The sequence below is a fragment of the Mesorhizobium sp. M1A.F.Ca.IN.022.06.1.1 genome (assembly GCF_003952605.1).
Classification (GTDB): domain Bacteria; phylum Pseudomonadota; class Alphaproteobacteria; order Rhizobiales; family Rhizobiaceae; genus Mesorhizobium.
Window position 1 is genome coordinate 3,729,450 of record NZ_CP034455.1, and the last position, 110,991, is coordinate 3,840,440.

Genomic DNA, 110,991 nt, shown 5'->3' on the forward strand with positions numbered 1-110,991 from the left:
AGCCGGCTTGCCGGGTCGATCTTGGGATCGATGCCGCGGATCGAGCCGGCAAAGGACATGTCGGCAGCATTGCTGCCGATCCGCACCGTCTGGCCGATCTTCAGCAGCGGCAGCTGCTGTTCGGGCACGGTGAAGTCGACCCGCATCGTGTCCAGATCCTGGATCGTGACGACTGAGTTGCCGGGCGCCAGATACTGGCCAATGTCGATCTTTGGAATGCCGACCGTCCCGGTGAAGGGAGCTGCGAGTTGCTTTTGGTCGAGCACGGCTTGCAGCTTGTTCACTTGCGCGGCCGATGCGGTCGCCGCCGCGCGCGCGGCATCAAGCGTAGCGTCGGTGCCGACGCCACGCCGCTGCAATTCCAGCGCGCGGGTCAGCGCCGCCTGGTCGGATGCTGCCTGAGCCTTCTGCGCCACCAGATCGGCCTTCTCGACGGCATCGTCGAGCTGCAGAAGCACAGCGTCGGCCGCGACCTTCTGGTTGGCGTGGAAGAGGATGTCCTTGACGATCCCGGCCGTCTCGACGGTCAGGTCGACGCCGCGCACGGCGTTGACGGTGCCGATCGCCTCGACGCCGGGCGTCCAGTTCGAAGGCTTCGCCACGATGGTCGACACTGTCGCCGCCGGCGGTTTCATGGTGGCGAAAAACTGCTTGATCGCATTGTCGCGAAACAGGTTGAAGCCGACGATGCCGGCGCACACCACGGCGAGCAGCAGCAGAATTCCGGTGATGATGAAGAAGCGCTTCACGGATAGTTCCCCTCGAGCCGGCAACGTCAATTGCCGGGACACATATCTACGATAAATCCCGATTTCAAATTGCGGGCGCCTTACTGTACCGTCTGGACGGTCTTGTCAATTCCACAAGGCCTAATGTAAGGGAAGGCGTGATGAAAGCTCGCAGGGCAAACTCGCGCGACAGGATACTTGCAGCGGCAGCCGACGTGGCGCGCGAGGCGGGCCCGGGAAGCCTGTCGCTCGACGCCATCGCGAATCGGGCCGGCGTGTCGAAGGGCGGTCTGCTCTACAATTTCCCGACCAAGGCCAAGCTGATGCAGGGGCTGGTCGAGAATTACCTCAATGCTTTCGAGCAGGCGCTCGAAGAACGCACGGCCGAGGCAAGCGATGAAAGCGCGCTCGCGGCCTACATACGGCTCTCGGCCGATGATTGCGAGAAGCCGAAACCTTCGGCCTCCTGGATGTTCTCCGCGATCGCCGAGGATCCGGAATTCCTGACGCCGATCAAAGCCTTCAAGCGGCAGCTGTTCGAACGGCTGAAGGGGGAAACGGACGACCTCGGCTCGCTGCTGGTTTGTTTCCTCGCCATCGAGGGGCTGCGCAGCATGAATCTTTTCGATTCAGACGTGCTGTCGCAGCAGGAGCACAGGCTCCTGGTTTCCTCGCTGCTCAAGATAGCCGGATAGGTTGCAGGCCTCACATCAGCGGCTGCAAAGACCGCCCTAGAACCGCCAGCTTCCTGTCGCTCGAACTGCATCACAACATTGTAATCGCACCGAAATACGGGCATGGCATTGTTATGTTGCGACGCACAAACTATGTGCTTCAACAGTCCCTCCCTCCACGTGCGAGATCTGCCATGGGTTCCCTGTCCTCAAAGAATGCGCTCGTCACTGGCTCGACCAGCGGCATCGGCCTTGCAATCGCCCGCGCCTTTGCCGCCGAGGGCGCCAACATCACCATCAACGGCCTGGGCGATGCCGCGGCGATCGAAAAGGAGCGCGCCGGCATCGAGAGGGATTTCGGCGTCAAGTGCCGCTATTCCGGCGCCAACATGATGGACGGCGGGGCGGTCACCGCCATGATCCGCGAGGCCGAAGAGGCGTTCGGCAGCCTCGACATCCTGGTCAACAATGCCGGCATCCAGCATGTCGCGCCGATCGACGAGTTCCCCGACGACAAGTGGGAAGCAATCATCCGCATCAACCTGCTTGCCGCCTTCTATGCCATCAAGGCGGTGCTGCCGGGCATGAAGAGCCGCAAATGGGGCCGCATCATCAACACGGCCTCGGCCCATGCGCTGGTCGCCTCGCCGTTCAAGTCGGCCTATGTCTCGGCCAAGCACGGCATTGCCGGCCTGACCAAGACGGTGGCGCTGGAAGTCGCGCAGGATGGCATCACCGTCAATGCGATCGCGCCCGGTTATGTCTGGACGCCGCTGGTCGAGAAGCAGATCCCCGACACGATGAAGGCGCGCGGCATGACCGAGGAACAGGTCAAGCACGATGTGCTGCTTGCCGCGCAGCCGACCAAGGAGTTCGTCACCGTTGAGGAACTGGCGGCGCTGGCGCTGTTCCTGTGCTCGGATGCGGCCAAGCAGATGACCGGCACGACCCTGCCGATGGATGGCGGTTGGACGGCGCAGTAAGTGCAGCCTCCAAAGAAGGTGCGGGGCCGCGCCTCCCTCGACAAGAATTCTTGACAATCGCAGGGGAGCGTTCCAGCATCCTGGCTAAGGGGTTCCCCGCGACGACCCCGTGAGGCGTCAGCCCAACGATCGCGTCCAAACTCTCTTCGTTCAGGAGGTGGACGCCATGCCGTCAACAACTCAGATCACAGTGCCGCAGCTTGCCCGACTGGTCGGCCTGCCGGATGCACCTCGTCTCGTCGACGTACGCATCGACGACGACTTTCAAGCCGATCCGCGGCTGCTGCCGGCTTCTTACCGGCGCGACTTCAGAACCGTCTCGACCTGGGCGGCCGACTTCTCCGGATCCAGGGTCGTGGTCATCTGCCAGCGCGGAGAGAAGCTCTCGCAAGGCGTTGCCGCGTGGCTGCGCCACGAGGGCATTCCGGCGGAATCGTTGGAAGGCGGTTTCGAGGCCTGGGCCGCCGCCAAGGCGCCGTTGGTCGCGGCCGACGCCATTCCGCCCCGCGACGGGAAGGGTCGCACCGTATGGGTCACGCGTTCCCGGCCGAAGGTCGATCGCATCGCCTGCCCCTGGCTGATCCGACGATTTGTCGATCCTGGCGCCGTGTTCCTGTTCGTCGACCCGGCCGAGGTGCCCCTGGTGGCGGATCGCTTCGCCGCGGTGCCCTTCGACATCGAAGGCGTGTTCTGGAGCCATCGCGGCGATCATTGCACCTTCGACACGATGATTGAGGAGTTTGGCCTGCGCACCGAGGCGCTCGATCGTCTGGCGCTGATCGTGCGCGGCGCGGATACAGCGCGTCTCGACCTGGTGCCGCAGGCTGCCGGGTTCCTCGCCGCGTCGCTCGGCCTGTCGCGCATGTTCCGCGACGACTTGGAACAGCTCGAAGCCGGCATGCTGCTCTATGACGCTTTCTTCCGCTGGTGCCGTGACGCCACGGACGAGACGCATAACTGGCCGGCGGGGGGTAAGCAACAATGACCGTGCTTGCCAAGGACAGCGTCGCGCAGCCGGCCGATGTCCCGGCTGTGCCGACCTTCAGTGAAGCGACGCGGCTATGGGCCAAGATCGGCCTGCTCTCTTTCGGCGGGCCGGCCGGGCAGATCGCCCTGATGCACAAGGAATTGGTCGAGGAGCGCCGCTGGATCGGCGAGGAGCGGTTCCTGCATGCTCTCAACTACTGCATGCTTCTTCCGGGTCCCGAGGCGCAGCAGCTTGCCGTCTATATCGGCTGGCTGCTGCACAGGACGGCCGGCGGCCTCGTCGCCGGAACATTGTTCGTGCTCCCAGGCGCACTGGTCATGCTCGCCCTGAGCAGTTTCTACATGCTCTACAACGATGCGCCGGTCATCGAGGCGCTGTTCTTCGGCATCAAGGCGGCGGTGCTGGCGGTTGTCGTCGAAGCGGTGATCCGCATCGGCAAGCGGGCGCTGAAGAACTGGGTCATGGTGGCCATCGCGGTGGCGGCCTTTCTTGGCATCTATGTCCTCAAGCTGCCGTTTCCACTGATCGTGCTTGCGGCGGGACTCATTGGCTGGGTCGGCAATCGCTTTGCACCCGGGCTGTTTTCGGGTTCGGCGCATGGCAAGGGCAACGCCGCCGCCGACAGAGGCGGCGTGGTCGACCTGATGTTCGAGCGCGGCGAGCTCGGCCACACGGTGCCGACCAAATGGCACGCAGCCCGGACCATCGCCATCTGGCTGCCGATCTGGCTCGGACCGGTGGCGCTGATCGGCGTGCTGGCAGGGCCGGGGAGCGTATGGGCGCAGATCGGCGGCTTCTTCAGCCTGATGGCGGTCGTCACCTTCGGCGGCGCCTATGCGGTTCTGGCCTATGTCGCGCAAGCCGCGGTGACCTCGTTCGGCTGGCTTTCGCCCGGAGAAATGGTCGACGGGCTCGGACTTGCCGAGACGACGCCCGGACCGCTGATCCTGGTGCTGCAATTCGTCGGCTTCGCCGCGGCCTATCGCCATGCGGGCACGCTCAGCCCTCTGCTTGCAGGATCGCTGGGGGCGGCGCTGACGCTCTGGGCTACCTTTGCGCCTTGCTTCTTCTGGATATTTCTCGGCGCGCCCTACATCGAGCAGCTGCGGCAGAACAAGGCGCTGTCGGCGGCGCTCGGTGCGATAACGGCAGCGGTCGTCGGCGTGGTGATGAACCTTGCGCTGTGGTTCGCGCTGCATGTCGTCTTCGGCAAAGTCGAGAGCGTCGGCTGGGGCGTCGAGGTTCCGGTCGTTTCCTCGCTCGACTGGCGCGCGGCGCTGCTGTCGGCGGCGGCGATGGTCGCCATGCTCAGGCTGAAGGCCGGCATGCTGCCGACGCTCGCGGCATCCGCGCTGGCGGGACTGGCTCTACAGGCATTGTGAATTGTTTCCAGCCGCCAAGCGTGATCGGAGCTATGTTTACAACTAACATGTCAGTATGCTACGCCTGCTCGCGGATTGATGAATGGAGAATTGCAGGTGGGTTCGCGCTTTGGTCTGTCGGTTGCGCTCACAACGCCCTTTGATGCAGCCGGGCGGATCGCCGTTCCGCTGATGACCGAGCATGCTAAGGCCTGTCTCGATGCTGGCTGCAGCAGCGTAACGCTGTTCGGCACCACCGGCGAAGGCGCTTCCGTCGGTACGGCGGAGCGGCAGGCGGTCATCGATGCCATGCTTGCGGCGGGCATATCCGCCGACCAACTTGTTGCAGGCGTGCTGGTCGATGCGGCGGAGGACGCTGCCGAGCAGTGCCGCCAGGCGTTGCAGCGCGGCGCCCGCAACATCCTTCTGGCGCCGCCGAGCTATTTCAAGAATGTCGGTGACGACGGGTTGTTCGGCTGGTTCGGCGCCGTGTTCGCCGCGCTCGGTCCGCTGGCCCGCGGCATGCTGCTCTACAACATCCCCTCGGTCACGACGGTGCAGCTGTCGCTCGACCTGATCGGCCGGCTTCGCAAGGCGTATCCGGGCGTGGTCGCCGGGGTCAAGGATTCCGGTGGAGACTGGGGCTACAGCGAAGCGCTGCTCAAGACGCATGGCGACCTGATCATCCTCATCGGCGACGAACGGCATCTGGCGCCGGCGGTGCGGATCGGCGGCCAGGGCGCGATTTCCGGCATGGCCAATTTCGCCGCCGGCGAACTGCGCGCCATGATCGAGAGCAGACGCGACGACTCCCGCGTGGAAAGCTTCGTCCTGGAACTGCTCCGGCATCCGGTCATCCCGGCGGTGAAGGCCATGGTGGCGCGCCAAACCGGCGACGAACGCTGGCTGACGGTTCGGCCGCCGCTCGTGCCGGTAGCCTTGCAGGAACGGCAGCAGCTTGGCGCCGCTTACGACAGGCTGTTTGCGACACAGGCAGCCTGAACCGGGGAGGGCGCTGATCGGCATGGACGACACGAGCGAACCGGCAACCCTCAGGGAGAAGGCCTATGCCAGCTTCACGCGGCATCTGCTGGCCCGCGACCTCAGGCCCGGCCAGTTTGTTTCGCAGCGCGAGCTGGTCGCCTTCACTGGCCTGCCGCTCGGAGCCATCCGCGAGATTGTGCCGCGGCTCGAGGCCGAGGGGCTGCTGACCACCATACCGCAACGCGGCATGCAGATCGCGCATATCGACATCAGCCTGATCCGCGAGGCTTTCCAGTTCCGCCTGTTCATGGAGCGCGAGGCGGTCGCGCTGTTTGCCGTCAACGCGTCCGACGCCGAGATTGCGGGTCTCAGGCGCGAGCACGAGGACATGCTCGCCCAAGCGCTGGCGCAGACCCCGACCCCCGAAATGGAAGCCAAGGCCCAGAACATCGACTGGGCTATGCATGACACCTTCATCAGCGCGCTGGGCAACGAGATCATCGCCAAGGCCTATCTGGTAAATTCGGTGAAGATCCGGCTCATCCATCAGGAGCGGTTCCGCATCGACGGTCGCGTCGTGCCGGTCATGCGCGAGCATCTTGCGGTGATCGAGGCCCTGGAGAAACGCGATCCGCAGATGGCGGTCGAGGCGATCAGCCAGCACATCGACAATGCGCGCCGGCTGGCGCTGCAGATTTGAGGAAGCAGAACCGCGCCGCAATCGTCGTGGCGTAATCGACAACGACAACCGGGAGGAAGAAATGTCGTCCAATCCATTCAGTCCAACCAGAAGGCAGCTGCTCCAGGGAACCGCGGCTCTCGCCGCCACCGGCCTCGTCGGTCTTCGTCCGAGCTTCGCCGCGGGCGTCGACTGGAAGCGCTTTGCCGGCACGACGCTCGACGTCAACCTGGTCAAGAGCCCGCGCAGCGACACCATCCTGAAGAATCTCGCGGAGTTCGAGGAGCTGACCGGCATCAAGGTCAATGCCGAGGCGACACCCGAACAGCAGCAGCGCCAGAAGACGGTGATCGAGCTCAGTTCCGGCAAGCCGAGCTTCGACGTCGTGCATCTGAGCTACCATGTGCAGAAGCGCCAGTTCGAGAAGGGCGGCTGGCTGGCCGACATTTCCGGCTTCCTTGCCGATCCGGGCCTCACCGATCCAGGCCTGACCGAAAGCGACTTCGCCGAGGCGGGCATCCAGTTCGCCAAGGACGGCCAGGGCGTGCTGCGCTCGCTGCCATTCTCGGTCGACTACTGGATCCTCTATTGGAACAAGGAGTTGTTCGACGCCAAGGGTATAAAATATCCCGAGAGCTTCGAGCAGCTGGTGGCTGCCGCTGAAGCGCTGACGGATCCCTCAAGCAACACCTTCGGTTTCGTCGCACGCGGTCTCAAGAACGCCAACACGCCGGTGTGGACGTCTCTGATGCTCGGCTACGACATGACGCCGCTCGGCAGCGACGGCAAGCTGCGCACCACCTCGCCGGAGGCGATCGAGGCTGCCGCCCTCTATCAGCGGCTGATGACCAAGGCCGCGCCTCCCGGCGTCACCGGCTTCAACTGGGCCGAGGCGCAATCCGCCTTCCTGCAGGGCAAGATCGGCATGTGGTTCGATGGCGTGGGCTTCGCGCCGCCGATGGAAAATCCGGAAAAATCGCGCGTCGTCGGCAGGGTCGGCTATGGCGTCATGCCGAAGGGTCCCAAGGCGCATGCCGCGGGTACTTTCGGCGACGGCATCGGTGTCACGTCCGCCAGCGCGAAGAAGGAAGCGGCCTATCTGTTCTGCCAGTGGGCGGTCTCTCCGGCCATGGGCGCGCGCCTGCTGCAGGCCGGCGCCGGCGTGCCGTTCCGCAAGTCGGTGCTGGAAGACCCCAAGGTGCGCGAAGGCGTCACCATGCCGGCGAGCTGGCTGGATGCCGTGGTCGGCTCAGGCAATATCAGCCGGCTGGCGCTGCCGGTCATCATCCCGGTGACCGAGTTCCGCGACATCTATGGCGTGGCGCTGACCAACATGATTGCCGGCGCCGATCCCGCCGACGAACTGAAGAAGGCCACCGAGCAGTTCCAGCCGGTTCTCGACAGGAGCGAGCAAGGCTGATGTCCGCCATCGCCCCGGAACGCGCAGGGGTGACGACGCAAGCCGTCGAAGAGAGCCAGCCGATCCGGCTGGCTCCAAACTACTGGCCTTTCGTCATTCCTGCGCTCGTCGTCGTCGGCGCCGTGATCGTCTTCCCCTGGGCCTTCACGCTGTGGATGAGCGTCAACAGCTGGACGCTCGGCCAGTCGCGAAGCTTTGCCGGGATGGAAAATTATCTGCGCTTGGCGAGCGATCCGCGGTTTTGGGAATCGCTCTGGCATACCTTGATCTATACTTTCCTGTCGGTGGTCGCGCCGATGTTTTTCGGTACCGTCGCCGCGCTCATCTTCGACGCCAGGTTTGCCTTGCGCGGCCTGCTGCGCGGCGTCTTCGTGATGCCGATGATGGCCACGCCCGTCGCCGTGGCATTGGTCTGGACCATGATGTTCCATCCGCAGCTCGGCGTGCTCAACTATCTCTTGTCGCTAGTCGGCATTCCGGCGCAGGAGTGGATATTCAACGCCAACACCGTAATTCCTTCGCTGGTCGCGGTGGAGACCTGGCAGTGGACGCCGCTGGTGATGCTGATCGTGCTGGGTGGGCTGGCGTCAGTGCCGCGCGAGCCGTTCGAAAGCGCCGAGATCGACGGCGCCAATGCCTGGCAGCAGTTCCGCTACCTCACCTTGCCGATGATCGCGCCGTTTCTGATGATCGCGGTCATCATCCGCACGATCGATGCGCTCAAGAGCTTCGATATCATCTACGCGATGACCCAAGGTGGGCCGGGCACGGCATCGGAAACAATCAACATCTATCTCTACAACACCGCCTTCTCCTATTACGACATGGGCTACGGCTCGGCCATGGCGGTGGTGTTCTTCATCGTCATCGTGGCCCTGTCCTTCATCCTCCTGATGCTGCGCCAGCGCTCGCAATGGGTCGACACGGAGGGCAAATAGGTGAGCTCGCGGCTGCTCAACAAGATAGGCCTGTTCTTCGCGGCGCTGGTGCTGGTCTCGCCGGCGATCCTGTTCTTCCTCTGGATGATCTCGCTGTCGCTGAAGTTCGAGATCGACAACGGCGCCTATCCGCCGATCCTGATCCCGGAGCGCTTCGCCTGGTCGAACTACGCAAAGGTGTTCGAGGAGAACAATTTCCTGCTCTATCTGTGGAACTCGGTGCTGGTGACCGGCACGGCGACGCTGCTGGCGCTGCTGATCGGCGTGCCGGCCGGCTATGGCATCGCCAGGCTCAAGGCGGAACGCTCGGCGATCGTCATCATGATCGCCCGCATGACGCCCGGGCTTTCCTATCTCATCCCGCTGTTCCTCCTGTTTCAGTGGCTGGGCATCCTCGGCACGCTCTGGCCGCAGATCATCATCCATCTGGTGGTGACGGTGCCGATCGTGGTCTGGGTGATGATCGGCTATTTCGAGACGACGCCGATGGAATTGGAGGAGGCCGCCAACATCGACGGCGCCAGTTCGTGGCAGGTGTTTCGCCTGGTCGCGCTGCCGATCGCCAAGCCCGGCATCGTCGTCGCCTTCATCCTGTCGATCATCTTCTCGTGGAACAACTTCGTCTTCGGCGTGGTGCTCGCCAGCCGCGAGACGCGGACATTGCCGGTCGCGGTCTACAACATGCTGTCCTACGAGCAGGTGAGCTGGGGGCCGCTCGCCGCCGCCGCGCTGGTGGTGACGCTGCCGGTGCTGGTGCTGACCATGTTCGCGCAACGGCAGATCGTCGCCGGGCTGACCGCCGGCGCGGTCAAGGGTGGCTGAGCGCCTGATCCGCCCTCATTCTTTCGGAGATACGCAATGGCATCGGTAAGCATCAACAACGTGCAGAAGGCTTTCGGAGCCACTCGGATCATCCACGATGTCAGCGTCGATATCGCCGATGGCGAGTTCGTCATCCTGGTCGGACCGTCGGGCTGCGGAAAGTCGACGCTGCTGCGCATGATCGCGGGGCTGGAAACGATCTCGGCCGGAAAGATCGCAATCGGCGAGCGCACCGTGAACAACCTCAGGGCACGGGACCGCAACATCGCGATGGTGTTCCAGAACTACGCGCTCTACCCGCACATGACGGTGGCGGACAATATGGGCTTCGCGCTCAAGATCAAGAAAGCCGATCCGGCCGATAACGCGAGCCGGGTGAAGCGGGCAGCCGGTATTCTCGGCCTCGAGAAGCTGCTCGACCGCTATCCGCGCCAGCTTTCCGGCGGCCAGCGCCAGCGCGTCGCCATGGGCCGCGCCATCGTGCGCGACCCACAGGTGTTTCTGTTCGACGAGCCGCTCTCCAATCTCGACGCCAAATTGCGCGTGCAGATGCGCGGCGAGATCAAGGCGCTGCATCAGCGGCTCGGCACCACCACCATCTATGTCACGCACGACCAGATCGAGGCGATGACCATGGCCGACAAGATCGTCGTGCTGCATGACGGTCTGGTCGAGCAGATCGGCGCGCCGCTCGATCTCTACGACCGGCCGGCCAATCTGTTCGTTGCCGGCTTCATCGGCTCGCCCGCCATGAACTTCATCCACGGCCACATCGAGGAGGGCATCTTCCGCAGCGCCGGTGGGCTGACTTTGCCGCTGCCGCAAGGCCTCCGGCCGAGCGAGGCCGCGGGAAGGGAACTGGTCTACGGCATTCGTCCCGAGCATATCCGGGCGACCGGCCAGGGTCTCTCCGGCACAGTCACGCTCATGGAGGCGACCGGCTCGGAAATCTTCGCCACGGTCGACTGCGGCGGAGAGGTGATCTCCTGCCTTTTCCGTGAGCGGCTGGCACTGAAGCAAGGCGAGAACGTGCAGATCGAGATCGACCGCGCTTCGGCGCATCTGTTCGACGCCAAAACCGGCCGGCGCATCTGATTGCCCTGCCCGCGCTCTCACCGCGGCGGCCAGGGAGTGCTTGAGATTCGAGCGAACGGAAAGCAACGGGAGCCCAGTTGCAAGAAAATGCAACATGGGAGCATTGCAAAAGTCAGCCAACCATTTGATTTAGTTGGTGATCCCGACAGGAATCGAACCTGTGACCTACAGATTAGGAATCTGCCGCTCTATCCTACTGAGCTACGGGACCACGCGGCCCGACACATAAACGCTTCGGGCCGGTTCGCCAAGAGGCGTTACCGGCCGATCGGCGGCAATCGGCCGGGAAGGTCGCCTCCGTGCAAAGCGGTCAGGCGGCCAGCGCCGTCTCCGCCAACCTCACCCAATAGCTCATGCCGTGCGGGATGACCTCGTCGTTGAAGTCATAGGCCGGATGGTGAAGGCCGGCGGTGTCGCCGTTGCCGATGAAGATGAAGGCGCCGGGGCGCGCTTCCAGCATGTAGGAAAAATCCTCACCGCCCATCACCGGCTGGATGGCGCGGTGGACATTCGCGTCGCCGGCGACGCCGGCGGCAATATCGCTGGCGAAGGCCGTCTCTTCCGGATGGTTGAAAGTGACGGGATAGTTGGGGTCGTAGTCGACCTCGATCGTCGCGCCGAAGGCTGATGCCAGGCCAGCGCAAATGGCGCGGATTTTCTCTTCCGCTTTCCTGGCCACTTCCTTTTTCAGCGTGCGCACCGTGCCCGCGATCTCGGCTTTTTCCGGTATGACGTTGTAGGCATCGCCGGCATGGAATTTGGTCACCGACACGACGACGGCCTCGACCGGATCGGTGCTGCGTGAAGCAATGGTTTGCAAAGCGCTCACCAAGTGGCTGGTAATGACGATCGGGTCGATCGTGGCATGCGGCATCGCCGCATGGCCGCCATGCCCCTTGACGGTGATGGTGAATTCGGCGGTCGCCGCCATGATCGGGCCGGGCTTGATGGCGAACTCGCCGACGGGAAGGCCGGGCATGTTATGCATGCCGAACACCTTCGAGATGCCGAAGCGGTCCATCATGCCGTCCTTGACCATTTCGTTGCCGCCGCCGCCGCCTTCCTCGGCGGGCTGGAAGATCACCGCCACGGAGCCGACGAAATTGCGCGTTTCGGCGAGGTATTTGGCTGCGCCGAGCAGCATGGCGGTGTGGCCGTCATGGCCGCAGGCATGCATTTTGCCGGGAACGCTCGACGCGTAAGGCTTGCCGGTGATCTCGTTGATCGGCAAAGCGTCCATGTCGGCGCGCAGGCCGATGGCCGGACCCTCGCCCTTGCGGCCGCGGATGATGCCGACGACGCCGGTTTTGCCGAGGCCGGTCACAACCTCGTCGCAACCGAAAGCCTGCAGCTTGTCGGTGACGAAGGCGGCGGTCTGGAAAACGTCGAAGTTCAGTTCCGGCGTCTGGTGCAGATGGCGCCGCCAGCCCGCGACTTCTTCCTGCATTTCCGCGGCACGGTTGAGAATTGGCATAATCGTTCCATTTCTTTGTTGGGGCAGGCAATTCAGGGCCGCTGCCCGGCAAGTGTGATCGTCTGGCGCTTTGCCATTTTGACGTCACATAGGGTAAATAGCACCGCATAATGCGGCCCGGAGTCGAGGGTCGGTCCGCACTATGCTGGCCATCGCGCAGCGAAATCTTACGGAGCCAGCGGCAACTACGGCAAGAGGCGATTTCGGAATTGATCATGCGGCAAAGGCATTTCCTCAACCTATTGCTTGCGGGGGCGCTGGCGCTGCCGATGCTTTCCGGCACTGCGCGCGCCAATCCGGTGGTGCTGTTCGACCTGAATAGCGGCAAGGTGCTGGAGCATCAGGACGCCTTCAAGCGCTGGTATCCGGCCTCGCTGAGCAAGCTGATGACGGCCTATGTGGCGTTCCGAGCGATCGCCGCCGGCGAGGTGGCGCTCGATTCGCCGATCAAGGTGACGAAACATTCGGCCGGCGAGCCGCCGAGCAAGATGGGCTTCAAGCCCGGATCGGTCATGCGGCTCGACAATGCGCTGAAGATGATGCTGGTCAAGTCGGCCAACGACATCGCCATGGCCGTCGGCGAGAACATCGGCGGATCGCAGGCCGCCTTCGCCGACCGCATGAATGCCGAGGCCGCCAGGCTCGGCATGGTCGGAACGCATTTCGTCAACCCGAATGGGCTGTTCTCGCCCGACCAGTACACGACCGCGCGCGACCTCGCCGTCCTGGTGACGGCGCTTCGCAACGACTTCCCGCAATATGCGCCGTGGTTCTCCATCGAGGGTCTTGCCGTGGGAAAGAAGGCGATCCCGAACTACAATCTGCTGATCGGGCGCTATCCCGGCGCCGACGGTATGAAAACCGGCTTCGTCTGCTCCTCGGGCTTCAACATGATCGGTTCGGCGACGCGCGATGGCCGCACACTGGTTGCCGTGGTGCTCGGCGAAAAATCCGCCATCAGCCGCGCCGAAGCGGCGGCGAAGCTGCTCGACCAGGGTTTTGACGCGCCGGCGGCCGGGTCGACGACGCTCGCGGCGCTCAAGCCCTATGGCGACACGCTGTCGCCCAACGACCTGCAGGACGAGATCTGCAAGAAGAAGCCGAAGGAACAGCAGTCCGAGGCGGCACCTGCCGTCGCCACCAAGGACAAGGCCAAATCGCCCTATCAGGTGAAACTCGATCACCCGACGCTGATCGCGGTCGGCCTTGGCGGCGCCACCGGACCGGCGCCCAAGGCGTTCGTCGACCAGACCGATCAGAACTATGCCGATGTGCCGCTGCCCAGCTGGCGGCCCGACAAGCCTCTGCCGGCCGGCGCCACACCTGCCGCAACTGCTGCCTCTGCAGCGCAGGGGATCAGCCGGCCAAGGCGGCAAACTCGCCATGACCGGGCGCAGCGGCTTTCCCATACCCGTCTCGGTGCTCACCGGCTTTCTCGGGGCCGGCAAGACGACGCTGCTCAACCGGTTGCTCAAGGATCCGGCGCTTGCCGACACGGCCGTCATCATCAACGAGTTCGGCGAGGTGGCGATCGACCATCTGCTCGTCGAGCAAGCCTCAGAGGGCATCATCCAGCTTTCCGACGGCTGCCTTTGCTGCACGGTGCGCGGCGAACTCGTCGATACGCTGGCCGACCTCGTCGACCGGCTGCAGACCGGACGCATCGCCAGGCTGGCGCGCGTCGTGGTCGAAACCACCGGCCTTGCCGATCCTGCACCGGTGCTGCAGTCGATCATGGCGCATCCGGCGCTGGTGCAGGCTTTCCGGCTCGACGGCGTCATCACGCTGGTCGACGGCGTCAACGGGGCGGCCACGCTCGATAACCATGTCGAAGCGGTGAAGCAGGCGGCCGTCGCCGACCGCATCGTGCTGACCAAGACCGATCTCGCCGAGGCAAGCGACGTCGAGGCCCTGCGGGCGCGACTTCATCAGATAAATCCGAGCGCGGTCCTGCTCGACCTCAATGGTCCCGCTACCGGGGCAGCGTCGCTTTTCGATTGCGGCCTCTACAATCCCGAGACCAAGAGCGCCGACGTGCGGCGCTGGCTCGGAGAGGAGGCGGCGCATCATCATCATCACCATGATGACGGTCATGAACACGGCTCCCATCATCATGATCACCGCCACGACGGCCGCGTGCGCTCCCACTCGCTCGTCCATGACGGGCCGGTGCCGTTCTCGGCGATCGAGATGTTCCTCGATTTGTTGCGCTCGACGCATGGCGAGAAACTGCTGCGCATGAAGGGCGTCATCGAACTTCAGGAGGATCCGTCGCGGCCGCTGGTGATCCACGGCGTGCAGAAGATCCTGCATCCGCCGGCCAGGCTACCGTCATGGCCGGACGGACAGCGCGGCACGCGGCTGGTGCTGATCACGCTCGACATGCCGGAAGATTATGTCCAGCGGCTGTTTTCCGCCTTCACCAACAAGCCGTCGATCGACACGCCCGACCGGGCGGCGCTCGAGGCCAATCCGCTGGCGATCGCCGGGCTGTAGCTGCAGAGGTCCGATTGGCCTATGCCGCGCCGCCGCGCTCGACCAGGAAGCGATGGCCGCCGTCGACCGCCGCCGTCTCGATCAATTGGTGGCCGGCATCGGCGCAGAAGGCCGGAATGTCGATCACGGCCAGCGGGTCGGTGGTTTCCAGCCACAGACGGCTGCCAGGCCGCATCGCGGCCAGACGCTTGCGCGCCTTCAGCACCGGCAGCGGGCAGTTCAGCCCCTTCAGATCGTAGGTAGCGGCGGATCCGGCCAAGATCGAGAAATCTCAGCCGCCGAACATGCCGAGCAGTTTCTTCTTCAGCTTCGAGACCGTGCCTTCGTCGGCACTTGCCGCCTGCTGCGTTTCCGGCGCCGGTTGCGCGGAAGCCGCCTCGACGCCCGCGGTGACCACCGGCTGCTGAGCCGCCTGCTTGGCGGCTTCCTTTTCGGCCAGAGCCTGCGCCTTGGCGGCTGCCTTTTCAGCCTGCGCTTGCGCCTTCGCGGCCTTGGCCGCCTCGATCGCCGCAAGCCGCTGCTCCTCGGCCTTGCGCTTGGCCTCCTTCTCCGCGTCGAGCGCGGCCATCTTGCGGCCGAGCGGGGAATCGATGCGGCCCATGCGCGTCGTCTCGGTTACCGAGCCGTCGGCATTCATCGACGGCGGGTCGATCGGCACGCGCTCGCCGCGGGCGCGGCGCTTGGACCAGTCGGAAACGATGCTGGCTTCCTTGATGCCGGCGATGGCCGGCTTAGGCGGTAGTATGCTTCCCTTGACCGCGGCGTTGAACGCGGCGTCGTAGCGCTTTTCGTAGTCGGCGTAGGCCGTTTTCAACGAATCAGGCTGCGTCATTGCCGGGCAGGGGCCTGTCGGGTCGAAAGTGGCGCCTTCGGGCGCTGCCTGATTGAAGACGTAGCGCTTCTCGCAGACGTCGACTTTCGGCGGCACCTTGGTGATCTCGAAATTGTCGTAGCCGACCTTCAGCATCTTCCAGAACTCGTAGTTCGGGTCGTTGCGGTAGCGCGCCATGTTGGCGGCGGTCATGCGGAACGGGAAGGCCTGGATCTGGAACTCGGTCTGGCCGCCCTGGAAGGCATCGCGGCCGAAAGCATAGATCTGCTCGATCTGGGCATCGGTCATCGAATAGCAGCCGGACGAGGAGCAGGCGCCGTGCACCATCAAATTGGAGCCGGTGCGGCCGTTGGCCCTGTCATAGGCGTTGGGATAGCCGATGTTGAAGGACAGATGGTAGTTCGAGCGCGGGTTCATCTGCGACGGACGCACCGTGTAGAAGCCTTCCGGCGCCTGGCGGTCGCCCTCGGTGTATTTGGGGCCGAGCTTGCCCGACCATTTGCAGATGTCGTAGCTGGCGACGAGATCGTAGCGGCCGTTGGTCTTGGCCTTCCAGATCTCCAGCTTGCCTTCTTCCTTGAAGATGCGCGCCATCACCGAGGAGGTGCGCACCATACCCTTGGCCTTCATGTCGGCGAGGATCTTATCCGGCAGGGGCTTGTTGGCCTCCGGCGCAAAATCCTTCATCGACGAATCATTGCAGCCGGCGATGCCTATCGCGGCGACAAGGACTCCGGTGCGGGCAAGCTTGGCAAACATCGATACGGCTTTGTCTTTTCTCTCAGGCCAACGGCCTCGGCATGGCCGGCCCGCAGGCTCAACACCAATGGACCGTAAGCCCGTTAACCTTGAAAATTCCTTACCGCAAGCAATAGCCAACCCCTCGCGGATATTTTCATTGAGCCGAATGCGGCGGCATTTTTGTGGCGAAATTGTTAATCGCCGCCATAGTTGCGGCGAACGGCCGAATTAAACGGGTGGCGCTGGGGCAGACTCACGTGCTTTGTTTTCATGCATGTCGTTTTCGCAAAACCACTGCACAGTTTTGCGCGACATGCATCAAAGGCTGCGGCCCATCGCTAAATATTTCTCGCGGCGCTGCTCGCGGAAATCGGTGTTGGCGCCGGCGAAGTCCTTCATCGTCTTGGCGATCAGGTCGCCGGTGGCGGCAATCACCGTTTCCGGCGCACGCTGGGCGCCGCCCATCGGCTCGGGAACGATGGCATCGATGATCTTCATTTCGAGAAGATCCTGGGCGGTGATCTTCATGTTGGTCGCCGCGTCCTTGGAACGGGTGGTGTCGCGCCAAAGAATAGAGGCCGCGCCCTCGGGCGAGATCACCGAATAGATGGCATGCTCAAGCATGTAGACGCGGTTGGCGGTGGCGATCGCGATGGCGCCGCCGGAGCCGCCTTCGCCGATGACCACCGAGATCGACGGCACTTTGAGCGCTAGGCAGGCTGAGGTCGAGCGCGCAATGGCCTCGGCCTGACCGCGTTCCTCGGCGCCGACGCCGGGATAGGCGCCGGCGGTGTCGACCAGCGTCAAAAGCGGGATCTTGAAGCGGTCGGCAAGCTCCATCAGCCGAACCGCCTTGCGGTATCCCTCGGGCCGTACCGAACCAAAATTGTGCTTGATGCGGCTTGCCGTGTCGGAGCCCTTCTCTTGGCCGATCACCGCCACCGGCTCGCCGCGGAAACGGGCAAAACCGCCGACGATCGCCTGGTCGTCGCCGAAATTGCGGTCACCGGCCAACGGCGTGAAATCGCTGAACAAGCCCTTGATGTAGTCGAGGCAGTGCGGCCGGTCCGGATGGCGGGCCACCTGGACCTTCTGCCAAGGGGTGAGCGCCTTGTAGAGATCGCGCAGCGCATCGCGCGAACGCTTCTCCAGCCTGCCGATCTCGTCGGCGACATCGACCGCCTCGCCGTTCTCCGCGAGCTTCTTCAGCTCAAGGATCTTGAGTTCCAGATCCTGCACCGGCTTTTCGAAATCGAGGTAATTATACATGCTGGGGCGGACCGATCCGTCGGAAGGCAATGGCTGGCGGAACCCTGGAAATGCTGGCTCCGGGCGGTGGAACGTCGCCCTCACATAGCGGTATGAAGCCTAGTCGGCAAGCGGATGATGATCGTTGACCAGCCGCACCAGCCGCTCCTCCAGCACATGAGTGTAGATCTGCGTGGTGGAGATATCGGCGTGGCCAAGCAGTTGCTGCACGGCCCTGAGATCCGCACCGTTCTGCAGGAGGTGGCTGGCGAAGGCGTGGCGCAGGACATGCGGCGAGATCTTGGTCGAGGCGATGCCGGCCCGCGCCGCCAAGCCTTTGAGATCGCGTGCGAAAACCTGCCGGGAGAGATGACCGCTGTCGGAAGAGGCTGGGAACAGGAACGGGCTGTCGGCGTAGGCCGGCACCCCCGCCCTGGCGGCAAGCCACGCCCGCATCGCGGCGCGCGCCTTGGCCGACAGCGGCACCATGCGCTCCTTGTCGCCCTTGCCGCGCACCATGAAGAAACGGTCGTCGCGCAGCGCCACCGTCACCGGCAGACCGACAAGCTCGGAAACGCGCAGGCCCGTGGCATAGAGCACCTCGACCAGCGCGTGCAGGCGCAGCGCCGCCAACCGGTCGCCGTCGGGCGCGGCCCCGCCCGCCTCCTCGGCCGCGCGGTCGACCAGGCGGCCCGTCTCAGCCTCGGTCATGGTCTTCGGCAGCGGCCGGCCCTTCTTCGGGCTGTCCAGCGTGCCGGTCGGGTCGTCGCCGCGCAGGCCCTCGGCATAGAGGAATTTGAAGAATTGGCGGATCGCCGACAATTTGCGCGCCTGCGAGGTCGGCGCGAAGCCACGCGCCGCGATGTCGTCCAGATAGGCGCGGATGTCGGCGGCTGCCGCTCCGGCCAGGCCGCCACCGATAGCTTCGGAGGCGTCTTCGAGGTCGCGTCGGTAGGAGGAAAGCGTGTTCTCGGCCGCACCCCGCTCGGCGCTCATCATCTCCAGAAAGGCTTCGATGCGGGCCGCGCTGTTCATTTGGCCGGGTCAGTTCTTCTTCGGATTGAGCTTTTCCGCGGGAATGCGCACGCTCATTTCGGCCTTTTTCGGCTCCACGAACATCGCCAGCGCGAACATCGCGCCATAAGCGACGCCTGCAAGAACCGCCAGCGTCACGACAAAGCGAAACAATGTCGGCATTCAGTCTTCGCCCGTCTTCTTGTTCTGCGATTCCAAACCCTGTGCCCTTATGGGACGCCATTCCGGCCAATTCAAGGACGAAGGGCTCGGGCAGAGGATTTGTCGAGGAAGCTTCTCGACGGAAGAGGGGCGATCTGGCCCGCCTGCGGCGGCCTGCTTGACGCAAACGGGCTTTTGATGTCGATACGGCGCAAAGAGGGTTCCGCATGAACGCGCTGCCAGCAAATCCGCCGGACGAAGGCCGTGTCGCGCTGCTCGAGCGGCTCGGCAGCCGCTCGATCGTCTTCGTCGGCCTGATGGGCGCCGGCAAGACCGCAATCGGCCGCAAGGTGGCGACAATGCTTTCCCTGCCCTTCATCGACAGCGACCAGGAGATCGAGAGCGTATCGCGCATGACCGTGCCGGAGCTGTTCGAGCGTTACGGCGAACCTGAGTTCCGGGCGCTGGAGCAGCGGGTCATCTTGCGTCTGCTCGAAAACGGCCCGCAGGTGCTTTCGACCGGCGGCGGCGCCTTCATGAACGCGCAGACGCGCGAGGCGATCGATGCGCATGGCGTCTCGGTCTGGCTGAAGGCCGATCTCGATCTCCTGATGGAGCGGGTTTCGAAGAAGCAGAACCGGCCGCTGTTGAAGAATCCGGATCCGCGCGGCGTGCTGGAGAAGCTGATGGGCGAGCGCTACCCGGTCTATGCCACCGCCGACCTCACGGTTTCGACCCGCGACGACCGCAAGGAAGTCATCGCCAGCGAGGTGGTATGCGCGCTTTGCGCTTACCTTGGGATCGCGCCAATCGCCACCAGTGACGACGAGGTGGAGCCTTGAGCCATAGCGAACCGGTGAAGGTCGAGGTCGGACTCGGCGACCGTGCCTATGACATACTTATCGGGCCCGGCCTGCTTTCCGGCTCAGGAACCGAAATCGCAGGCCGCCTTCCCGGCACGCGTGCGGCCATCGTCACCGACGAGAACGTCGCCGCAGCGCATCTCGAAACGCTGCAGGCCGGCCTGGAAAAAGGCGGCATCGAGGCCGCCGTCATCACCCTGCCGGCCGGTGAAAAGACCAAGAGCTTCACCCACCTCGAAGAGGTCGTCGACGGCGTGCTCGCCGCCAAGCTCGAACGGCGCGATGTCGTCGTGGCACTTGGCGGCGGCGTCATCGGCGACCTTGCCGGCTTCGCCGCCGGCATCGTGCGGCGCGGGATGAACTTCGTGCAGGTGCCGACATCGCTGCTGGCGCAGGTCGATTCTTCCGTCGGCGGCAAGACCGGCATCAACAGCGCGCGCGGCAAGAACCTTGTCGGGGTCTTCAACCAGCCAAAACTGGTGCTTGCCGATACCGGCGTGCTCGACACTTTGCCGATCCGCGAATTCCGCGCTGGCTATGCCGAGCTCGCCAAATACGGGCTGATCGACCGTCCCGGCTTCTTCGCCTGGCTGGAGGAGAACTGGCAAAAGGTGTTCGCCGGCGGCCCGGAACGGACCGAAGCCATCGCCGAGGCTTGCCGCGCCAAGGCCGATGTGGTCGCCCGCGACGAGTTCGAGACCGGCGACCGCGCGCTGCTCAATCTCGGCCACACATTCGGCCATGCGCTCGAAGCCGCCACGAATTATGACGGTGCCCGTCTCGTCCATGGGGAGGGGGTCGCCATCGGCATGGCGCTGGCGCACCGCTTCTCGGCGCGTCTCAATCTAGCGAGCCCGGACGACGCGGAGCGCGTCGAGGCGCACCTTCGCGCCGTCGGCCTGCCCTGGCGGATGGCCGACATAGCGGGCCAACTGCCGGATGCCGAGACGCTGCTTGGCTTCATCACCCAGGACAAGAAGGTGTCGCGCGGCGCGCTTACCTTCATCCTGACGCGCGGCGTCGGCCAGGCCTTTATCGCCAAGGACGTGCCGCCCTCCGAAGTGCTGTCCTTCCTCAAGGCGAGCCATCCCGGATGATCGACTTCGGCTGGATCGCCGCAGCCGTCCTTGCCGCCGTGATCGTGCTGGCGTTTCTCTTGCGCACGCGGCTCTTCGCGGCGCTCGGCTACAGTCTGCGGCCGATCGAACCGACGGAGCCCGAGCAGGATGAGCCGGACGAGAACGGCGACGAGACCCGCCGCAGCGGGCAGGCGCGCGAGGATCGCAACCGGCTGGGCGCGCTTTTCGAACTCGAGGAGCTCGAGGTTTCGGACGTGATGGTCCACCGCACCAACATGCGCTCGGTCAACGCCGACGATCCGCCGGAAATGGTGGTGCGCGAGATTCTGCAGAGCCCGCATACCCGCATGCCGCTCTGGAAAGGCTCGCTCGACAACATCGTCGGCGTGCTGCATGCCAAGGATCTGCTGCGGGCGCTCAACGAGGTGGGCAACGACTTTTCCAAGATCGACGTGACAAAGATCGCCTCGAAGCCATGGTTCGTGCCCGACACCACCACCTTGCAGGATCAGCTCAACGCCTTCCTGCGGCGCAAGGCGCATTTCGCCATCGTCGTCGACGAGTATGGCGAGATGGAAGGGCTGGTGACGCTGGAAGACATCATCGAGGAGATCGTCGGCGAGATCGCGGACGAGCACGATGTCGACATGCAAGGCGTCAAGCAGGAGGCCGACGGCTCGGTCGTCGTCGACGGCACGGTGGCGATTCGCGACCTCAATCGGGCGCTCGACTGGGATCTGCCGGATGAGGAGGCGACGACGATCGCCGGTCTGGTCATTCATGAGACGCAGACGATCCCAGACGAGAAGCAGGCCTTCACCTTTCACGGCAAGCGTTTCGTGGTGATGAAGCGCGACAAGAACCGCATAGCAAGGTTGAGGATCCGGCCCGCTGGCGAGGGTTAGGGTGTGCCGAGGTCAGACCCGCCTGCAGACGGCGGCTTCCTGCGTCTCGGAGGTCAAAGTTCCTTCGTCGAGCGCTCGCTGAGCACGGCGCCGGTTTCGGCATCCATTGCCGCCAGGCTAACGTCATAACCCCATAGGCTCCGGATGTGGCGCAAGGTCGCGTCGCGGCTTTCGTCCTCTAGCTGGATGCCGTCCTTGACCTTGTGCTGCAGCCGCAAATGCCGGTCTCCCAGAAGATCCACGTCGACCACCTGGATGTCGGGCCGGCTCGCCCCTACATCGTAGCTTCGGGCCAGCGCGGACCGTATCTTGCTGTAGCCGCGCTCATTATGGATCGAGGCGACCTCGTAATGCGGCTCGTCGGCGCCGTCGGCCAGCACGAAGAGCCGCCATTTCCGGATCAGAGCGGGGCTCAGATACTGGCGGATGAAGGATTCGTCACGGTGGTTGGCCCAGGCATCGAGCAAGGTGTCGCGCCAGTCGCCGCGGCCGGCGATGTCCGGAAACCAGTCGCGATCCTCTGCGGTCGGCTCGGTCGAGATGCGCTGGATGTCCTGCATCATGCCGAGGCCCAGCGCATAGGGATTGATCCCGGAATAACGCGGATCGTCATAGGCCGGCTGGAAAACCACGTTCGAATGGTTTCGCAAGATCTCGAGCATGGCGCCTTCGCTAATGCGGCCGCGATCGAAAAGCATGTTCATCAGGGTGTAGTGGACGAAAGTGGCGCAGCCTTCGTTCATCACCTGGGTTTGCCGCTGCGGGTAAAAATATTGCGCGATCACACGCACGATCCTGATGATCTCGCGCTGCCAGGGCTCAAGCACCAGGCTGTTCTTCTCGAGGAAGTAGAGCAGGTTCTCCTCGGGTAGATTGAGCGATTTCTTCCGCTCGGCCAAGCTTTCGTCCCCTGCCTCCGGCTTGTTCTTGTCCTGCGCGGTCGGCAGCGTGCGCCACAAATCATTGTAGGAACGCTCCTCATATTCGAGGCGCTCGCGAAGGCCTTCGCGCTGCTGTTCCGACGACAGCTTCGGCGGCCGATGGTAGCGGAACACGCCTTGCTCCATCAGCGCGTGGGCGGCATCGAGCACCGCCTCGACGGCCTGCAGTCCGTGCCGTTCCTCGCATCGGGCGATGTAGCCCTTGGCGAAGTCCAGATAGCTCAGGATGCCTCCGGCGTCCGTCCATTGCCGGAAGAGATGATTGTTTTTGAAGAAATGGTTGTGGCCAAGCGCGGCATGGGCGGTCACCAGGGCCTGCAAGGCCATGGTGTTTTCTTCCATGAGGTAGACGATGCAAGGGTTGGAGTTGATGACCAGTTCATAGGCCAGACCGCGCGCGCCCTTGCGGTAGAGAAGCTCGTTGTAGAGGAAATGCTTGCCGAACGACCAATGCCGATACATCAGCGGCATGCCGACCGAGGAATAGGCGTCGAGCATCTGCTCGGAGGAAATCACCTCCATCTGCACCGGATAGATGTCGAGGTGAAGCTCTTCGATCCCGATCGCCTCGATCTCGTCGTAGACCCGAGACAGTTTCGCAAAATCCCAGTCCGACCCGGAAAATAACAGTTCGGATTTGCGCGCCTGATTGACCATCGGCCTATGTCCCATCCGCTCGCGTTCTCACGCGCTCTTGCGCAGACTAGGCTGCCTTGCGAAGAGCTCGCGAAAGACCGGATAGATATCGGCGGGAGCCGCGATGCGCCTCATCTGGAAATTCGGCCACTTTCCGTCGACCGCGTTGTAGGCGCGCCAGAGCGACGTTCCGTTCTCGGTGGAGCCGAAAATGTGGCTTTCGCGTTCGTCGATGATTTCCACATAGGCGAAATACTGGCAGAGGCGCATGAGCTTGCGGTCGAGGAGTTCTATGCAGCGCTCGGAATCGGTGGCGAAGTTGTCGCCGTCGGAAGCCTGAGCGGCATAGATATTCCATTCCGCGACCGGATAGCGCTGCTCTATGATGCGGTGCATTTCCTCGAGCGCCGTCGAGACGACGGTACCGCCGCTCTCGGTGTGGTAGAAGAAGGTGTGCTCATCCACCTCCTTGGCCTCATGGGTGTGGCGGATGAAAACGATGTCCGTCCTTTCGTAGCGCCGCGTCAGGAACAGATGCAGCAGCACGAAAAACCGTTTGGCCAGATCCTTCTCGCGCTCTCCCATCGATCCCGACACGTCCATCAGGCAAAACATGACGGCGCTGGCATTCGGCACCGGTTGGGGGTCGAAGCGGTTGAACCGAATGTCGACCGGATCGACATAGGCGATCCGCCTGCGCCGGCGTTCAAGCCGATCAACTTCCTCGCGCAGAGCAGCGATGCGTTCGCGCGTTGCCTCGGTTGGCGGCTTCGCTTCCAACTCGGCGATCTGCGTTGAGATGGCGTCCAGCTCCGCCTGCTTGGGACGCCTGAGCGCGATGCGGCGGCCGTGGCTGTTTCGCATGGTGCGTCCGACATTGACGTTGGTCGGCGCCCCGCTTGCCGTGAAGCCCGCCCGTCTTGGCTTGAAGCTCAGTATCTGCTTGAGATTGAGCTTGACCAGATCGGGCAGTTCGAGATCTTCGAAGAAGAGGTCGAGCACTTCCTCGCGCGACAGCACGAAGCGAAAGTCGTCCTCGGATTGCTTGGTTCCCGGCGCCGAAGAGCCAGTGCCGCCGCCAGGCTTGGGTATCAGATCACCGGGACTGAACGATTTGTTGCCGGGCAGTATGTGCTGGCGCTGCCCACTATCCCTGGCGTCGCTGAAGGTCGGTTCGCTGGTGCCTTTGCGGGGCATCGGCACGGCATGCTCGCGGTCGACCTCGGCGATGCGGCCTGTCCGGACATGGTCGCGGATGCTGCGCTTGAGCTCTTCCCGGGCGCGCTTGAGGAAGCGCTGGCGATTGCTCAGGCTCTTGTCCTTCGGATTCAGGCGGCGGTCGATGAAGATCGGCATGCGAACCCTTCGGGCTTTGCTCAGCCAGCCTTGTTCACGCGCATGTACCAGTCGACCAGCCGGCGCACCTGCCGCTGAGTGTAGCCGCGCTCCACCATCCGCTGCACGAATTCGTTGTGCCGCTTCTCGGTGACGCTGTCCTGCTTGGAGCCGAAGCTGATCACCGGCAACAAATCCTCGACCTGACCGAACATGCGCTTCTCGATCACTTCGCGAAGCTTTTCATAGCTCGTCCAGGACGGATTGCGGCCATGGTTGCGCGCCCGGGCGCGCAAGGTGAACTTGACCACCTCGTTGCGGAAATCCTTGGGATTGGCGATGCCGGCCGGCTTTTCAACCTGCGACAATTCCTTGTCCAGGACCTCGCGATTGAGGATCTGGCCGGTATCGGGATCCTTGTAGTCCTGATCCTCGATCCAGGCATCGGCATAGGCGATGTAGCGGTCGAAAAGGTTCTGGCCGTACTCGCTGTACGATTCCAGGTAAGCCTTCTGGATCTCGTGGCCGATGAACTCGGCGTAGCGCGCTGCAAGTTCCGATTTGATGAACTCGAGGTACGCGGCTTCGGTTTCCTTCGGGAATTGCTCGCGTTTGATCGCCTCCTCGAGGATGTACATCAAGTGCACGGGATCGGCTGCGACCTCCTTGGTGTCGTAGTTGAAAGTCTGCGACAGAATCTTGAAGGCGAAGCGCGTGCTGACCCCGGTCATGCCTTCGTCGACGCCGGCGGCATCGCGATATTCCTGGACCGACTTCGCCTTCGGGTCGATCTCCTTGAGGTTCTCGCCGTCATAGGCGCGCATCTTGGTGTAGAGCGGCGAGTTCTCGTGCTCGGCAAGCCGGGTCGAGACGGTGAAACGGCTGAGGATGTCCAGCACTTCTGGCGCGCAGGGACTGTTCGCCAGATCGCTCTCGCGCAGAAGTTTCTCGTAAATCTGCCTCTCTTCGGTGATGCGAAGGCAGTACGGAACCTTGACCACGAGGATGCGGTCGAGGAAGGCCTCATTGTTCTTGTTGTTCTTGAATTGCTGCCATTCCGATTCGTTGGAATGGGCAACGACGATGCCCTGATAGGGGAAGGAGCCGAAATTCTCGGTGCCGTTGTAGCTGCCTTCCTGGGTTGCCGTCAGCAACGGATGCAGGACCTTGATTGGCGCCTTGAACATCTCGACGAACTCGAGCAGGCCCTGCGTCGTCCGGTTCAAGCCGCCGCTGTAGGAGTAGGCATCCGGATCGGATTGGCTGAAATGTTCCAACTGCCTGATGTCGACCTTGCCGACCAGAGCCGAGACATCCTGGTTGTTCTCGTCGCCGGGCTCGGTCTTGGCGATGGCGATCTGACGCAGACGCGATGGCGACAGCTTGACCACGCTGAATTTGGAAATGTCGCCGGACAGTTCGTCGAGCCGTTTGGCCGCCCAAGGCGAGATGAGCCCATTCAGGCGGCGGCGGGCTATCCCGTATTTGTCTTCCAGCAGATCGCCCATCCGATCGGGATGGAAAAGGCCAAGCGGCGATTCGAATATAGGGCTGATCTGGTTGCCAACCTTTAGCGTGTAGATCGGGCGCTGTTCCATAAGCTTCTTCAGCCGTTCGGCAAGCGAGGACTTGCCGCCGCCGACCGGCCCGAGCAGGTAAAGGATCTGCTTGCGCTCCTCGAGACCCTGCGAGGCATAACGGAAATATCCGGCGATGCGCTCGATCGTATCCTCCATTCCGTAGAAATCGGAGAAGGAGGGGTACACCTTGATGGTCCGGTTCGAGAAGATGCGCCCGAGCCGCTCATCCTTGCTGGTGTCGACCAGATTGGGCTCGCCGATGGCCTCGACCATTCGTTCGGGCGCCGAGGCATACATGGATTTGTCTTCGCGGCAGCCAAGCAGATACTGCTGGAGGCTCATCTCTTCCTGGGCCGCGTTGGAATATATCTCCGAAAACAGATCGAAGACGTCGGATTGGTTCTCTCGCATGATATTCTGCCCTCAGAGCCGCTCTGGTTGCCAGTCGGCCAGTCGGCTCGTCTCGTATTCAACTGCCGGAAAGCATTGTGGTTCCCTCATATGAGAGAGAGCGCCAGCAATCGGGCATTGACGACTCACAGCACCCGATGCGGACGGAATGCTCACCCATGATGATTAGGTGGTGATGGCCGGGAGAGCTTCAAGGAAAATCTTAGGTTTTCCACTCACATGTCGTGGTCGGGAACGTAGAGGCAGAAGGAATGCTGAGAATTCGCGTCGCCTCCGGGCTTACACTCGTGAAAGAACTCGTCACGCGAACGCCTGATCCGACGATCGGAGTAGGGAATGAGCTCTCCGGTGGAGAGCTGGTACCCATATTTCGTTTCCTTCACGTCGGCCGCGGGTGCTTGGTAGCAGTCCATTCCCGAGCAGCATGAGCTGTCATACTGCCAGCCCGTGGGCGCCTGATGCGCAGCCGCCGGAGCCGAAAGGAATAGCGCCAGCGCAATTGCCGGAAACAGGCGCAGAGGTTCCGAACGGCTTGTGCGCCGATTGGGCGGCGCGGATGGAGGTCGATACGTCTTCCTCATTGGTGGTCACCGTTCGGAAGCGTCGGCCGAGGGCATGGGTCCTTCGGTCCGACTAGCAATCCGCCCAGCATGGACGAGGCCAGGGCCGGGCCTGCATCAAACCGCCAGATCAGGCAAATGTTCCATGGTGCTTCCCCGGGCGGCGGAGCGCGCCGGCCCATGCAACCGCGGCCCACGATCGCGCGGCCCGGCTACGGGCAGGGGAACCAAAGTCGCCCTATTCGACGGCGGCGCCTATTGGCATATGGCGATTCAACCACCGCTTCGGGGAGAACGGCGATGCGCTGACTGCCGCCGTCATGGCTTTCCTGAAGGCGAGGGTCGCCTGAACGCGCCGGCACTCCTGAAACTGGATCACTTCAAAGTCGTTGACCGGACATTGCGGCATGAACACTTGTCGGCTCAATTGTCCGGGGACAATCGGACGAGAGGGAACGCGATGAATGGCGCCGATGTGCTTTGCGATGTGCTGCTGGCGAATGGCGTGAATGTCTGCTTTGCCAATCCCGGTACCTCGGAAATGCACTTCGTCGCCGCGCTCGACCGCAAGCCGGAGATGCGCTGCGTGCTCGGTCTTGCCGAGGGTGTGGTGACGGGTGCCGCCGACGGCTACGCCAGGATGACCGACCGCCCGGCCGCGACGCTGCTCCACACCGGCCCCGGATTGGCCAATGGCCTGGCCAACATCCACAATGCCCGGCGCGCCCGCGTGCCGATGATCAACATCGTCGGCGACCATGCCTCCTATCACCTGCCGCTCGACGCGCCGCTCACCAGCGACATTGAAGGTCTCGCCGCGCCGATGTCGAACTGGGTCCGCCGCATCGCCGGTCCGGCCGACGTCGCGCCGGCCGCGCAGGCGGCTTTTCGCGCTTCGCTGACGCCTCCCGGCATCGCTACGCTGATCCTGCCGGCGGATGCGGCGTGGGGAGAGGCCAGTCCGCTCCTGTCGGCCAAGGTAGAGCTTGCGGCGCCGCCTTCGGTCGATGCAGCTATCGTGCGCAAGATTGCCGGAGCCATTCGCGTCGCGCCCGGTCGCGTCGGCATGATCCTGCGTGGGCCGGCCGCGCGTGAGGATGCCTTGGAAATCGCCGGACAGATATCGGCGGTTTCGGATGTCCGGCTGTTCAGCGACGTTCTGATCGCCCGGATGCAGCGCGGCCGGGGCCGCGTTGCGCCTACCCGCGTTCCATATCCGATCGACTCCGCGCGCACCCTCCTTGCCGACATCGATCTCCTGATCCTCGTCGGAGCCAGTGAACCGGTGGCGTTCTTTGCCTATCCCGGAAAGCCGGGCCGGCTTGTGAGCGAAGACTGTGAAGTGATGTCGTTGGCCGAGCATGGCGAGAATTTGAAGGCGGCACTCGCTGCGCTTCGCGACGAACTGGGCATCAAACCGTCGCAGCCGGTGCCCGTCGCCACGGCCTTTCCCAATGAGCCGGCCCCGCGCGGCAACCTGACGGACGACGCGGTTGCACTTTCGGTAGCCCGGAAGCTGCCGGAGAATGCGGTCGTCTGCGACGAGGCCGTCACCTCGGCGCGGCGCTATTTTGCGCTCTCGGCCTTTGCCGCCCCGCACGATTACATGATGGGCACAGGCGGATCGATCGGCGGCGGCATTCCAATGGCGACTGGCGCGGCCATCGCCTGTCCTGGCCGCAAGGTGCTGAATCTGGAGGCGGACGGCAGCGGCATGTACACGGTGCAGGGATTATGGACCCAGTCGCGGGAAAAGCTCGACGTGGTGACGATCGTCTTTTCCAACCGGACCTACGCCATCCTGCACGGCGAGATGCGCAATGTCGGGGTGAACGCGATCGGCGAGAATGCCAGGCGAATGCTCGACCTTGATCAGCCGGCTCTGGACTGGGTTTCGCTGGCAGCCGGCATGGGGGTGGAAGCAGCCCGCGCTGACACATGCGAGCGCTTCGACGCGCTGCTCGACAGCGCGCTGTCGCGTCCGGGGCCGTTCCTCATCGAAGCGGTGATCTGAGCGGCCCCCCGGCCCGCCGAGCTTACCAGCGTGTCTTCTCACCAGGTGCTGCAGGCTCAATCGCCAGCGCGTGCACGCCGGCCTTCAATTCGTCGGCAAGGAGGCGATTGACGGCGCGGTGGCGCTCGATGCGGTTCATCCCGGCAAAATTCTGCGAGACGATACGGACGCGGAAATGGGTCTCGCCGGTGCCGTCGAAGACGGCCTCGTGGCCGTGCTCGACGTGGTGATGGCCGGCGTGAAGATGGCTTTCGTTGATGACGGTGAGCCTTTCCGGCGAAAATGCCGCCTTCAGCTTGTTTTCCATCGTCGACTGTATGGACATCGGGGCTTCCCTTCACCACATCTGCGGTACCGCCGCAAAATCTGTGCTTTCGACCGCTTTAGGCCGCGATTCAGCGGTTAGGGCGATCATCGGCGAAATGTCAATTCTTGTTTCGCGGTAGCGAACAGCCCATAAATGGGTGAGGATGAAACCGTATCCCAAATATTTCGAGAAGATTCGCATCCGGCCGGAAAAGGACGCGGAGCTGAAGTCGCGCGCGCCGATCTGCCAGTGGGACGGTTGCAGCGAGGCCGGTACGCATCGCGCGCCGGTCGGGCGCCTGAAGGAGGGCGAGTATTTCCGCTTCTGCTTTGAGCATGTGCGCGAATACAACAAGAGCTTCAACTACTTCTCGGGCGTGTCGGACAGCGAGATCGCCCGCTTCCAGAAAGAGGCGCTGACCGGACACCGGCCGACCTGGCGCATGGGCGCCAATGGCGGCGGCATGCGTTCGGCACCCGACTTCGCGCAGCAGCGCTCCGGGCGTGCAGGCTACTACAACCGCATGCGCGATCCCTTCAATCTGTTCGGCGGCGGAACGCGCGAAGTGCGCGAGCGCAAGGCAAAGCCGCTTGAGGCCAAGGCGCTGGAAACGCTTGGCCTTGATACAAAGGCGACTGGCAAGGATATCAAGGCGCGCTATAAGGAACTCGTGAAGCGCCACCATCCGGATGCGAATGGCGGCGACAGAGGTTCGGAAGACCGGTTCCGCGATGTGCTGCAGGCCTATCGCGTGCTCAAGCAAGCAGGATTGTGCTGAGCGACCCTACGGTCCATGTCGTTTTCCAACTTTCATAAGGTTGGAAAAGGCTCTAAGACCGCCCCCGAACAAAATCGATTGCCGGCGAAACGCGGCGTTTCGCCCGTGGAGACGTTGATAGAGATGAACAAGGTCGATCGCGACATCGCCAACCTGCCCGATACGACGGTGCCGGTGAAGGAGAAATTCGGCTTCGACTCCAAGATGGTGGTTCCGGCCTATTCGGCGGCGACCGAGCACGTGCCCGACATCGACCCGGACTATCTGTTCGACAAGGCAACGACCTTGGCGATCCTCGCCGGCTTCGCCTACAACCGCCGCGTCATGGTGTCGGGCTATCACGGCACCGGCAAGTCCACCCATATCGAGCAGGTCGCCGCGCGCCTGAACTGGCCCTGCGTGCGCGTCAATCTCGACAGCCATGTCAGCCGCATCGATCTCGTCGGCAAGGACGCCATCGTCGTCAAGGAAGGCCTGCAGGTCACGGAATTTCGCGACGGCATCCTGCCCTGGGCCTATCAGCACAACGTCGCGCTCTGCTTCGACGAGTACGATGCCGGACGCCCGGACGTGATGTTCGTCATCCAGCGCGTGCTGGAATCGTCGGGCCGGCTGACGCTGCTCGACCAGAGCCGCGTCATACGCCCGCATCCGGCCTTCCGGCTGTTCGCCACCGCCAACACGGTGGGTCTCGGCGACACCACCGGGCTCTATCACGGCACGCAGCAGATCAACCAGGCGCAGATGGACCGCTGGTCGATCGTCACAACGCTCAACTACCTGCCGCACGACAACGAGGTGTCGATCGTGCTGGCCAAGGCCAAGCACTATCGCGACAGCAAGGGCAAAGAGATCGTCAACAAGATGGTGCGCGTCGCCGACATGACGCGCTCGGCCTTCATCAATGGCGACCTGTCGACGGTGATGAGCCCGCGCACGGTCATCACCTGGGCCGAGAACGCCGAGATCTTCGGCGACATCGGCATGGCGTTCCGGCTCACCTTCCTCAACAAATGCGACGAGCTGGAGCGTTCGGTGGTCGCCGAATTCTACCAGCGCGCCTTCGGCGAGGATCTGCCGGAGAGCGCCGCCAACGTGGTGCTGGGGTAAGGCGCGTGCCGGAAGGCTTGGCCTTTCGGACCACAACGCGCAAGGAATGATCGATGGCGGGTCCGGGCGACAACACGCGCAACAAGCCGAAGAACGGGTCTGAAGCGGACAGCTTCAAGCGCGCCGTCACCGTCTGCATGCGCGCCGTCGCCGGCGACAAGGATCTCGAGGTCGGCTTCGCCAAGGACCGGCCGGCGCTGGCCGGCAACCGCGCCCGCCTGCCCGAACTGCCGAAAAAGGCTTCCCGGACCGACATCGCGATCACCCGCGGCATCGGCGATTCCATGGCGCTGAAGCGCGCCTGCCACGATCAGCGCATCCACAGCAAGCTGGCGCCGGAAGGCAAGCTCGCGCGGGCTATTTTCGATGCCGTCGAGCAGGCCCGCGTCGAGGCGATCGGCAGCCGCGCCATGCAGGGCGTGGCCGACAATATCGGCTCGATGCTCGAGGACAAATACGCCAGGGCAAACCTGGTCGACGTCAAGGACAAGGCCGACGCCCCGCTCGAGGAGGCGGTGGCGCTGATGGTGCGCGAAAAGCTCACCGGCCGCACCGTGCCGAAGAGCGGCGAGCGACTGGTCGATCTGTGGCGGCCCTGGGTCGAGGAAAAGGCCAGCAACGACCTCGACGGCCTGTCGTCCAGGCTCGATGACCAGCAAGCCTTCGCCCGCATCGTGCGCGACATGCTCGTCTCCATGGAGATGGCCGAGGAACTCGGCGACGACCAGGAGACGGAAGACTCGGAGGACAACGAGGAAAACGAGCAGCAGGGCGAGGAGCAGAGCGAGGAAGGCGGCGAGGACGATTCCGGCTCCGAACAGTCGCAGTCCGAGGACGCGGAGGCTTCGGCCGACGAGGAAGAGTCGGCCGAAACGGAGGCGACCGACGCCACATCGGACGATCTTTCCGACGAGGATGATTCCGACGCCGAGACGCCAGGCGAGGCGCGCCGCAACGAAAATCCCTTCCTCAACCTGCCTAAGGAAATCGACTACAAGGTCTTCACCACCGCCTTCGACGAGACGGTCGGGGCCGAGGACCTTTGCGAGGAAGAGGAGCTCGACCGGCTCCGCGCCTTCCTCGACAAGCAGCTCGCCAATCTCTCTGGCGTCGTCGGCCGCCTGGCAAACCGGCTGCAGCGCCGCCTGATGGCGCAGCAGAACCGTTCCTGGGATTTCGACCTGGAGGAGGGCTATCTCGATCCATCCAGGCTGGTGCGCGTCGTTATCGATCCGATGCAGCCGCTGTCCTTCAAGCAGGAGCGCGACACCAAGTTCCGCGACACGGTGGTGTCGCTGGTGCTCGACAATTCGGGCTCGATGCGCGGGCGGCCGATTACGGTTGCCGCGACTTGCGCCGACATCCTGGCGCGCACTCTGGAGCGCTGCGGGGTTTCGGTGGAAATCCTCGGCTTCACCACACGTGCGTGGAAAGGTGGGCAGGCACGCGAGAAGTGGCTGAAGGACGGCAAGCCGTCGAATCCGGGCCGGCTCAACGATCTGCGCCACATCATCTACAAGTCCGCCGACCATCCGTGGCGGCGCGCGCGCCGCAATCTCGGCCTGATGATGCGCGAGGGTCTGCTCAAGGAAAACATCGACGGCGAGGCGCTGCTTTGGGCGCACAACCGGCTGATCGGCCGGCCGGAACAGCGCAAGATCCTGATGATGATCTCGGACGGCGCGCCGGTCGACGATTCCACGCTCTCGGTCAACCCCGGCAACTATCTGGAGCGCCATTTGCGCGCGGTGATCGATCTCATCGAGACGCGCTCGCCGGTGGAGCTTTTAGCCATCGGCATCGGCCACGATGTCACGCGCTACTATCGCCGCGCCGTCACCATCGTCGATGCCGAAGAGCTGGCCGGCGCCATGACGGAGCAATTGGCATCGCTGTTCGGCGAGGAGAGCGCGCGCGACACGCGGCGCGGTGGTTTGAGGCGCGCCGGATGATCCTTTCGCGGGGCGGATTCCGGCGGACGGCTTTTGTTTGCGCGCTGGCCTGTTCGGCCGCCTCTCCGGTCTTCGCCGAGGGAGGCGCTGTGGTCGAGGCGATCGAAGTTTCAGCGCGGCCGATCACCGAGTTCCATATCGGCCGCGACCGGAAACAGTTCGGGTCGCTCGAGTTCGTCGGCGGGCTGGAGATGACCTCGCCGTCGCGCGATTTCGGCGCACTTTCGGCTTTCCGCTTCCTCAAATCAGGCAGCGATTTCATCAGCGTCACCGATACCGGCTTGTGGTTCTTCGGCACCATCACCCACGATGCCGACAAGCGCCCGTCGGGCGTGTCGAATTTCCGCATGCAGCAGATGGTCGACGCCTCGGGCCAGCCGATCGAGAAGAAATGGGAGGTCGACGCCGAAGGCCTCGCGGTCAAGGACGGTATCGCCACCGTCGGTTTCGAGCGCGACCAGCGCGTCGTCCAGTTCAAGGTCGAGCCGGACAATATGAAGGCGCCGTTCAAGACGCTCGACTATCTGGTCCCGGCGCGGGAGCTGCGCCAGAACCGCGGCTTCGAGACGGTCACACACGCCAACCCTTACGGCCAGCACGAGGGCGGCCTGGTCGTGGTGTCGGAAAAGAGCCTCGACAAGGCCGGCAACATCTATGCCGCCATCATCGAAGGACCGAGGAAGGGCGTCTTCACCGTCAAGCGCAACGGCAATTTCGACATCACCGACGGCGCCTTCCTGCCCGATGGCGACCTGCTGCTACTCGAACGCAGCTTCTCGATGGCGCGCGGGGTGAAGATGCGGCTGAGGCGTATCTATGGCGAGAGCATCGAGAAGGGCGCGGTCGCCGACGGCCCGGTGCTGATCGACGCCGATATGGGTTATCAGATCGACAATATGGAAGGGCTCGACGTCTGGACCCGCGACGACGGCGCGCTGATGGTGTCGCTGGTGTCGGACGACAATCAATCGATCCTGCAGCGGAACCTCTACCTGGAATTCATCCTGCACCAGGACTGAGCGGCGCTTGGTTTCGTTCAATTCGCAACGGAAATCCGCTGCGCATTTGTCCCGAAGTTGCCCACCTCAGCGGACTTTATAGATCTCGACCGGCTTGCTCGCCGTCGCGTCGTCCAGTTCCAGCCAATCGGGAACGTCCCGCTTCAGCAGCCTCGCGGCCAGGCCCTTGGGAGCTTGGGCGGCGAGCGAAAGCTCTTCCGAATTGCCGCGGCATATGGCGACCAGCCCGACATGCTCGCGCTCAATGATGGCGCGGGCGGCATCCGGCGTTCCCATGAAGGCGTCGAGCATGGCGAGATTGCCGCCGACATTGCGATGATAGGGGCCGGCCAACGCCCTATGGCCGGTAAACATCAGGATGGGGGAGCCGAGATTGGAGGACGCAAGCACCGCCGTTGCCGGCATGCCGGCCAGGTCGCTGAAGTCCGAGGCCTTGCCGCAGGTCAGCGCATGATCGGCATCGGAATTGATCTTTGCGGGTGCCTTTTGGACCACGGACTGCGCGGCGACGGCGACGCCGGCCCAGGTCGCATTGAGCGACACCAGCCATGCCGCCGCGATGCGGGTGGAGACGCGCCACGACTGCGCGGCGGTTGCCTGCAGGCGAACCCCGGCGATCCAGGTCGAGAGCGGCAGCACCGCGAAGGCAACCGAGAAGGTCGAGCCGCGCACCTGCCATAGGCTGACGGCGAAAGCGACGATCAGCAGCACGGCGGTAAGGGCTTCCTCGCGGCGCAGGCGGCGGCTGCGCAGCTGAAGGCCAATCAACAGGATTGCGATGAAGGGCGTCACATAACGCGCCGCCATCAGCTTCGGCTCGTTGACGGCCACGCTGAGGAAGGGCTGCGCCTCAACGACGTCGTTCAGCCAATAGGTGCGAATGCGCTCATCCATGCCGGCATAGGGCGATGCCAGGCATTGCGGGAAGAACAGGAGCGCAACGGCCTCAATTGCAACGGCCAACGCGGACATTGAGAGGAACCGCCTCTTAGCCGTCGACTGTCCGGGTAGACCCGCAATCGCCGCCAGTCCAAAGCCCGACAGCGCCGCGATGACGAACTGGAAAGCCGAGAAGGCGTCGCACTCGGCCACGCCCCAGGCCGACGGCGGTATGGTGGCAACGAGAACCACCAAAGCTATCGCGGCAAATCCGATGCCGAAGCCGCGCGCGGTCTGGCGTTCCCTTTCATCGAAGATGAAGAGCACGGCGGCGCAGGCGCCAAGTGCGGCCACATAAGGCGCCGTCTCCATGCCGACGGCAAGGGTGAGGCCTGCGCACAGGCCGGACAGAAGAGCGGCTGACCGCCGGAAGGGAGCCTCAGTCATAAGCCAGAGACTGGCTGCCGTGAGCAGGAGCTGGACGTTGTGGTGGTCAAGCGTGCCAGGGTGGAAGATGCCGATAAAGAACAGCGCCGCAGTGGACAGGACCAGCGCAGGCATCGCCACGTCCGTACCGGCGAGACGCCGGGAGGCGCGCAGGATGACGAATATGGTGAGCCCATATAGGGAAAGCGGCCAGATGATCTGCGCTGCCTTTTCAGCGGCAGCCGTGCTGGCGCCCAGGGCCTGGAAGGTGAAGATGATCAGCGCGATCGGGGTGTCGACCAGCCGCGACCAGTGCATGACGAAGCCGCCGGTCAGGCCCATCCTGTATTGATGAAGATCGAACCAGCCCTGTCCAGCCAAGAGGTCGCGAACTTCGACCAGCCTCAGCATGCTGTCATTGTCGGCGCCAAGGTCCGCGATCGTTGGGAAGCCGGAGATCGCATTGAGCCCCAGCACGAGCAGCGTCGCGCAGAGCGCAAGCAGAAGGTCATGTTTCCAACCGGTGCCCTGGATGGTCATGCTGATGGCAATGTCCTGGATCATTTTGGCGATCCTGCACCAATGGCCGTAACAAAGCGTAAAGCCGCGAAGGGCCGCTTCAAGGGTCAGGCGATGGCCGGCTGGCTCCAGCGGGCGGCAAGCAGCCGGTAGGGGATCAGTGCCACCACCGCGATGATCAGTTTGACCGAGAGATCGCCAAGCGCCCAGGACACCCAGCGCATGGTTTCGACAGGCATCACGCCCATCAGCGGTGCCGTCTCCAGCGCGAAGCCGTCGTTCGGCCCGACAAAGGCGAAGGCGGCGGAGAAGCCGACGCCGAAGAACACCACCGTGTCGAAGACAGAGCCGACCAGCGTGCCGACGATCGGCGCGCGCCACCAGCTTTGCCGGCGCAGACGATTGAACACGGTCACGTCGAGCAGTTGTGCGGCGAGGAAGGCGGCGCCGGACGCGGCCGCGATTCGCACCAGCCGGTCAGCGGCGGTCTCGAACGCGATCAGACCGTGGCGGAACAGGAAGGGCGGAACGAGGATCGAGCAGACGACCGCCGTCATGAAGCCGACGAAGACCACTTTGCGCGCCACAGCGGGGCCGTAGCGACGATTGGCAAGATCGGTGACCAGGAAGGAGAAAGGATAGGTGAAGGCGCCCCAGGTGAGCAGGTCGGCCAGCGACAGGCCGCCGATCTGGCCCTGCATCGGGAACTGGACAAGGATGTTGGACGCCACGACGACAAGCGCCATGGCGGCCACGAAAGGCAGGTATCGTGAAAGGAAGTTCATTTTTTTATCCTGGGTAATGGAACCAGCCGAGCGTCATGACGGCGCTCACTGTCCGAGCACCAGTTTGGAGCCGGTGCTCGAGGCGGTCGTCCCCCGCATGAAAAGAGAGCTTTAGGCGGCCGACTGCTCGGCGAGCTTTTTCGCGATCTGCTTCTTCAGCAGGCGAGCGCGCTGCGACAGCTCCTTGGCGTCGGCCTTGGCCAGGAACGCGTCGAGGCCGCCGCGATGCTCGACCGAACGCAGCGCGTTGGCCGAAATGCGCAGGCGAACGTTCTGGTTCAGCACTTCGGAAATCAGCGTCACATTGACCAGGTTGGGCAGGAAGCGACGCTTGGTCTTGTTGTTGGCATGGCTCACATTGTGGCCGGTCTGGACTGCCTTGGCAGTGAGCTCGCAGGTGCGGGACATCTTGTCTAACCTTCAGTTCTAAACCTGCCAAACCATTCTGCCCGCGCCAGGCGGCGCGCGGTCTCGGTCAGGCGGCCTTTGGAAAAGTTGGCGTTCCATAGTTGCATTTCGCCACCACGTCAAGCTCCGGCACCTACGCGGCGGCCAAGCTCGCTCCATATAAAGGCCGGAATTCGTCGTATAAGCCCTGCGCGAAGGGATTGCCAGGCTGGAACCGTTGCGTTTCCGCCAGTATCAAGGACCTGCCGCCGCCATGCTTCGCCCCTCCCAAGCCCTTGCCGCGCTGCTCGCCGTCGCTGTGCCTACAACCGCCTTCGCTGCTGCCTCGCCGCAGTCCTTCAAGGGCGAATACACCGTGTCGTTCCTGGGCCTTTCGGTCGCCAGGGCAACGTTTTCCAGCCGTTACGACGGCGACACCTATGCCATCAATGGCACCGTCTCGGCCGCCGGCATCGCCAAGCTGTTCGACGATACGAAAGGCACGATCTCGTCGAAGGGTACGATTTCGGGCCAGCAGATGCGGCCGCGGGCCTTCCGGGCCGACTATACTTCCGGCAAGAAGGCATCGGTGGTCGACATACGCTTCGCCGATGGCGACGTCTCCTCGACGAAGGTCGTTCCGGAGCCCGGCAAGCGCGATCCCAAGAATTGGGTGCCGGTCGGCTCCGGCGACCTGAAATCGGTGGTCGATCCGATGGCCGCGACCGTCGTCCATGCCGACAGCCTGGACAAGGTCTGCGGGCGGACCGTCAAATTCTACGATGGCGAGATGCGCGCCAACCTGTCGCTGACCTATGCCTCGAAAGGCTCGATCTCGGTGCCGGGCTACAAGGGCGACACCGTGACCTGCAAGATGGGCTTCGAGCCGGTGGCGGGCTATCGCAAGGGCCGCAAGGCGCTGGACTTCCTGAAGAACAAAAGCCGCATGATGGTGACATTTGCACCCGTCGGCCAATCCGGCGTATATGCGCCGATCCGCGCCACGGTCGGGACCCAGATCGGCCCGCTGACCATCAGCGCAAGACGGTTCGAAGCAGCCGAATAGTTAGGCGCCACGGCGCGCCGCCGGGGATGGGGCATGGGGCGCGCAACACTGATCGGTTTCTCGGCGGACGCCCTGTGGGCGCTGTTTGCACTGCTCACCAAAGCCTCGGGGCTGCGCAAGCCGGCGACCGGCGGAGCGCGCGCATGATGCCGTTTCCGGGCGGCATCGACGCCAATCCCAATGCGACGCTTTTGTTCTCGATCGCCGCCGCCGCGATTTACGTCCTTGCGCTCGAGCTGCCGCCACGCCTCGCCCGTTCCGCCGCCAAGACGCTGGCCGTGGCCTTGTTGGCGGCGCTCGCCGTCATGCAGGGCAGTCCGCCGCTGCTCGTCGCAGCGCTGGCGCTCAGCGCCGCCGGCGACGCGTTCCTCTCCCAAGACGGTGAAAAAGCCTTTCTTGCAGGGCTGGCGAGCTTTCTTGCCGCACATGTCGCATATGTCGCCTTGTTCCTGAACGCCGGTGGCGGAATCGGCCTGCTCACCGCCGAGTCCTGGCGCGGCGCCATTGCGCTGGCGCTGGCGGTTTTCGTTATCACGATGCTGGCCGCGCTTTGGCGGCGCGTCGGAGCTGCCCTGCGCGTTCCGGTCGCCGTCTATGCCGGGGCGATCCTCGCCATGGGTGTTTCGGCGCTCACGACCTTTCATCCCTGGGTCATCGCCGGAGCCGTGCTGTTCATCATATCGGACGGGCTGCTGGCGGCAGAGCGCTTCCTGCTGGCCGCGAGCTCGCCGCATCGCGTCTGGATGCGCTACGCGGTCTGGGTGCTCTATTATGCGGCCCAGTTGGCGATCACGCTTGGTTTCCTGCTGGCCTAGGCTGTTTTCGGCTGCCAGTCCGGCTCGGCCAGCTCGAAGGCGGCGAAATCGAAGCCCGGTGCCACCGTGCAGCCGACCAGCGTCCATCCGCCGAGGCTGCGCGCCGACTGCCAACAGCCGGCCGGGACCACGATCTGCGGCCGCTCGCCGGCGGAAAGTGCCGCGCCCAATAGATGTTCGACGACGGTGCCGGAGCCTTCTTCGTGCGTGGCGAGAGCCAGCGACGCGCCGGCATAGAAATGCCAGACCTCGGCCGCGTCCCTGACCCGGTGCCAGGCCGAACGCTGGCCTTGCTCCAAAAGGAAATAGATCGCGGTCGAATGGCCGCGCGTGCCACCCTCCGCGTCGCGAAACGTCTCGGCATACCAGCCGCCCTCGGGGTGCGGCTCGAGGCCGAGCGCGGCGATGATTTCGGCGGCGCTGGTCATAAAGGAGCGCTCAGAAGTTATCCTTGCGCTTGCGGATCTCGGCGAACACGTCCGTATCGCTCGCCCTCTCCATGCCGAGATGTCTGCGGATCGCCGGGTCGTGCCAGCGCAGGAACGGATTGGTCGACAGTTCCTCGCCGATCGTCGTCGGCAGGGTCGGCTTATTGTCGGCGCGCAGCTTCTCGATCCTGGCGGCGCGCTCTTTCAATGCTGAATTGCTGGGGTCGACGGTCAGGGCGAAGCGCGCGTTGGCCAATGTGTATTCGTGGCCGCAATAGATGACGGTCTCGGCCGGAAGGGCGGCAAGTTTCTTCAGCGAATCGTGCATAACCGGCGGCTTGCATTCGAAGAGCCGACCGCAGCCCAGCGCAAACAGCGTGTCGGCGGTGAAGGCCACTTTCGAGGCCGGCAAATGGTAAGAGACATGGCCGGCGGTATGGCCGGGCGTCTCGATGACCTCGATCTTTTCCTCGCCGAGGCGGATGACGGAACCCTGGCTGACCGTCTCGTCGATGCCGGGGATCTTCGCCTGTTCCGCTTCCGGTCCGACGATGGTGAGCTTGAAGCGCTCCTTCAGGGCCAGATTGGCCTCGACATGGTCGCCATGATGATGCGTGGTCAGGATCATCGTCGGGGTCCAGCCGGTGCGCTTGATCGCAGCCAGGATCGGCGCTTCTTCCGGGGCGTCGATGATCGCCGTCTGCCCGCTTCTGGCGTCATGCACCAGAACGCCGAAATTGTCGGTACGGCACATGAACTGTTCGATTTCGACCGGCATCTCGTCGCTCTCCGTTATGGCCGCAGACATAGGGCGCCCGGCCGCGGATGTCATCCGCCTTTGTTGAACTCGCCGGATATCGCGGCTACCGTCCGGCGCATGCATTCCGATATCGTCGATCTCCGGTCCTTCTATTCGACCACGCTCGGGCGCCTCGCCGAGCGCGCGATCACCATGTCGCTGTCGTCGATATGGGCGCCCGTTCCGAACGAGCGCCTAGTCGGTCTCGGCTACACGCTGCCGTGGCTGGAGCGGTTCGGCGCCGATGCCGAGCGCGTCTTTGCCTTCATGCCGGCGACGCAAGGGGCGGTGGTCTGGCCGGCGACGGGGCCGACGGCGACGGCGCTGGTCTTCGACGAGGAGCTGCCGCTGGTCGATTCCTGCATCGACCGCATGCTGCTCGTCCACTCGCTCGAACATGTCGAAAATCCGCGCGAGACGCTGAACGAGATCTGGCGCGTGCTGTCGCCGGCGGGCAGGGTCGTCATCGTCGTGCCCAACCGGCGCGGCGTCTGGGCGCGTTTCGAGCACACGCCCTTCGGCAACGGCCGGCCGTTCTCGCGCGGCCAGCTCACCGAATTGCTACGCGAGGCCAATTTCACGCCGGCCGCATGGTCAGACGCGCTGTTCTTCCCGCCATCGCCGCGGCGCTCCATGATGCAGTTCCACAACGTGCTGGAGCGAGCCGGCCGGCGGCTCTGGCCGATCTTTTCCGGGGTCATCGTCGTCGAGGCGCAGAAGCGGCTCTACCAGGGCGTGCCTGTCGCGCAGCGCGCGTCGCGCCGCGTCTTCGTGCCGGTGTTCTCGCCGCAGGGCGCAACGACGCTCGGACGTCGGGCCGACGACCCGGTGCCGCGGGCGGGCGGATGACGCGTTCGTGATCGGGGCCAAGCCTTGCGTCATACGGCAATCGTCACCCTATCTCAGAGGCGGGTTCGGGGTGCGGCATCGCCGCCAATGACCGTTCCTGGCAGCAGGGATCTCGCATATGGACCACACGCCCAGTATCGAACAGGCCGCGTTCTCAGTCGAGACGAGCCGCCTCTCAGACCAGCTGGCGGCGATCAGGCTGGCGCTGAAGGCATCGCCGGTGCGCAGGCGGCTCCTGTGGGCCTCGATCGGCATTGTCGGCGTCATCGTCGCGACCTCGATCGGGCAAGTGCTGCTCAATCGCTGGAACCAGCCTTTCTATGATGCCCTGGCGCGGCGCGACCTGCCGGGCTTCCTGCATCAGCTGATGGTATTTGCCGCAATTGCCGGCAGCCTCCTGGTGCTCAATGTCGGCCAGACCTGGCTCAACCAGACGATCCGGCTGAAGTTGCGCGAGGCGCTGACGCTCGACCTGATCGATGAATGGATGCGGCCGGCGCGTGCGTTCCGGCTCACCCATGCGGGTGCGATCGGCGTCAATCCCGATCAGCGCATGCAGCAGGACGCGGGGCATCTCTCCGACCTGTCGACCGATCTTGGCGTCGGCCTGCTGCAATCCTTCATCCTGCTTGTATCCTTCATCGGCGTGCTGTGGGAGCTCTCTTCCGGCTTCGTCTTCCATGTCGGCGGCCATTCGCTGGAAATACCGGGCTACATGGTCTGGGCGGCGATCCTTTATGCCGGCATCGCCTCCTGGCTGAGCTGGCTGGTAGGCCGGCCGCTGATCCGCTTCAACAGCGATCGCTACACGCGCGAGGCCGTGCTGCGCTCCTCCGTGGTCCGCGTCAACGAGAATGTCGACGCCATCGCGCTCGCCCATGGCGAGGCGGACGCCAGGCGGCAGCTCGAGCTCGACCTCGGCGGCGTGCTCGACGCCATGCGGCGCATCTACAGCGCCCAGATCAACCTGTCCTGGGTTACCGACGCCTATGGCTGGATCACCGTGGTGGCGCCGATTCTGGTCGCCGCACCGGTCTATTTCGCGGGCGACATCAGCTTCGGCGGTTTGATGATGGCCGTCGGCGCCTTCAACCAGGTGAATTCCTCGCTGCGCTGGTTCATCAACAACATCGGCGCCATCGCCGATTGGCGGGCAACGCTGATGCGCGTTGCCGACTTTCGCATCGCGCTCGGCGAAACGGACATCCTGCATGCCAAGGAAAAGCGCATCGCGTTCGGCGAAAACGCAAATGGCACACTGACATTCGACAAGCTCGAAGTCGCCTCGCCCGACGGCTGCACCAGGCTTGCGGAGACGGAGGTCGAGATAAAGGCCGGCGAGCGCGTCATGATCACCGGCGATCCGCGCGCCGGCAAGACGCTGTTCTTCCGCGCGATCGCCGGCCTCTGGCCATGGGGCGGCGGCCGCATTGGCATGCCGGCCGGAGAGACACCGTTCTTCGTGCCGCGCACCCCCTATTTCCCGCTCGGCACGCTGCGCGACGTGCTCAACCATGCCGAAGGCACCAAGATCGACGACGACGAGATTTCCGCCGTGCTCGGTGAAGTCGGCCTCGAGCGCCTCTCGTTCCAGCTCGACCGCTCGGCGCGCTGGGAGCATGAGCTGGCCGACGATGAGCAGCGGCTACTCGCCTTCGCCCGGCTGGCGCTGAGGAAGCCGAAATGGGTGATCATCGACGAAGCGCTGGATACGTTCGACGGCGCCACGCTTCGGCGCGTGCTGGCGATGCTGCAGGCCAGACTGCCGCACGCCGCTATCCTCAATATCGGGCGCGGTCTGCACAACAACCAGTTCTTCCCGCGCGCGCTCACCATCGTCAAGGACAGCAGCGGATCGGCGCTGAAGCCGGCCCGTCTCCGCGCCGGGGCGATCGAACCCCCGCCTGTTGCCGCGCGCGCCAAGAAATAGCTTTATTTCGCCGCGATCGCCGGGAATCCCGGCGTGGTGGAGCCTGCCATGCTCAAGCTGTTCAGTCTGCTTGCATGCCTTGCCTGCGCCGAGGCAGCGCCAATGCCTGCCATCGGAGGCACTGCCGTCGATGTGGAACTCGTGCTGGCCGTCGACATCTCGCAATCGATGGACGAAGAAGAGTTCGCCCTGCAGCGCGCCGGCTATGTCGAGGCGCTGCGCCATCCCGACTTCATCAGCGCCGCGCGCTCGGGCCCGAGGGGCCGCATCGCGCTCGCCTATTTCGAATGGGCGGGCGTCGTGCGCGACGACGGCGTGATCGGCTGGCAAGTGATCGACGGCGCGGAGAGCGCCAACGCCTTCGCCGACACCATCGCGGGTCGTCCGTTCCGGAGCTTTCGCGGCACGTCGATTTCAGGCGCTCTCGGATTCGGCGCCGGACTTCTGGAGAAAAACAGCTACTCGGCGCCGCGCCGGGTCATCGACATATCGGGGGACGGGCCCAACAATGCCGGGCTGCCCGTCGCGATGATCCGTGATGCGGCTTTGGCCAAAGGCATCGTGGTCAACGGCCTGCCGATCCTGATCAGTCCGTCGCCGAGCGTCATTCGTCTCGACCGCTACTATGCCGATTGCGTCACCGGCGGCCCCGGTTCGTTCGTGTTGCCGATCTATGCGGTGTCGGAATTCTCGACGGCTATCCGCCGCAAGCTGATCCAGGAGGTGAGCGGGATCGGCGACGCCGGAAGCATCCGCGTCGACGCGGAGGCGCCGACCGACTGCCTGCTTGGCGAACGGCTGCGGCAGCGGTTTTCCGATCCGTATTTTCCGGAGCTGGATCGGTGAGGTCCCAATTTGCACTGTTTCGGCCAGAGCGCCGCGCTGTGCCTCAGGCCGCTCTGGCGCCGTATTTGGCGCGGAACTCGTCATAGCAATCGCGGCGCCAGCGCCGGCCGACGACATAGCCGCGCAGCAGTTCGGTCGGCGAGTAGCCGAGCGCCTTTGACGACCGATTGGCGAGATAGCCCGAAAAGGCCTGTGGCAGCCTCCCCTTCAATATGTCGGCGATGATCTGCCGCGCGATCATATAGGGCGGCACGTCGGGATAGCGGTCGGCAATATAAGGATGTTTGCCGATCAGGTTGGCGTAGGCCTCGACATAGCCGTCGCGCCGGCCGGAGATCGAATTTTCCGAATTGTATTTCTTCCAGTCGATATCATCCGACAGCAAGGCGCCGCTGCGGTTGGCAAAACGCAGCAGCAATTCGCGGTCCTGCATGCGCGTGATATCGCTGTCAAAGCCGCCGATCGCAAGCAGCGATTCGTGCCGGGCGGTGATCGCCGAGCCAGCGATGAAGATCGTCTGCGAGACCAGGGCGCGCTGCAGCCTGCTCTTGTCGAGCAAGGCCTGACGATTGATGCATTTGGTGCTGCGGCCGCCCTTGACCGAGATGAAGGAACTGATCAGCACTTCGAGCGAGGGGTTCCTGTCGAAGTGCGACAGCGTCCGGTCGAGGCGGTCCGGCAGATAGACATCGTCCGAATCAAGAAAGGCCACGATCGGCGCCCGCGCGCGCTCGATGCCCGCGTTGCGCGCGGCATTGGCGCCGCGCCATTTCGCGCCGACATAGATCAGTCTGGGATCGCGAATCTCGGCCAGCGCCAAGGCCGTTCCGTCGGTCGAACCGTCGTCGACAACAATGTGCTCGAAGCGGGTAAGTGTCTGGGCAAGAACACTTTCCACCGCGCGCACGACCTGGCTTCGCCGGTTGTGCGTCGGCGTGATCACGGTGATCAGCGGAGCTGGGTCGGAGGCAGTCGGCATCTAACTTTCGTTATGGGCAGATAAACGATGACCGTAAGATACTCGCACAACCTGCCTCCATGTCCGCCCCCGGATGGATTCGGCAAACGCTACAGAAAAGAGCCGCCTATGTCACCTGAGGTGTCGCATCGGGGTCAAGTTCAGAGCGTGTTTCCTCAAAGTTATGCGGTTTGAAAGCAACACTTCGCGGCGGTTTATCCTTCAACTATGCCCGACATAGTCAGGCACGGTTTCGATTTCGTCGCTTACGAGACCGGCAGCGAGGCTGAAATGACCAAGAAATGCCAGGGTATAAAAAGCCAGGCCTACCACCAGTGAAAACGGGATCTGCCAAAGAGGCATACCCGTTTGCGGCGCGTGGCTGAGCACGCGTCGCGTCGTGCGCCACGACATGGTCCACCAGCGACTGAACGACTTGACGATCCGCTGGCTGCGACTGGGGGCATGAAGCGCGACGAACTTGCGGTCGGCGTCCCTGCCGGTCACCAACGCGCGCCAATAGAAGAACCGCCAGCCGCGCGGAGAGTAGTGGTAGACGCGCGCATCAACGTTGACGATCTTGTGGCCCTCGCGCCGAAGCTGGTGCATCAGCAGCGTGCAGGACACCTTGAAGCCGTTATGTGCCGGGAAAGGGTGGCTGACGATCCAATGGCGCCGGAAGGCGACATTGTTGGCATTGATCGCCCGCTTCGAGGCGAATCTTTCATCTCCACGGGCCATCGGGAAGAACCAGATCAAGGCGAAGGTTCTCGAGAAGAAGTCGTCGTAGGACAGATAGGTATGGCCGTTCACGCAGACGGTTTGCGGCTGTTGAAACGGCTGCAGCAGATTTGAAAGCCAACGTGGCTGAGGGACCGTGTCCGAATCCAGGAAAACGACGATGTCTCCTTCGGTCAAAAGCACGCCGTTGTTCTTGAGTTCGTAATACCGACCGTCGGGGCAAGATGTGATCGTCAGGTCGGCAACCTGCATCAATTCAGGCGCTTCAGCTTCAATGCTCGCTTGCAGCAAGCTGCCGTCCGAATCGGGCCCGCCATGCGACACGACAACTTTTGGCCTTGCAAAACCCGTAGCGGAAACAGCCGCGATTTCGCGCGCCAGTGACTTCAGCCCCAGGCCGATCTCGTTCCAGTCGATGGATTTGGCGTTCTCCATCTCCATGACGATCGAATAGATCGGGTGTTCAGCCATAGATAATCACCACCAGTTTTGCCGGTACAGTCGCTATAGCCCTGCGGGTATGCCGTCAAACGATTCTCGGTGCCATTCTATTTGCAAGTTTGCGCTTCAATCGCATGATTCTTTCTAGATCTTCAGGAACCCGCGCTTTTTTCTGTGCGGGAAGCTCGACGGGTCGGCAAATTCAGACAGGAAACGTTTTCTCCATTCGTCATTGGTCCCGTCGCGCTGGATTTCGAGACCTGATCCGAGATTCGTTCCCCAGACAGGCTCGACCCCGGCCAACTGGGCAATTTTCTCGAGGCTTCCTCTCGGGTTTTGCTGGACCTGCTCGTAAGTTAGCGCAAGAAAGGACAGCCCGTTTTTCGCGAACCACCCGTCCCAGGCCAGATTTTCCATCAGAATCTTTTCGAGCGATTCGGCGATAGCCTCGCCGTCATAGCGTGGGGACGCGCGATTGACCTCGCTAGAGCGGAATCTGCGGGTTTGGCGCGCACGCGCCCATGAGATCGCCTGACCCAGCAAATCGCTGCGCGTCAGGCGCACATAGTGAAGGTTGGGAAGACTGGCGGGGAGGTTCACCTTCTTGGCAACTTGAGCGAATTGACTCGCAAAAAGCTTGATCGCGTAGATTCCGGAAGAGGACCGTCCTTCCGTCAGCGCCCTCAGAAGCTGCCCTCTGGCATCGCGCGGATAGCCTGGCTGTTCGAGCAGCCGGCGCCCGCCAAACCACTCCAGTGGATTGCCCAGCCCGGCGGAAGCCATCAGTCCTGCAAGATGATTGCTGCCGGTACGCGGCGAAGTGCACACAAGAATCCCTGTGCTTATCTCCGACAGAATTTCCGACGGGATTTGAACCCCGGCCGGCCGGCGTCGAAAGAGATCGAGCGAGATCATCGTTTCAGCAAGAACACCGCCTGCTGGCCGAAGAAGTTCCAGAACCACCAGGGCATCGACAGGCCGATCTTCTGGCCGTTGGCGTCGAGCGCGGTCGCCTTCTCGACCGTCGCGCCGAGCTCTTCGCACAGATTGACGAAGTCGCGAATGGTGCAGAAGTGGATGTTCGGCGTGTCGTACCAGGAATAGGGCAGGTCCTTGGTGACCGGCATCCTGCCCTTGATCAGCAGCGAGAAGCGCACGCGCCAATGGCCGAAATTGGGGAAGGAGACGATCGCGCGGTTGCCGATCCGAAGCAGCTCGTCGAGCACAAGTTTCGGGTTGCGGGTCGCCTGCAGCGTTTGCGACAGGACGACGAAATCAAAACCTTTGTCGGGGTAGAATTCGAGGTCCTTGTCGGCATCGCCCTGGACGACGGAAAGGCCGCGCGCCACGCATTCGTTGACGCCGCGCTGCGACAGCTCCAGGCCGCGGCCATCGACCTGCTTGGTCGCCTGCAGAACCTCCAGAAGCACGCCGTCGCCCGAGCCGACATCGAGCACGCGCGAATGCGGCGGGATGAGATCGGTGACGACTTCGAGGTCGACACGCTGGGCGCGATTGACGCTCATGGGCACACCTCCGGCCTTTGAGCATTTCCAGCCAGTCGGAATCTCGGCGCCTCAGAAATGCGGCCAGGACACAGAGATCGCGCGCCACTCATAGGCTGAGCCCCCTTGCGCGCGCCGCCGAGCCTATGAAGCCGTTGATGGCCGCGAACAATTCCGGTTCGTCGAGCAGGAAAGCGTCGTGGCCGCGGTCGGTCTCGATCTCGACGAAGGAGACGGACGCGCCGGCGGCGTTCAATGCATGCACGATCGAGCGGCTTTCCTCGGTCGGAAACAGCCAGTCGCTTGTGAACGACACGAGACAGAAGCGTGTCTTAGTGCCCGCGAAGGCATCGGCCAGCCGTCCGCCGTGGTCGGCGGCGAGGTCGAAATAGTCCATAGCGCGGGTGAGATAGAGGTAGGAGTTGGCGTCGAAGCGGTCGACGAAGGTCATGCCTTGATGGCGCAGATAGCTTTCGATCTGGAAATCGGCGTCGAAGCCGAAGGTCAGCGCCTCGCGATCCTGCAGGTTGCGGCCGAACTTGCGGTGCAGCGCTGCTTCCGAGAGGTAAGTGATGTGCGCGGCCATGCGCGCCACGGCGAGGCCCTTTTCCGGCCGCCTGCCGAAATCGAGATATTTGCCGCCGTGCCAGTCCGGATCGGCCATGACGGCCTGCCGCCCGACCTCGTGGAAGGCGATGTTCTGCGAGGAATGGCGGGCGCCGGTGGCGATTGGCAACGCGGAGAAGACGCGTTCCGGGTAGCTTGCGGCCCATTGCAGCACCTGCATGCCGCCCATCGAGCCGCCGAGCACGCAGAACAGCTTCTCGATGCCGAAATGATCGACCAGCATCAGCTGCGCCCGCACCATGTCGCGGATGGTGATGATCGGCAGGTCGAGCCCATAGGGCCTGCCTGTCGCCGGATCGGTCGAGGCCGGGCCGGTGGAGCCGAGGCAGCCGCCGATGACGTTGGCGCAAATGACAAAAAAGCGGCTGGTGTCGATGATCCTGCCGGGGCCGATCAGCACCTCCCACCAGCCCGGCTTGCCGGTCACCGGGTTGGTGCTGGCGACATGCTGGTCGCCGGTCAGCGCGTGGCAGACGAGGATGGCGTTGGAGCGGGCGTCGTTGAGGGCGCCGTAGGTCTGGTAAGCGACCTGGAACGGCGACAGCACGGTGCCCGCATCGAGTTTTAGCGGCTTGTCGGGACCGAACTGCAACACCGGGCTCGACGGTTGGTCGGCCTCGTGGTTGGTCCTTGGAGCGCGCTGAGCGGCCATTGCATTCCCCATCCAGTCGCATCGATCTCGCGATACGGCGTCCGGCCGGCAACGGACAACAAAAACCGGCCTGCCTTCGCAAAGCCGGTTACAGGTTGCAAACGGCCCTTTAGCGAATTGTTTAACGTGGCTGCAAGCCGACCGGCCAAATCACCACGGGAGATCCGGCTGTTCTTCTAGGGCCAGCGCCGCGCTTCGTCAACGGTCTGCCTACGCGCGAGCGCGCCGGCCCCTCGACATTCGGGGCCACCGCCTGTATTTCCGCTGCGGCCTCGAACCAGGGCCTCTCGACGGATTTGTGACATGAAGCAGGATCAGCCACGTCCGACGCCCCGCGCGGGCATCATGGACATCGAGGCCTATGTGCCGGGAAAAAGTACCGCGCCGGCCGGCGTGACGAAGGTCTACAAGCTGTCGTCCAATGAGAATCCGCTCGGGCCCTCGCCGAAGGCGATCGAGGCCGCCCGGGAGGTGGCTGCCAAATTGGACGTTTATCCCGACGGCTCCGCCCGCCGGCTGCGCGAGGCGATCGCCGATGTGCACGGCCTCAATCCGGCAAACATCGTCTGCTCCAATGGCTCCGACGAGATCCTGGGGCTGCTGGCGCAGACCTATCTCGCGCCGGGAGACGAGGCCGTGTTCACCGAACACGCCTTCATGGTTTACAAGATCTATATCCAAGCCGCCGGCGCCAAGCCGGTGGCGGTCAAGGAGACGGACGAGAGCGCCGACATCGACGCAATCCTCGCCGCGGTGACGCCGGCGACGCGGATCGTGTTCCTCGCCAACCCCAACAATCCGACCGGCACTTATGTGCCGTTCCAGGAGGTGCGCCGGCTGCATGCCGGACTGCCCAAGAGCGTGCTCCTAGTGCTCGACGCGGCCTATGCCGAATATGTGCGGCGCAACGACTATGAAGCCGGCATCGAGCTGGCCGGGAGCTCCGAGAACGTGGTCATGACCCGCACCTTCTCCAAGCTCGGCCTCGGCGGCGCACGCATCGGCTGGATGTACGGACCGGCGCATATCGTCGATGCCATCAACCGGGTGCGCGGGCCCTTCAACGTCAATGCAACCGCGATCGAGGCCGGCATCGCGGCCATCCGCGACCGCGCCCATGTCGAGCGCAGCGTGGCGCATAACGAGAAGTGGCTTGCCTGGGTCAGCGAGGAGCTGACCGGGCTCGGGCTGCGCGTGACGCCCAGCGTCGGCAATTTCCTGCTGATCCACTTCCCCGACAACAAAAAGCATTCGGCAGCGGCCGCGGACGACTATCTCAGCGCGCGCGGCTACATCCTGCGGCGCGTCACCGGCTACGGCTTTCCCAACGCGCTGCGCATGAGCATCGGCATCGAGGAGGCCAATCGCGGCGTCGTCGAGGCGCTCAAGACATTTCTGAAAAGCTGAAGCACCATGACAGCACCGATGTTCGGAAGAATAGCGCTGGTCGGCATCGGCCTGATCGGTTCGTCGCTGGCCCGCGTCATCCGCCGGGAAGGCCTGGCGCGCCACATCGCTGTCGCGACGCGCAGCCAATCGACGCTCAAGCGCGCCGAGGAACTGGGTCTCGGCGATTCCTACACGACCGAGGCCGAAGACGCGGTGCGCGACGCGGATCTCGTCATCGTCTCGGTTCCGGTCGGCTCGTCCGGCGAGGTCGCGGCCGAGATCGCGCCGGCGCTGAAGAAAGGCGCGATCCTCACCGATGTCGGCTCAACCAAAGCTTCGGTGATCGCGCAAATGCAGCCGCATGTGCCCGTCGGTGTGCATTTCATCCCCGGGCACCCGCTGGCGGGCACGGAAAAGTCCGGGCCGGATGCCGGCTTCGCCGATCTCTTCGACAACCGCTGGTGCATCTTCACGCCGCTGCCGGGCACGGATCCGGAGGCGCTGGAAAAGCTCTCCGAATTCTGGCGGCGCTGCGGCTCCAACATCGACACGATGGACCCGCAGCATCACGACATGACCTTGGCCATCGTCTCGCATCTGCCGCATATCATCGCCTACAACATCGTCGGCACCGCCGACGACCTGGAATCGGTGACCAAGACGGAAGTCATCAAATACTCCGCTTCCGGTTTTCGCGACTTTACCCGACTGGCCGCTTCCGACCCGACCATGTGGCGGGACGTGTGCCTGCACAACAAGGACGCGATCCTGGAAATGCTGGCGCGCTTCTCGGAGGATCTGGCCTCGTTGCAGCGAGCGATCCGCTGGGGCGACGGCGAGAAGCTGTTCGACCTGTTCACCCGCACGCGCGCCATCCGCCGCTCGATCATTGAGGCCGGCCAGGATATCGATGTGCCGGATTTCGGCCGTCAGGCCGTGGAGCACCCGGGGGCCAAGCCCTAGGCCTTCTGCTCGATCTGTCCCGATGCGGGCCAGTGCGCCGCCATCATGGCCATTGTCTCGGCTCTGTCCGGAGCGCCGAGCCGGCCGCCGAAGCGCAGGCATTTAAGCGCGGCGGCGGCGCTGGCAAAGCGCAGCGCCTGCTCGGGCGGCATGGCTTCGGCAAGGCCGACGGCGAAGGCGCCGTGGAAGACGTCGCCGGCGGCGAGCGTGTCGACCGCCTTGACCTTCGGCGCCTCGACATGCCGGACGCGACCGGTTCCCCGATCATGCCACCAGGTTCCGGCAGCGCCGCCCGTCACCGCGACGAAGGCGTCGGTGCGCGAGGCGAGATCGGCGCATGCGCTTTCCGGATCGAGCGCATGGCCGCAGACGATCCGCGCCGCCGGCTCCGAGGCGACGATGTGCGAGGCCAACGGCAAAAGCCGCTCGAGCACGTCGACCGGCGCGGTGTCGGCGTCGAGGATCGCCGGACGGCCGGCGTCCCGCGTGGCCGCCAAGGCAAGTGCAGCGGCGCCCGGCCAGCGGACGTCCACCAGCACGGCGTCGAAGGCGGAAAGTTCGGCAAGCGGCAGCGTGTCGGGATCGGCTTGCGCCCTGCTGTCATAGAAGGGCACGATGATGCGCTCGCCATGGGCATCCACTAGGATCGCGGCCAGCGCCGAGCGCGCGCCGGCGACGCGGCGGACCAGGCTGCAATCGACGCCTTCCGCCTCGATCTCGGCGATCAGCCGGTCGCCGACCGCATCGTCTCCCGCGCTCGCCCAAAGCGACACATCGGCGCCGAGGCGATGCGCGGCGCACGCCGCACTCGTCGCCATGCCGGAGGCGATCTGGACACCGTCGCTGGCGATGAACTTGCCCTGATGCGCGGGCAGCGTCTCGAGACGCAGGATCGTGTCGAGGGTGAACGCGCCGACGCTGAGCAGTTTGATCGGTCCGGCCATCGCAGTTTCAATCGACCGGCTTGATCTTGCCGAGCGGGATGAAGCCAAGCGAAGCTTTACCCTTCACGATCTTGAGCGGCATGGACGGTTGGTTGCCGAGCATGGCAATGCCGGCAAAACCCTGCTCGATCTCGCTCTTGTGCTCGGGAATGGCGCCGGCGAGGATCGCCGCTACGGCCTTTGGGTCCTTTAGCTTGATCGACAGATTTGCATCGATCAGGCCGTCGGCGTCGATCGAGATCGGCCCGGATACGGTTACGCGCGCCGTGCCCGATGACACGTCGAGGCTTGCGATGTCGACCGACTGGCCGCGCAGGCTTTTCGGCGGCGCCTTAATCAGCGCGACGCCGTTCTTCACTGTCGCTTCGCCGGCGCCGTCGAGTTCCGGCAGCACGCGTCCGCCGACAGCTTCCGCGTCGATCTTCAGGTCGCCAAAGCTGCCGGTATAGACGAGGTCCTGGCCGTTCGGCTGCAGCTGGCCGGCCGCCTGGCCGGCGCTGAACAGCTGCACGGGATCGGTGTCGTCGGCCGGATCGGTCTGTCCAGACAAGCCTTCCGCCTGAAGCGAAATGCGGCGCGGAAGCGGCCATGACAGCTTGACCGTGGCGTGCAGCTTGTCCCAGTCGAGCCAAAGCGGCGGCATGCCCGGCGCCACAGTCCGCAACGGTCCGCGCAGGTTCGCCACGGGCGACAGAGGCTGGGTGATGCGAGCGACGACGTTCATATCGCCGGTCGAGGCCGCTACATTCCTGGCATCGTCCTGATAGGCCAGGCTGTCGCAGGCGACCGTGAAGTCCAGTGGATAACCGCTGACCGTGAGATTGGCGCAGTCGGCCTTGATGCCCTTGCCTCCAAGCTCGGCCACGGCCCGCTCGGCCTCGGTCTTGACCTTGCCGGCGAGATAGAACCATCCGCCGCTGTAGAGCGCGAACAGCACCAAGATGAACGCCGCAAGCCAGAACAGCCGGCGGCGAGGTTTGCGCGATCGCTCGTCACTTGACGTCATGCTGCGGCTCTCGTTAACCCCTCATGCGGCGAGCGGGTGGTTGTTCTTGCGCACGACAAGCGGGGACAGAAGAAGCACCTTACCGGTGTGGTGTCGTCACTCGAATGCAATCAGGCTTGGCGATATGGGCGATTTTTGGGTTTTTGGCTACGGGTCGCTGATCTGGCGGCCCGGTTTCGCACATGTCGAGACGCGGCGCGCCCGTCTTTACGGCTTCCGCCGGTCGCTCTGCGTCTATTCCTTCGTCCATCGCGGTACGCGTGAGCGGCCGGGCCTGGTGCTCGGCCTCGACCGCGGCGGCTCCTGCGTCGGGCTCGCCTTCCGCGTGCCCGGCGATTTGCGAGACGAAGTGCTTTCCTATCTGCGCGAGCGCGAGCTGGTGACCAGCGTCTATCTCGAACGCACTCTCGATGTCCGGCTGGATGGGGCGGGACAAGGCGGAACGGTCGAAGCGGTCGCCTACATCGTCGACCGCGCGCATGAGCAATATGCCGGCGGGCTCGACGCCGACCATGCGGCAAAAGTCGTGCGCGGCGCCGTGGGCCAATCGGGCAGGAACGAAGACTATGTCCTGAGCACGGTGGAGCATCTGAGGGCGCTCGGCATCCGCGACCACTGGCTGGAAGAGGTGGGGCGGCAGGTCGCGCCTTCGTGAAGATCTGGCCCGATCAAAAAGCAAAACCATGCCTTTGACCTGGGCAAGGCACGACCTAGCTTAGCCGCAATCCATCCTCTGGGCACCCAGGCCTTTCCCAGCATCACGGAGATCAGTCTTGCAGAAACGCCGTCTCGGTCGCACCGACCTTTCCATCGCGCCGCTGGTCCTTGGAGGCAACGTCTTCGGCTGGACCGCCGACGAGAAGACCTCGTTCGACCTGCTCGACCGCTTTGCCGAGGCCGGCTTCAACGCAGTCGACACGGCGGACGCCTATTCGCGCTGGGCGCCGGGCAACAAAGGCGGCGAATCCGAAACCATCATCGGCAACTGGATGAAGAGCCGCGGCAACCGGGACAGCATCGTCGTCATCACCAAGGTCGGCTCCGACATGGGACAGGGCAGGCGGGACCTCTCCGCAGCCTATATCGAAAAGGCGGTCGACCAATCGCTTAAGCGGCTGCAGACCGACGTCATCGACCTCTATCTGTCGCACTGGCCGGACCCGGCCACGCCTTACGAGGAAACGCTCGGCGCCTATCAGCGCCTGCTCGAGAAGGGCAAGATCCGCTATCCGGGCTGCTCCAATCTCGATGCGGGGCAATTGCGCGCGGCCCTGGATGTCGCCAGCCTGCGGGGCCTGCCGCGTTACGAGGTTCTGCAGCCCGAATACAATCTGTACGATCGCTCTTCGCTGGACGGCCCGCTGCTCGACCTGTGCAAGGCGGAAAGCCTCGGCGTCATCACCTATTTCGGCCTGGCCAAGGGGTTCCTCAGCGGGAAATACCGCAGCAAGGCCGACCTTGGCCGGAGCGAGCGTGGCGAAGACGTGGCCAAGTATCTCAACGAACGCGGCATGCGCATTCTCTCCGCGCTCGATGCCGCGGCCGGGCGCCATTCGGCCAAGCAGGCCGAAGTGGCGCTCGCCTGGATCATGGCGCGGCCGGGCATCACCGCGCCGATTGCCAGCGCCACGACGCCCGCACAGATGGAAAGCCTGATCCGCGCCGCATCGCTCAAGCTTTCCGCCGACGACATCGCAGCGCTCGATCGCGCCAGCGCTTAAGGCGTGTCGATATTCAGGCGGATGCCGGCCTGACCTGGATCCAACATGCGTTAGTGCAGCAGGTCCCCCGCACGATCGTCCAAGACCTTGCAGATAGCCTCGCGATAATTCCTACCCGATCGCGGCAGGAATTGAGGTTCGGCATGGTCGGAGAAGTTTTGTCCGAAGCGCAGCCCTGGCAGCAGGTGCTGGCGCTGGTCATGGCGGCGACCGTTGTCATGGGTAGCCCAGGTCCGGCGACGATCAGCGTCACCGCCGTCGGCGCCGCTTTCGGGCTGCGGCCTTCGCTGGCTTATACGTCCGGCATCGTGCTTGGAACGACGGCCGTGCTCCTGGTTGTGGCCGCCGGGATATTCGGCATGCTCGCCTCGGTGCCGGGGCTGGCGCCGTTGCTGACTGTCGCTTCGGCCCTCTACATCCTCTACCTTGCCTTCAGGATCGCGACAGCGCCGCCGCTTGCCCAAGGCGGCAATGCGGCGGCGCGTCCCACCTTCTTCGGCGGCTTCATGCTCGCCGTTGCCAACCCGAAAGCCTATGTGGCGATCGGCGCGGTCTTCGCGGGAGCTTCATCCACGGTCGACGGGCTCGGGATTTCGGCCAAGCTTTTGGTGCTGGCAGCGATGATCGTCGCCATTCATGTGCTCTGGCTTCTCGCTGGGACGATTTTCGCGAGGCTGCTGCGCGATCCATTGGCGTCGCGGATCATCAATCTCGTCTTCGCGGCGACGCTGGTGCTGACGACTGCACTGGCGGGGCTGCCGTAAGGGGAGCTCAGGCCTTCGCCGCAGCGCCGAGCTCCGCCAGCCGCTTCACCGCCGTCGGCGGCATCGGCGGCGGGTTCGGCGCGCGCGAGGCCTCGACCAGCAGCTCGTCGCAGGCGGTCTCGGTCTCGCCGATCAGCCGCTGCATGAACTCCTCCTTGTCGAGCCCCGGAGGAATCGGCGGCAGGAAACGGGCCTTTATGGTGCCCGGATAACGCATGAACTTGCGGCGCGGCCAGTAGAGGCCGGCGACATGGGCGACCGGCACCACGGGAACGCCCAGCTGGGTATATAGCTCGACGATGCCGTATTTGTAGGACGGCTCGGCGCCCGGTGGGCGACGAGTGCCTTCCGGGTAGATGATAAGCTGACGCGGGTTGCGCGCCATCTCCTGCCTTGTCGCGGCAACGACCGCTTTCAGCGCCTTGGAGCGGCTGCCGCGGTCGACCGGGATCATGCGCATCTTCATGATGTACCAGCCGAAGAAGGGGATCCAGGTCAGTTCCCGCTTCAGGATATACAAGGCGTCGTCGAGATAAGGAAAAAAGGCGATCGCGTCCCAGAACGACTGATGCTTCGGCGCCAGGATGAAGGACCCCTCAGGCAGGTTCTCGGCGCCCGTGATTTCGCTCCTGGTGCCGGCGATCTTGTCGTAAAGCCACATCGAGGTGCGCGACCAGAATTTCGGCACGAACCAGGCGCGGTGGCGGGGCGACAGGAAATAGAAGGGCGTCCAGAAGATCATCTGAACGACCAGGCTGAGATAGAAGGCTAGGTTGAACGCCAGCGAGCGGATAATGAGCATGCGGGAAAGGGCCCGGTGTGGAAGTGAGCGTTGGTTACACCAAGCGCGGGCAAAAAGGAAACGGCGCGACGGTGGGGCGCATCACAGCGAGCGCGCCAGCCGCTCCTTCAGGCGGGGCGCCGCGAAATCGAGGAAGGCGCGCAGCTTCACCGGCAGCAGGCCCTGACCGGCATGCAGGAGATTGACCGGCCATGGCGGCGGCTCGAACGGCTCGAGCACGACATGAAGCGCGCCGGCGCGCACCGCGGCGTCCGCCTGATAGGAGAGCACCCTCGTCAGGCCGAGGCCGGCGATCGCCGCATCGATTGCTGCCTCGGCGGTGTTGAGCTGCAGCCGCGAGCGGACCGGAACCACGGTTTCGCTCTTGTCGGTGCCGAAGCTCCACGTCGCGGGAGAGGCAAGCCCTTCGAAGGTGATGCAGTTGTGGCCTGAAAGGTCGCGCGGTTCGAACGGCGTGCCATGCTTCGCAAGATATGCCGGGCTGGCGCAGACGATGCGGCGGATCTGGCCGACGCGCGTTGCGACCATGGCCGAATCCGGCAGCGCGCCGATGCGCACGGCAAGATCGATATGCTCCTCGATCAGATGCGTGATCCGATCGGACAGCGTCAGGCGGATGTCGACGTCGGGATAGGCGGCCAGAAAATCTGTAACAATCGGCAGCACATGCAGGCGGCCGAAGACGACCGGCGCAGTGATCACCAGCTCGCCGGTCGGGCTCAAGTATTCGCCAGCGGCGGCGCGCTCGGCTTCGCCCACCTCATCGAGGATACGGCGGCAGGCGGCGAGATAGGAACGACCAGCGTCCGTCAAGGTGAGGCGCCGCGTCGAGCGGTTGAGCAGACGCGTCTTGAGGTGCCTCTCCAGTTCGGAGAGCTTGCGGCTGACGGTGGCGAGCGGCACGCCGGCATGTCGCGCGACGGCGGAAAGGCTGCCGGCCTCCACGGTGGCTACGAACAAGAACATGGCGTCGAGGCGGTCCATTTATTCTTCCGAAATGTGGAAGGATGGATTGCAAATATGCCTTCTACCTCCGGATTTCGGAAGGGGCTACATGTTGTTCCACTTTGGCAGAGGACAGCCGCCATGGACGCCTTCACCAGCGACGTCGCCTTTACCCCTACGGTCAAGGCTATCCAGTCCCGCAAGGGCTCGCGCGCATCTTATGCGCGGGTCGAGGAGCGCGGCGGCTGGCGGGCGACGATCACGCCCGACCTCGCCGCCTTCGTCGAGGCGCAGACCAGTGTGTTCCTGGCGACAGCCAATGGCGGAGGTCAACCCTATGTTCAGCATCGCGGCGGGCCAGCCGGCTTCCTGAAGGTGCTGGACGAGCAAACGATCGGCTTTGCCGATTTCTCGGGGAACCGGCAGTTCATCACCCAGGGCAATCTTGCGGACAATGCCCAGGCCTTCCTGTTCCTGATCGACTACATGCTTCGGCAGCGCATCAAGATCTGGGGCACAGCGCGCGTCGTCGAGGACGATGCGGAGCTGACGGCGAGGCTGATGCCGGCCAACTACAAGGCGCGGCCGGAGCAGGCGATCCTGTTCAGCGTCACGGCCTGGGATGCAAATTGCCCGCAGCACATTCCGCAGCGCTTCGAAGCGGCGGATGTGGCCGCGGCGCTTGCCGAGCGGGATAGACGCATTGCCGGTCTGGAGCAGGAGATCGCACGCCTGCGCAACAGCGCGTCTGGCGAAGCTTAGTTCTTGCTCACCGTAGAGGCTTCGGCGAGCGTGACGCCCTCGGTGGTCGGCCGAAGCGGGACGATGCCGCGCGCCAGCGCCAACACATATTTGCTGTATTCGGTGAACAGCACGCGCAGCGCTTCCGGCTTGGTCAGCCAGCTGCCATTGCCGAGCTTGTTGTTGACCACCGGATAGGGCTCAAGCCGCGCGCCATGCAGCAGCCGGCCCATCTCGAGCAGGCTGCGCGGCATGTGGTAGTTGTTGGTGACGACGATGATGCTGCCATAGGCGTGGCTTTCCACCCATTTGGCGCTCTCCTCGGCATTGCCGATCGTGTCGAGCGCGGCGCGGTCGATGTCGACGCAGCATGAGAACAGCTGCTTGTCGCCGCCCATCGCCGCTTGCAATTGGCGGCGGCTCGCCGTGGGGTGAACACCGCTGATCAAGAGCCGCTCGCCCTTGCCTGATGCCAGCAGATCCATGGCGGCGTCGAGCCTCGACTGACCACCGGTGAGCACGATGATTGCGTCGGCCCTGGCCGGATTGACCGGCGTCGTCATGTTGCTGACCTTGTCGGCAAACCAGCCGAAGCCGCCGGCGAAAAGCGCCAGCAGGGCGAGCACGAAGAAACCGCAGAGACGAAGCGCAAATCTGAGACGACCGGTTCTTGCAGACGCAGCACCGCGCGTAAGCGCCGCTGGCATCCGTCCAGCCGTTCCGATCGAGTCCCGCGCGTCCATCATCCCCAGGTTAATCCTGAAAACATCCAATGGTTAACTCTGAAACGTCGCCTTTCATAGATAGCACGGCGCACATTGCGTTACGGCAGTTTCCCTTGCGTGATCATGCACTTGTGGGGTCCGGGTCGCATTGGAAACCCAACTTGCCAACTCTTGCATTCGCGCCACACTTGGTTTCGCGTCATGATCAGCTTGCCTCCGGCTGCCGGATGTCGATCTCACTGAGATAGGCGACGACCGTGGCATGTGAGGTCGCCGCGGTCAGCGCGCCGATCACCAGCACCATCAGGGCGACGCCGAGATAGCCGGTCGAGCCGATCGCGAAATTGCCGAACAGCGCGGTCGCCTGGTCGGCCTCAGGCGTCGCCATGTTGCGCGACGACCACCAGGAAAAGACGATGAAGACCAAGATAGCGGCGGCACCTCCGGCGGCGGCGCCCTTCATGCCGGTGACCAGGAAATGCCAACGGAATTCGCGCGCGATGAAGCGGGCCTCGGCGCCGACAAAATGCAGGACCTCGATGATGTGGCCGTTGCCGGCCATGGCGCCGCGCGTGGCGAACACCACCGTCAGCACCGTCGCCGACAATATCAGCGCCAAAACGGCAAAGCCGATCGTCACTGTCGTATGCGCCATGGCGACCAGCCGGTCGACCCAGGTGCGATGGTCGTCGAGCGCGGCGCTCGGCAGCTTGGGCGTGATCGCGGCGCGCATGGCCGCGAAGTCGGGCGGATTGGCCTCATCGATGGTGACGACGATGAGGCGCGGCACCGGCAGTTCATCGATGTTGAGGCCGGTGCCCAGCCACGGCTCCAAAAGGCGCGCCGTCGCATCGCGGTCGACGATCCTCGTACCCTTCACACCCGGGAACTCGCTGGCGATCTCAGAGGCCTGCGCGAGGGCTGCTTCCATGTCGAGGCCCTCGACGGGCTTGATCTGGATCGTCGCCTCGCGCGAGATTTGGTTCTCCCAGACCGAGGCGGTGTCGCGCACCAGCGTCACGGCGCCGAAGGTTAGGCAGGACAGGAAGGTCATGATGGCGATGACCAGCACCAGGGCCCGGCCGGCGATGTTCTGCGCCGGCACGATCGGCGCCATCTTGCGCTGGACACGGCGAACGACAGCCGGCGTCTCGACGGCTTCCTCGTGCAGGTGATCGGCCGGAAGTTCAGTCATAGACGTCCAGCCTTCCGCCGGCCAGAATCATGCGCCGCGCATCGACCTGCTCCATCAGGCCGAGGTCGTGGGTTGCGATCACCACGGCGGTGCCGAGCCGGTTGAGCTCGATAAAGAGCCTCAGCAGCCGGCGCGCCAGCGGCGGATCGACGTTGCCGGTCGGCTCGTCGGCAAGCAGGATCTCCGGCTGCTCGATCAGCGCGCGCGCGATCGCAGCACGCTGCTTCTCGCCGCCCGACAGCACCGGCGGCAGCACATGCATGCGCTCCCCGAGGCCAACCCATTTCAGGAGTTCGGTGACGTCGGTGCGATAGCTCGCCTCCTCGCGCCCGCGCACGCGCAACGGCAGCGCCACGTTCTCGTAAGTGGTCATGTGGTCAAGCAGGCGGAAATCCTGGAACACCACGCCGATGCGGCGCCTGAGCAGCGGCAACTCGCCGCGCGAGATGCGCGAACGATCCTTGCCGAAAATGGTGATCAGGCCGCGCGTCGGCTTCAGCGACATGAAAAGCAGGCGCAGCAAGGTGGTCTTGCCGGCGCCCGAGGGGCCGCTCAGGAACTGAAAGGAGCGCTCCGGAATGTGCAGGGAAATGTCGCGGAGGATCTCCGGACCCATGCCATAGCGGAGGCCGACATTTTCGAAGCGGATCACGTTCGGCGACCTGAAACCTTAGGCGGCATCCCGCCAGCCTGTTCTCTGCCAAGACCATCGGCCGGCATGGTTAATCGTTGGTTAATTTCTGCGCGCTTTCGACGTTTCACAGCAGTTCCGGTGGGGAAGCGTTAACCATTTGCGTTTACCCAAAAGCAACGAAGATTGCACTGGGGCCGTAATGGCTGAGGATAGAACCGCGCGCTCTGTTTCCGGCGAAATCATGACCGGCACGGCGACAAAGGCCGCGCCGGAGCGCGTCATCCTCGACACCGATGTCGTCGATGCCGACTATGTGGTGCTGCCGCGATTCGCCGCCCGTTCGGAACCGATTGCGGCGCCGTTGCCGCCGCAAGCGCCCTCGACGCCATCCATCGCTGGCATGGGCATGCTGCGCAAACCGGAGGCTGCGCCGGCGCGGCCGGCCTCGCGTGGCGGTCCAATCTTCTGGGCCGCCGGAGTGGGCGCCGCACTCGTGGCTTTCTGGGTGTCGGGCGGACATGCCCTGGTGCGTCAGAGCCCCTTCTGGGCGGCTGCGCAGCCGGCAAGCGCGCTCAGCATTTCCGGTGTGACGTCGCGAATCGATGCCTCGGGGCTGAAGCCCATCCTGTTCATCGACGGCGAGGCCGCCAATGACGGCGTACGGGCGGAGTCGCTGCCGCCGCTCGAGATCCGCGTCACCGACAATGCCAGCAATGTCATCCGCTACAGGTTGGGGACATCCAACCGCTCGCTGGCGCCCGGCGAAAGATTCGGCTTTTCCAGCCGGCTCGATGTCCCTAGAAACGGCGTGAAGGCCGTATCGGTCACCTTCGCCGGGTAGGTGCATCGATATTCAGGTGATGCCGGCCTGCAATTAGTGGTTTCCTGCGCTTAGGTGCTCACGTGCTTGAGTACGCTCTGCACCGGTTCTCGGAACCCGCTATTTTGGGTTCGGCCTGACCTGAATATTGATGAACCTAGCCCTTCCGGCGTTGCAGGCGATTCTGAAGGAAAAAGCTATGCCAGTTGTACGCGGCAAGGACATCGAGGTCCTGTTTTCGGCGTCGGCGATCGCCCGGCGCAATCTCGAGCTCGCCAAGGAAATCGCCGGGCGCGACTATCACGACCTGCTTGTGATATCGATCCTGAAAGGCTCGTTCGTCTTTGCCGCCGATCTTATCCGCGCCATGCACGACGTCGGCCTGTCGCCCGAGGTCGAATTCATCTTCATCTCCAGCTACGGCGCCGGCACCACAAGCGGCGAGGTCAAGGTGCTGCGCGACATCGACAACGAGGTCGCCGGCCGCGACGTTCTTTTGATCGACGACATCCTCGAATCCGGCAAGACGCTTTCCTTCACCCGCGACCTGATGCTGTCGCGCGGCGCCAGGAGCTGCGCCATCTCGGTGCTGCTCGACAAGCGCATGCGCCGCCAGACCACGCTCAACGCCGATTATGTCGGCTTCGACTGCCCCGATTATTTCGTCGTCGGCTACGGCATGGACGTCGCGCATGCTTTCCGGGAATTGCCGTTTGTCGGGGTCGTGAAAGGCGACAAGTAAGGTCGCGCCGAAAGAGGCCGCATAGACGTTTCAAATTTTCAGAAAACGTCAACGTTTCGGCGGCATCTATCTCGGCATGGCAAAGCTTTTGATCGTCGAGGACGATGAATCCGTCCGCACCCTCGCTGCCCGCGCGCTGGAGCGTGATGGGCACAGTGTCACCATCGCCGCCGATGGCGCGCAGGGGCTCACCCTGATCCGCCAGCAGCGCGGCAGCTACGATCTCGTGGTATCCGATATCCGCATGCCGGAGATGGACGGCATCGAGATGGCGACCGCGGCGGCAAAACAGTTTCCGGCCATGAAGATCATGCTGATGACCGGCTATGCCGACCAGCGCGAGCGCGCCGAGGAATTGAACGGCATCATCCTCGACGTCGTGCAGAAGCCGTTCACGCTTGCCGAAATACGCGCCCGCGTCGGACGGGCATTAAGCTGCTTCGCTTGATCGTTCAGACGGCATCGCCGGTCGCTGCGATTGCAGGTGCTGCGCCGCGTCGGCGCTCACCGTTCAGTGCAACCAGACCGGCGCCGATGATCAGCGCCGCGCCCAGCACCGTCGTTGACCGCGGGACCTCGGCGAAAAACAGGAAGCCCCACAGCGGCGACCAGAGGATGCCCGTGTATTCGAAGGTTGCGACCCGGTTGGCGGGCGCCATCCGGTAGGCCTGCGACAGCAAGATCATGCCGGCGGAGGCAACGAAGCCGCAGGCCGCCATCTTCAGGAAGTCCGGCAGCGCCGGCCAGACCCAGGGCCGCACCAGGAAGTCGAGGCTCGGGTGGCCCGCATGGGTGATGCCGGCAAGATGAAACACCGCGGCGACCGCCACAGCGCCGGTGAGATAGGCGCCGTTCTGGTAGAAGGCCATCACCGTCGAGGATTCGGTCTCGCCGATCCGGCGCGCCATCAGCTGCGAGAACCCGTAGAGGAATGCCGAGCCGAGCGACAGCAGTGCCGCCCAGTCGAACAATCCGGCGCCCGGACGCAACATCACGACCACGCCCACCAGGCCGATCAGCACCGTCGTCAGCGTCCGCCCGGAGACGTGCTCGCCGAGATAAGGTCCGGCAAGCAACATGATGAAGAGCGGCGCCATGAAATAGAGCGCTATCGCGTCGGCCAGCGAGAGGGCGGCAATCGCCAGATAGTAGACGGTGTAGGAGCTGAATTGGATGAAGCCGCGCAGCGTCAGCATGCCCGCTCGTTTCGACAGCAAGGCTGTCAGGCCGACATCGGCCTGGACGATAACGACCAGGATCGGCAGCGCCACGAGGGCGCGGATCGCCATCACTTCCGTCACCGGATAGCTGCCCGAAACCGCCTTCACCAGCGGGTCCTGCAACGAAAAGACAAGAACGCCGAGGCAGAGGCTCAAAATGCCAAGCACCATCCGGTTCTGCATGTTCGTTCCAGTGAAAAAGAGCCCGCCACCGTTTCGGGCAGCGGGCACGAGTGAGGACTCTTCGAATTGGTCCGCTGCCGAATCTCACGGCCGCATATCCAATGGGTAGAGCAACTATCCTGCGACGTTTGACATGTTGCAAACGAATTGGAATGATACCAGCAATCAAAATTTCTTATGGCGGCATCGATGAAGCCCACCCTCGACAGCGACCTCCTGCGCACCTTCGTGGCGGTGGCCGAGACCGGCAATTTCACCAAGGCGGCGGAAAAGGCCGGACGCACCCAGTCGGCGGTGTCCATGCAGATGAAAAAGCTGGAAGACATGGTGGGCGACAGCCTGTTCGAGCGCGGCTCTCGCGGGGTGGCGCTGACACGCCGCGGCGGCGAGCTCATCACCAACGCCCGCCGCATCGTCTCGCTGCTCGACGAGACGGCGGCATCGCTGGTCGCGCCGCCGCTCGGCGGGCTAGTGCGCATCGGCATTCCTGCCGAATACGGGCGGTCAATCTTGTCGCGGGCACTTGGCGAATTCGCCAAACGCCACCCGCGGGTGGAGGTCACGGTGCGTTACGCGCATTCCGACTCGCAGGTGAGGGCGCTTGCGGCCGGCGAACTCGACCTTGCGGTGGTGTTCGAGTGGGAAGGTTTTTCCGGCGGCGATGTGCTGATGCACGATCCCACGGTATGGGTGACGTCAACGCTGCATCACATGCATGAGGAACGGCCGGTGCCGATCGCGCTTTACAGCCGCAATGGCTGGTGTCGGGACTTCGCGATCAAGTCGCTGCAGCAGCGCGGCCTCGACTACCGCGTCGCCTACACCAGCGACACCAATGGCGGCCTGACGCTGGCGGTCACTTCTGGCCTGGCGATCGCACCGATCTCGCGCAGCAACATCCCGCCCGATTGCCGCGAACTGACCGCCGCCGACGGCTTCGGCGACATCGATTCCTCGAATGTGGTGCTTCACCGCAATCCGCTGGCGACGGGCGAAGCGATCGACGGGATGGAAAACGCGATCCGCGAGGCTTTCATGCTGACCAGGCAGGCACAGGCAACAGCCAGTCTTTGACGTACGAAACGGTCCGCTCAATCCGGCGGTCCGCTCTCCATCTGCTTGAGCCATCGCATGGCATCCTCAAGGCGATCGTCGCCCCAGAACAATTCGCCGTCGAAGACGAAGCTCGGCGAGCCGAAGATGCCGAGCGCCTTGGCCTGCTCCGTCGCGGCCGCGAGCTCGGCCTTGGCGTCATCGCTGTCGGCCCGCCGAAGAACCGGCTCTGCTTTCTGTCCGGCTTTCTCGATGCTAGCCGAAATGTTTGGCTCGCTACCAGCCGGCTCACCCATTTCAAACCAGCGCCGGTACGTTTCCCGGGCATAGGCTTCGCACCAGCCCTCGCGCGCCGCGATGAGAGCCACGCGATTGGCGCGTTCGAGCTCGGCCAGCGGGTAGGGGGCCGGCAGTTTCGGCACCATCCTGTACATCGCCGCTCGGCGCTCGATGTCGCGCCACATATAAGCGGCCTTCGCCGGCTTCTTGGCAAAGGGAATGTTGTCCATCTCGATCATGATGGCGCGCACATTGAAGGGTCGCCAGCGGAACTCGATGCCGGTCTCAGCCGCAACCTCGGCGAGACGCATCACCGAAAGATAGGTGTAGGTGCTGCCGATGGAGAACCAGAAGTCGATCATCGCCAGTCTCCCTTGACGATGACGATACCGGCAGGCAGCGCGGCCTGCAATGCGTGTGGCGAGAGCGACCTGCGGCTGCCCGCTACCTCAGTCTCTTTCGAAAAAGGTCAGGCGATTGCCGAACGGATCGATCACCGTGACCTCCTTCGTCTGCCAAGGCGTCGTCTCGAGGCTCGGCCTGTTGAAGCGGTAGTTCTTGGCCTTGAACTCGCGATGCAGCTCAATGATGCCGGTCGCTTCGATGCGTATATTGGCACCGGGCGAGCCGTCGCCATGATGCTCGCTCAAATGCAGCTCGCAGCCGTCGCGGGCGACGCCCATATAGAGCGGCGCGTTGTCGTCGAAGCGATGCTCGAAGCGGACCTCGAAACCGAGGAAGTTGAGATAGAACTCTCGCGCCTTGACGGTATCGAACATGCGCAGGATCGGCGTGACGGTTCCAAGCTTCGGCATGTCGGCGGTGACCGGTGTGGGCGCTATTTCAGTTCGAGCAGGCGTTCGAGGTAGCTGCGCTCGATGTCCGGGCTGAGCGCGTTGCCGAGGCGCTTGCGGATCGCTTCGAGGATCTGGCGGGCGCGCTGCACGTCGATCTCGTCGGGCACCTTGACGGAGTTGCCGTCGTCGGGGCCCTTCGTGGCGCGCGGCCGGCCAAGCGGGTCGCGGTCGGCGTCCTGCTGACGTCCGCCCTGTTCGCTGCCGCCCTGGTCGCCCTGCATGGCCTGCATCTGCTTCATCATCTCCTTGGCGCCGCGGCGCAGCGCCTCCAGCGCGCGGCCCTGGTGGCCGACCGCCTGGTCGCCTTCGCCTTCGCCCAGCGCCTGCTCGGCATCGCCCATGGATTTGCCGGCCTCGCCAAAGCCCTCATTGGGCTGCATGCCCATGCCTTCGAGGCCCTTCTTCAGCTTGTCGAGCTCGCTCTGCAACTGGCCCTGACCTTCCTGCAGCTGCTTCAGCGCATCCGCGAATTCCTGCGGCGTCATTTGCTTCGGCCGGCCGAGCGGGTCGCGGTCATCACCGGGCTTCTGCCCATCCTGCGACTGCTCGCCATCCTCGCCCAGCTGCTCGTCGCGATTTGCACCGCGCTGCCGATCGCCGCGCTGCATCTGGTCGAGGCGGAAGGTATCGTTCATCATCTCCTGCTGGCGCCGCATGATCTCGCCCAGCTTGTCCATCTGCTGGCGCATCTCGCTGTCCTGCTCGCCGGCCTGCTGCTGGCGCCCGGCCTGCAGGTTGTTCATCATGTCCTGCAGTTCCGACAACAACTGCTGGGCCCGGTCTCGGTCGCCGGATTTGGCGAGATTCTCGATCTCGTCCATCATCCGGTTGATGTCGCTCTGGCGCAGTTCCCGACCGTTCTGCTGCATCTGCGGCGCGTTCGGGTTCTGCTGGGCGCGCTGGGCGAATTCCTGCAGGAACTGGTTCATCGCCTCGCGAAGTTCCTTCATCGCCTTTTCGAGCTCTTCGTCGCTGGCGCCGTTCTTGATGGCGTCCTGTAGCGCCTGCTGCGCCTGGCGCAGCCGACGCTCGGCGGCCGACAGATTGCCTTCCTCGATGCCGAGCGCGATCTCCCACAGATAAGCCACCTCGTTGCGCAGCTGGTCGTCGTTCTCGGCAAGCTTCAGCCGGCTCCTGGCGCTCATGATCGCGAGGTAATGCGACATGTTGTCGAAAGTATCCTCCGGGCGCAGGGTGATCGCGTCCATCAGGTCGAGCACGCGCGGCTTGGCGTTGGCGTCGAGCGCCAGCAGGCGGCGCTGCTCGATCACAGCGCGGGCCAGCGGATTAGAGAAGGGCCGCTCCGGCATCACCAGCGTCCTGGTCTCGCTGGTGGCGGTATGGCCGGCATCGTCGGTGGCGGTCAGCGTCAGCTTGATGGTGCTGCCGGCCCAGACATGCTCGGTCAGATCCTTGGTCGTCTTGGCGGCGTTCGCCTTGCCGCCGCGGCGCGGCAGCGTCAGCGGCATGTCGGGCGGGCCATAGAGCGGATGTGCACTGGCCGGCGGCGGCTCAGACAGCTCGAAGACGGCCTTGGCGGAGGCCGCGCCATAGTCGTCGTCGATCTGGTAGTTGAGCTCGACGGCGCCATTGACGGCACGCTTGGGCTCGCCGACGAAACGGATCGTCGGCGGTTTGTCCGGGGTGATGGCGAAGGCCCAGTGGCCGAGATCGTCCTCGCCGGACTTGAGCCGCAGCGTGCCGTTGGTGTTCAGCTTGCCGGAGAACTGGCGCACTTTGAGCCCCGCTGGGGACCCCGGCTGTGCCGCGGCTGGCGTGGCGCCCTTCGGCGCAACCGGCTCGATGGCGCGATCATTGCCGTTCGCGTCGGCATAGCTCAGCGTTTCTTCGCCGGTTCCGCCAGTGACGCGCAGCGAGACGTCGCTGCCCTCAGGGACGCTGAAGACCTGCGCGGCCTGGTTGACGTCGGCGGTCAAGAACAGCGGCGGCTTGCCGGTATAGGAAGGCGGCGTCACCCAGGCATCGATGCGGGGCGGCACGCTATCGCGCGCGGCGCTGGCGACGAAGCCGTCGCTGATCCTGCCGCCGAAAGGTCCGAACGAGAAGGCAAAAGCGGTGACGAACAGCAGCCCCACCACAGCCCGCAGGCCCCAGCGGTCGTAATCCGGCACGCTTGTGCGCGGTCTGTCGCCGCCCAGGTCGGAGAGCCGCTCGGCCATGCGCTTCTGGTGCTCGCGCCACAGCGCCTGCGAGAAGAGGCTCTCCGCGCCGCTCGGCCGGTCGGTCTGCACCTGCACGGGGCTGTGCAGCAGCTCGTTCGCTGCCTCGATGCGCCGGTCGACCTCGGCGGCGGACGGAATGCGGAAGAAGCGCAGCGCAAAGAGCGCGGCGAGCGCCGAGATGGAGAAGAGGATCAGGAGGCCGATCCGCGCCAGATCCGGCAGGCGCTGGAACAAGCCCAGCCACGAGACACTGAGGAACAGGCCGGCGACCACCGCCAGCGGCAACAGCAACGGCCAGCCGCGCTCGAAGATCATCGAGGCCCGCGTCGCCAGCCGGGTCAAGGCAAGGCGCCCGGCCAGACCGCGTTCGTCGCTGGAAATGGGTCGTTCCGTCATCGGCCCTTCCTGCCCGGGCAGGATCGCCCGGACCTTATGAGCAGAGGATAACACCAAACACGGCGAAGGCGAGGCGGGTTCCAAAATCTGTGACGGGTTCGCCGCCTTTACGATCAGAAATTCGCGGGATTCGTATTGGAACCACAGACCAGGACGGCCACGCGCTCGCCGGGAGCCGGCGCGTAGCGGCCGGAAAGCATCGCGGCAAAGGCAGCGGCCCCGCCCGGCTCGGCGATGATTCGCGCCCGGTCCCAGAGCGCTTTCTGCGCCGCCACGATGTCGTCGTCGCTGACCAGGATCGAGCGCTCGACGAAAGCTTTCGCGATCGGGAACATCATTTCGCCGACACGCTTCGGCGCCAGCGAATCGGCGGCGATGCCCTCGGCCGGTGCATCGACCGGCTTGCCGGCTTCGAAGGCGCGGTGAAGCGTCGGCGCGCCCTCGGGCTCGATGGCGATGATGCGGATGCGGCCAGCGAACCAGGCGGCGATGCCGCCGATCAGGCCGCCGCCGCCGACCGCGACAAGCAGTGTGTCGATCTCCGGCAGATCGGCTTCGATCTCGAGCCCGAGAGTGCCTTGGCCGATGAGCGTCTCTTCCTGGTTGAAGGCGTGGATCTGCAGGGCGCCGGTTCGTTCGGCAAAATCCTCGCTGGCGGCCAGCGCCTCGGCATAGCGCGCACCGCCGACCACCAGCTCGGCGCCGTAGCTGCGGATGCGCTCGAGCTTTGCCGGCGGGCTGACCTCGGGCACGAAGACGGTGGCCTTGTGCCCCAGCTTCATGGCGGCATAGGCGACGGCGGCGCCATGATTGCCGCCGGAGGCGGCGACCACACCCGCTGCGGGCACCTGCCGCTCGAGCAGGTTGGTGAAGGCGCCGCGCGCCTTGAACGAACCGGAATGCTGCAGACATTCGAGCTTCAGATCGACCGGAAAGGCCGGCCGGCCGAAGTCAGCCATGTCGACGCGCATTACCGGCGTGTGGCGGACGAACGGGCGGATGTGCGGTTCCACCGCGGCGATGCGATCCCGCGTGATAGCTCCAGTCTCCAGCATGGCTTGCTCCTTTGAGCGCGGGACCCTCGTGCTTCTATTTCAGCCACTCGGGCAATGAATCCAGCCCGATCAGCTCCTCATGGGTCGGGCGCGGCCGCACGACGTGAAAACGGTCGCCGTCGACCAGCACTTCCGGCACCAGCAGCCTTGTGTTGTAGGTGCCGGCCTGCACGGCGCCGTAAGCTCCAGCGGTGGCGACGGCGATGAGGTCGCCAGGATTCAGCCTGGGGAGGTCGCGGTCGAGGCCGAGGAAATCGCCTGTCTCGCAGACCGGCCCGACGATATCGACCGTCATGCGCGGCGTGGCGGCCGGCGGCTGCACCACCGGCTTGATATCATGGAAGGCGTCGTAGAGCGTCGGCCGGATCAGGTCGTTCATGGCGGCGTCGACGACGAGGAAGTTCTTGGCGTCGCCTTCCTTCACATAGATCACTTCCGAGACCAGGATGCCGGCATTGCCGACGATCAGCCGGCCAGGCTCGAACATCACCTTCAGGCCGAGCCGGGTGACATGCTTCCTGACGATCTCGGCATAGGCGTCGGGCAAGGGCGGCGGGCTGTTGTCGACGCGGTACGGAATGCCGAGGCCGCCGCCGAGATCGACATGCTCGATTGAATGCCCGTCGGCGCGCAGCACGCCGACCAGTTCCACCAGCAGCGCGAAAGCGTCGTCGAAAGGCTGCAGTTCGGTGATCTGGCTGCCGATATGGGTGTCGATCCCGGTGATCTTGATGCCCGGCAGCTCCGCCGCGCGGGCATAGACCTGGCGCGCCCGCTGCCACGGGATGCCGAACTTGTTCTCGGCCTTGCCGGTGGAGATCTTCTTGTGGGTCCTGGCGTCGACGTCCGGGTTGATGCGCAGCGAGACGGGTGCCACCTTGCCGAGCGCTGTGGCGCGCGCCGACAGCAGTTCGAGTTCGGGTTCGGACTCGACGTTGAAGCAGAGGATGCCGGCATTGAGGGCGAAGTCCATTTCCCGCGCGGTCTTGCCGACGCCGGAAAACAGGATCTTGCTCGCGGGGATGCCGGCGGCCAAGGCGCGCCGCAGTTCACCTTCCGACACCACGTCGGCGCCGGCGCCTTGTCTTGCCAAGGTCTTCAGCACGGCCTGGTTGGAATTCGCCTTCATGGCGTAGCAGACCAGCGCGTCGAGACCGGCAAAAGCTTCCTTGAAGACCCGGAAATGCCTGGTCAGGGTCGCGGTCGAATAGCAGTAAAACGGCGTGCCGACGCTGGCGGCGATGCCGGGGATTGCCACATCCTCGGCGTAGAGAACGCCGTCGCGGTAGTCGAAATGGTTCACGGGGAGAGGTCCGAAAATTGGAGCGCGATGAGATCGGATGATCTCCTCGGCTCTAGAGCAAGGGGTCGAGAATGAACTTCGTGTCCTTGACCGGTTTCTCAGGCTCGGGCGGCAGCGGCTGTTTGGCTCGCTCCGCATCCTTGCGCGCCTGCACGGCAGCCTCGTAAGGCGTATCGAGGCCGCCTCTCCTGCCGCAGGCCGTGACGGTGACAACCGCCGCCAGCAACGCGAGCGTCATCAAAATCCTGCCTCGGGTCATCGATCCATCCGTTCGAAACTGTTTTGTCCAGCCGCGCTTTTAGCCGAGTTTTCGGCGCATTGCATCCCGGCATCACGCCTTGGCGAGCCGCTTTTTCCAGTAGCGGATCTGCTTCTTCACCTCCGACGGCGCGGTGCCGCCGAAGCTGGTCCGGCTCTTCACCGAATTCTGCACGGCAAGCACGGAGAAGATGCCGTCGGTGATACCGGAATGGATCGAGCGGAGGTCCTCCAGCGAGAGCTTTTCCAGGCCGACCTTCTTCTCCTCGGCGAGCGCGACGGCGCGGCCGGTGACGTGATGGGCCTCTCGGAAAGGAAGGCCCAGATTACGCACCAGCCAGTCGGCGAGGTCGGTGGCAGTGGCATGGCCGGCACCGGCGGCCTTTTTCATGGAGATGGCGTTGACGGTCATGTCGCGGACCATCCCGGCGGTCGCCGCCAGCATCAGGTCGAGCGTTTCGGCTACGTCGAAAACCGATTCCTTGTCCTCCTGCATGTCCTTGCCATAGGTCAGCGGCATGCCCTTCATCACCGTCAGCAGCCCGACCAGATGGCCGTTGATGCGGCCGGTCTTGCCGCGCACCAATTCGGCGGCGTCGGGGTTCTTCTTCTGCGGCATGATCGAGGAGCCGGTGGAGAATGAATCCGATAGCCGGATGAAGCCGAATTGCGGCGTCGACCAGATGATGATCTCTTCGGCCAGCCGCGACAGATGCGTGCCGCAGATCGCGGCGATCGAGAGGAATTCGAGCGCGAAGTCGCGGTCCGACACGCTGTCCAGCGAATTGCGCATCGGCTCGCGGAAGCCGAGCGCCTTCGCCGACATATGGCGGTCGATGGAAAAGCTCGTGCCGGCCAGCGCGGCGGCGCCCAGCGGGCTTTCGTCCATGCGCTCGATGGCGTCGCGGACACGTGACAGATCGCGGCCGAACATCTCGACATAAGCCATGCAATGATGACCGAAGGTCACCGGCTGCGCGGCCTGCATATGGGTGAAGCCGGGCATTACCGTCGCGGCGTGCTCCTCGGCGCGCTCGAGAAAGGCGCCGATGAGGTCCTTCAGCGCCTGGGCGACGCGCTGGCATTCCTCCTTGACCCAGAGTTTCAGATCGACCGCCACCTGATCGTTGCGCGAGCGGGCGGTATGCAGGCGGCCGGCAGCCGACCCGATCAGATCGGCCAGACGCGCCTCGACATTCATATGGATGTCTTCGAGCTTGGTCGAGAATTCGAATTTCCCGGCCTCGATCTCTTTCAGGATCGTGTTCAGGCCGTGAGCGATTTTTTCTTGATCGGCGGCCGAAATAATGCCCGTTTCAGCCAACATCTCGCTGTGGGCGATCGAGCCGCGGATGTCCTGCGCGTAGAGTTTGCGGTCGAAGGCGATCGATGCGTTGATCGCTTCCATGATCGCGGCCGGACCCGAGGCAAAACGTCCGCCCCACATCTGGTTGCTGGCCTTCTTGTCGCTCATCGCTATAACCCGTGCTCCGGAGCAGTTTTTAAGAAAATGGCAGACGGCAATAAATTCTTCCCGGCCCCGCGCCTCATCCTCGCCGCGCTTGTAGCGGGCGTGCTGGCCGGCGCGGTCGCGGTATATGTCAGCGAGAGCGGTTCTGGCAACAACGCGCCGGATCAGGTTGCCGCGGCCAGCACCGGCAAGGACGACGTCGCTTGCAAGGCGAAGGCCGAACGGGCCAAGCAGGTTGCGGCAAAGGCCGTCGGTCAGGTCGCGGCACTGCAGCCGGCGGATCCGCCGCAATCGCTGAAGGGACTCGCCTTCAACGGACCCGACGGCAAGCCGACGACGATCGCCGGCCATGCCGGCAAGACGGTGCTGCTCAATCTGTGGGCGACATGGTGCGCGCCCTGCCGCGCCGAAATGCCGGCGCTCGATGCGTTGCAGAAGGAAAAAGGCGGCAACACTTTCGAGGTCGTCGCGGTCAATGTCGACACCGGCGATGACGCCAAGCCGAAAAAGTTCCTGAAGGAGATCGGCATCGAGACGCTCGGCTACTACCGGGATGCGACAATGGGCCTGTTCAACGAGGCCAAGACGCGCGGGCTGGCGCTTGGCCTGCCGGTGACGATGCTGATCGACGGCGAAGGCTGCCTGATCGCACATATGAACGGACCGGCGGAATGGTCGAGTCCCGACGCCAAGCGACTGGTGGAAGCCGCGCTCGGTCCGTCAAGCTGAGCGCGCGGCGGCGGGCTCGAGCATGAGGATGCGGCCGCCGCGGGCCTCGACAGCATCCATCGCCGCCGGCACGCCGGTCAGCTCGCTGAAGGTTTCGATCGGGCCTGGCCTGCCGAGATAGTATCCTTGGCCGATCTCGCAGTCCTCGGCATCGAGGAAGCGCAATTCGTCCAGCGTTTCGACGCCTTCGGCCAGAACAGGCAGGCCCAGGCCGCGCCCCAGCCCCAGCACGGCGCGCACGATGGCCGCGACCTGACCATTCCTGTCGACCGACTTGATGAAGGAGCCGTCGATCTTGATCTTGTCGAAAGGGAAAGCGCGGAGATTGGAAAGCGATGAATAGCCGGTTCCAAAATCGTCCATCGCGACGCGAATACCAAGCGCCTTGACCTGCCGCAGGGTCGCCAGCGCCCGGGGCATATCCTTGATAAGGGCCGTCTCGGTCACTTCAAGCTCCAGCCGTCCGGCCGGAAGTCCCGAACGCAGCAGGATCTCGTGCACTTTGCGGCTGAAATTCGGGTTGTGGAGTTGCACCGCGGAGACATTGACGGCGATGGTCAGCGGAGTTTTCCAGCGCACGGCTTCCTCGCAGGCCGTCGCCAGCACCCATTCGCCGATCTGGGCGATGGCGCCGCTGTCTTCGGCGACCGGGATGAAGACCGACGGCGGGATGTTGCCGCGCTCCGGATGATGCCAGCGGATCAAGGCTTCGAAGCCGATCATCTTGCCGCTGCTGATCTCCTTTTGCGGCTGATAGACCAGCCGGAACTCGCCGCGCGCAACCGCCTGGCGCAGATCGTGCTCCATGGCGCGCCTGTCGCGCGTCTCGGCACCCATCGAAGCCTCGAAATAGCGATAAGTGTCCTTGCCCTCGGCCTTGGCGCGGTAGAGCGCAGTGTCGGCATGGCTGACGAGCGCCGCCTGGTCGTCGGCATCCAGCGGGTAAAGAGCAATGCCGATGCTTGCCGACACCAGCTCGCCGCCGGGCGACAGTTGGCTTTCCTGGCGTAGCTTGGAAAGCACCGCCTCGGCGATACGGCCGGCGGCCTGCGGGTCGGGAAGGTTCGGCGCGATGATGGCGAATTCGTCGCCGCCGAGGCGGGCGAGCATCTGCCCATGGCGGAGCACGCCCGAAGCGCATTGCGCCACCCTCTGCAGCACTGCATCGCCGGCCGCATGACCGAAGAGGTCGTTGACCTCCTTGAAGCGGTCGAGATCGAGAAGCATCAGCGCGAGCTGCCCGTCCTTGCCGCTCGCCGTGGCGATCTCGGCCTCGAGCCGGCTGGTGAAGCTGCGGCGATTGGCAAGCCCGGTCAGCGGATCGAAATGCGCCAGGCGAAGGATCTCCTGCTCGGCCTTCTTGCGCTCGCGCATGTCGCGGACGGCGACGACGTCGTGAGGCTTGCCGCAATAGTCGATGCTGCGGGCGATCAGCTCGACCGGAATGCGGGTGCCGTCCTGGCTGCGCAGCTCGGCTTCCTGCGCCTGACCGCTGCCGCCGGCGATGGCTGAGGCAACGCGTTCGCCGAAGAGGTCGCTGAGCGTCATCACGTTCAGCGTGCCGGGCGCGATGCCGCTCAGCGCCGCGATGCTGTCGTTGGCGCTGACGATGCGGCTGCCGTCGCAAACGATCAGCCCCTCGACCGCCGCGTTGGCCAGGCCGTGCATGCGCTGCGCTTCCGCCTGATGCCGGCGGAACCGCAGGTCGATGCGGAGCGCCGCGGCCGAGAGCACCAGAATGACCAGGCTTGCCGCCGCAGCGGCAAAGGCTTGCGACATCGGCGCGATGGTGAATTTTGAGATCTCTATCGAGGAGTCCGGATAGATCGAGACCGCCGCCATGGCGATAAAATGCAGTGTGCAGATGGCCAGTGTGAGCAAGACGGCGGCAGCGATCGTCGTAAGCGTCGACGGGCGGCAAAGCACGACGAGCAGCGAAAGCGCGGCAAGCGTGACGCCCGCCGCCAGCGAAAGAGCGACGAGCAGCTCGTTCCAGACGATCCTGCCCTGGACCTCGAACGCCGCCATGCCGGTATAGTGCATCACGGCGATGCCGACGCCGAGCACGGCGCCGCCGACAAGATAGTGATCAATGCCGCCGCGGATGGTGGCGATCCACATTCCGGCCGCTGTCAGAACTACGGAGGCGGCCAGCGAAAGCGCGGAAAGCTCCGCGTTATAGGCGTTGGGTATTCCCGGCGTGAAGGCGATCATGGCGACGAAATGCGTCGCCCAGATACCGAATCCGGTCGCCGTGGCTGCAATCAACAGCCATGCGTAGCGATTTCGACTGGTCGATTGCTCGACATGGCGAAGAAGATTGACCGCCGAGAAAGAGGAAATTCCGCAGATGAGCGCCGCAAGTGCGACCAACCTCAGATCGTGCTCGTGCACGATGCAATTATAGACGGTCAACATTTGGCCCCACCTGATCTTCCCGCATCAATCAAGTTAAGATTGCTTAAGGCCCGACGGCTGAAGAATCGATTAGTGGACCTGCAACCGACGCGTGTGCCTCAGGTTGTAAAGGACGGATAAGGTTGGGCCGGCTGTCGCAATACGATGGTTGGAGTCGCTCAAATCCTAAGCCGGCAAGCAATCTGCCCGGCCGTGACCGATGCACGTTAATTTAGGATCAGATGATGTTCATCGACGCATAACAAAACCGTTGTCCGATTGTCATGCGCAACACATACTGGTTCTGCGGAAGCCCCCTTTCGCCAATCACAACGGGAGATGAAAACATGAAGCTCTTCGGCTTCGCGGCAGGTGTTGCCGCTACCTTGACCCTGCTTTCCACCACGTCCGCTTTCGCTGTCACGCAGATCAGCTGGTGGCATGCGATGACGGGCGCCAATGCGGAAGTCGTCGACAAGATCTCGAAGGACTTCAACGCCAGCCAAAGCGACTACCAGATCGTTCCGGTCTTCAAGGGCACCTATCCCGAGACGCTGAATGCAGGCATCGCCGCGTTCCGCGCCGGCCAGGCGCCGGACATCATCCAGGTGTTCGATGTCGGCACCGGCGTCATGATGGCGGCCGAGAGCGCGATCAAACCCGTGGCCGAAGTTTTGACGGGCGCGGGGATGACGTTCGATAAGAGCCAGTATCTGCCCGGCATTGTCGGCTACTATTCGAAGCCGGACGGCACCATGTTGTCTTTCCCTTACAATTCCTCCTCGCCGATCCTCTACTACAACAAGGACATCTTTCAGAAGGCCGGCCTCGACGTGAACAACCCGCCTAAGACCTGGAACGAGGTCTGGGAAGCGGCGAAGAAGATCAAGGCGAGCGGCGCGGCCCCTTGCGGCTACACCTCGACCTGGCTGACTTGGATCCATCTGGAAAATTTTGCCGCCTGGAATAATGTTTCCTGGGCGACCCAGCAGAACGGACTGGCCGGCGGCGACGTCGAGCTCAAGATCAATGCGCCGATTTTCGTCAACCACTTTCAGGCGCTGGCTGACCTCGCCAAGGATGGCACTTTCAAATATGGCGGGCGAACCTCCGAAGCCAAGCAGATCTTCCTCGCCGGAGAATGCGGCATCTTTACCGAGTCGTCGGGCGGGCTCGGCGATATCGTCAAGTCGGGTATGAACTACGGCATCGGCCAACTGCCGTATGACAGCGATGCCAAGGGTGCGCCGCAGAACACGACCCCCGGCGGCGCAAGCCTCTGGGTTTTCAGCGGCAAATCCGATGCGGAGTACAAGGGCGTCGCGGCCTTCTTCGCCTATCTCTCCAAGACCGAGGTGCAGGAATATCTGCACCAGAAGTCGGGCTACTTGCCGGTGACGCTGGCAGCCTATGAGGCGACCAAGAAGTCCGGCTTCTACGACAAGAACCCGGGCCGCGAGACACCGATCCTGCAGATGACCGGCAAGGCGCCGACCGAAAATTCGAAGGGTGTGCGCCTGCCCAACCTGCCTCAGGTGCGCGATATCCAGAACGAGGAGTTCGAGAAGATGCTGGCCGGCCAGGAAACGGCCCAGCAGGCGCTCGACAATGCCGTCTCGCGCGGCAACGCGGCGATCAAGGACGCGTTGGGCAACTAAACCTGGCCGAGGATGAAACGTCGCCCGCGCGGATCGGCGCGGGCGATCCTTGCTTGACGAGGAAACCAAGCTGACCCCGCGCGTCGTTTTCCCCAACAAAGTCCTGCCTTACCTGCTTGTGGCGCCGCAACTCGCCATAACACTGGTTTTCTTCTATTGGCCGGCCGGGCAGGCGCTCTACCAGTCCATGCTCAGGCAGGATCCATTCGGGCTGAAGAGCAAGTTCGTCTGGTTTGCCAATTTCCGCAAAGTGCTTGCCGATCCGGCCTATCTCAACTCGATCAAGGTAACGGTGGTATTTTCGCTTGCGACCGCAATCGTGGCGATGGCAGTGGCGTTGCTGCTTGCCGTAATGGCGGAAAAAGTGGTGCGCGGGAAAGCGCTCTACCGCACACTGATGATCTGGCCCTATGCGGTGGCGCCGGCGATCGCCGGCATGTTGTGGCTGTTCCTGTTCAACCCTTCGATCGGCTCGCTATCCTACGTGCTGAGAAGTCTCGGCATAGCCTGGGATCCGTTGCTCAACGGCAGTCACGCCATGATCCTTTTGGTTTCCGCCGCAGCATGGAAGCAGATCAGCTACAATTTCCTGTTCTTCGTCGCCGGGCTGCAGGCGGTGCCGAAGACGCTGATCGAGGCGGCGGCGATGGACGGCGCTCGCGAGACCAAGCGTTTCTGGACCATCATCTTCCCGCTGCTCGCGCCGACGACCTTCTTCCTGCTGGTCGTCAACACTGTCTATGCCCTGTTCGACACGTTCGGCATCGTCCATGCCGTCACCGGCGGCGGACCGGGCAAGACCACCGAGACGTTGGTCTACAAGGTCTACAATGACGGATTCGTCAACCTGATCCTCGGCGACTCGGCGGCGCAGTCGGTGATCCTGATGGTCATCGTCATCGCGCTCACCGCCATCCAGTTCCGCTATGTGGAACGCAAGGTCCACTACGGCTGAGGCAAGCGATGATCGGCCAGTCCCCGTTGCGTGTCCTGATCGCCCATGCCGCTCTCATTCTCGGCATTTTGATCGTTGCATTTCCCATCTACTACACATTCGTGGCCTCGACACAGACGCTGCAGACGATCCTCAAGCCGCCCCTGCCGCTGCTGCCCGGTGACCAACTCTGGAACAATTACAGCGAGGCCCTGTTCGGCGGTGTCGGGCGCATCGGCGGCGTCAGCGTCGGCAGGCTTCTTCTCAACACGACGGTCATGGCGCTCGGCGTCGCGGTCGGGAAGATCTTCATCTCGATCCTATCGGCCTATGCCATCGTGTTCTTTCGTTTCCCGCTGCGCATGACCTTCTTCTGGCTGATCTTCATCACTCTGATGCTGCCCGTCGAGGTCCGCATCCTGCCGACCTACAAGGTGATGGTCGACCTCGGCATGATCGACACCTATGCCGGTCTGATCATCCCGCTGATCGCCTCGGCCACGGCCACGCTGTTGTTCAGACAGTTCTTCATGACCATCCCGGGCGAGCTCATCGAGGCGGCGCGCGTCGATGGCGCCGGGCCGTGGCGCTTCTTCTTCGATATACTCCTGCCGCTGTCGCGCACCAACATCGCGGCGCTGTTCGTCATCCTTTTCATCTATGGCTGGACGCAATATCTGTGGCCGCTGCTGGTCACCAACAGCAACGACATGAACACCATCGTCATCGCGCTGAAGAAGATGGTTTCTTTCGCCGATGCCGATACCCAGTGGCACCTTGTGATGGTCACCGCGATGCTGGCCATCGTGCCGCCGATCCTTGTCGTGGTGCTGATGCAGCGCTGGTTCGTGCGCGGCCTGGTCGAATCCGAGAAGTGAGGAGCGATGGCGACGGTTGATCTCAATGATGTGAGGAAGGTCTATGCCGGCGGCGTCGAGGCCGTGAAAGGCGTTTCGATCGCCATTCCGGACAAGCAGCTTTGCGTGCTGGTCGGTCCCTCCGGCTGCGGCAAATCGACGTTGCTCAGGATGATCGCCGGACTCGAGACCATCTCGTCCGGAACGGTTGCGATCGACGGCAAGATCGTCAATGCGATCGGGCCGACCGAACGCGACATTGCGATGGTCTTCCAGAATTACGCGCTCTACCCGCATATGAAGGTCTACGACAACATGGCCTATGGCCTGCGTAATCGCGGCACGCCGAAAGCCGAGATCGACAGCAGAGTGCGTTCAACTGCCAAGGTGCTGGAATTGTCGGGACTGCTCGACCGGCGCCCTCGCGAGCTTTCCGGCGGCCAGCGACAGCGCGTCGCCATGGGCCGGGCGATCGTGCGCAATCCGAAAGTCTTCCTGTTCGACGAACCGCTCTCCAACCTCGACGCCAAGCTGCGCGGCCAGATGCGGGTCGAGATCAAGAGCCTGCAGCGCAGGCTCGGCGTCACTTCGGTCTATGTCACCCACGACCAGCTCGAGGCGATGACGCTAGCCGACATGCTTGTCGTCATGAATGCGGGGCTGGTCGAGCAGATCGGCGCTCCTCTCGACATTTACGAGAAGCCGGCCTCGACATTCGTCGCGTCCTTCATTGGCGCGCCGCCGATGAACCTGCTCTCACTGAGCACAGAAAGTTCTGCAACTGAGCTGGAAGGAAAGTTGCTTGTTCTTGCCCCGCCCGGCGGGCAGGCGGCAATGCTAGGCTTCAGGCCCGAGGACGCCGAACTCGTCGCCGATGCCGAGGACCGATCCGGGGCGCTGATGCTGCCCGCAACGGTCGAGGCCGTGGAGCCGGTCGGCGCGGAAACCTTCCTGCACTGCTCGGCTGCCGGCAATAATATCGTGGTACGGGTCGGCGGCCGCACGGCGGCAAAGCCCGGCGACAAGTTGCGCATCACCGCCACAGCCGAGAAGTTGCACTGGTTCGATCGGGGCGGCAGGCGCCTCGGCAGCGTAAGCCCCTCCTCTTGACTCAGCTTCAGGCAAACACATGCGCCTTGCCGGTCACCGTGAGGCGCACGATCTCGCCGACCTCCGGCACGTCCATGCCGGTCTTGCGCAGGACGAGCGGTGTGTTGCCGATCGCGGCCGCATCCGGCGGATCCGGGCTATTGAGCAGCCGCACGGCGATGGTGCAGACCGAGCCGGCGAATTCGGAGTCCGTCACCTCGCCGAACAGCATGTCCGGCGTCCCCGACATGCCTTCGCGGGAGGTTCGTTTAAGCACCACCTGCTCGGGCCTGAGCATGATACGGGCGACGTCGCGCCGCTCGGTGATGTCGACCGCGATGCGGCCGAGCGGCGATATGGCAAAGCCGTCGGCGATCTTGGCCGGCACGATGATGGCGTCGCCGAGGAACTCGGCAACCATCCTGTCCCTGGGCTGGAAGTAGAGCTCGCGCGGCGTGCCGACCTGCGAGAACAGGCCGTCGCGCATGACGGCCACCTGGCTGGCGAAGGACAGCGCCTCGGCCTGATCGTGGGTGACCAGGATGGTGGTGATGCCCGCATCCTCCAGAAGCTCGGCCACAGCCTTGCGCATCGAGGCCCGGAGGCCGGTGTCGAGCGCCGAGAACGGCTCGTCGAGCAGCATCAGGCGGGGTTTCATCGCCATGGCACGGGCAAGCGCGACACGCTGCTGCTGGCCGCCGGAAAGCTCGTGCGGACGGCGCTTCAGGATCGCCTTATCAAGCCCGACGATATAGGCGAGCTCGACAATGTGCTCGGCGCGCTTCTCGGCGCTTCGGGGCATGCCGAAGCCGATATTGTCTGCGATGGTGAGATGCGGGAAGAGGGCGCCGTCCTGCGCCACCACGCCGATGCCGCGGCGATGCGCCGGCACCGCCGCCCCGCCATTGGCGAGCAGCTTGCCGTCGAGCGCGATGCGGCCGCGGTCTGGCGCCTCGAAGCCGGCGATCAGCCTCAGCAAAGTGGTCTTGCCGCAGCCGGAGGGTCCGACGATCGCGGTGCGGCTGCCGCTTTCGACGGTGAGGTCGACGCCGGCAAGTGCTGCCACCGGGCCATAATGTTTTGCTACGTCGCGGAGCTCGAGGAAGCTCATCGGCCGGCCATCCGCTTTGACTGGACGTAGAGCACCCAGGTCATGGGGAGCGACATCGCCACCATGATCAAGGCGTAAGGGGCGGCCGAGGCGTAGTCGATCTCGCCGCTGTAGGACCAGAACGCCATCGCAAGGGTGCGGGTGCCGTTCGGCGCCAGCATCTGCGTGGCGGTCAATTCATTGGTGATGCCGAGTGCCACCATCGCCATCCCGGCCGCCGCGCCCGGCGCCGACAGCCGGATCGTGGTCGACCATAGCGCCCTGAGCGGCGGGCGGCCGAGGCTCGAAGCCGCGCGTTCGAGTTCCACCGGCGCCTGGGCGATCGAGGCGCGCAGGCTGACCAGCGCGCGCGGCAGGAACATCAGCGCATAGCCGAAAAGGATGGTGAAGAGCGTCTGATAGAGCGGCAAGGCGATGCGTACGGTGATGGTCACCAGCGCCAGCGCGACGACCACACCCGGCAGCGAGCCGACGATGTAGTTGCAGCTCTCGAGCAGGCGCTGCAAGCGGCCGGGCGCACGGATCGAGATCCAGGCCATGGGCATTGCGGCGACCGTGGCAAGCAGCGCGCCGGCGACGGCGAGGACCAGCGTCTGGCCGAGCGCCAGGCTGATCTCGTCCCAACGCCAGACGTCGGCGCCACCGGCAAGCAGCCAGCGGCCGACGGTCACAAAGGGCACGCCGAGCGTGAGCAGCGCAGTCCCGGCGGGCAGCAGCAAGCAAGGCAGCGTGGCGCGGCCGAGGGCGACACGCTGCTGCTGGCGCGCCGCCCCGGAGCCGACGCGGGCATAACGCTCCTCACCACGCACGATCACCTCCACGCCAAGCAGCACGAAGCAGCAGGCGACCAGCACGGCGGCGAGCATGTTCGCCGCCGCGCCGTTGAAGGTCGACTGGAACTGGTCGACGATCGCGGTGGTGAAGGTATCGAAGCGGATGAAGACATAAAGCCCGTATTCGGCAAGCAGGTGCAGGCCAACCAGCAGCGAACCGCCGCAGATGGCCAGCCTCAACTGCGGCAGCACGACGCGCGCGAAGACGCGCCAGGGTCCGAGGCCCAGCGCTGCGGCGGCATCTTCCAGCGCAGGGTCAAGCCGGCGCAGCGCCGCTGCGATCGGCAGATAGAGGAACGGGAAATAGGCGATGACGGAGACGAGCACGCCGGCCCAGAGCCCGTGCAGGCCGGGGATCAGGCTGATCCAGGCGTAACTGTGGACGAAGGCCGGGATAGCCAGCGGCGCTACCGACAGCCACGACCACCAACGGTTGCCGGGAAGGTCGCTGCGCTCGGTCAGCCAGGCAAGCGCCACCGACAGCACGATGGCGATCGGGACGGCCAGGACGACAAGCAGGATGGTGTTGACCAGGAGCGCGCCGACGCGAGCCCGAAAGATCAGCGCCACCACCGTGTCCCATCCCGTCTGGATGCCCACCCAGACGATGAAGGCAAGCGGCAGGAGAGCGATCAGCGAGACGATGGCGGCCGCAAGCGTAATCCACGACGTGGACCGCCGGCTCTGCCTTGCGGCAGCCGGCGGCCCCGAATGCGTGAGGTCGATCGCGGACATCAGCCGGAATGCACCGCCTGGAGACGATCTGATGAACCGCGAACGCGGTCGGAAACGCAGATGATCGTCATCGACGAGGCCATCTCCAAAACAAAAGCGCTCCCGCGGAAAGCGAATTCCGGCGGGAGCACGGTCGGTTGTCCTTTTAGGACGAACGCGGACTAAAGCAAGCCGGCTTGCGTCATCAGGTCGATGACCTTCTTCGAGTTCAGGTGCGTCGGATCGATCTTGGGCGCCTGCAGATCGGCCAGCGGCACGAGCTTCGGGTTCGACATGGCATCCTTGCCGACCGCGTATTCATAAGAGGTCCCGGTTTTCAAAACCTCCTGGCCGGCCTTGCCGGTGACCCACTTCAAGAAAGCCTGGGCTTCCTTCGGATGCTTGCTCGAGGCCAGCACGCCGCCGCCAGAGATCGACACGAACGCGCCCGGGTCCTGGTTCTTGAAATAATGCAGGCCGACATTCTTGCTGTTCTCGCCGGTCTTCGCCTGGTCGCCGAAATAGTAGTAGTGGTAGATCACGCCGCCATCGATCTCCCCGGCATTGACCGCCTTCATCACCGTATTGTTGCCCTTGTAGGCGGTGAAGTTCTCCTTCATGGCCTTCAGCCAGTCGGAAGTCGCGGCTTCACCTTTGAGCTCGAGCATCGCGCTGACGATGGCCTGGAAATCGGCGCCGGACGGCGAGGCGGCCCACCGGCCCTTCCAGCTCGGATCGGCAAGGTCGAGCAGCGACTTGGGCAGCTGGCCTTCCTTGAGCTTGTCCTTGTTGTAGGCAAAGACGGTGCTGCGCGCGGCGACGCCCACCCATTTGCCGCTCGAAGGCTGGTATTCCTGCGGAACCTGAGCGAGGGTGTCGGCATCGACCGGCGCGAACAGGCCGGCCGCCTCGACCAGCGCCATCGCCGGCGAATTCTCGGTCAGGAACACGTCGGCCGGCGAGGCAGCACCCTCGGCGACGATCTGGTTGGAGAAATCGCTGTCGCCGCCATTGCGCAGCGTGACCTTGATGCCGGTTTCCTTGGTGAAGCCCTTCGCCCATTCCTTGGCCAGGCTTTCATGCTGGGCGTTGTAGACGATGATGCCTGCATCCTCCGCCATGGCCGGTCCGGCAATCAGGCCGAGCGCCAGCGCGGCGGCGCCGGCAAGAGTGGAAAAGGCAGTTTTCATGGGCATCGTCCTCAAATCTGCAGACAGGGGTTCGGGCTCAGGCGCACCTATAAATACCTGACTACAATAGTCAACATTCCGGCCTGCTTCAATCGGTCGCCGTGCCGCAAACTTTCGTGATTTTCCGGTACTTTGGCTTGGACATTATTTCGCCGGACACGTAACAAACCAGGGCGGAGACGCGAACATCGGGGGTAAACTCTTGTGACCGGCAAGGACGAGGCCGAGCTTTCCCGGCTGCTCAGGGCCGCGATCGCGGGAGACGAAAGGGCTTACGCCGACTTTCTTCACCGGATAGCCGCTCTCGTTCGTGGCTTCGTCCGGCGCAAGATCGTACAGGGCGGGGTCGACCCCGAGGATGTCGTGCAGGAAACCTTGCTGGCCATTCACGTCAAACGGCACACGTGGCGAGAAGACGCGCCGGTGCTGCCATGGGTCTATGCGATCGCCCGCTTCAAGCTGATCGATGCATTCCGCCGGCGCGGCCGTCGCATCGAGGTCGGGATCGACGAGATCGCAGAGACGTTCGCCGAGCCGGAAGCGGAGACGGTGAGCGAGCGCGACATAAACCGGGCCCTGGACGGCTTGCCGCCCTCGCAGCGTTCCGTGGTTTCCTCGATCTCGGTCGACGGCCATTCGATCGGCGAAACGGCGGTCAAGCTCGGCATCAGCGAGACCGCAGTGCGCGTGTCGCTGCATCGCGGCCTTGCCGCGATCGCCAAAAGGTTCGGACGACAGTGACATGAGAACCGAGGACCTCATAAAGGCGCTTGACGCCGATGCCCGCAACAAGGCGATGCCGCTTGGCCTCGCCTGGTGGCTGGCCGTCGGCGTGGCGGTTGTGGTCGCGGCGATGGTCTTTTTCATGACCATCGGTCCCCGCCCGGACATCATGCCGGCCATGCATACGATGCGCTTCATGTCGAAGTTTGTCTTCACCTTGGCGCTCACGGCCAGCGCATTCGCTCTGATCCGAGCCCTGTCGACGCCCGGTGCGGCGAGCAGGCGAGCGAAACTATGGACGCTCGCCGCGCCCGCGCTCGTCGTGATCGCGGTCATCCTGGAGCTTTTCGTCGTGCCGGAGGCGGACTGGGGCAGGCGGCTCGTGGGTTCCAACATGATGATCTGCATGAGCTTTATCCCGTTGATCGGCATCGGTCCCCTGGCTATCTTCCTCGGCATGCTGCGCTATGGCGCGCCGACGCGGCCGGTGCTGGCCGGCGCGGTCGCGGGCCTGCTCGCGGGCGGCTTGGCGGCGACCTTCTATGCCGCGCATTGCTTCGACGATTCGCCGCTGTTCGTCGCCACCTGGTACACGATCGCGATCGCGTTCCTCACCGCGCTCGGCGCGCTTGGCGGACGGTTTTTCGTCCGCTGGTAGGATTACACACCGATCCTTAATCATGCCGGCAATTGCTTTGCCGGTTAGCGGCGTGGCCGCCGCAGCTTACAACCATTCCTTAAAATCGATCCGCCAGGGTTGTGGCAGTTGCGCATGGGGTGGGATCACATTGTGGCGTGGTTGAGTTGGAAAGGTCCGCGGGCCGGCAAGCGCGCTGTGCTCGCCTTGATGGCGGCAGGGCTTATCACCCTGATGGCATCGGTCCTGTTGCCGGCGCTGGAGCTCGGTGCGGACGCGCTGAAGTTCTGCCTACAGATATCGGTCGCCGTCACCGCCGTGACGCTCTTTGTCTCGGCGCTGTTCATCCGCAGGATCATCGACGACCGCCGGCAGATTGCCGAGAGCGAGCAGCGCTTTCGCCGCGCGATGGAAGATTCGGCGATCGGCGTCGCCATCGTCGGCCTCGACGGCCGCATCCTTCAGACCAATCCCGCCTTCGCGGCGATGCTCGGCTACAGCCGGGCGGAAATCGAGGCGCTGACCTTCTTCCAGATCACGCATCCCGACGATCTGCAGATCGGCCGTGAGACGATGATCGCGCTGAAAGAGGGAAAGATCGATTCCTTTCATTTCGAGAAGCGCTACCTCAAGAAGGACGGCACTCCGGTCTGGGCGCAGCTCGCGGGCTCGGTCATTCGCGAAGACGAGACCGGCAAGCCGCTCTATCTTGTGTCGCAGATCGAGGACATCGATGCGCGCAAGCAGGCCGAAGCGCGCATCGCCGAAGCCGAGACGCGTTGGAATTTCGCGCTGACCAGCGCCGGACAAGGCGTCTGGAGCCTCGACATGCGCAAGGGCGGCACGACTTACTCCGAAACCTGGGTCAGAATGCTGGGCTATGACGATGGCGAGCTGGACGGCGACCCCGACCGCTGGCTGACGATGATCCATCCGGACGACCGCCAAATCGTCGCCGACGCGGACCGGGCGCATCTTGCCGGCGAGACGGCCTTCTTCGAGGCCGAGTTCCGGATGCGCCACAAGGACGGCCATTGGGTCTGGATCCTCGACCGCGGCAAGGCGATCGAACGCGACGGCGAGGGCCGGCTGATCCGGGCGATCGGCAGCTTGACCGATATCACGGAGCGCAAGGAGGCCGAAGAACGGCGCAAGGTCTCGGCGGCGATGCTCGCCGACGAAAAGGAGCGGCTCAGGGTGACGCTGCAGTCGATCGGCGACGCGGTGATCTGCACCGATGCCGCGAACCGCGTCACCTTCATGAATCCGGTCGCCGAAAAGCTCACCGGCATTGCCAGCGGCGAGGCGCTTGGCAAGGTGCTCGGCGATGTCTACTGGGCGGTCGACGAGGAAACCGGGCAGAGGATCGGCCTGACACGACCTTCGGCCGCCGACCGCCATCATTGCGATCAGAACGCCCGCGCCGTGCTCATCAGGCGCGACGACACGCGCTGCAGCATCCGCCAAATGGTGTCGCCGATCATGAAGGACCGTGACGAGTTCTGCGGGCTGGTCATCGTCTTCCAGGATTTCACCGACGCGCGCGCCCTGCAGCGCCAGCTTGCTTATGCCGCGGCCCATGACGCGCTGACCGGGCTCGCCAACCGCCCAAGCTTCATCCGCACGATGGAGGAGCTGGTCGATCGGTGCCGGTTGAATGGCGGCGAGCATCAGTTCATGTTCGTCGACCTCGACCACTTCAAGGCGGTCAACGACACTGGCGGCCACGCGGCGGGCGATGCGCTGCTGAAGCGCGTCGCCGACGCCATCCGCAACGTGCTCGGGCCGGAAGATATCGTCGCCCGTCTCGGCGGCGACGAGTTCGCGGTCATACTGAAATCGGGCGCGCCGGCGCGAGCGACGGTCGCGGCGCGTTGCATCATCGAAGCCATCCGCAACCTGGGCTTCAGCTGGGACGGCCGTCCGCATTCGATCGCCGCCAGCATCGGGCTTGCGCCGATCCGCGCCGGCTGCGGCGAGGTGGATGAGATCATCGCCCGCGCCGATGCCGCCTGCTATGCCGCCAAGGCGGCCGGCCGCGGCTGCGTTTCGGCAGCACCCGATGAAGTTTCGAAGGACGAGGCGGCGCCCCTGCCGCTTGCCGCGGCATCCTGAACGCCGCGCAGTGAGCGTTCAGTCGTGGGGCTCAGCGCGTCGGCACCGGATGGTCGCCGCGATAGTCGTAGAAGCCGCGGCCGGTCTTGCGGCCGAGCCAGCCGGCCTCGACATATTTCACCAGCAGCGGGCAGGGGCGATACTTGGAGTCCGACAGGCCCTCATGCAGCACCTGCATGATCGACAGGCAGGTGTCGAGACCGATGAAGTCGGCCAGTTGTAGCGGCCCCATCGGATGGTTGGCGCCGAGCCGCATGGCGGTGTCGATGGCGTCCACCGTGCCGACGCCCTCATAGAGCGTGTAGATCGCCTCGTTGATCATGGGCAACAGGATGCGGTTGACGATGAAGGCCGGGAAATCCTCCGAAACGGTGATCGTCTTGTCGAGCCTGTTCACGAAGGTCTTGGCGGCCTCGAACGTCTGGTCCTCGGTGGCGATGCCGCGCACCAGCTCGACCAGCTTCATCACCGGCACCGGGTTCATGAAATGTATGCCGATGAAGCGCTCAGGCCGGTCGGTCTGCGCGGCGAGCCGGGTGATCGAGATCGACGAGGTGTTGGTCGCGAGAATCGCCTCCGGATTGAGCTGCGGGCAGAGTTGGGCGTAGATCTTGCGCTTGACCGTCTCATCCTCGGTCGCCGCCTCGATGACGAGGTCGGCGGCGGCAAGATCGGCCATGGCGGACGCCGATGAGATGCGGGCCATCGCCTCGTTGCGCGCCTTCTCCTCGAGCTTTCCCGAACCGACCTGACGGGCCATGTTGCCGCTGATCGTGGCGATGCCCTTCTCGACCCGGTCGGGCGAGATGTCGTGGATCAGGACCTTGTAGCCGGCCAGCGCCGAGACGTGGGCGATACCGCCCCCCATTTGACCTGCGCCGACAATGCCGATCGTCTCGATCTTGCTCATTACCCCAATCCCGTCTGGAGCATTTCCGCTTCTGCGAGGCACGGAAGCGCTCCCTTCTCTTTGTTTCCCGCAATTCCGGACGCAAAGTGGCTCGGCACTTTCCTGGAATTGCCCTTTTTGTTTATCGCAATTCCGGAGGGAAAACCGCTACGGACTTTTCCTGGAATTGCGCAAGCCTTTACCGGCCTGCTTTTTGTGCAGTGCAAACTAAAAGGGCGGGGCGACTTCGTCTACCCCACCCTTCCGATTTTAATATGCCAGAGCAGAAAGCGTCAAAGCGCCTTTTGCAGTTCCGGCAGGATGACGAAGAGATCGCCGACGAGACCGTAGTCGGCAACCTGGAAGATCGGCGCTTCCTCGTCCTTGTTGATGGCGACGATGACCTTGGAATCCTTCATGCCGGCAAGATGCTGGATGGCGCCGGAGATGCCGACGGCAATGTAGAGATCGGGGGCGACCACCTTGCCGGTCTGGCCGACCTGCCAGTCGTTTGGGGCATAGCCCGCATCGACCGCGGCGCGGGAGGCACCCACAGCGGCGCCGAGCTTGTCGGCGACCGGCAGGATGACTTCCTGGAATTTCTCCGACGAGCCGAGAGCACGGCCACCCGAGATGATGATCTTGGCCGAGGTCAGCTCGGGACGGTCGTTCTCGGAAAGCTTGTTCTCGACGAAGGAGGAGAGGCCGGGATTGGCGGCGGCGTTCACCGTCTCGACCGAAGCCGAGCCGCCCTCGGGCGCCCCTTGGAAGGAGGCGGTGCGCACCGTGATCACCTTCTTGGCGTCGGTCGACTGCACGGTCTGGATGGCGTTGCCGGCATAGATCGGCCGCTTGAAGGTGTCGGGCGTGACCACCTCGATGATCTCGGAGACCTGCGCGACGTCGAGCAGGGCCGCCACGCGCGGCGCGACGTTCTTGCCCGCTGAGGTCGCGGGGGCAACGATCGCGTCATAGGAGCCGGCGAGCGAGACGACGAGTGCAGCCAGCGGCTCCGCCAGGCGTTCGGAGAGCTCGTCGGCCTCGGCCAGCAGGACTTTGCGAACACCCTTCAGCTTGGCGGCCGCGTCGCTTGCCGCCTTGGCGCCTTTGCCGGCGACCAGCACATCGACATCCGAGCCGATCTGCAGGGCCGCCGCGAGCGCCTTGGCGGTCTGGTCGGAAAGGCTTGCGTTGTCGTGTTCGGCGATGAGGAGAATTGCCATTTTCCTGTTCCTTTCCTGACCGCTTTAGAGCACGCCGGCTTCGTTCTTGAGCTTCTCGACCAGCTCGGCGACGCTGTTGACCTTGACGCCCGCCTTGCGGCCGCCGGGCTCCTCGGTCTTGATCACCTTCAGGCGCGGCTTGACGTCGGCGCCGTAGTCGGCCGGGCTCTTCTCGTCGAGCGGCTTCTTCTTGGCCTTCATGATGTTGGGGAGCGATGCATAGCGCGGCTGGTTCAAGCGAAGGTCGGCGGTCACGATCGCCGGCATTTTCAGCTCAACCGTCTGCAGGCCGCCGTCGACCTCACGCGTTACCTTGGCATGATCGCCGGCGAGCTCGATCCTGGAGGCGAAGGTGCCTTGCGCCCAGCCAAGCAGCGCCGCCAGCATCTGGCCGGTCTGGTTGCTGTCGTCGTCGATCGCCTGCTTGCCGAGGATGACGAGGCCGGGCTTCTCGGCCTCGACGACGCCCTTCAGTACCTTGGCGACACCCAGCGGCTCGGTCTGCTCGTCGGTCTTGACCAGGATAGCGCGATCAGCGCCCATGGCGAGCGCGGTGCGCAGCGTTTCCTGCGCCTGCTGCGGGCCGATCGAGACGACGATGATCTCCTCGGCCTTGCCGGCTTCCTTGATCCGGATCGCTTCCTCGACCGCGATCTCGTCGAACGGGTTCATCGCCATCTTGACGTTGGCAAGCTCCACGCCCAGTCCGTCGGCCTTGACCCGGACCTTGACGTTCGCGTCCACAACCCGCTTCACGGGCACAAGGATCTTCATTTTCCTGTCACCTCTCCTGAGATAGTCGGGCGCGCTATAGCAGTGTGCGCCTTGTCAGAGTTGTCGAAAGCCGACATTCCGGGCGGAATTCTGGCTTCCAACGGCCAAGAAGCAGTTCCACCCCGATGTTTCGGTTGAGCATGATCGTTCCGAAAAGCGGTTCCCACTTTTCGTGATCATGCTCTGTGGTGGCGTTCCGTAGTGGCGGCAATCCGGCGCGTCAATATGCACGTCGCACTCAAATCGGTTCAGTCTGGCGGCGACGCCGCGCCGCGGCCCCATCGAGACGCCGTCTGTGCCGGCGCCTCGGGTGTTGGTCCGGGCTCGATCGGCAGAGGGACCTCCTGGACCTTCGGCGTCAGGTCCGGCTCGCCGTCTGCGCCGGCAAGCAGCGGCACGCCGCGGCTGCGCAACACCAGGACGAGAACAGCGCCGGCAATGATGCCGCCGATGTGGCAGGCCCAGGAAATCTGATCCTCTCCGCCGGCGGCAAACATCACGATCTGGAACAGGATCCAAAGGACGAGCGGGATGAAGGCGGGGATGCGCAGAGGAATGCGCGCAAAGACCAATACCCACACCTTAACCTTCGGATAGAGGATCAGATAGGCCGCAACCACGCCGGCGATGGCGCCGGAAGCGCCGATCAGCGGCACCTGGGAATCCCAGCCGACCAAGCCTTGAAAGAAAGCGCCCGCCGCCGCGCAGGCGAGGTAGAAGATCAGGTAGCGGATATGGCCGAGCGCGTCCTCGACATTGTCGCCGAACACCCACAGGAACAGCATGTTGCCGCCGAGATGGAAGATGTCGGCATGCAGGAAGGAATAGGTGAGATAGCTGAGGCTTTCGGGAATGACGACGAATTCGGGCGACAGCTCCACCTTGTCATGGACGACAGAGGGGATGAAGCCGAGGCCAAGCACTGCGGCATTGGTGAAGCTCTCGCCGCCAAGCGTGGTCGCGAGATAGACCAAGGCATTCGCGGCGATCAGGCCGATCGTCACATATTGTAGGCGGATGTGGCGGAGCCTGTTGGTATCGTAGAGCGGGATGAACATCGGACCCTCCCGCCATACCCGGTTGTCAGCGGTTCTTGCCGGGAACCCATAGCACGTCGGCATTTCCGTTGTCATTGACCGCCCGGGCGGCGACGAACAGGAAGTCGGAGACGCGGTTGATGTATTTCAGCGCTTCGCGGTTGACGTGCTCGGCCGGGTCCTGCGCCAGCGCCACCATGAGGCGTTCGGCGCGCCGTGTTACGGTGCGCGCAAGATGCAGGGCTGCCGCGGCAGGCGTGCCGCCGTTCAGCACGAAGGATTTCAGCGGCTGCAGGTCCTTGTTGAGAGCATCGATGTCCTTTTCGACGCGCCCGGTCTGCGCGGCGACGATGCGCAGCGGCTCGTAGCCGAGCGGTTTGCCGTCGTCCGGGACCGCAAGGTCGGCGCCGAGGTCGAAAAGATCGTTCTGGATGCGGGAGAGCATGGCGTCGAGCGCCGGATGATCGGTTGCGGTGTGGACGCGCGCCATGCCGACGCAGGCATTTGCTTCGTCCACCGTGCCGTAGGCTTCGACGCGCAGATCTGACTTCAGGCGCCGCTCGCCGCTGCCCAGACCGGTAGTGCCGTCGTCGCCGGTACGGGTATAGATCTTGTTGAGCTTGACCACCTTCTCCTCCCCGGCCCGTTACTTGCGGGTGAAGTAGACGGTCAGCATGATCAGCACCAGAGCTATGAACTGCAGCAGTACGCGGGCCTGCATCAGCTTGTTGGAGGTGAAGCCTGAGCCGCCGCGCATCATGTTGACGAGGCCGCGGATCAGCACGACCACGACGGCAGCCATGACGACAATGGCGAGGATGTTGAAGACGGTTGCCATGGTGCTGGCTCCAGTTGGGTTTCGGTCAGGCCCGCCTGGCGAGCACGCGGTAGAGCATCGAGGCCGGCAGGATGCGCTTGAGCGCCACGCCGATTCTGGCCGGCACCGTTACCACATAATGCGGGTGCGGGCGCTGTGACAGAAGCGCGTGGCGCAAGGCGGCATGGACCACCTCAGGTCCGGGCTTCAGACGCGAGACGCTGCCGCCGGCCTTGAGCCGCGCGAGCTGCGCCTGGTAGTCGGCGCGGTGAACGGAGTTCTCGACGTCGATGTTCTTCAAGAACCATACCAGGCCGTTGCTGGCGATCTTCGAGGTCACCGGCCCCGGCTCGATCAACGAGACATGAATGCCGCTGCCTTCGAGCTCCTGGCGCAGGCAAAGCATCAGGCCTTCGACGGCATGTTTCGACGCCGAATAGGCGCCGCGAAAACGGACCGGGGCGAGCCCCAGGATCGAGGAGCAGTGGACGAGGCGACCGTGCCCCTGGCGGCGCATGACCGGCACGACGCGGCGGGTCAGGTCGTGCCAGCCGAAGAAATTGGCTTCGAACTGCTCGCGCAGCGCTTCGACCGGCAGGTCCTCGACGGCACCGGGTTGCGCGTAGGCGCCATTGTTGAACAGCGCGTCGAGCGTGCCGCCCGTGCGCTCCAGCACGGCCTCGGCCAGGGCGGCGATGGACTCAGGCTCGCGATAGTCGAGATAGAAGGCTTCGATGCCCTCCGTCTCGAGCGCGTCGATGTCGGCCGGTGTGCGGGCCGTGGCGAACACGCGCCAGCCTTCCTCCTTCAATGCCCGCGCGCAATAGGCGCCTATGCCGGAGGAGGTGCCGGTGACGATGATGCTGCGCAACTGTTCAGCGGTGGGCAACGTTGTGGGACCTGGGGTTGCCATTTGCCGCAATCCCTTCCCATATTCGCGGCGTCGACACAATCGAGCGGAGCGCGGGTCCTTGCTCAGGAATATCGTCGCGGTCAAGCGCGTGCTCTACGATGCGATCGGCCATTTCACCACCGACGATGGCTGGGCAATGGCCAGCCATCTGGCGATCACCTCGCTGATGGCACTGTTTCCGTTCCTGATCTTCGCAACGACGCTGGCCAGCTTTCTCGGCGCGCGCGCCTTCGCCGACACGGCCGTGCATCTGGTCTTCGACACCTGGCCGGAGCAGATTGCCAAGCCGATCGCGCGCGAGGTGCAGAATGTGCTCACCGTGCGGCGCAGCGACCTCCTGACCTACGGCGTGCTCTTAGCCGCCTACTTCGCCTCGAACGGCATCGAGGCGCTAAGGACCTCGCTCAACCGCGCCTATCGCGTTACCGAGACGCGCGGCATCATCCACCGCCGGGTGCAGAGCATCGTCTTCGTGCTGATCGCGACGGCCTGCTTTCTCGCCGTCAGCGTGCTTCTGGTGCTCGCGCCCCTGCTCGCGCGGCTGGCCGAGGCGCATCTGGAATGGATCAAGCCCTATATGGGCACGATCACCATATGGCGTTACGTGATCGCCTCGACGGTCATCGTCATCGGCCTGTTCGCGGTGCATATCTGGCTGCCGGCCGGCAAGCGCCGCTTCGTTTCCATCGTTCCGGGCATCGTCTTCACGCTGGTCGCGTGGCTGGCCGGCTCGACCATCTTCGCCACCTATCTCGACCATTTCTCGTCCTATGTGACGACCTATGCGGGGTTGGCCTCGATCATGATCGCGGTGGTGTTCCTCTACATCATCTCGGCCATTTTCATCCTTGGCGGCGAGCTCAATGCCGCGATCAGCCGCTATCTCGAGGCGCGCGCCCGCGTGGGTTGAGCTCTGTCCTGACGGGCGGTCGCGAGCCCGACGCCCAAAGTGGCGATCGCCATGCCGGCGATCTGCAGCAGAGTGAGCTCTTCGCCGAACAGAGCCCACGCGATGACGGCGGTTACGGCGGGCACAAGATAGAACAGCGATGCGACCTTCGACATCTCGCCGTCCCTGATCATCACCATCAACAGGAAGATGGCGCCGAGAGACAGCACCAGGACCAGCCATGCCATGGCAAAGATGAGCTCGCCGTTGACGGTGATGGTGCGCGTCTCGAAGGCGAGCGACCCCAGGATCGTGACGACCGAGCCGCCGACATACTGCCACATGGTCGCCGAGACGAGGTCGCCGCCGGAGGCGAAGCGCTTTTGCCAGATCGTACCAGCGGCCATGCCGAGCACCGAGACCAGCGAGGCCGTCAGCGTTGCCGCGGTAACGCCGCCGCCAATCATGCCGAGCTTCGGCCACAGCACGATGACGACGCCCAGAAGCCCGACGGCAAGGCCCGCCCAATGGCGCGGCAGGATCGCCTCGCCGAGAAATTTGCCGGCGAGCACCGCCGTGATCAGCGGCTGCAGGCCGACGATCAGCGCCGAAAGCCCGGCCGGCATGCCTCTGTGGATCGCCCAGAAGACGCCGCCCAGATAGACGCCGTGCATTAGGACGCCGGCCACCGTCGCATGAAGCGCCTCCTCGCGGGTGGCCCGTCGCGAGCCGATAAGGACGGTCAGTCCCGCAAACAGGATCGCCGCCAGCACGAAGCGGATGGCAAGGAAGGTGAACGGCTCCGCCCATGGCATTGCATAGCGCGCGCCGATGAAGCCGGTCGCCCACAGAACGACGAAAGAGGCGGGGATGAACCGCTTGATGCTGTGCATTGGAAGGAGGGCTCTGGCTGCGCGTGAAAAGTTGATGTCGGCAATTGCTCTAATGCCGATCAATTCGGCAAGCAAAACGAAACGGTTGATCCATAAGCTCATCCGAATTCAACAAACGGTGCCAAGAGGGGCATGGCGTTAAGGCACGCCATGAGCAGGCATGCTTTTGCATCTCGGGACGACATGGCTGCTGTTCGCGGTCGCCACCGTCGCGGTCTTCGGATTCTTCTTCGGCACCGCGCTCGATGCCATCATGAAGGATGACGGCTTCGGCTCGACCGGCAACACGCTGCTCTTCACGCTGGGCTTTTTCGTTGCGGTGATGATCGCCAACGAGCACGGCATCACCTTCCGGGATATCAAGCTAGCTGTGGCATGGGGATTGAGCGGCGCCTTCGTCTTCATCAGCGTGATGGCGCTGATCAAGGCCGGACTGGCTCGCTTGTAGTCAAAGCCCAACCAGCCGCATGACATCCTGCGGCGACACGCCTGCCTGCCTGAGTGCGGCAAGGCCGGTGTCCTTGAAACTCTTGGACAGCTTGCGGCCGTCTGAGCCGAGGATCAGCCGATGGTGGAAGTAGCGCGGTGCGGGCAGACCGAGCAGGTCCTGCAACAGGCGCTGCACGCTGGTCGCCGCGTAAAGGTCCTGACCACGCACGACATGGCTGACGCCCTGCAGCGCGTCGTCGACGACGACTGCGAGATGGTAGCTGGTCGGGATATCGCGGCGCGCCACGATGACGTCGCCCCAGGCCTGCGGCGTTGCGTCGACCGTGTGCGTCGCGGCCATAGCCTCGTCAGTGAACTCGACCCATGACAAGGCGCCCGGCACGCGTGCCATTGCTGCCTCGATGTCGAGCCGCCAGGCAAAAGGCGTGTTCTCGGCAATGCGCCGCCTGCGCTCCTTAGACGGAAGTGCCTTGTCGAGCGGCGGGTAAAGCGGCACGCCGTCGGGGTCGCGCGGCCAGTCGCGGCCGCGTTTCTCGGTCTCGGCAATGAAGGCGCGGATCTCGCCGCGGCTCATGAAGGCGGGATAGACGAGTTCCTCGGCGATCAGCCGGTCGAGCACGGCCCTGTATTCGGAAAAATGTTCGGACTGGCGCCGCACGGGCTCTTCCCATTCGAACCCCAGCCATTCCAGGTCGCGGAATATGCCGGCCTCGAATTCCGGCGTGCAGCGGATGACATCGATGTCCTCGATGCGCAGCAACAGCCGTCCTCCCGCCCGCGCCGCCATTTGCCGGTTCAGCAGGGCCGAATAGGCATGGCCGAGATGCAGCTCGCCATTGGGGCTCGGCGCGAAGCGGAATGTCAGGAGCGTCATGTCTCGGACGGCATTCGGGTTGAAAGGCGCTTCCGCCGGTTGATAGTTAGCATCAATTGCCACTTCATGAGCGCCCTGGGAACAAGCAAACGTGCAACGCATCGCCTCGCTCGACGACATTGCGGCAGGACTCGACGCGCTCTGCCTGCTCGATCCACGGCTGGAGAAGGTACGCGGCATGGCCGGCGAGGTGCCGCTGAGGCTCTCCGAGCCGGGATTCGGCAGCCTCGCGTCGATCATCGTCTCGCAGCAAGTGTCCCGCGCCAGCGCCGATGCCATTTTCGGCCGGCTGATCAGGCTGGTCGATCCGCTGACGCCGGAAGGCATCCTTTGCGCCGGCGAGGATATTTTCCGCGAGGCCGGCCTGTCGCGGCCGAAGCAGCGCGGGCTGATCGCCATCGCGCGAGCCGTGGCCGGCGGGCTTGACCTCCACCATCTCTGCTCGCTCGACGCCGACGAGGCGATCGCGGCGATGACGGCGGTGCCGGGCATCGGACCGTGGACGGCGGAGTGCTACCTGCTGTTCGCCGCCGGCCACCCCGATGTGTTTCCCGCGCGCGACGTCGCGCTGCAGACGGCGGTCGGCCATGCCCTGGGCATCGACCCTCGTCCGCCGGAGAAAACTCTGATTCGACTGGCCGAATCATGGAGCCCGTGGCGAGGGGTCGCGTCGCGGCTTTTCTGGGCCTACTATCGGGAATTGAAGGGCAGGGACGCGGCGCCACCTGTCGAGATGGCCGAAAAAGCATGAAAATCATGCGTTTTTGAACGTTTCGCCGAACGACAATCCGCTTCACATCCCTGTCATGTCGGGCTTACAGTATCCGTGGCGTTCGGTTTGGAACGAAGGAGGCCAACTACGTGACGGTTGCCGTATCTCCGGATGGGCTTCCCGCGCTGGTGCTGAATGCGGATTACCGTCCGCTCAGCTATTACCCCCTGTCGCTCTGGTCGTGGCAGGACGCCATCAAGGCTGTCTTCCTCGACCGGGTCAATATCGTCGCCGAATACGAACACGCCGTCTCCTCGCCGACCTTCTCGATGAAGCTGCCGAGCGTGGTGAGTCTGAAGGCCTATGTGAGGCCGTCGCGGCATCCCGCCTTCACCCGCTTCAACGTCTTTCTGCGCGACCGCTTCCAGTGCCAGTATTGCGGCACGACCGACGATCTCACCTTCGACCATGTCATCCCGCGCCATCGCGGCGGGGCGACGACCTGGGAGAACGTCGTGGCCGCCTGCTCGCCCTGCAATCTCAGGAAAGGCGGCATGATGCCGGCGCAGGCCAAGATGTGGCCGCTGCAAAAACCCTATCAGCCGACCGTGCACGATCTGCACAATAACGGCCGCCTGTTCCCGCCCAACCATCTGCATGAAAGCTGGATGGATTATCTCTACTGGGATGTCGAATTGGAGCCGTAGAGTTCGGCACAATCGACCGGCCATGCAACGACAAATTGCCGATCTTCGGCGTTGCCCTCATCCGGCTGGCGCCACCTTCTCTCCGTTTAGTTACGGGGAGAAGGAATTGTGCGCCGCGACGTCGCCCATTCTGCACGTCGATCATTGGCGAAGCCATTGATGACGGCCTCTTTTCTCCCCGTCACTACGGCTGTGTAGCTCAGTCGCGCGCGAGCGCGCAGCGTAAGGCGACGGCGGCCAGGATGAGGCTAGCGATGGCGTTCCAGCCGGCGAGCGACAGGCCGAGAATGCGAAGCGCGGCCTTGTCGCAGGAGGGCGGCACGAACTTGTCCAGCGCATCGAGCACGCCCTTGCCGCCGGTGTCGACCGGACCGGCGCTGGCCGTGCAGTCGGCGGGGCCAGGCCACCACGCCCACTCGACGCCCGAGTGGTAGACGCCGAGATAGAGGCCATAGAGCATCAACAGGCCACCGATCGCCAGCAGGCCGCGCGTCAACCAGGCCGGCGCGCGCAGCATTGAGGCAGCGGCCGCGACCAGCATCAGCGGCGCGCCGATATAATAGGGCGTGCGCTGCTCCAGGCACAGATGGCAGGGAATGTAGCCGCCGATATACTGGAAGGCGAGCGCCGAGCCGACCGTCGCCGCCATGGCGACGGCCAGGAACAGCGCGGCACGCGTCCGCTGGCGTCCAGTGTCGGCGGTCATGGTCGCTGTCATCGGTCGTGATCCGTTCGCTTGGCACCTAAAGCGCATCGCGCAGAAATGAATTCAGGCGCCGCGCTTGAGTCTTGTTTCGATGCATGTCGTTCTCCCAAAACCGCTGCGCACTTTTGGCCGACATGCATTATCCGTGGGCGTATCTGACCGCGATATAGAGCAAAATAAGGGCAGCGGCGCCGGCGCTGACGATCATGCCCAGCCGTTTCTCGATGAACTCCCTGATCGACTCGCCGTAGCGGCGCAGCAGCCAGGCAAGCAGCAGAAAACGGGCGCCGCGCGCAACGATCGCCAGCCCGATGAACAGCAGGAGGTTGACGCCGATGACGCCCGACAGAATCGTCACGACCTTGATCGGCGGCAAATGCGCCGCGCCCGAGGTGATCAGCATCAGGACGATGAAGCCGACGCCGGATGAGGTGCGCAGCTGCTCGAACTCGTCATACTTGCCGTAGAATTCCAGAATCGGCTTGGCGACCGCCTCGTAGGCGTAGTGGCCGATGAACCAGCCGGCGACGCCGCCGAGCACCGAGGCCACCGTTGCTACCAGCGCGTAGCGATACGCGCGCTCCGGCTTGGACAGCGCCATCGGCAGATAGAGCACGTCGGCCGGCACCAGAAAGACCGAGCTTTCCACGAAGGCGATGAAGGCCAGCCACCATTCGGCCGATTTCCTTGCCGCCAGGGACATCGTCCAGTTGTAAAGTCCGCGAAGCATCGGCTCTCCTGAAAAGCGCGCAGTGGTTTTGGACACCGGGTGGCAGGAAGACAAGGTCCCAAAGCGCCGCATCCACCCTTTGGGATCCGAGGCGCTTCAACGCATCCCCTGTCTAGAAAGATTTTCCGCGCCGCACAATGGCGGCACCTTCACGAGACTGAAAGGCATGGCCGGGTGCAGAGCGCCTGCAAATCGGCAACAGGCCAGTTGACGAAAGCCTGTCCGCCCGTATAGTCCGCGCCCATCCAGGCTGCCCGGCCTGAGCCCCTATGGCGGAATTGGTAGACGCGCTCGACTCAAAATCGAGTTCCGCAAGGAGTGCTGGTTCGATCCCGGCTAGGGGCACCAATTGGTCTCTTTGACCATCAACTAGGCAGTTGCCGAAGTGACGGAGCTTCATGGGCTGGCCAACCGCTTCACAGGGCTAACGGCCGGTTACAAAGCATCACTGCGCCTGTACCTCTAAGGTTCGACGACGGAAGATCAGCCAGCCAAGGCTACACGCCAGTCCGACGTTCAGCAGCGCCAAGCCAGCGAGAGCTGCTAGAGTGCCGTGAGCGCCCACATGCTCCAACAATAGCGCTCCGACAGACGGCGCTGCTGCTTGAGCGATCAAGCTGGGCATGGCAAGTCGCCCCATCAGTCTCGCGTATCCCGACGGACCGAACAGAGCGAGCGGCAGCGTGCCTCGCGCTATCGTTTCGAGGCCGATGCCTGCACCGTAGAACGCCAGCGCCACAGGCACCACCGGAACCCCGGCCCAGAGCGCACCAATGCCGATGGCGACGAAGCTCACCGACGCGAACTTGGTCCAGATGGGATGATGGTAGCGGGCGATGATCATCTCGACGGCACGCGCCGACACCTGAGCGGGGCCGACCAGTGTCCCGAGCCCAACGGCAGCGGCGAGCGCCATGCCGCTGGCCTGCAAGATGGTGAGGAGATGAACCGACACAGTCGACGAAATGACCGCCGCCAAGGTCAGCGTGGCAGCCAGGACGACCATGATCGGAACTGAGGCCGGCTGAACTGGGGTGCCAACCTGCTCCTTTCCCGGCCGATCTGTGACGCTCGGCAGCGGTATCCCACGCGGCAACATTCCGAGATACAGAGGCAGGGCGAAGAACAACTGGACCGAAGCATAGACGAGGCATGTGCCGCGCCAGCCCGTCTCGCCCATCAGGAAGGCCGAGATCGGCCAACAGAACGTGCTGGCGAAGCCGCCGAACAGCGAAAGGGTTGTGATGGCCGAGCGCGCGCTATGCCCGTAGAGCCGGCCGAGGGTCGCGAAAGCGGCATCGTACAAGCCCGCCCCATTCCAAGCCCAACAACGAGCCACGCTGCGATGTAGGCGGCAAGGTTCGGCGAGGCAGCGAGCCCGATCTGGCCGATGCCGATGCAGCCGGCGCTGAACGCAAGAACGTTCCGGCCGCCGTGGCGCTCAATGGACGAGCCGACGCGAGGTGAGATCAGTCCGGCGACGAGCAGGCCAAGCGACAATCCACCCACGACCCAAGGCAGCGGCCAGCCGGTGTCGGCGGCGACCTTTGGTGCAATCACCGCCGGCAGGTAATAGGTGGACCCCCAGGCCATGATTTGGGTCAGGCCGAGGACGGTGATGATCGTTCGGCGACTGCGTTCCATCGGGCGTGGTGCGATTAGGCTGCCACCCCGCACCCGCAGCCACCCTTGCCAGCGGCCTTCGCTTCAGCATCGGCGACACAACAGGCGGCAGCTTCTGAAGAAGCGGGACCACCACAGCATCCGCCAGCGGTCGCGCGTATGGTCGACTGGGGAACCGTGCAGACGCCGGTTTCGGGTAGCACCAGTTGCACCGCATCCGCAGCCGCCATGTCGCCAGCGAGGGCTGCCGCGACCGATCGCACCTGTTCATACCCGGTCAGCAGCAAGAAGGTCGGGGCGCGGCCGTAGCTCTTAACGCCGACAGTGTAGAAGTCGGGCTCGGGGTGGCTCAGTTCGCGATAACCGTGCGGGGGAACATCGCCGCAGGAGTGCTCGTTGGGGTCGATCAGAGGCCCCAGCGCCTTTACGCCCTCAAGCCATGGGTCAAGATCAAGCCTAAGCTCGCGCGTAACGGACAGATCGGGCCGCTGGCCGGTCGCCGCGATGATGCAGTCGAAAGGCCCGAGAGTTTGTAGGCCATCCTTCGTTTGACCTTCGACTGCCAGGCGGCCGTTTGAGCTGCGGATGGCCAGCGTTGCGAACCCAGTGACGAGCTTTGTGCGCCCGCTCTCCGCAAGTTCGCGAACGTCAGAACCAAGCTCGCCACGGGCAGGCAGTTGATCCAAGTCTCCGCCGCTGTAAATGCGAACCAGATCGGTCCCGCGTGTCGCCCAGACAAAAGTGGTTCCCGGCTCAACCGCAGCCAGCCTATCGAGATCGAGCAGGGCATTGGCGGCCGAATGACCCGAACCGACAACAAGCGTGGCGCGGCCGGCATAAAGGGTGCGGTCGCGGCCGAGAATGTCGGGAATGCCATAGGCAATCTTGTCTGCGAACTCCGCTTCGCCCTCCGCCGGGACACCACCGGCCCCAAGTGGATTTGGCGTCTGCCACGTGCCTGAGGCGTCAATGACGGCTCGTGCACTGTCGCGCCTAATGCCTTCCCTGGTTTCGACCACCAGCATGAACGGTCGCGCCTTTCGATCTTTGCTCAAGACCTTGTCTGCGCCCCAGCGCGAAACAGCAATCACGCGTGCACTGGTTTCGATGGACGAGGAGAGTTCAGGGAGCCTTGCTAGCGGCTCGAGGTAGCGGGCAATCAGTTCATCAGCGGTGGGGAACGCCTCGGGCTTGGGCATCGTCCAGCCGCTCTCCTCAAGACGCTTTCGGGACGCCTGATCAACACAATAGCGCCAAGGCGTGAACACCCGGACATGGCCCCAGTCCTTGAGATTTGTGCCGATGCCAACGCCGGCCTCATAGACCTTCACCGGGAGCCCCCTTTGGATGAGCTGGACGGCAGCCGCCAAGCCGACCGGGCCGGCTCCGATGACGGCGACAGGGAGGGCGTCAGGGTCATTCATCGACATTTTTCCATCCTTCCGGGATCATCGAAATACGATGCAAAAAAGAGGCTATGCCGCCGCGTCGCTCTCCGTCGCGCCGCAAGCTGCGTCAGCACAGCACTCGTCAGCCAGGAAGCCGATCAAGTCGCGCATGATAGGATAGTTGGCCCGGCAGATGAGGGTCGTCGCCTGACGCTCCTGCGTCACGAGGCCGGTCAGAATGAGGCGATGCAGGTGATGGGACAGCGTCGAGGCCGCGATGCCAAGGGTGTCCTGCAAGTACCCCACCGGCCGGCCAGCTTCGCCGGCTCTGACCAGTGTGCGATAGAGCTTGAGCCGTGTCGGGTTGCCGATGGCTTCGAGCTGTTTTGCGGCTTGTTCGAGTTTCATGGAAATAGACTGCACCCTCCGCCGCCGCCGGTCAACTCCTATTTCGAAAATGATCGAAATAAGGTCTGATGAATTCCAAGTGCATCGGCAGCGAGCCGTCGCGGAAGGTCAGCGGACATGGTGACAAGGCTCCATTGAGATTGAGGTCGTCAGCATTTGCAGGTCACCGACACCCTACCGCATATTCCCCGTATGCCCCAGGGAGTAGCGCCCCGGCTGCGGCCACACTGTCAGGCCGTGCGGCTCGACGCCGACGCGGATCTTCATCACGGCGCCGCTCGTCGTGTCGATCATATAGACCTCACTGTCGAAGCGGCCGGAGAGCCAGAGCTGCTTGCCGTCGGCGCTGACATTGCCCATGTCAGGGCTGCCGCCGCCGGGGATCGGCCATTGGGCGACGACCGAGCGCGTCGCGAAGTCGATCACCGTCACGCTGCCCGGCCCGTCGGCGCGGCCCTGCTCCATTTTGTGCGAGCCGCGGTTCGAGACATAGAGCCGCTTGCCGTCGCGGCTGACGACGAAGCCATGCGCGCCAATGCCCGTCGGAATGAAGCCGATCTCCTTGAAGCTGTCGCCTTCGATCAGAAAGACGCCGTCATTCATCATATCGGCGACGTAGAAGACCTTGCCGTCGGGCGAGAGCCTTATGTCCTGCGGCATGCCCATCTTCGACAGGTCGAGATGGCCGAGCACCTTGCGGTTCTTCAGGTCGATCTTGGCCAGTCCGCCGTCGCCATACTCGCAAGTGAAGATCGCATAGGAATTGTCGGCCGCGAAATCGGCATGGTTGATGCCGGGGCAGGCCGGCGTCGGGATGACGGCTTGCAGCGCCATGGTCCGCCGATCGCGCAGATCGAGCCGCCTCAGGGCCTCGTCGACGATGATGGCGGCGCTGCCGTCCGGCATGAAATACATGTTGTAAGGGTCGTAGACCGGCACCTGCTTGCCGGGCTTTCCGGTCGTCGGGTCGATCGGCGTCAGGCTGCCGTTCTTGCCGGTGCCGTTATTGGCCACCCAAAGCGTCTTCAGGTCCCAGGAAGGAACGACGTGCTGCGGCTTGCTGCCGACCGCAAACCTGTCGACCTCCTTCAGCGTCGCCGGGTCGATGACGGAAACGCTGTTCGAGGAACGGTTGGGCACATAGACGCGCGGCAACGCAGCTGCCGCGGCTGGAGCCATATGGCCGGCGGTGGTGTGGCTGTAGATGTCGACGGGCGCAGGCTCGGAGCAATCCTCGGGGCAGGACTCGGCGAAGGCTCGCGCCGGGAGCATGGCGAGCAGGACAAGCGGCGCACAGAGGCGGGCGAAGCGCAGGAAGGTTTCGAACATCTGGATTGCTTTGTGAAGAGGCAGGCCGGATCCGGCCGCCGGATGCCATAGCCGGTGTGCGGCCTTTCAGCTAGCGCCTTTTCAAGAGGCTCCGCATGCGATTGCGCAGGAGCCGCGCCATGTTGCGGGTCTCGCGGTAGAGATGGAGCTGCGAGGCCGCCTGGCGGGCCGGCCGGTCGGCATCGGGCGTCAGGCCGACCACCAGCGTGCCCATCGGCTTGCGCTCCGTCCACAGGCGACTCATCACCGGATGGTCGGGCACCGCGCAGGAATCGGTCATGGCGACATTGGGATCATCGAGATGCTGCTTGGTCACCTCGATCATCAGCAGCGTGCCCGGCGAATAGGCCGAGAGCGTCTCGTCATAGGCCGTCTTCCAGGTGTAGGCGACGCCCGCTTCGACGAAGACGACGAGAGAAGCGATCGTGCGGCCGTCGAGCGTCAGTGTGTGGATGCGGCACATGTCGTGCTCGGCGAGCCTGTGCACCGCCTCGCGGGCGAAGGCGGCGCGGTAGCGGTCGATCGCCATGGCCGTGCGCTCGCGGCCCTTCCAGCCGGCCGCCTCCAGTGTCAGGAAGCTTTCGATGGCGTGGCGGATCTCGTCCGGTCCGCGCGCCACCACATGGTCCAGCTTGCCAAGGCCGGCGAGGCGCCGCTTCAGCCGGCGGAATTCGCGATAGTGATGCGCGCGCAGCGAGGCCTTGAGGTAGTCGTCGCCGTCGGCATCGCTTTCCAGCACCGGGCGCTCGGCCTTGCCGGTGACGACCAGGGTCAGGCCGCGGCTGTCGGCAAAGGAGGTGAGGAGGCTCGCCACCGGGCCGTCCAGCTTGATGTCGGGCAGCACGAAGACCTTCGGCAATTTGAGATGCGGCCTGGACAGCATCGAGAAGAAATCCTCGATGACGCCGACCGGATCGTCACGATCGACCAGCGGCGTGCCGAGCGGGCCGAACGGGCTCGACCATGTGCGCATGACCGGGACGCCGAGCGGAATTGCGGGGCGCTCGACCGAGAACGGCACAAGGAGCCGCAGCCGGTTGCGGAACTCGTCGCCGTCGCGGATCACCGCCAGCCGCACTTCGCGGTCCTCGAGCCTCGGCATGGCCGGCGCCAGGAAGCGCGGGTTGAAGAAGACGTTGGGCTCGATCGCGCGGGCGCTAAGATAGTCGAGCTCCTCGACCAGGTCGAAGCCGGCCGAGGCGGGATAGATCGCGAGCTTGCGCTCCGGCCGGTTGTTGGCGAACAGCTCGATATGGGCGGGATCGGCCTCCCTGACGAGGCCGGCAAGGCCCGACACCATGGCGCCGGCGGGCCCGCCGCTGGTCTCTTCAAGCAGCGGAATGGCGGCCATCAGGCGACTTCCTTATTTGCGGGCACGAAAATCGCCATGACGATGCCGAGCTTGCGCCAGACGGTGAAGGACAGCGCGCCGGCCTCGAAGACCATCGCGAGGCTGGTGGCGATCGCCGCGCCCCAGAGGCCGAAGAGCGGGATCAGAACCACATTGAGAGCGATATTCAGCGCGAGCGTCATGGCATAGACGGCGGCGCAGATGTTCTGGTTGCCGCTCATGGTGAGCAGGCTTTCGCAGGGGCCGACGGCGCCGCGCGCGACGACGCCGAAGACCAGCAGGAAAAGCAGCGGATAGCCGGCGGTGAATTCAGGGCCGAACAGCACCAGCATCGGCTCGCCGAGCGCCAGCACCAGCAGCGCCATCGCGAGCGAGGGCCAAAAGGTCCAGGAGACGGTCTCGCGGGCGAAGGCGGCGAGCCTTTCCGGCTCGCCATGGGTGAATTGCGCATAGCGCTGGGCAACGCCCGCCTTGACGGCGAAATAGACGAAATGCACCAGAGCCAGCGTTTTCACGGTGGCGAAATAGACGGCGACGTCATTGGGCTCGAGATAGGCGCCAACCATCAGCACATCGGCATTGGTGAGCAGGAAGAAAAAACTCTCGACCAGGAAGATCGGGAGCGAGACCAGGAACCACCGGCCGAAATGCACGGTCATCGACCCGGCCGGGATCTGCTTGTCCATGCGCGAGGTCACGCCCATCAGTTGGCCGAGCGTCGTGGTATAGGTGGCGGCGATCGAGGCGAAGATCGCGGTCTTGGCATCCGGCACGTAGTGCATGGCGAGCATAAGCGCCATGAACACCAGGATCAGCACCGGCCGCACCAGATAGGTCGGCGACAGCGCGAACAGCGCCCATGAGTTCGCCCGCGCCAGTCCCTGAAGGAGGTCGCCCATCGCGATCATCGGCAGGCAGATGATGCCGAGGATGAAGGGGACGACGTAGTAGTTCTCGATCCAGGGCGAGGCGAGCCAGACGCCGAGCGCGCCCAGCCCCGCGATCACCGTCGAAGCGACCAGCACGAACAGCCGGCTCGCCAGCACGATGCCGCGCAGCTCGGCGAGCATGCCGCGCTCGCGATATTCGGGAATGAAACGGATGACCGAGGTGTGGAAGCCGAGGCAGGCGAGATTGCCGACGATGACCATCGTCACCCAGACCAGCACGAAGATGCCGTATTCGAACGAGCCCATCCAGCGTGCCATCAGCACCTGGCTGACGAAGGCGATGACCGCGCTGACGATGCGGATGGTGAATGCGATCAGCGACATGCGGCCGGCTTCGCCGCGTTCGTCGGCGCTGAACAGCACGGCGTCGATGCGGCCAAGCAGCGGCCCCATGCGCAGCGCCCAGCGCTGCGGCAAGAACCGCCCGGCAGTCGTCGCCGCGGAAAAGCGCACCCCGAATACTCTCCGTTTTCCGCCTGTTTCCAAGGTTTCGGTGTATGCGAAACACATTAAGAAACGGTTGGGTGGAGGGCTTCCTTCTCCCCGTCATATCCGGGAAGAAGAAGTGAAGGGGATCAGGCGAAGGCGCCGTGGCAGTGCTTGTATTTCTTGCCGGAGCCGCAGGGGCAGGCCTCGTTGCGGCCGACCTTGCCCCAAGTCGCGGGATTCTTCGGATCGCGATTTTCGGGTGCCACCATGGCATGGGATTCCTGGCGGACCAACAACGCCGTCTCGCCGCCCTGGAAGTCGTCCTCGCCGGTGGTGCCGTCGATATGGCTGCCGAACATATCCGGCGCCGACGGCGGCGGCGCTTCAGCCGCCTGGCGGACCAGCTCGACGCGCATCAGCTGCGCGGTCACGGCCTGGCGCAGATTGCCGAGCATGCCCTGGAACAGCTCGAAGGCCTCGCCCTTGTATTCCTGCAGCGGATCGCGCTGGGCATAGCCGCGGAAGCCCACGACCGAACGCAGATGGTCGAGGTTGACGATGTGCTCGCGCCATAGATGGTCGAGCGTCTGCAGCACGACCGAACGCTCGACATAGCTCATGACGTCGGGGCCGAAGCGCTCGGCGCGTTCCTTGGCGGCTGCCTCGGCGGCGGCCGAGATGCGCTCGCGGATGTCGTCCTCGGCGATGCCCTCCTCCTTGACCCAGTCCTCAATCGGCAGGTCGAGATTGAGGTACTGCGCCACTTCCTCCTTCAGGCCGGCGACGTTCCACTGCTCGGCATAGGCGTTTTCCGGGATGTTCTTGGCGACGATTTCCTCGATGACGCCCTCGCGCATCTCGGCGACCGTCTCCGACAGGCCTTCGCCATCCATCAGCTCGATGCGCTGCTCGAAAACCACCTTGCGCTGGTCGTTGGAGACGTCATCGTATTTCAGTAGGTTCTTGCGGATGTCGAAGTTGCGCGCCTCGACCTTCTTCTGCGCCTTCTCCAGCGCCTTGTTGATCCACGGGTGGATGATGGCCTCGTCTTCCTTGAGGCCGAGCTTCTGCAGCATGCCGTCCATGCGCTCGGAGCCGAAGATGCGCATCAGATCGTCCTGCAGCGACAGGAAGAATTTCGAACGGCCAGGATCGCCCTGGCGGCCGGAACGTCCGCGCAGCTGGTTGTCGATGCGGCGGGATTCATGGCGCTCGGTCGCCAAGACGTAGAGTCCGCCAGCGGCCAGCGCCTTTTCCTTCAGCTGCGCGACGTCATCGCGGATCTGCTGTTCGCGCGCCTCGCGCTCCGGGCCGGCGGGCATATCCGCTAGTTCTTCGGCGATGCGCATGTCGGCATTGCCGCCGAGCTGGATGTCGGTACCGCGTCCAGCCATGTTCGTGGCGATGGTGATAGCGCCGGGCTTGCCGGCCTGGGCGACGATAGCCGCCTCGCGCTCGTGGTGGCGGGCGTTGAGCACCTCGAAATTCTTGACACCTTCCTTGCGCAGGCGCTCGGCCAGCTGCTCGGATTTCTCGATCGAGGTGGTGCCGACCAGGATCGGCTGACCGCGCTCTCGGGCGTCGCGGATCTCCTTGACGATGGCCTTGTACTTCTCTTCCACCGTCCGGTAGACCTCGTCGTCCTCGTCCCTGCGGGCGACCGGCAGGTTGGTCGGGATCTCGGTGACTTCGAGATTGTAGATGTTGGCGAATTCCTCCGCCTCGGTCAGCGCCGTGCCGGTCATGCCGGCGAGCTTCTTGTAAAGGCGGAAATAGTTCTGGAAGGTGACGGAGGCCAGCGTCTGGTTCTCCGGCTGAATCTGCACATGCTCTTTGGCCTCGAGGGCCTGGTGCAGGCCTTCCGAATAGCGGCGGCCGGGCATCATGCGGCCGGTGAACTCGTCGATGATGACGATCTCGCCGTTGCGCACGATGTAGTCCCTGTCCTTCTGGAACAGCAGGTGCGCCTTCAGCGCATTGTTGACGTGGTGGACGATCGCGACGTTCTCGACGTCGTAGAGCGACTCGCCCTTCAACAGGCCGGCATCGCGCAGCATGTTTTCCAGCTTCTCGGTGCCGTCCTCGGTGAAGATCGTGGTTTTCTGTTTTTCATCGACCTCGTAGTCGGCCGGGCCGAGCTTCAGCATGAAGGCGTCGATGGTGTTGTACATTTCCGAGCGGTCCTCGAGCGGACCGGAAATGATCAGCGGCGTGCGCGCCTCGTCGACAAGGATCGAGTCGACTTCGTCGACGATGGCGTAGGCATGGCCGCGCTGGACCATCTGCGAGCGCTCATACTTCATGTTGTCGCGCAGATAGTCGAAGCCGAGCTCGTTGTTGGTGGCGTAGGTAACGTCGGCGGCGTAGGCCTCGCGGCGCTCGTCGTCGGAGAGGCCGTGTACGATGATGCCGACGGTGAGGCCGAGGAACTTGTAGACGCGGCCCATCCATTCGGCGTCGCGCTTGGCAAGATAGTCGTTGACCGTGACGACATGGACGCCCTTGCCGGCGAGCGCGTTGAGATAGACCGGCAAGGTGGCGACCAGCGTCTTGCCCTCACCGGTGCGCATCTCGGCGATGCCGCCATTGTGCAGCACCATGCCGCCGATCAATTGGACATCGAAGGGACGCATGCCGAGAACGCGGCGGGCCGCCTCTCGCACTGTTGCGAAGGCCGGTATCAGCAGGTCGTCGAGCGAGGCGCCATTGGCGAAGTCCTGGCGGAATTTCTCGGTGCGGCCGGCAAGCTCGGCATCGGAGAGCGCCCGCATCTCGTTTTCCAACCCATTGATGGCCTCGACCCGGGGCCTTGTCGCCTTGACTCGGCGGTCGTTGGAAGAGCCGAAAACCTTACGCGCGAGAGCGCCGAGACTGACCATCCAATGGTCCTTTCGATAGCAATTTTAGCCGTTTGCGACAGGCGCCTGGCGGGCCCATCAAATCCGCGTGAATGCGGACAAACGCAAAAAGCGCCCGGAAAACGGTTCTGGACGCCAAGTCGTTGGACAGATAAGAGGGGGCTCAACTGATGTCAACGCCGCGTTAGCCCTATGGGCAGCGCCAAATTCCGCCACAATCGGACTGATCTGGAACCTTCCCGTTCAAGCGATCCTTATCGGCAATCCCCATTGGAGTTATCTTGATGTCCCTGTCGTTCCGCCGCGCGTCGCTCGCCAGCCTTGGCTTGGCCTTCGGGCTCTCGGCTCTTTCGCTGTCGCCGCTGATGGCGCAGGAAACCAAGCCCGCCCAGCCGGGCGCGGCGGCTCCCGCAGCCGCTCCCGTGGATCCCAACGCCGTGGTCGCCACCATCAACGGCGAGAAGCTGACCGAGGCCGATCTCGCGCTGGCCGAAGGCGAGCTGTCGCAGCAGTTCGCGCAGCTGCCGCCGGAACAGCGCCGCGCCGCTGCTCTTTCGGCGGCCATTGAAATCCGCGTCATGGCCAAGAAAGCGGTCGACAGCGGCCTCGACAAGGATGCCGATTTCCTGCGTCGGATGGCCTTCCTGCAGCAGCGCGCCCTGCACGGCGAGGTCGTCGAGAAGGAAGTCGTCGACAAGGTGACGGATGCAGATATCCGCGCCCGCTACGACCAGGAAATTGCCAACACGCCGCCGGTCAATGAGATTCACGCCCGTCACATCCTCGTGAAGACGAAGGAAGAAGCCGAGGCGATCATCAAGCAGCTCGACGGCGGCGCTGATTTCCAGAAGCTCGCCAACGAGCACACGAGCGACCCGAGCGGCAAGTCGAATGGCGGCGACCTCGGCTGGTTCGGTCCCGGGCAGATGGTGCCGGAGTTCGACAAGGCCGCGTTTGCGCTTGATGTCGGCAAGTACAGCAAGGAGCCGGTGCAGTCGCAGTTCGGCTGGCATGTCATCAAGGTCGAGGACAAGCGCGCCAAGCAGCCGCCGGCCTTCGACGACGTCAAGGACCAGGCCAAGCAGGCCGTCATCCGCGACAAGTATTTCGCCATGGTCAAGGAATTGCGCGGCGCCGCCAAGATCGAGATCCCGGACGCGAAGCTGAAGTCGGCGGTCGACACGCTGGAGAGCGGCAAGTAAGCCGGCCAGCCTGAAAGATGCTGCTCAGGGCGCCTTCGGGCGCCCTTTCGCATTTCAGGCGCGCGCTATGCCGCGCACCCCGAGAGAGCGCATCAAGCGCGGCCAGAACGCTCTTGCGCCAGCGCGCGCTATCGGGCAAACCGGCCTCCTATTTGCGTTCTGCCGCTCCGGGGTCCCATGTCCGCAATGATTTCGCCGCTCGCACCGAAGAAATATCCCAAGATGCCGGTCATCGAGGGCGTGCGCATCGCTACCGCCGAGGCCGGGATCAAATATCGCAATCGCACCGATCTGCTTGCCATGGTCTTCGATCCCGGCACGGCCGTCGCCGGTGTCTTCACCAAGTCGAAATGCCCCTCGGCGCCGGTCGACTACTGCCGCCAGAACCTGTCCGCCGGCAAGGCGCGTGTGCTGGTGGTGA

105 protein-coding genes, 2 tRNA genes, 2 pseudogenes and 1 riboswitch (1 of these 110 cut by a window edge) are annotated in these 110,991 nt (G+C 64.0%); of the genes and pseudogenes, 50 read left to right on the plus strand and 59 right to left on the minus strand.

All coding sequences use genetic code 11. The features are described 5' to 3' along the window. Positions 1 to 749: the 5' portion of an efflux RND transporter periplasmic adaptor subunit gene (locus EJ078_RS17880; RefSeq protein WP_095824013.1), read on the minus strand. 553 nt of this gene lie to the left of the window's left edge; 749 of the gene's 1,302 nt are visible here — the first part of the coding sequence; its start codon is at positions 747 to 749; its stop codon lies beyond the left edge, outside the window. Positions 750 to 889: 140 nt separating this feature from the next. Here EJ078_RS17880 and EJ078_RS17885 point away from each other — a divergent pair, with 140 nt between their 5' ends. From EJ078_RS17885 to ugpC, 10 genes are all read left to right on the plus strand, one after another. Further along, positions 890 to 1,423 carry a TetR/AcrR family transcriptional regulator gene (locus EJ078_RS17885; RefSeq protein ID WP_095824012.1) on the plus strand — a complete coding sequence of 178 codons (534 nt, stop codon included), beginning with the start codon at positions 890 to 892 and terminating at the stop codon, positions 1,421 to 1,423. A 173-nt stretch (positions 1,424 to 1,596) separates the two neighbouring features. After that, positions 1,597 to 2,385 (plus strand): 3-hydroxybutyrate dehydrogenase, encoded by a 789-nt coding sequence (locus EJ078_RS17890; protein ID WP_095824011.1) that lies wholly within the window; start codon positions 1,597 to 1,599, stop codon positions 2,383 to 2,385. A gap of 166 nt (positions 2,386 to 2,551) precedes the next feature. Then, positions 2,552 to 3,370 (plus strand): sulfurtransferase/chromate resistance protein, encoded by an 819-nt coding sequence (locus tag EJ078_RS17895; RefSeq protein ID WP_127216398.1) that lies wholly within the window; start codon positions 2,552 to 2,554, stop codon positions 3,368 to 3,370. Further along, positions 3,367 to 4,755 carry a chromate efflux transporter gene (gene chrA / locus EJ078_RS17900; protein ID WP_127847451.1) on the plus strand — a complete coding sequence of 463 codons (1,389 nt, stop codon included), beginning with the start codon at positions 3,367 to 3,369 and terminating at the stop codon, positions 4,753 to 4,755. The genes EJ078_RS17895 and chrA overlap by 4 nt, the downstream gene beginning before the upstream one ends. A 96-nt stretch (positions 4,756 to 4,851) precedes the next feature. After that, positions 4,852 to 5,736, plus strand: a complete 885-nt coding sequence (locus tag EJ078_RS17905; RefSeq protein WP_127215960.1) for a dihydrodipicolinate synthase family protein — start codon at positions 4,852 to 4,854, stop codon at positions 5,734 to 5,736. 22 nt (positions 5,737 to 5,758) lie between these two features. Then, the gene (locus EJ078_RS17910; protein ID WP_095831065.1) at positions 5,759 to 6,418 is read left to right on the plus strand and encodes a GntR family transcriptional regulator; all 660 of its coding nucleotides are present in this window, start codon (positions 5,759 to 5,761) and stop codon (positions 6,416 to 6,418) included. Positions 6,419 to 6,479: 61 nt separating this feature from the next. Continuing rightward, positions 6,480 to 7,817 (plus strand): sugar ABC transporter substrate-binding protein, encoded by a 1,338-nt coding sequence (locus EJ078_RS17915; RefSeq protein WP_127215959.1) that lies wholly within the window; start codon positions 6,480 to 6,482, stop codon positions 7,815 to 7,817. Then, positions 7,817 to 8,755, plus strand: a complete 939-nt coding sequence (locus tag EJ078_RS17920) for a sugar ABC transporter permease (RefSeq protein ID WP_095799868.1) — start codon at positions 7,817 to 7,819, stop codon at positions 8,753 to 8,755. The genes EJ078_RS17915 and EJ078_RS17920 overlap by 1 nt, the downstream gene beginning before the upstream one ends. Then, on the plus strand, positions 8,756 to 9,577 hold the full coding sequence (locus EJ078_RS17925; RefSeq protein ID WP_082953638.1) for a carbohydrate ABC transporter permease: 822 nt from the start codon (positions 8,756 to 8,758) through the stop codon (positions 9,575 to 9,577). A gap of 36 nt (positions 9,578 to 9,613) precedes the next feature. Further along, positions 9,614 to 10,672 (plus strand): sn-glycerol-3-phosphate ABC transporter ATP-binding protein UgpC, encoded by a 1,059-nt coding sequence (ugpC, locus tag EJ078_RS17930; protein WP_127403978.1) that lies wholly within the window; start codon positions 9,614 to 9,616, stop codon positions 10,670 to 10,672. A gap of 134 nt (positions 10,673 to 10,806) precedes the next feature. Here ugpC and EJ078_RS17935 read toward each other — a convergent pair. Next, a tRNA-Arg gene (locus EJ078_RS17935) sits at positions 10,807 to 10,883 on the minus strand. Positions 10,884 to 10,982: 99 nt separating this feature from the next. Further along, positions 10,983 to 12,146, minus strand: a complete 1,164-nt coding sequence (locus tag EJ078_RS17940; RefSeq protein WP_095799871.1) for a M20 aminoacylase family protein — start codon at positions 12,144 to 12,146, stop codon at positions 10,983 to 10,985. 215 nt (positions 12,147 to 12,361) lie between these two features. On the opposite strand from EJ078_RS17940, the pseudogene EJ078_RS17945 reads away from it, so the two are divergent. Beyond that, positions 12,362 to 13,533, plus strand: a pseudogene (locus tag EJ078_RS17945) (D-alanyl-D-alanine carboxypeptidase family protein). Further along, complete coding sequence (locus EJ078_RS17950) at positions 13,530 to 14,642, plus strand: GTP-binding protein (RefSeq protein ID WP_127215956.1); 1,113 nt, start codon at positions 13,530 to 13,532, stop codon at positions 14,640 to 14,642. The pseudogene EJ078_RS17945 and the gene EJ078_RS17950 overlap by 4 nt, the downstream one beginning before the upstream one ends. A gap of 19 nt (positions 14,643 to 14,661) precedes the next feature. Here the strand turns inward: EJ078_RS17950 and EJ078_RS17955 are convergent, their stop codons facing one another. The 5 genes from EJ078_RS17955 to EJ078_RS17975 form a co-directional block, all read right to left on the minus strand. Then, positions 14,662 to 14,901 (minus strand): sulfurtransferase TusA family protein, encoded by a 240-nt coding sequence (locus tag EJ078_RS17955; protein ID WP_066990371.1) that lies wholly within the window; start codon positions 14,899 to 14,901, stop codon positions 14,662 to 14,664. Positions 14,902 to 14,913: 12 nt separating this feature from the next. Then, a complete protein-coding gene (locus EJ078_RS17960; RefSeq protein ID WP_127215955.1) occupies positions 14,914 to 16,233 on the minus strand; it encodes a murein L,D-transpeptidase family protein in 1,320 nt (439 codons plus the stop codon). 300 nt (positions 16,234 to 16,533) lie between these two features. Then, entirely contained in the window at positions 16,534 to 17,484 is a 951-nt protein-coding gene (locus tag EJ078_RS17965; protein WP_067319192.1) for an acetyl-CoA carboxylase carboxyltransferase subunit alpha, read from the minus strand. 99 nt (positions 17,485 to 17,583) lie between these two features. Then, positions 17,584 to 18,498: a site-specific tyrosine recombinase XerD gene (locus tag EJ078_RS17970; protein ID WP_127403979.1), complete on the minus strand. Its 915-nt coding sequence runs from the start codon at positions 18,496 to 18,498 to the stop codon at positions 17,584 to 17,586. 9 nt (positions 18,499 to 18,507) lie between these two features. Further along, positions 18,508 to 18,660, minus strand: coding sequence for a histidine kinase (locus EJ078_RS17975; protein WP_066990358.1), 153 nt, complete (start codon positions 18,658 to 18,660; stop codon positions 18,508 to 18,510). A 206-nt stretch (positions 18,661 to 18,866) separates the two neighbouring features. Between EJ078_RS17975 and EJ078_RS17980 the strand changes: the two genes are divergently transcribed. Genes EJ078_RS17980 through EJ078_RS17990 form a run of 3 tightly spaced genes read left to right on the plus strand, consistent with a single transcriptional unit; the run spans position 18,867 to position 21,486 of the window. Then, the gene (locus EJ078_RS17980) at positions 18,867 to 19,481 is read left to right on the plus strand and encodes a shikimate kinase (protein ID WP_127217381.1); all 615 of its coding nucleotides are present in this window, start codon (positions 18,867 to 18,869) and stop codon (positions 19,479 to 19,481) included. After that, on the plus strand, positions 19,478 to 20,599 hold the full coding sequence (gene aroB, locus EJ078_RS17985) for a 3-dehydroquinate synthase (protein WP_067319186.1): 1,122 nt from the start codon (positions 19,478 to 19,480) through the stop codon (positions 20,597 to 20,599). Before EJ078_RS17980 ends, aroB begins: the two co-directional genes overlap by 4 nt. Further along, positions 20,596 to 21,486 carry a transporter associated domain-containing protein gene (locus EJ078_RS17990; protein WP_067319184.1) on the plus strand — a complete coding sequence of 297 codons (891 nt, stop codon included), beginning with the start codon at positions 20,596 to 20,598 and terminating at the stop codon, positions 21,484 to 21,486. Before aroB ends, EJ078_RS17990 begins: the two co-directional genes overlap by 4 nt. Before the next feature lie 53 nt (positions 21,487 to 21,539). On the opposite strand, the gene EJ078_RS17995 is transcribed toward EJ078_RS17990, so the two are convergent. From EJ078_RS17995 to EJ078_RS18005, 3 genes are read right to left on the minus strand one after another with little or no spacing between them, the layout of a single operon-like run. Then, the gene (locus EJ078_RS17995; RefSeq protein ID WP_095824001.1) at positions 21,540 to 23,084 is read right to left on the minus strand and encodes a SpoVR family protein; all 1,545 of its coding nucleotides are present in this window, start codon (positions 23,082 to 23,084) and stop codon (positions 21,540 to 21,542) included. A gap of 27 nt (positions 23,085 to 23,111) precedes the next feature. Next, complete coding sequence (locus tag EJ078_RS18000) at positions 23,112 to 24,419, minus strand: YeaH/YhbH family protein (RefSeq protein ID WP_127216893.1); 1,308 nt, start codon at positions 24,417 to 24,419, stop codon at positions 23,112 to 23,114. Positions 24,420 to 24,439: 20 nt separating this feature from the next. Next, on the minus strand, positions 24,440 to 26,389 hold the full coding sequence (locus tag EJ078_RS18005; RefSeq protein ID WP_066990342.1) for a PrkA family serine protein kinase: 1,950 nt from the start codon (positions 26,387 to 26,389) through the stop codon (positions 24,440 to 24,442). 1,020 nt (positions 26,390 to 27,409) lie between these two features. On the opposite strand from EJ078_RS18005, the gene EJ078_RS18010 reads away from it, so the two are divergent. Then, entirely contained in the window at positions 27,410 to 28,963 is a 1,554-nt protein-coding gene (locus EJ078_RS18010) for an acetolactate synthase large subunit (RefSeq protein ID WP_127847452.1), read from the plus strand. Between the two features lie 22 nt (positions 28,964 to 28,985). Here EJ078_RS18010 and EJ078_RS18015 read toward each other — a convergent pair whose 3' ends face one another. Then, positions 28,986 to 29,288 carry a BolA family protein gene (locus tag EJ078_RS18015; protein ID WP_067319180.1) on the minus strand — a complete coding sequence of 101 codons (303 nt, stop codon included), beginning with the start codon at positions 29,286 to 29,288 and terminating at the stop codon, positions 28,986 to 28,988. A 145-nt stretch (positions 29,289 to 29,433) separates the two neighbouring features. On the opposite strand from EJ078_RS18015, the gene EJ078_RS18020 reads away from it, so the two are divergent. The 4 genes from EJ078_RS18020 to EJ078_RS18035 all read left to right on the plus strand — a co-directional run bounded on the left by EJ078_RS18020 (position 29,434) and on the right by EJ078_RS18035 (position 34,129). Then, positions 29,434 to 30,048: a J domain-containing protein gene (locus tag EJ078_RS18020; RefSeq protein WP_066990335.1), complete on the plus strand. Its 615-nt coding sequence runs from the start codon at positions 29,434 to 29,436 to the stop codon at positions 30,046 to 30,048. 123 nt (positions 30,049 to 30,171) lie between these two features. Further along, entirely contained in the window at positions 30,172 to 31,158 is a 987-nt protein-coding gene (gene cobS / locus EJ078_RS18025; RefSeq protein WP_066990333.1) for a cobaltochelatase subunit CobS, read from the plus strand. Between the two features lie 53 nt (positions 31,159 to 31,211). Further along, positions 31,212 to 33,110, plus strand: coding sequence for a cobaltochelatase subunit CobT (cobT, locus tag EJ078_RS18030; RefSeq protein WP_127217081.1), 1,899 nt, complete (start codon positions 31,212 to 31,214; stop codon positions 33,108 to 33,110). Then, the gene (locus EJ078_RS18035) at positions 33,107 to 34,129 is read left to right on the plus strand and encodes an esterase-like activity of phytase family protein (protein ID WP_127404120.1); all 1,023 of its coding nucleotides are present in this window, start codon (positions 33,107 to 33,109) and stop codon (positions 34,127 to 34,129) included. Before cobT ends, EJ078_RS18035 begins: the two co-directional genes overlap by 4 nt. Positions 34,130 to 34,195: 66 nt before the next feature. Here the strand turns inward: EJ078_RS18035 and EJ078_RS18040 are convergent, their stop codons facing one another. The 3 genes from EJ078_RS18040 to rpmB all read right to left on the minus strand — a co-directional run bounded on the left by EJ078_RS18040 (position 34,196) and on the right by rpmB (position 37,146). Next, the gene (locus EJ078_RS18040) at positions 34,196 to 35,998 is read right to left on the minus strand and encodes a glycosyltransferase family 39 protein (protein WP_208720762.1); all 1,803 of its coding nucleotides are present in this window, start codon (positions 35,996 to 35,998) and stop codon (positions 34,196 to 34,198) included. Between the two features lie 62 nt (positions 35,999 to 36,060). After that, positions 36,061 to 36,738, minus strand: a complete 678-nt coding sequence (locus EJ078_RS18045; protein WP_095782450.1) for a queuosine precursor transporter — start codon at positions 36,736 to 36,738, stop codon at positions 36,061 to 36,063. A gap of 111 nt (positions 36,739 to 36,849) precedes the next feature. Then, on the minus strand, positions 36,850 to 37,146 hold the full coding sequence (rpmB, locus tag EJ078_RS18050) for a 50S ribosomal protein L28 (protein WP_066990317.1): 297 nt from the start codon (positions 37,144 to 37,146) through the stop codon (positions 36,850 to 36,852). Positions 37,147 to 37,399: 253 nt separating this feature from the next. Between rpmB and EJ078_RS18055 the strand changes: the two genes are divergently transcribed. Both EJ078_RS18055 and EJ078_RS18060 read left to right on the plus strand, forming a co-directional pair. Next, positions 37,400 to 38,191 carry a DUF3108 domain-containing protein gene (locus EJ078_RS18055; RefSeq protein ID WP_067319170.1) on the plus strand — a complete coding sequence of 264 codons (792 nt, stop codon included), beginning with the start codon at positions 37,400 to 37,402 and terminating at the stop codon, positions 38,189 to 38,191. A 143-nt stretch (positions 38,192 to 38,334) separates the two neighbouring features. Next, positions 38,335 to 39,006 (plus strand): lysoplasmalogenase, encoded by a 672-nt coding sequence (locus EJ078_RS18060; protein ID WP_095799884.1) that lies wholly within the window; start codon positions 38,335 to 38,337, stop codon positions 39,004 to 39,006. Here EJ078_RS18060 and EJ078_RS18065 read toward each other — a convergent pair. Next, on the minus strand, positions 39,003 to 39,434 hold the full coding sequence (locus tag EJ078_RS18065; RefSeq protein ID WP_127324085.1) for a cupin domain-containing protein: 432 nt from the start codon (positions 39,432 to 39,434) through the stop codon (positions 39,003 to 39,005). The genes EJ078_RS18060 and EJ078_RS18065 overlap by 4 nt on opposite strands. 10 nt (positions 39,435 to 39,444) lie before the next feature. Further along, entirely contained in the window at positions 39,445 to 40,212 is a 768-nt protein-coding gene (gene gloB, locus EJ078_RS18070) for a hydroxyacylglutathione hydrolase (protein ID WP_095799983.1), read from the minus strand. 99 nt (positions 40,213 to 40,311) lie between these two features. On the opposite strand from gloB, the gene EJ078_RS18075 reads away from it, so the two are divergent. From EJ078_RS18075 to EJ078_RS18085, 3 genes are all read left to right on the plus strand, one after another. After that, positions 40,312 to 41,082, plus strand: coding sequence for a methyltransferase domain-containing protein (locus EJ078_RS18075; protein ID WP_095824183.1), 771 nt, complete (start codon positions 40,312 to 40,314; stop codon positions 41,080 to 41,082). A gap of 118 nt (positions 41,083 to 41,200) precedes the next feature. Beyond that, positions 41,201 to 43,012 carry an ABC transporter ATP-binding protein/permease gene (locus EJ078_RS18080; RefSeq protein WP_095823993.1) on the plus strand — a complete coding sequence of 604 codons (1,812 nt, stop codon included), beginning with the start codon at positions 41,201 to 41,203 and terminating at the stop codon, positions 43,010 to 43,012. Between the two features lie 48 nt (positions 43,013 to 43,060). Further along, the gene (locus EJ078_RS18085) at positions 43,061 to 43,858 is read left to right on the plus strand and encodes a DUF1194 domain-containing protein (protein WP_127216633.1); all 798 of its coding nucleotides are present in this window, start codon (positions 43,061 to 43,063) and stop codon (positions 43,856 to 43,858) included. Between the two features lie 43 nt (positions 43,859 to 43,901). Here the strand turns inward: EJ078_RS18085 and EJ078_RS18090 are convergent, their stop codons facing one another. From EJ078_RS18090 to EJ078_RS18110, 5 genes are all read right to left on the minus strand, one after another. Further along, positions 43,902 to 44,837, minus strand: a complete 936-nt coding sequence (locus EJ078_RS18090; protein WP_127216632.1) for a glycosyltransferase family A protein — start codon at positions 44,835 to 44,837, stop codon at positions 43,902 to 43,904. Positions 44,838 to 45,038: 201 nt separating this feature from the next. Continuing rightward, on the minus strand, positions 45,039 to 46,028 hold the full coding sequence (locus tag EJ078_RS18095) for a glycosyltransferase (protein WP_127216631.1): 990 nt from the start codon (positions 46,026 to 46,028) through the stop codon (positions 45,039 to 45,041). A gap of 114 nt (positions 46,029 to 46,142) precedes the next feature. Further along, entirely contained in the window at positions 46,143 to 46,961 is an 819-nt protein-coding gene (locus tag EJ078_RS18100; protein WP_127216630.1) for a Stf0 family sulfotransferase, read from the minus strand. Beyond that, entirely contained in the window at positions 46,910 to 47,524 is a 615-nt protein-coding gene (gene metW / locus EJ078_RS18105; RefSeq protein ID WP_066990286.1) for a methionine biosynthesis protein MetW, read from the minus strand. Before metW ends, EJ078_RS18100 begins: the two co-directional genes overlap by 52 nt. A gap of 88 nt (positions 47,525 to 47,612) precedes the next feature. Next, positions 47,613 to 48,782, minus strand: coding sequence for a homoserine O-acetyltransferase (locus tag EJ078_RS18110; protein ID WP_127217325.1), 1,170 nt, complete (start codon positions 48,780 to 48,782; stop codon positions 47,613 to 47,615). Positions 48,783 to 48,871: 89 nt separating this feature from the next. After that, a riboswitch (SAM riboswitch) is annotated at positions 48,872 to 48,949 on the minus strand. Positions 48,950 to 49,085: 136 nt separating this feature from the next. Here EJ078_RS18110 and hisC point away from each other — a divergent pair. Both hisC and EJ078_RS18120 read left to right on the plus strand, forming a co-directional pair. Next, entirely contained in the window at positions 49,086 to 50,189 is a 1,104-nt protein-coding gene (gene hisC, locus EJ078_RS18115) for a histidinol-phosphate transaminase (RefSeq protein ID WP_127217326.1), read from the plus strand. Between the two features lie 6 nt (positions 50,190 to 50,195). Further along, complete coding sequence (locus tag EJ078_RS18120) at positions 50,196 to 51,134, plus strand: prephenate/arogenate dehydrogenase family protein (RefSeq protein ID WP_176477584.1); 939 nt, start codon at positions 50,196 to 50,198, stop codon at positions 51,132 to 51,134. Here EJ078_RS18120 and EJ078_RS18125 read toward each other — a convergent pair. Then, complete coding sequence (locus EJ078_RS18125) at positions 51,131 to 52,078, minus strand: sugar kinase (protein WP_127247124.1); 948 nt, start codon at positions 52,076 to 52,078, stop codon at positions 51,131 to 51,133. The two genes, EJ078_RS18120 and EJ078_RS18125, sit on opposite strands and share 4 nt — an antisense overlap. Positions 52,079 to 52,085: 7 nt before the next feature. Beyond that, positions 52,086 to 53,084: a DUF2125 domain-containing protein gene (locus EJ078_RS18130; protein WP_067319146.1), complete on the minus strand. Its 999-nt coding sequence runs from the start codon at positions 53,082 to 53,084 to the stop codon at positions 52,086 to 52,088. A gap of 124 nt (positions 53,085 to 53,208) precedes the next feature. Here EJ078_RS18130 and EJ078_RS18135 point away from each other — a divergent pair, with 124 nt between their 5' ends. The 3 genes from EJ078_RS18135 to EJ078_RS18145 all read left to right on the plus strand — a co-directional run bounded on the left by EJ078_RS18135 (position 53,209) and on the right by EJ078_RS18145 (position 55,569). Further along, on the plus strand, positions 53,209 to 53,739 hold the full coding sequence (locus tag EJ078_RS18135; protein ID WP_066990269.1) for a gamma-glutamylcyclotransferase: 531 nt from the start codon (positions 53,209 to 53,211) through the stop codon (positions 53,737 to 53,739). A 118-nt stretch (positions 53,740 to 53,857) separates the two neighbouring features. Then, on the plus strand, positions 53,858 to 54,805 hold the full coding sequence (locus tag EJ078_RS18140; RefSeq protein ID WP_127215629.1) for an aldo/keto reductase: 948 nt from the start codon (positions 53,858 to 53,860) through the stop codon (positions 54,803 to 54,805). A gap of 143 nt (positions 54,806 to 54,948) precedes the next feature. Then, positions 54,949 to 55,569, plus strand: a complete 621-nt coding sequence (locus tag EJ078_RS18145) for a LysE family translocator (protein WP_095823984.1) — start codon at positions 54,949 to 54,951, stop codon at positions 55,567 to 55,569. Positions 55,570 to 55,576: 7 nt separating this feature from the next. Here EJ078_RS18145 and EJ078_RS18150 read toward each other — a convergent pair whose 3' ends face one another. Both EJ078_RS18150 and EJ078_RS18155 read right to left on the minus strand, forming a co-directional pair. Next, complete coding sequence (locus EJ078_RS18150) at positions 55,577 to 56,371, minus strand: 1-acyl-sn-glycerol-3-phosphate acyltransferase (protein ID WP_095779346.1); 795 nt, start codon at positions 56,369 to 56,371, stop codon at positions 55,577 to 55,579. 81 nt (positions 56,372 to 56,452) lie between these two features. Next, positions 56,453 to 57,355 (minus strand): LysR family transcriptional regulator, encoded by a 903-nt coding sequence (locus EJ078_RS18155; protein WP_127215628.1) that lies wholly within the window; start codon positions 57,353 to 57,355, stop codon positions 56,453 to 56,455. A 102-nt stretch (positions 57,356 to 57,457) separates the two neighbouring features. On the opposite strand from EJ078_RS18155, the gene EJ078_RS18160 reads away from it, so the two are divergent. Then, complete coding sequence (locus EJ078_RS18160) at positions 57,458 to 58,078, plus strand: pyridoxamine 5'-phosphate oxidase family protein (RefSeq protein ID WP_095823981.1); 621 nt, start codon at positions 57,458 to 57,460, stop codon at positions 58,076 to 58,078. On the opposite strand, the gene EJ078_RS18165 is transcribed toward EJ078_RS18160, so the two are convergent. The 3 genes from EJ078_RS18165 to ftsE all read right to left on the minus strand — a co-directional run bounded on the left by EJ078_RS18165 (position 58,075) and on the right by ftsE (position 60,629). Further along, entirely contained in the window at positions 58,075 to 58,803 is a 729-nt protein-coding gene (locus EJ078_RS18165) for a YdcF family protein (protein WP_127215627.1), read from the minus strand. The two genes, EJ078_RS18160 and EJ078_RS18165, sit on opposite strands and share 4 nt — an antisense overlap. A 184-nt stretch (positions 58,804 to 58,987) precedes the next feature. After that, complete coding sequence (locus tag EJ078_RS18170) at positions 58,988 to 59,977, minus strand: ABC transporter permease (RefSeq protein WP_127215626.1); 990 nt, start codon at positions 59,975 to 59,977, stop codon at positions 58,988 to 58,990. Further along, on the minus strand, positions 59,970 to 60,629 hold the full coding sequence (gene ftsE, locus EJ078_RS18175; protein WP_066990245.1) for a cell division ATP-binding protein FtsE: 660 nt from the start codon (positions 60,627 to 60,629) through the stop codon (positions 59,970 to 59,972). The genes EJ078_RS18170 and ftsE overlap by 8 nt, the downstream gene beginning before the upstream one ends. 181 nt (positions 60,630 to 60,810) lie before the next feature. Here ftsE and EJ078_RS18180 point away from each other — a divergent pair, with 181 nt between their 5' ends. From EJ078_RS18180 to EJ078_RS18190, 3 genes are all read left to right on the plus strand, one after another. Next, positions 60,811 to 61,452: a hypothetical protein gene (locus EJ078_RS18180; protein WP_066990242.1), complete on the plus strand. Its 642-nt coding sequence runs from the start codon at positions 60,811 to 60,813 to the stop codon at positions 61,450 to 61,452. A 178-nt stretch (positions 61,453 to 61,630) separates the two neighbouring features. Then, positions 61,631 to 62,173 carry a hypoxanthine phosphoribosyltransferase gene (gene hpt / locus EJ078_RS18185; protein WP_127215625.1) on the plus strand — a complete coding sequence of 181 codons (543 nt, stop codon included), beginning with the start codon at positions 61,631 to 61,633 and terminating at the stop codon, positions 62,171 to 62,173. Between the two features lie 76 nt (positions 62,174 to 62,249). After that, complete coding sequence (locus EJ078_RS18190; protein ID WP_067319126.1) at positions 62,250 to 62,621, plus strand: response regulator; 372 nt, start codon at positions 62,250 to 62,252, stop codon at positions 62,619 to 62,621. A gap of 4 nt (positions 62,622 to 62,625) precedes the next feature. Here EJ078_RS18190 and EJ078_RS18195 read toward each other — a convergent pair whose 3' ends face one another. After that, positions 62,626 to 63,576, minus strand: coding sequence for a DMT family transporter (locus tag EJ078_RS18195; protein ID WP_066990236.1), 951 nt, complete (start codon positions 63,574 to 63,576; stop codon positions 62,626 to 62,628). Positions 63,577 to 63,765: 189 nt separating this feature from the next. Between EJ078_RS18195 and EJ078_RS18200 the strand changes: the two genes are divergently transcribed. After that, entirely contained in the window at positions 63,766 to 64,650 is an 885-nt protein-coding gene (locus tag EJ078_RS18200) for a LysR substrate-binding domain-containing protein (RefSeq protein ID WP_127215624.1), read from the plus strand. Positions 64,651 to 64,667: 17 nt separating this feature from the next. Here the strand turns inward: EJ078_RS18200 and EJ078_RS18205 are convergent, their stop codons facing one another. From EJ078_RS18205 to argH, 7 genes are all read right to left on the minus strand, one after another. Next, positions 64,668 to 65,270: a 2-hydroxychromene-2-carboxylate isomerase gene (locus EJ078_RS18205; protein ID WP_127215623.1), complete on the minus strand. Its 603-nt coding sequence runs from the start codon at positions 65,268 to 65,270 to the stop codon at positions 64,668 to 64,670. 87 nt (positions 65,271 to 65,357) lie between these two features. Further along, the gene (locus EJ078_RS18210; protein WP_127215622.1) at positions 65,358 to 65,723 is read right to left on the minus strand and encodes a glyoxalase superfamily protein; all 366 of its coding nucleotides are present in this window, start codon (positions 65,721 to 65,723) and stop codon (positions 65,358 to 65,360) included. A gap of 23 nt (positions 65,724 to 65,746) precedes the next feature. Continuing rightward, positions 65,747 to 68,344, minus strand: a complete 2,598-nt coding sequence (locus EJ078_RS18215; protein ID WP_127847869.1) for a TIGR02302 family protein — start codon at positions 68,342 to 68,344, stop codon at positions 65,747 to 65,749. Positions 68,345 to 68,457: 113 nt separating this feature from the next. Continuing rightward, entirely contained in the window at positions 68,458 to 69,399 is a 942-nt protein-coding gene (locus EJ078_RS18220) for a threonine/serine dehydratase (protein ID WP_127404100.1), read from the minus strand. A gap of 34 nt (positions 69,400 to 69,433) precedes the next feature. Beyond that, positions 69,434 to 70,702, minus strand: coding sequence for a diaminopimelate decarboxylase (lysA, locus tag EJ078_RS18225; protein ID WP_127215751.1), 1,269 nt, complete (start codon positions 70,700 to 70,702; stop codon positions 69,434 to 69,436). A gap of 52 nt (positions 70,703 to 70,754) precedes the next feature. Next, entirely contained in the window at positions 70,755 to 70,961 is a 207-nt protein-coding gene (locus EJ078_RS18230; protein WP_127215752.1) for a lipoprotein, read from the minus strand. Between the two features lie 72 nt (positions 70,962 to 71,033). After that, on the minus strand, positions 71,034 to 72,434 hold the full coding sequence (gene argH, locus EJ078_RS18235; protein ID WP_127215753.1) for an argininosuccinate lyase: 1,401 nt from the start codon (positions 72,432 to 72,434) through the stop codon (positions 71,034 to 71,036). 36 nt (positions 72,435 to 72,470) lie between these two features. Between argH and EJ078_RS18240 the strand changes: the two genes are divergently transcribed. Next, positions 72,471 to 73,160, plus strand: coding sequence for a TlpA disulfide reductase family protein (locus EJ078_RS18240; RefSeq protein ID WP_067319108.1), 690 nt, complete (start codon positions 72,471 to 72,473; stop codon positions 73,158 to 73,160). On the opposite strand, the gene EJ078_RS18245 is transcribed toward EJ078_RS18240, so the two are convergent. Further along, on the minus strand, positions 73,152 to 75,578 hold the full coding sequence (locus tag EJ078_RS18245) for an EAL domain-containing protein (RefSeq protein WP_067319106.1): 2,427 nt from the start codon (positions 75,576 to 75,578) through the stop codon (positions 73,152 to 73,154). The two genes, EJ078_RS18240 and EJ078_RS18245, sit on opposite strands and share 9 nt — an antisense overlap. A gap of 326 nt (positions 75,579 to 75,904) precedes the next feature. Here EJ078_RS18245 and ugpB point away from each other — a divergent pair, with 326 nt between their 5' ends. The 4 genes from ugpB (at position 75,905) to EJ078_RS18265 (ending at position 80,116) form a co-directional block, all read left to right on the plus strand. After that, entirely contained in the window at positions 75,905 to 77,215 is a 1,311-nt protein-coding gene (ugpB, locus tag EJ078_RS18250; protein WP_066990210.1) for a sn-glycerol-3-phosphate ABC transporter substrate-binding protein UgpB, read from the plus strand. Between the two features lie 70 nt (positions 77,216 to 77,285). Then, positions 77,286 to 78,170, plus strand: a complete 885-nt coding sequence (gene ugpA, locus EJ078_RS18255) for a sn-glycerol-3-phosphate ABC transporter permease UgpA (protein ID WP_067319653.1) — start codon at positions 77,286 to 77,288, stop codon at positions 78,168 to 78,170. Positions 78,171 to 78,178: 8 nt separating this feature from the next. After that, positions 78,179 to 79,027 (plus strand): sn-glycerol-3-phosphate ABC transporter permease UgpE, encoded by an 849-nt coding sequence (gene ugpE / locus EJ078_RS18260; protein ID WP_067319104.1) that lies wholly within the window; start codon positions 78,179 to 78,181, stop codon positions 79,025 to 79,027. A gap of 6 nt (positions 79,028 to 79,033) precedes the next feature. Beyond that, entirely contained in the window at positions 79,034 to 80,116 is a 1,083-nt protein-coding gene (locus EJ078_RS18265) for a sn-glycerol-3-phosphate import ATP-binding protein UgpC (RefSeq protein ID WP_127403736.1), read from the plus strand. Between the two features lie 7 nt (positions 80,117 to 80,123). On the opposite strand, the gene EJ078_RS18270 is transcribed toward EJ078_RS18265, so the two are convergent. The 3 genes from EJ078_RS18270 to EJ078_RS18280 all read right to left on the minus strand — a co-directional run bounded on the left by EJ078_RS18270 (position 80,124) and on the right by EJ078_RS18280 (position 83,943). Further along, positions 80,124 to 81,206: an ABC transporter ATP-binding protein gene (locus tag EJ078_RS18270; protein ID WP_067319100.1), complete on the minus strand. Its 1,083-nt coding sequence runs from the start codon at positions 81,204 to 81,206 to the stop codon at positions 80,124 to 80,126. Continuing rightward, positions 81,203 to 82,774, minus strand: a complete 1,572-nt coding sequence (locus EJ078_RS18275; RefSeq protein WP_127215755.1) for an iron ABC transporter permease — start codon at positions 82,772 to 82,774, stop codon at positions 81,203 to 81,205. Before EJ078_RS18275 ends, EJ078_RS18270 begins: the two co-directional genes overlap by 4 nt. A 161-nt stretch (positions 82,775 to 82,935) precedes the next feature. Beyond that, positions 82,936 to 83,943, minus strand: a complete 1,008-nt coding sequence (locus EJ078_RS18280; RefSeq protein ID WP_127243009.1) for an iron ABC transporter substrate-binding protein — start codon at positions 83,941 to 83,943, stop codon at positions 82,936 to 82,938. A gap of 204 nt (positions 83,944 to 84,147) precedes the next feature. Here EJ078_RS18280 and EJ078_RS18285 point away from each other — a divergent pair, with 204 nt between their 5' ends. From EJ078_RS18285 to EJ078_RS18295, 3 genes are all read left to right on the plus strand, one after another. Next, the gene (locus tag EJ078_RS18285) at positions 84,148 to 84,684 is read left to right on the plus strand and encodes a sigma-70 family RNA polymerase sigma factor (protein ID WP_127847871.1); all 537 of its coding nucleotides are present in this window, start codon (positions 84,148 to 84,150) and stop codon (positions 84,682 to 84,684) included. Position 84,685: 1 nt separating this feature from the next. Further along, the gene (locus EJ078_RS18290; protein WP_127216817.1) at positions 84,686 to 85,324 is read left to right on the plus strand and encodes an NrsF family protein; all 639 of its coding nucleotides are present in this window, start codon (positions 84,686 to 84,688) and stop codon (positions 85,322 to 85,324) included. A 132-nt stretch (positions 85,325 to 85,456) separates the two neighbouring features. After that, positions 85,457 to 87,418: a PAS domain S-box protein gene (locus EJ078_RS18295; protein WP_245457191.1), complete on the plus strand. Its 1,962-nt coding sequence runs from the start codon at positions 85,457 to 85,459 to the stop codon at positions 87,416 to 87,418. 31 nt (positions 87,419 to 87,449) lie between these two features. Here EJ078_RS18295 and EJ078_RS18300 read toward each other — a convergent pair whose 3' ends face one another. The 7 genes from EJ078_RS18300 to EJ078_RS18330 form a co-directional block, all read right to left on the minus strand. Beyond that, on the minus strand, positions 87,450 to 88,328 hold the full coding sequence (locus EJ078_RS18300) for a 3-hydroxybutyryl-CoA dehydrogenase (protein WP_066990182.1): 879 nt from the start codon (positions 88,326 to 88,328) through the stop codon (positions 87,450 to 87,452). Positions 88,329 to 88,600: 272 nt separating this feature from the next. Further along, on the minus strand, positions 88,601 to 89,530 hold the full coding sequence (locus EJ078_RS18305; RefSeq protein WP_127216819.1) for an electron transfer flavoprotein subunit alpha/FixB family protein: 930 nt from the start codon (positions 89,528 to 89,530) through the stop codon (positions 88,601 to 88,603). A gap of 24 nt (positions 89,531 to 89,554) precedes the next feature. Then, positions 89,555 to 90,304 carry an electron transfer flavoprotein subunit beta/FixA family protein gene (locus tag EJ078_RS18310; RefSeq protein WP_127216820.1) on the minus strand — a complete coding sequence of 250 codons (750 nt, stop codon included), beginning with the start codon at positions 90,302 to 90,304 and terminating at the stop codon, positions 89,555 to 89,557. Positions 90,305 to 90,552: 248 nt separating this feature from the next. Beyond that, complete coding sequence (locus EJ078_RS18315; protein ID WP_127216821.1) at positions 90,553 to 91,362, minus strand: rhomboid family intramembrane serine protease; 810 nt, start codon at positions 91,360 to 91,362, stop codon at positions 90,553 to 90,555. A gap of 25 nt (positions 91,363 to 91,387) precedes the next feature. Then, positions 91,388 to 91,969, minus strand: a complete 582-nt coding sequence (locus tag EJ078_RS18320) for a cob(I)yrinic acid a,c-diamide adenosyltransferase (protein ID WP_095782417.1) — start codon at positions 91,967 to 91,969, stop codon at positions 91,388 to 91,390. An 18-nt stretch (positions 91,970 to 91,987) separates the two neighbouring features. Continuing rightward, complete coding sequence (locus EJ078_RS18325) at positions 91,988 to 92,179, minus strand: twin transmembrane helix small protein (RefSeq protein WP_066990167.1); 192 nt, start codon at positions 92,177 to 92,179, stop codon at positions 91,988 to 91,990. 25 nt (positions 92,180 to 92,204) lie between these two features. After that, positions 92,205 to 93,071: an SDR family oxidoreductase gene (locus EJ078_RS18330; protein WP_127216532.1), complete on the minus strand. Its 867-nt coding sequence runs from the start codon at positions 93,069 to 93,071 to the stop codon at positions 92,205 to 92,207. Between the two features lie 58 nt (positions 93,072 to 93,129). Between EJ078_RS18330 and EJ078_RS18335 the strand changes: the two genes are divergently transcribed. Further along, positions 93,130 to 93,981, plus strand: a complete 852-nt coding sequence (locus tag EJ078_RS18335) for a YihY/virulence factor BrkB family protein (protein ID WP_066990164.1) — start codon at positions 93,130 to 93,132, stop codon at positions 93,979 to 93,981. Here EJ078_RS18335 and EJ078_RS18340 read toward each other — a convergent pair. After that, positions 93,951 to 94,853 carry a DMT family transporter gene (locus tag EJ078_RS18340; protein ID WP_067319647.1) on the minus strand — a complete coding sequence of 301 codons (903 nt, stop codon included), beginning with the start codon at positions 94,851 to 94,853 and terminating at the stop codon, positions 93,951 to 93,953. The two genes, EJ078_RS18335 and EJ078_RS18340, sit on opposite strands and share 31 nt — an antisense overlap. Positions 94,854 to 95,013: 160 nt before the next feature. On the opposite strand from EJ078_RS18340, the gene EJ078_RS18345 reads away from it, so the two are divergent. Further along, positions 95,014 to 95,301, plus strand: coding sequence for a hypothetical protein (locus EJ078_RS18345; protein WP_066990158.1), 288 nt, complete (start codon positions 95,014 to 95,016; stop codon positions 95,299 to 95,301). Here the strand turns inward: EJ078_RS18345 and gluQRS are convergent, their stop codons facing one another. Continuing rightward, the gene (gene gluQRS / locus EJ078_RS18350; RefSeq protein ID WP_127216533.1) at positions 95,302 to 96,177 is read right to left on the minus strand and encodes a tRNA glutamyl-Q(34) synthetase GluQRS; all 876 of its coding nucleotides are present in this window, start codon (positions 96,175 to 96,177) and stop codon (positions 95,302 to 95,304) included. Positions 96,178 to 96,268: 91 nt separating this feature from the next. On the opposite strand from gluQRS, the gene EJ078_RS18355 reads away from it, so the two are divergent. Further along, complete coding sequence (locus EJ078_RS18355) at positions 96,269 to 96,928, plus strand: DNA-3-methyladenine glycosylase (protein ID WP_095779366.1); 660 nt, start codon at positions 96,269 to 96,271, stop codon at positions 96,926 to 96,928. 110 nt (positions 96,929 to 97,038) lie between these two features. Beyond that, positions 97,039 to 97,596: an HNH endonuclease gene (locus EJ078_RS18360; RefSeq protein ID WP_066990153.1), complete on the plus strand. Its 558-nt coding sequence runs from the start codon at positions 97,039 to 97,041 to the stop codon at positions 97,594 to 97,596. Positions 97,597 to 97,795: 199 nt separating this feature from the next. Here EJ078_RS18360 and EJ078_RS18365 read toward each other — a convergent pair whose 3' ends face one another. Next, positions 97,796 to 98,314: a disulfide bond formation protein B gene (locus tag EJ078_RS18365; RefSeq protein ID WP_066990150.1), complete on the minus strand. Its 519-nt coding sequence runs from the start codon at positions 98,312 to 98,314 to the stop codon at positions 97,796 to 97,798. 127 nt (positions 98,315 to 98,441) lie between these two features. After that, positions 98,442 to 99,032: a YqaA family protein gene (locus tag EJ078_RS18370; protein WP_127216534.1), complete on the minus strand. Its 591-nt coding sequence runs from the start codon at positions 99,030 to 99,032 to the stop codon at positions 98,442 to 98,444. Positions 99,033 to 99,295: 263 nt separating this feature from the next. Between EJ078_RS18370 and EJ078_RS18375 the strand changes: the two genes are divergently transcribed. Further along, positions 99,296 to 99,380: transfer RNA gene (locus EJ078_RS18375), tRNA-Leu, on the plus strand. Between the two features lie 97 nt (positions 99,381 to 99,477). Here EJ078_RS18375 and EJ078_RS18380 read toward each other — a convergent pair. The 7 genes and pseudogenes from EJ078_RS18380 to secA form a co-directional block, all read right to left on the minus strand. Next, positions 99,478 to 100,676 (minus strand): annotated as a pseudogene (locus EJ078_RS18380) (MFS transporter). 14 nt (positions 100,677 to 100,690) lie between these two features. Next, positions 100,691 to 102,079: an NAD(P)-binding protein gene (locus EJ078_RS18385; RefSeq protein WP_127217167.1), complete on the minus strand. Its 1,389-nt coding sequence runs from the start codon at positions 102,077 to 102,079 to the stop codon at positions 100,691 to 100,693. Positions 102,080 to 102,130: 51 nt separating this feature from the next. Continuing rightward, positions 102,131 to 102,451 (minus strand): metalloregulator ArsR/SmtB family transcription factor, encoded by a 321-nt coding sequence (locus tag EJ078_RS18390; RefSeq protein WP_066990141.1) that lies wholly within the window; start codon positions 102,449 to 102,451, stop codon positions 102,131 to 102,133. Between the two features lie 174 nt (positions 102,452 to 102,625). Then, positions 102,626 to 103,780, minus strand: coding sequence for a YncE family protein (locus tag EJ078_RS18395; RefSeq protein WP_127217166.1), 1,155 nt, complete (start codon positions 103,778 to 103,780; stop codon positions 102,626 to 102,628). A gap of 70 nt (positions 103,781 to 103,850) precedes the next feature. Beyond that, complete coding sequence (locus EJ078_RS18400) at positions 103,851 to 105,131, minus strand: GNAT family N-acetyltransferase (RefSeq protein ID WP_095799922.1); 1,281 nt, start codon at positions 105,129 to 105,131, stop codon at positions 103,851 to 103,853. Further along, positions 105,131 to 106,534 (minus strand): lipopolysaccharide biosynthesis protein, encoded by a 1,404-nt coding sequence (locus EJ078_RS18405; protein ID WP_095823959.1) that lies wholly within the window; start codon positions 106,532 to 106,534, stop codon positions 105,131 to 105,133. The genes EJ078_RS18400 and EJ078_RS18405 overlap by 1 nt, the downstream gene beginning before the upstream one ends. A gap of 122 nt (positions 106,535 to 106,656) precedes the next feature. Continuing rightward, positions 106,657 to 109,389: a preprotein translocase subunit SecA gene (gene secA / locus EJ078_RS18410; protein WP_095823958.1), complete on the minus strand. Its 2,733-nt coding sequence runs from the start codon at positions 109,387 to 109,389 to the stop codon at positions 106,657 to 106,659. A gap of 263 nt (positions 109,390 to 109,652) precedes the next feature. Here secA and EJ078_RS18415 point away from each other — a divergent pair, with 263 nt between their 5' ends. After that, entirely contained in the window at positions 109,653 to 110,570 is a 918-nt protein-coding gene (locus tag EJ078_RS18415) for a peptidylprolyl isomerase (RefSeq protein ID WP_095823957.1), read from the plus strand. A 177-nt stretch (positions 110,571 to 110,747) separates the two neighbouring features. Continuing rightward, a partial coding sequence (locus EJ078_RS18420) for a bifunctional ornithine acetyltransferase/N-acetylglutamate synthase (RefSeq protein ID WP_208720763.1) occupies positions 110,748 to 110,991 on the plus strand: 244 nt, incomplete at its 3' end.

Excerpts from the sequence above, each read along its gene's own strand:
- EJ078_RS18395 (WP_127217166.1), bottom strand. The coding sequence starts at position 103,780 with ATGTTCGAAACCTTCCTGCGCTTCGCCCGCCTCTGTGCGCCGCTTGTC.
- EJ078_RS18340 (WP_067319647.1), bottom strand. The coding sequence starts at position 94,853 with ATGCACAGCATCAAGCGGTTCATCCCCGCCTCTTTCGTCGTTCTGTGG.
- EJ078_RS18300 (WP_066990182.1), bottom strand. The coding sequence starts at position 88,328 with ATGAGCAAGATCGAGACGATCGGCATTGTCGGCGCAGGTCAAATGGGG.
- EJ078_RS18275 (WP_127215755.1), bottom strand. The coding sequence starts at position 82,774 with ATGTCCGCGATCGACCTCACGCATTCGGGGCCGCCGGCTGCCGCAAGG.
- EJ078_RS18370 (WP_127216534.1), bottom strand. The coding sequence starts at position 99,032 with ATGCTTCGCGGACTTTACAACTGGACGATGTCCCTGGCGGCAAGGAAA.
- EJ078_RS18165 (WP_127215627.1), bottom strand. The coding sequence starts at position 58,803 with ATGATGGACGCGCGGGACTCGATCGGAACGGCTGGACGGATGCCAGCG.
- EJ078_RS18400 (WP_095799922.1), bottom strand. The coding sequence starts at position 105,131 with ATGGCCGCCATTCCGCTGCTTGAAGAGACCAGCGGCGGGCCCGCCGGC.
- EJ078_RS18390 (WP_066990141.1), bottom strand. The coding sequence starts at position 102,451 with ATGAAACTCGAACAAGCCGCAAAACAGCTCGAAGCCATCGGCAACCCG.
- EJ078_RS18315 (WP_127216821.1), bottom strand. The coding sequence starts at position 91,362 with ATGTTCATCCCGCTCTACGATACCAACAGGCTCCGCCACATCCGCCTA.
- EJ078_RS18415 (WP_095823957.1), top strand. The coding sequence starts at position 109,653 with ATGTCCCTGTCGTTCCGCCGCGCGTCGCTCGCCAGCCTTGGCTTGGCC.
- EJ078_RS18190 (WP_067319126.1), top strand. The coding sequence starts at position 62,250 with ATGGCAAAGCTTTTGATCGTCGAGGACGATGAATCCGTCCGCACCCTC.
- EJ078_RS18325 (WP_066990167.1), bottom strand. The coding sequence starts at position 92,179 with ATGGCAACCGTCTTCAACATCCTCGCCATTGTCGTCATGGCTGCCGTC.
- EJ078_RS18020 (WP_066990335.1), top strand. The coding sequence starts at position 29,434 with ATGAAACCGTATCCCAAATATTTCGAGAAGATTCGCATCCGGCCGGAA.
- EJ078_RS18075 (WP_095824183.1), top strand. The coding sequence starts at position 40,312 with ATGCATTCCGATATCGTCGATCTCCGGTCCTTCTATTCGACCACGCTC.
- EJ078_RS17895 (WP_127216398.1), top strand. The coding sequence starts at position 2,552 with ATGCCGTCAACAACTCAGATCACAGTGCCGCAGCTTGCCCGACTGGTC.
- ugpE (WP_067319104.1), top strand. The coding sequence starts at position 78,179 with ATGATCGGCCAGTCCCCGTTGCGTGTCCTGATCGCCCATGCCGCTCTC.
- EJ078_RS18210 (WP_127215622.1), bottom strand. The coding sequence starts at position 65,723 with ATGCCGAAGCTTGGAACCGTCACGCCGATCCTGCGCATGTTCGATACC.
- EJ078_RS18090 (WP_127216632.1), bottom strand. The coding sequence starts at position 44,837 with ATGCCGACTGCCTCCGACCCAGCTCCGCTGATCACCGTGATCACGCCG.
- chrA (WP_127847451.1), top strand. The coding sequence starts at position 3,367 with ATGACCGTGCTTGCCAAGGACAGCGTCGCGCAGCCGGCCGATGTCCCG.
- EJ078_RS18085 (WP_127216633.1), top strand. The coding sequence starts at position 43,061 with ATGCTCAAGCTGTTCAGTCTGCTTGCATGCCTTGCCTGCGCCGAGGCA.
- EJ078_RS18005 (WP_066990342.1), bottom strand. The coding sequence starts at position 26,389 with ATGCGAGAGAACCAATCCGACGTCTTCGATCTGTTTTCGGAGATATAT.
- EJ078_RS17885 (WP_095824012.1), top strand. The coding sequence starts at position 890 with ATGAAAGCTCGCAGGGCAAACTCGCGCGACAGGATACTTGCAGCGGCA.
- EJ078_RS17965 (WP_067319192.1), bottom strand. The coding sequence starts at position 17,484 with ATGTATAATTACCTCGATTTCGAAAAGCCGGTGCAGGATCTGGAACTC.
- EJ078_RS18055 (WP_067319170.1), top strand. The coding sequence starts at position 37,400 with ATGCTTCGCCCCTCCCAAGCCCTTGCCGCGCTGCTCGCCGTCGCTGTG.
- EJ078_RS18330 (WP_127216532.1), bottom strand. The coding sequence starts at position 93,071 with ATGGCAACCCCAGGTCCCACAACGTTGCCCACCGCTGAACAGTTGCGC.
- ugpC (WP_127403978.1), top strand. The coding sequence starts at position 9,614 with ATGGCATCGGTAAGCATCAACAACGTGCAGAAGGCTTTCGGAGCCACT.
- EJ078_RS18290 (WP_127216817.1), top strand. The coding sequence starts at position 84,686 with ATGAGAACCGAGGACCTCATAAAGGCGCTTGACGCCGATGCCCGCAAC.
- EJ078_RS18145 (WP_095823984.1), top strand. The coding sequence starts at position 54,949 with ATGGTCGGAGAAGTTTTGTCCGAAGCGCAGCCCTGGCAGCAGGTGCTG.
- EJ078_RS18200 (WP_127215624.1), top strand. The coding sequence starts at position 63,766 with ATGAAGCCCACCCTCGACAGCGACCTCCTGCGCACCTTCGTGGCGGTG.
- EJ078_RS17990 (WP_067319184.1), top strand. The coding sequence starts at position 20,596 with ATGATCGACTTCGGCTGGATCGCCGCAGCCGTCCTTGCCGCCGTGATC.
- argH (WP_127215753.1), bottom strand. The coding sequence starts at position 72,434 with ATGAGCGACAAGAAGGCCAGCAACCAGATGTGGGGCGGACGTTTTGCC.
- gluQRS (WP_127216533.1), bottom strand. The coding sequence starts at position 96,177 with ATGACGCTCCTGACATTCCGCTTCGCGCCGAGCCCCAATGGCGAGCTG.
- EJ078_RS18220 (WP_127404100.1), bottom strand. The coding sequence starts at position 69,399 with ATGCTGGAGACTGGAGCTATCACGCGGGATCGCATCGCCGCGGTGGAA.
- EJ078_RS18010 (WP_127847452.1), top strand. The coding sequence starts at position 27,410 with ATGAATGGCGCCGATGTGCTTTGCGATGTGCTGCTGGCGAATGGCGTG.
- EJ078_RS18385 (WP_127217167.1), bottom strand. The coding sequence starts at position 102,079 with ATGAATGACCCTGACGCCCTCCCTGTCGCCGTCATCGGAGCCGGCCCG.
- EJ078_RS18245 (WP_067319106.1), bottom strand. The coding sequence starts at position 75,578 with ATGTTGACCGTCTATAATTGCATCGTGCACGAGCACGATCTGAGGTTG.
- EJ078_RS18060 (WP_095799884.1), top strand. The coding sequence starts at position 38,335 with ATGATGCCGTTTCCGGGCGGCATCGACGCCAATCCCAATGCGACGCTT.
- EJ078_RS18155 (WP_127215628.1), bottom strand. The coding sequence starts at position 57,355 with ATGGACCGCCTCGACGCCATGTTCTTGTTCGTAGCCACCGTGGAGGCC.
- ugpB (WP_066990210.1), top strand. The coding sequence starts at position 75,905 with ATGAAGCTCTTCGGCTTCGCGGCAGGTGTTGCCGCTACCTTGACCCTG.
- EJ078_RS18265 (WP_127403736.1), top strand. The coding sequence starts at position 79,034 with ATGGCGACGGTTGATCTCAATGATGTGAGGAAGGTCTATGCCGGCGGC.
- EJ078_RS18065 (WP_127324085.1), bottom strand. The coding sequence starts at position 39,434 with ATGACCAGCGCCGCCGAAATCATCGCCGCGCTCGGCCTCGAGCCGCAC.
- metW (WP_066990286.1), bottom strand. The coding sequence starts at position 47,524 with ATGAGCGTCAATCGCGCCCAGCGTGTCGACCTCGAAGTCGTCACCGAT.
- EJ078_RS17960 (WP_127215955.1), bottom strand. The coding sequence starts at position 16,233 with ATGTTTGCCAAGCTTGCCCGCACCGGAGTCCTTGTCGCCGCGATAGGC.
- EJ078_RS17950 (WP_127215956.1), top strand. The coding sequence starts at position 13,530 with ATGACCGGGCGCAGCGGCTTTCCCATACCCGTCTCGGTGCTCACCGGC.
- EJ078_RS18365 (WP_066990150.1), bottom strand. The coding sequence starts at position 98,314 with ATGACAGCGACCATGACCGCCGACACTGGACGCCAGCGGACGCGTGCC.
- secA (WP_095823958.1), bottom strand. The coding sequence starts at position 109,389 with ATGGTCAGTCTCGGCGCTCTCGCGCGTAAGGTTTTCGGCTCTTCCAAC.
- EJ078_RS18110 (WP_127217325.1), bottom strand. The coding sequence starts at position 48,782 with ATGGCCGCTCAGCGCGCTCCAAGGACCAACCACGAGGCCGACCAACCG.
- EJ078_RS18000 (WP_127216893.1), bottom strand. The coding sequence starts at position 24,419 with ATGCCGATCTTCATCGACCGCCGCCTGAATCCGAAGGACAAGAGCCTG.
- EJ078_RS18215 (WP_127847869.1), bottom strand. The coding sequence starts at position 68,344 with ATGACGGAACGACCCATTTCCAGCGACGAACGCGGTCTGGCCGGGCGC.
- EJ078_RS18035 (WP_127404120.1), top strand. The coding sequence starts at position 33,107 with ATGATCCTTTCGCGGGGCGGATTCCGGCGGACGGCTTTTGTTTGCGCG.
- EJ078_RS17975 (WP_066990358.1), bottom strand. The coding sequence starts at position 18,660 with ATGCCGACATTGTTTCGCTTTGTCGTGACGCTGGCGGTTCTTGCAGGC.
- cobS (WP_066990333.1), top strand. The coding sequence starts at position 30,172 with ATGAACAAGGTCGATCGCGACATCGCCAACCTGCCCGATACGACGGTG.
- EJ078_RS17970 (WP_127403979.1), bottom strand. The coding sequence starts at position 18,498 with ATGAACAGCGCGGCCCGCATCGAAGCCTTTCTGGAGATGATGAGCGCC.
- EJ078_RS17995 (WP_095824001.1), bottom strand. The coding sequence starts at position 23,084 with ATGGTCAATCAGGCGCGCAAATCCGAACTGTTATTTTCCGGGTCGGAC.
- EJ078_RS18040 (WP_208720762.1), bottom strand. The coding sequence starts at position 35,998 with ATGATCCAGGACATTGCCATCAGCATGACCATCCAGGGCACCGGTTGG.
- EJ078_RS18135 (WP_066990269.1), top strand. The coding sequence starts at position 53,209 with ATGGGCGATTTTTGGGTTTTTGGCTACGGGTCGCTGATCTGGCGGCCC.
- EJ078_RS18310 (WP_127216820.1), bottom strand. The coding sequence starts at position 90,304 with ATGAAGATCCTTGTGCCCGTGAAGCGGGTTGTGGACGCGAACGTCAAG.
- EJ078_RS18120 (WP_176477584.1), top strand. The coding sequence starts at position 50,196 with ATGACAGCACCGATGTTCGGAAGAATAGCGCTGGTCGGCATCGGCCTG.
- EJ078_RS18240 (WP_067319108.1), top strand. The coding sequence starts at position 72,471 with ATGGCAGACGGCAATAAATTCTTCCCGGCCCCGCGCCTCATCCTCGCC.
- EJ078_RS18205 (WP_127215623.1), bottom strand. The coding sequence starts at position 65,270 with ATGATCGACTTCTGGTTCTCCATCGGCAGCACCTACACCTATCTTTCG.
- EJ078_RS18345 (WP_066990158.1), top strand. The coding sequence starts at position 95,014 with ATGCTTTTGCATCTCGGGACGACATGGCTGCTGTTCGCGGTCGCCACC.
- EJ078_RS18015 (WP_067319180.1), bottom strand. The coding sequence starts at position 29,288 with ATGTCCATACAGTCGACGATGGAAAACAAGCTGAAGGCGGCATTTTCG.
- EJ078_RS18080 (WP_095823993.1), top strand. The coding sequence starts at position 41,201 with ATGGACCACACGCCCAGTATCGAACAGGCCGCGTTCTCAGTCGAGACG.
- EJ078_RS18130 (WP_067319146.1), bottom strand. The coding sequence starts at position 53,084 with ATGACGTCAAGTGACGAGCGATCGCGCAAACCTCGCCGCCGGCTGTTC.
- EJ078_RS18160 (WP_095823981.1), top strand. The coding sequence starts at position 57,458 with ATGGACGCCTTCACCAGCGACGTCGCCTTTACCCCTACGGTCAAGGCT.
- EJ078_RS18150 (WP_095779346.1), bottom strand. The coding sequence starts at position 56,371 with ATGCTCATTATCCGCTCGCTGGCGTTCAACCTAGCCTTCTATCTCAGC.
- EJ078_RS18305 (WP_127216819.1), bottom strand. The coding sequence starts at position 89,530 with ATGGCAATTCTCCTCATCGCCGAACACGACAACGCAAGCCTTTCCGAC.
- rpmB (WP_066990317.1), bottom strand. The coding sequence starts at position 37,146 with ATGTCCCGCACCTGCGAGCTCACTGCCAAGGCAGTCCAGACCGGCCAC.
- EJ078_RS18125 (WP_127247124.1), bottom strand. The coding sequence starts at position 52,078 with ATGGCCGGACCGATCAAACTGCTCAGCGTCGGCGCGTTCACCCTCGAC.
- EJ078_RS18270 (WP_067319100.1), bottom strand. The coding sequence starts at position 81,206 with ATGAGCTTCCTCGAGCTCCGCGACGTAGCAAAACATTATGGCCCGGTG.
- hpt (WP_127215625.1), top strand. The coding sequence starts at position 61,631 with ATGCCAGTTGTACGCGGCAAGGACATCGAGGTCCTGTTTTCGGCGTCG.
- EJ078_RS18280 (WP_127243009.1), bottom strand. The coding sequence starts at position 83,943 with ATGAAAACTGCCTTTTCCACTCTTGCCGGCGCCGCCGCGCTGGCGCTC.
- EJ078_RS17910 (WP_095831065.1), top strand. The coding sequence starts at position 5,759 with ATGGACGACACGAGCGAACCGGCAACCCTCAGGGAGAAGGCCTATGCC.
- EJ078_RS17915 (WP_127215959.1), top strand. The coding sequence starts at position 6,480 with ATGTCGTCCAATCCATTCAGTCCAACCAGAAGGCAGCTGCTCCAGGGA.
- EJ078_RS18095 (WP_127216631.1), bottom strand. The coding sequence starts at position 46,028 with ATGGCTGAACACCCGATCTATTCGATCGTCATGGAGATGGAGAACGCC.
- EJ078_RS18230 (WP_127215752.1), bottom strand. The coding sequence starts at position 70,961 with ATGACCCGAGGCAGGATTTTGATGACGCTCGCGTTGCTGGCGGCGGTT.
- EJ078_RS18180 (WP_066990242.1), top strand. The coding sequence starts at position 60,811 with ATGGCTGAGGATAGAACCGCGCGCTCTGTTTCCGGCGAAATCATGACC.
- EJ078_RS18045 (WP_095782450.1), bottom strand. The coding sequence starts at position 36,738 with ATGAACTTCCTTTCACGATACCTGCCTTTCGTGGCCGCCATGGCGCTT.
- EJ078_RS17890 (WP_095824011.1), top strand. The coding sequence starts at position 1,597 with ATGGGTTCCCTGTCCTCAAAGAATGCGCTCGTCACTGGCTCGACCAGC.
- EJ078_RS17940 (WP_095799871.1), bottom strand. The coding sequence starts at position 12,146 with ATGCCAATTCTCAACCGTGCCGCGGAAATGCAGGAAGAAGTCGCGGGC.
- gloB (WP_095799983.1), bottom strand. The coding sequence starts at position 40,212 with ATGCCGGTCGAAATCGAACAGTTCATGTGCCGTACCGACAATTTCGGC.
- hisC (WP_127217326.1), top strand. The coding sequence starts at position 49,086 with ATGAAGCAGGATCAGCCACGTCCGACGCCCCGCGCGGGCATCATGGAC.
- cobT (WP_127217081.1), top strand. The coding sequence starts at position 31,212 with ATGGCGGGTCCGGGCGACAACACGCGCAACAAGCCGAAGAACGGGTCT.
- EJ078_RS17980 (WP_127217381.1), top strand. The coding sequence starts at position 18,867 with ATGAACGCGCTGCCAGCAAATCCGCCGGACGAAGGCCGTGTCGCGCTG.
- EJ078_RS18170 (WP_127215626.1), bottom strand. The coding sequence starts at position 59,977 with ATGACTGAACTTCCGGCCGATCACCTGCACGAGGAAGCCGTCGAGACG.
- EJ078_RS18195 (WP_066990236.1), bottom strand. The coding sequence starts at position 63,576 with ATGCAGAACCGGATGGTGCTTGGCATTTTGAGCCTCTGCCTCGGCGTT.
- EJ078_RS17920 (WP_095799868.1), top strand. The coding sequence starts at position 7,817 with ATGTCCGCCATCGCCCCGGAACGCGCAGGGGTGACGACGCAAGCCGTC.